Below are 112,558 nucleotides of genomic sequence, written 5' to 3' on the forward strand. Positions count from 1 at the left end.
GGATGCGCACGTGCTCGCGATCTGCCAGCCGACCGTCGCCGCGCTTTCGGCGGTCGCGCTGATGGCCGCCGCCGGCGATCCCGCCCAACCCGCGAGCCTGACGTTGATGGCGGGGCCGATCGACTGCCGCGTGAATCCGACGAAGGTCAACGCGCTCGCCACGAGCCGGCCGATCGAATGGTTCGCGCGCAACCTGATCAGCGTGGTGCCGGCCGGCTTCGTCGGGGCGCAGCGCTGCGTGTATCCGGGCTTCGTGCAGGTCGGCGCGTTCATGTCGATGAATCCCGACCGCCATGCGGCGTCGTTTTCCGACCTGTACTACGAGCGCGCGAAAGGCGACCCCGCGAAGGCCGACACGCTGCGCCACTTCTACGACGAATACTTCGCGACGGCCGACCTCACCGCGGAGTTCTACCTGGAGACGGTCGAGAAGGTATTCCAGCAATACGCGCTCGCGCGCGGCGAGCTGACGGTCGGCGACCGGCTGGTGGAACCGGCCGCGATCCACCGCACCGCGCTGTTGACGATCGAGGGCGAGAAGGACGACATCTGCGCCGTGGGCCAGACGGTGGCCGCGCAGGAGCTGTGTTCGGGATTGCCGCCGTACCTGAAAACGCACCACGTGCAGACGGGCGCGGGCCATTATGGCGTGTTCAACGGCGGCCGCTGGGAAACGCAGATTTATCCGATCGTGCGCGCGACGATCCACGACAACGAGCCGTACGATCGCACCGCTACGAACGGCAGCGCGAGCGGCGCGCACTACGTGACGCTGCGGGCGTTGCTCGACGCGCGCGCGGCCGGTCGCGACGCGACGGCGGCCGCGGCGCCATCCGATCACGTGCACTGAGCCCGCGCGGGATGGCAACGCTCGGTGCGGCACACCGGCGTTGCGCTCGAATCGCCCCGCCCGGATGGCGGGGCGCGATGCCGGGCAGTGCGCGAGCGGCAACGCTCGCGCGTTCCGCCGGTGTTACGAACAAGCCTTGCCGTGCGACGCGTGGTAGCCCTTCGCCTTCGCATCGGCTTCCGACATGTAGCTGCCGTGCTTCGTCTTGCCGTAGTACTTGTCGGTCGAGCAATGGTAGACCTTCGTGCTGTCGTTGGCCCACACCTTGCCCGCGCCGCCGCCGGGCGCCGCCGCGGCGGTCGTCGCGGGCGCGCTCTTCGCCGGGGCGGCGCCGGATGCGGCGGAAGCGACAGCCGCGCTCGCGGGGGCCGCGGCCGGTGCGCTCGCCGCGGCTGCCGACGCTGCGCCATACCACGTCTTCACGCCCTTGTGGCCGGCGCACGCGCCCTTCTTCGACGCGCCCGAGTAGAACGAGCCGTCCTTGCACAGCCCGGTCGTACCGGCCGGCGCGCTGGCCGGAACCTGTGCGAACGCACCGATCGACACACCCATGCCCGCGACGAGCGCGGCGATCAACATCGTCTTTTTCATGATCCTCTCCTGATTTGCCTGAACGGGAAAAGCGTCCCGACGCTTTGCCGGGAATAACGCGTCGCGGGTCAACGGGCCCAGCGGCACACGCGGTGATGGTGGTGATCGAAATGGCACACGCGGTGCGAATGGGCTTCGGCCAGCGCCGGCACGAGGGTGGCACAGGCGACGGCCGTCACGGTCAGGATCTTCGCGATGCGGGTCATGGACATTCTCCTGGGTAGGCCAGCCGGTGGTCCGGCTGTTACGTCCTTAACGCCGGTCGCCGACGCGCCGTGCACCGCACCTGCATCGAATTGACGATCTTTGACACCGTGTAACGAAACATCACGCGAAGCTGACAAATTGCCGCCTGTTTTTTCGATTTCCTTACGCGGCAAATGCTTCGGATGTCGAATGACCCGTTCGGAACCCGAAGCCCGGACAGGATCCATAAAAAAACCGCCCGAAGGCGGTCTTTCTTGGTCACGCGGATGCCTCGCATCCGATGCGACGGAGGGCTACGCGCCCGCGTCGCCCCACGGCGTCGGCGCCGGCACCGCGCATGGCCCTTCGACGTCGATCGACTTGAAATCGGCCGGCCCGACGATCTCCAGGTACTCCATGTCGGGCGAGTAGTCGAACAGGTAGTGCACGATTCCCGGCGCCTGGTGCACGCAGTCGCCGGCGCTCACCAGCGTCTCGCGATCGCCGTACATGAAGCGCGCCCAGCCCTTCAGCATCATCACGATGTGGAACTCGGCCTCGTGACGGTGCCAGCCGGTGCCCGCCGCCGGTGCATGATTCGCCCTGACGAGTTGCGCGACGACCTTGCCGTTCGTCGCGGCCGCGATGCCGAGATCGCGATACAGGAAGAAGTCGCGCAGGCCTTCGCCTTGATATGCGGTGTCCTGCGGCTTCACGTGGGAAAAAGCGGTAGGGGTCGGCGTGCTCATCGCGGCGCTCCTCGATCGAAAGAGTCGTCCGAAACAAGCATTTAGCGTTCCAGGCTGCGGCGGCCCCCGCTTACTTGAGCCGCCCCGACAGGAACTGCCCGAGCCGCTCGCTCTTCGGGTTGACGAGGATCTCCCGCGGATCGCCCTCTTCCTCGATCTTCCCCTGATGCAGGAAGATCACGTGGTTCGACACGTTGCGCGCGAAACCCATCTCGTGCGTGACGACGACCATCGTGCGGCCTTCCTCGGCGAGCTTCTGCATCACCTTCAGCACTTCGCCCACCAGTTCCGGATCGAGCGCCGACGTCGGCTCGTCGAACAGCATCACTTCGGGCTCCATCGCGAGCGCACGCGCGATCGCGACACGCTGCTGCTGGCCGCCCGACAGGTGCGACGGATACATGCCTTCGACGCGCGGCGCGAGCCCGACCTTCTCCAGATACTTGCGTGCCCGCGCAACGGCCTCTTCCTTGCCGATCCCCAGCACGGCCATCGGTGCCTCGATCACGTTCTCGAGCACCGTCATGTGCGACCACAGGTTGAAGTGCTGGAACACCATCGACAGCTTCGTGCGCATCCGCTGCAGCTGCTTCTGGTCGGCCACGCGCAGCGAGCCGTTACGGTCGCGCGCGGTCTGGATCGGCTCGCTGCCGATCGTGATCTGCCCCGAGCACGGCTGCTCGAGGAAGTTGATGCAGCGCAGGAACGTGCTCTTGCCGGAGCCGCTCGAGCCGATGATGCTGATCACGTCGCCGGCCTTCGCCTTCATCGATACGCCCTTCAACACCTCGTTGTCGCCGAACTTCTTGTGCAGGTTGTCAACGGTGAGCTTGTACATGCTTGGTCCTTCCTTGCGAATGCATTAGTGGCTGCGCGGCGAGAGGTACGCGAGCCAGCGCGTCTCGAGCTTGCGGAACGCCCAGATGAGCGTGAGCACGACGATGGCGTACAGCACGGCGGCGATGCCGTAGGCCTGGAACGACATGTACGTCGCGGAGTTGACGTCGCGCGTGACCTTCAGGATGTCGGGAACGGTCGCGGTGAACGCGAGGGTCGTCGCGTGCAGCATCAGGATCACTTCGTTGCTGTAGCTCGGCAGTGAGCGGCGCAGCGCGGACGGCAGGATGATGCGCGTATAGAGCTTGAAGCGCGACATCCCGTAGGCCATCCCGGCCTCGATCTCGCCGGCCGACGTGGCCTTGATCGCACCCGCGAAGATCTCGGTCGCATACGCGCATTCGTTCAGCACGAACGCGAGCAGCGTGCAGTTCATCGCGTTGCGGAAGAACGTGTCGAGCAGCACGTGGTTGTGCACGACCTGCAGACTGTAGATGCCGGTGTAGCACATCAGCAGCTGCACGTAGAGCGGCGTGCCGCGGAACACGTACGTATAGAGCCACACGGGGCCCGAGATCCAGCGGTTCGACGACGCGCGCGCGATCGCGAGCGGCACGGCGAGCGCGAAGCCGAACGCGATCGACACGACCAGCAGCCACAGCGTGATCGCGAGGCCGCTGAAGCGGTAACCGTCGGTATAGAGATAGCTTTGCCAGTACTGGCTGACGAGTTCGATCACAGTGCAAGCCTCCGGACGCCGACGGAATAACGCTTCTCCAGGTGGTGCAGCACGACGTTCGACACCGTCGTGATCGCGAGGTAGATCGCGCCGGCCGCGAGCGTGAAGAAGAAGAAATCGAGCGTGCTCTTGCCGGCGTCCTGCGACGCCTTCACGACGTCGGCGAGGCCGATGATCGACACCAGCGCGGTGGCCTTCACGAGCACCTGCCAGTTGTTGCCGATGCCCGGCAGCGCGAAGCGCATCATCTGCGGGAACAGGATGCGGTGGAACACGCGCCAGCCGCTCATCCCGTATGCGAAGCCCGCTTCGAGCTGGCCGCGCGGCACCGCGAGGAATGCGCCGCGGAACGTCTCGGTGAAGTACGCGCCGTAGATGAAGCCGAGCGTCACGACGCCGGCCACGAACGGGTCGATGTCGATCTGGTCCCAGCCGAGCAGGTCGGTCGCGTCGTTCAGCAGGATCTGGATCCCGTAGAACAGCAGCAGCATCAGCACGAGATCGGGTACCGCGCGGATCAGCGTCGTATAGAACGTGCCGACCGACTTGAGCACGCGGTTGGTCGAGAGTTTCGCTGCCGCGCCCGCGAGGCCCAGTATCAGCGACGCGGCAAGCGACAGCACCGCGAGCTTCACGGTCTCGACCGTGCCGGCCCACAACAGCGGGCCAAATCCTTGGAAGATCATATAAGGGATCCAGAACGATGTGGCTGGATTGTCAATAGCCATTAACCGCGCATCAAACGAGTTCTGCGCACTACCTGATGCCGTCTGCTCATCAAGCCAGAGGCATCACGCGAAGCGGGCGGCGCGCGCCACGGCCGGTGCGCGCCGCGAAGGCGTCAGCCGCCGTACACGTCGAATGCGAAGTACTTCTTCTCGAGCTTCTTGTAGGTGCCGTCCTTGATCATGTCGGCGATCGCATGGTCGATCTTCGCCTTCAGGTCGGCGTCGTCCTTGCGCAGGCCGATGCCGGCGCCGTTGCCGAGCGTCTTCGGATCGTCGATGTCCTTGCCGGCGAATTCGAAGTTCGCGCCACGCGGTGTCTTCAGGAAGCCGATATCGGCCTGCACCGCGTCCTGCAGCGCGGCGTCGAGGCGGCCGGACATCAGGTCCTGGTACACGCCGTCCTGGTTCTGGTAAGGCACGACCTGCACGCCCTTCGGCGCCCAGTAGGCCTTCGCGTAGGTTTCCTGGATCGTGCCCTGCTCGACGCCGACCGACTTGCCCTTCAGCGATTCGGCCGTCGGCTGCAGGTTCGCGCCCTTCTTCGCGACGAGGCGCGTCGGCGTGTTGAACAGCTTGTCGGAGAACGCGATCTGCTCGGCACGCGCCGGCGTCATCGACATCGACGACAGCACGCCGTCGAACTTCTTCGCCTTCAGCGCCGGGATCATCCCGTCGAAGTCGTTCTCGATCCACACGCACTTCGCCTTCAGGCGCGCGCAGATCTCGTTGCCGAGATCGACGTCGAAGCCGACGACCTTGCCGCTTGCATCCTTCGATTCGAACGGCGGATAGCTGGCGTCGACGCCGAACCGGATCGTCGACCAATCCTTGGCGTGGGCACCGACCGCGAGGCAGGCAAGGGCAATACTGAGCGCGAGTTTCTTCATGGCGTTCCTGTCATAGGCGAACTGGGCACGGGTCCCGTCGGGCGTCGCCGCCGCGAACCCTTCCAACCGGGAGGTCATCCGTCAGACGACTCTCCAAGTTGTACATACAACTTTGCCTTTTTCAGGTCACTGCCAGCAATCCGTGTTTATCTCTAATTGTCGGCGGATTGTTTACCTGAGCGAATTTTCCTTATATTTCAATTCGCTACACCTTACATGAAGCTGAACCCCTTGTTTCGGTGCGGATTCGGCACATCGTCGCCGCGCATGCATTTGTCTATACTTTTCGTTTGCCGCGCTCGCCGGCGCGGCGGCGGCGCTCCGTACGGCCCCTGCGGGCCCTTGGCCCGCGCGCCGGATGCGGGTCGGAATAACCCGAATCCCGGGCCCACAGTCGGGCCCGCGCGGCGTCGAACCCGGTACACTCCGCCCGGACACCGCACGAAGGCCCGCGCGCGACGGCACGCGGCCGCCGTCTCTCGAACAGCAATGCAATGACCACACCGATCTATCAGGAAATCAAGGACTTCATCCTCGCGCGCATTCATGCGGGCGAGTGGGCGGAAGGCGACCAGGTGCCGTCGGAAAACGAGCTCGCGCGCGAATTCAACGTCGCGCGGATGACGGTCAACCGCGCGCTGCGCGAACTGACGGCCGAGCAGGTGCTCACGCGCACGCGCGGCTCGGGCACGTATGTCGCGTCGCCGAAATACGAATCGACGCTGGTGGCGATCCGCAGCATCTCGGACGAAGTCGCCGCGCGCGGCCATGGGTATCGCGCGCAGGTGCTGGAGGTCGGCGCGGCCATCGCCGACGCGAAGCTCGCCGACGAGCTGCGGCTCGACGCCGGCAGCCCGATCTTCCACTCACGCGTGCTGCACTTCGAGAACGACACGCCGGTGCAACTCGAGGAACGCTGGGTCAATCCCGCCTGCGCGCCCGAATACGCACTGCAGGACTTCACGACGACGACGCCGAACCAGTACCTCACGCGCGTCGCGCCGCTGCAGCGGGTCGAATACCGGATCGAGGCCGCGATGCCCGATGCGCAAACGCGCCGCCACCTGACGATGGACGAACGCGAGCCCTGCCTGCTGCTGCATCGGCGCACATGGTCGCAGGGGATGGTCGCGTCGGTGGCCAATCTGTGGCACCCGGGCAGCCGCTACCGGTTCACCGGGCATTTCTGACGCGGCGCCGGCGCGTTCACCGCATGCCGGGCCGCCCCCAGCGCTCGATCGCGGCGACCGCCCGCCGCACGCCGTCCTCCCGTGCGATCCGCGCACCGAGTCCGGCGGCGCGCGCCTGCGTGTCGGCACGCGCCGCGAACGCGATCGCGCGTGCGAGCGCGGCGGCGTCCACGCGCCGGCCCGCCACCGGCGCATCGGCCACACCGAGCCGATGCAGCCGGTTCGCCCAGAAGAACTGATCGCCCGCGAACGGCACGACGACCGACGGAATGCCCGCCCGCGCGGCCGAATGCGTGGTACCCGATCCGCCGTGGTGGATCGCCATCGATACATGCGGAAACAACCGGTCGTGCGGCGTCTCGCCGATCACGCACACGCGCGCCGGCAGCATCGACGCATCGATGCCGCTCCAGCCCGGGTGGAACAGCGCGCGCCGGCCGTCGAGCGCCTGCAGCAGCGCGCCGACCATCGCGGCGCGATCGAACCCGGCCATGCTGCCGAAGCCGATGTACACGGGCGGCTCGCCCGCGCCGAGAAAGGTCGCCAGCGCCGGCGGCGGCGTCCACGCCGGCGCGTCGGCGTGCCACTGACCGCAGGCCTGCACGTGTGACGGCCAGTCGGCCGGATCGGACAGCAGCACGGGCGACACGCCGTACAGCATCGGATGATCGGTCCAGACGTGCCGGCGCGCCGGCAGGCCGCACACGCTGGCGCGCGCTGCATTGGTCGCGTTCCTGAACGCGTGCCACAGCAGCGCGTTCACGAGCCGGTGGCTCGCGCGATTCAGCCAGCGCGGCACCTTGCCGGGCGGCAGGAACGGCGACGCGAATGCCGCGGTCGGCGTGATCGGAATCATCCCCGTGCCGATCGCCGGCACGCCGCGATACTCGGCGACCGACAGCCCGACGAACGACGCCAGCCCCGACACCAGGATCGCATCGCAACCGGCCGACGCGGCCGCGACTTCGCGCATCCATGCCGCCGTGTTCGCATTCGCGATCGCCGCGAGCGCCTTCGACGTGTCGTTGAAGCCGCCGCGCCCGCGCACCGCGTCCGACAACGCGCCATCCGGCGCGATCGCCGCGCGGATATCGCCGGACAACGGCGCGCACGGCACCCCGAGCGCGGCGGCCGAACCGAGCGTCGCGGCGTCGGCCAGCAACCGGACCTCGTGGCCCGCATCCAGCAGCGCACGGCCGAGCGCCGCGAGCGGACGCGTGTCGCCTTCGGTGCCGTAAGTGACGATGACGAGCTTCATGCGTGAACTCCCCCTGCACGATGCAGGCAAGTGGATTCATAAAAATGCACGTCGTATACTAATGCAATTCGTGCACTTTCATTCGATACCGAACCATGCCGACGACGACCGACGATCCGGGCCGCCGCGCACGCAAGCGCATCCAGATGCTCGCGCATCTCGCCGACACCGGCGCCCGCCTGTTCGATGTGCATGGCTACGATGCCGTGACGATGGAGCAGATCGCCGCGCAGGCCGATGTCGCGAAACGAACGCTGTACAACCACTTTCCGACGAAGGAAGCCGTGCTCGCGCACTGGCTCGAAGGCGAACTCGCGCGCGACCTCGCGCACCTGCAGCGCGACGTCGCACGACGGAAGACCTTCGCGTCGCGGATCGCCTGCGTGCTCGACGCGTCGGCCGCGTGGTGCGAGCAGCACCCGGTGTACCTGCTCGCCTACCTGCGGCATCGGTTCCTGAGCATCGGCGTGACGGAAGCGGAAAGCGGGAAGGACGACGGCAGCGACATCGCGCTCGTGTGGCAGCAGCTGATCGCGGCCGGACAGCAGGCGGGCGAACTGGACCCGGCGCTGGCGGCCGACCAGCTCGCCACGTGGTTCCATCATCTGTATCTCGCGGCGATGCTGCGCTGGCTGACCGTGCCGGAGTTGTCGCTGAAGCGGGAATTCCGGTCGGTCGCGAAGCTGTTCGTCGAAGGCGCGCAAGCGAAAGGCTGAGCGGCCGCCCAAGCGACGCTCGGGCAGGAAGGTGCGCGCGCATCGAACGTGCACGGCGCGCCGACGCAATTCACGCGCACGCCGGGCGCGCTGCGCGCTGGCCTGCGATCTGGAACACCATCCGGAATCGCTGCTGCCCGGCAACGCGGGCGACACGCAACCGGCCGACGCGTCGCGCTCCGCGAGCGAAAACCGCTGAACGCTTCGCGCGATGCGCCGGGATTTTTACAACGCATGCACGCACGGGATGCCAAATCTTCCGCGCAGCAGTATGCTGATGTCGTACGGCCCCGCACGATGCCTCGGGCAATCCCTTAGTCCGCACGTCGTCGCGCCGCCGTCGCGACCGCAATCATGCGTTTGCAAGGAGGGCTTCGTGATGGCTACCATGCATCAGCACTTCCACCTCGAACTACGGCACGCCACGGCGCCGACGTATTTCATCAGCTACCTGTTTCCCGCCTTGCTGTTCGTCTACGAACTGCTGCGCGTCGGCCAATGGATCCGCGATCACGGGATGCAATTCGCCGCGTTCAAGCAGATGGGTTACGAGTACCTGCTGATGCTGCTGTTCGTCGGGCTGCAGATCGTCGTCGAGGCGATCTTCCTGCTCGGCGCCGCGATGCGCCGCGACAATCGCGACTTCGAACACCGGTTGCCGAACGTGGTCCTCGGCATCGGCTGCTCGATCGCGATTCTCGCGCTCGATCTCGCGATCCAGCTGTCGTTCTGAGCGCCGGCGGGCTCGGCCCGCCGGTCGCATCGCGCGCCTGCGCCCGGCCGTTCAGGCGAGCGCGCCGCGCAGGAACGTCGCCACGGCCGCGAGTACGTCGCCGGTCCGCTCGCGATGCGGCATGTGTCCGCATCCGTCGAGCAGCAGGAACGACGACGGCCCCGCGACGCGCGCGGCGATCCGCTTCGGATGCACGTCCGACCCGTATTCGTCCTGCTCGCCGTGAATCGCGAGCGTCGCGCAGCGCACGCGCGGCAGCGCGTCGTCGAGACTCCAGTCGCGAAACGCCGGCGACAGCCACGTGCCGACCCACGCACGCAGCACCCATTCGGCCTTGTCGCCGTGATAGCGCACGAGCCGCTCGAGCTGGCCCGGCGCGTCGAACTGCTGCCCCGCCTCGCGAATGCCGTCGAGCGTGCGCTCCTCGACGAACGCCTGCGCGGCGACCGTCACCAGCGCGCGGCAACGCGCGGGATACGCGGCCGCGCATCCGACCGCCATGCCGCCGCCGACGCTGTGCCCGAACACCACGAACGCATCGATGCCGAACCGTTCGAGCAGCGCGCGAAAGCCCTGATCGGCCTCGTCGCGCACGAACGTCGTGCCGAGCTGTCCCGGATGGCGGTCGGACCGGCCGAAGCCGAGCCGGTCGTATGCGATCACGTCGCGTTGCGTGGCGCGCGCGAGTTGCGCGGGGAAGTCGCGCCAAAGTTCGACACAGCCGAGTGAATCGTGCAGCAGCACGATCGGCGCGGCCGGCATAGGCGCGGCCTGCATAGGCGCGGCCGGCCCGGTCGCGGCCGTCGCCTGCGCGGGCGCACCGCGCCAGCGTTTCGCGAAGAGACGCCCTTGCGGCGTCTCGACCCAGGTCTCCTCGGTCACGATTTCAGTCATGTGCATGTCATCGTCTGCATGAAGGCTGCATGAAGGCGGCCGCACGCGGGCGGACCGCAGAATGCCGACGATGGTGGCCGGCCGACGCGCGCGGCGTCAAGCAAGCCCCCACCGCCCGCGCGCTCATTCGGGCTGCGGCGGCAGATACTCCATCTGCGACTCGTCGTACAGCCGGTAGATCAGCGCCTGCATCGCGCGGATGTCCTCCGATTCGTCGAGCATCCGCATGCTCATGATGATCGGCGACACGAGTTTCGGATCGTCGAGCGGCTTGTAGCTGATGTCGTCGCGCTTCAGCCCGTACACGCTGTGCGGCACGACCGACACGCCCTCGCCCATCGCGACGAGCCCGAGCGCGATCTGCAGTTCGCGCGTCTCGTAGATCTTGCGCGGCTGCAGCGCGCGATCGTGGAATGCCGCGAGCACCTGGTCCGCATAGCTCGGCCGCGGCGCCTTCGGGAAGATGATCAGCGTGTCGTTCACGAGATCGTGCAGCGACAGCACGGGTTTCGCGCCGTCGAGCACGTGACCGACCGGCAGCGCGACGATCATCCGCTCCTCGCGCAGCACGACGCGCCGCACGCTCGGGTCCTCGTGACGGATGCGCCCGAACCCGACGTCGATGCGCCCTTCCTTCAGCGCCTTGATCTGGTCCATCGTCGACATCTCGTGCAGGCTCAGCTCGACGGCCGGATACTCGCTGCGAAAGCGCCGGATGATCTTCGGCAGCATCCCGTACAGCGTCGAGCCGACGAAGCCGACCGACATGCTGCGCTCGATCTTGCCGACCCGCTTCGTCATCGATTCGAGCTCGGTGGTCTGCGCGAGCAGCTGCACCGCGTGCGAATAGAAGAACCGCCCCGCGTCGGTCAGCTTCAGCGGCCGCGCGTTGCGCTCGAACAGCGGCACGCCGAGCGCGTCCTCGAGCTGCTGGATCTGCCGGCTGAGCGGCGGCTGCGCGATGTGCAGGCGCTCGGCCGCGCGCGTGAAATTCCGCTCCTCGGCAACCGCGACGAAGTAGCGGAGGTGTCTCAACTCCATGTTCGAACCCTCCCGGACAGGCCACGGACGTTCATTCGGCCCCGCGCACACACGTGCCGCGCCGGTCGTCCCGTGAGCGCCTGCTCCCGATGCCATGACGATACCTCAGCCCGCGCCGATACCGGCGCGAGCCGCGCCGCGCCCGCCCTCGCGGGCGGCGCACCGCGCTAAGCCGCAAAGCAAAACGGGAAGCCGCCAGGCTTCCCGTTGCTTCATCGACGCCGCGTCGCGGCAGCGTCCCGACCGCGCGTCATGCCTCGGTCGCGTACAGCGCATCGCGCTGCGCGTCGCTCAGCGAGTCGAGCGGCACGTCCGGCAGCCGATAGCAGATCATCGTGCCGTACAGCTCGGCCAGGCAGTTGCTGCCGGCGTCGAGCGCGTAGCCGTCCTCGCCGTCCGGCGCCGGCGGATACACTTCGCGCCACGCGTTGATCGCGGCTTCGATTCGCACGATGGAAACGGGTCCGGCCTTCCGCTCGGCGGGTGATGCGCTCATGGATTCCTCTGGATTGCGCGCTCCGCGGGCCGGGCCGGCCGCGGCGGAACGATGGAAACGCCGGGCGCCGCCGGCCGCCGCAACAGGCGCGCGCCGGATGCCCGATCCGCGCCGCGCTCGTCGCGCCGGCCGGGCCGTGGCCCGGTAGGGTCGGGAAATATAACCGGCTTTGACCCCGTGCAGCGCAAAGCCGACAAAAAAAGCGGGTTCGGCGGCGGCTGGAACGGTATCGGGAACGACGCACGCGTCGGCTGCCGACGTCGGCGGCACACCGCGTCGCCCGGACGTCCCAACGAAAAACGGGAAGCCCGCGGGCTTCCCGTTTTCATCGCGCACCACGCGGCCGGTGGCCGCACCGGCATCAGCCGACGGTTTCGCGGTTCTCCACGCGCTGCAGCTGCGCGCTGCGGTTCGCGGCCGCCCACGGCGCGATCTCCATGTCCTCGTAGCGCACGAAGCGGCTCTTGTTCAGGAGCCGGTAGCCGAGCCACACGACGAGGAACAGCGGAATGCCGACGTAGGTCGCGGCCACGCCCGCCCAGTCGATCCGGTTCGCGAGAAACGCCTGGTAGTCCTGGCCGAGCGCGATCACGAGACACAGCACGAACGCGAACAGCGGGCCGAACGGAAACCACTTCGACTGGTACGGCAGCTGGTCGACCGCGTAGCCCTGCTTCACGTAGCCCTTGCGGAACCGGTAGTGGCTGATCGCGATGCCGAGCCACGCGATGAAACCCGTCATCCCCGACGTGTTCAGCAGCCACAGGTACACCGTCTTGTCGCCGTACAGCGACGTGAAGAAGCACAGCGCGCCGACGGCGGTCGTCGCGTACAGCGCGTTGCGCGGCACGCCGCCCGGCGACAGCTTCGCGAACAGCTTCGGCGCGCGGCCCTCGACCGCGAGGTTGTAGAGCATCCGGGTCGACGCGTACATGCCCGAGTTGCCGGCCGACAGCACGGCCGTCAGGATCACCGCGTTCATCACGCCGGCCGCGAACGCGAGGCCCGCGTGGCGGAACACGAGCGTAAACGGGCTCACGCCGACGTCGGTCACGTCGCTCTTCAGCAGGCTCGGGTCGGTGTACGGAATCAGCACGCCGATCACGAAGATCGCGAACACGTAGAAGAGCAGGATGCGCCAGAAGATCTGGCTGACCGCGCGCGGGATCGTCGTGCGCGGGTTCTCCGATTCGCCGGCCGCGACGCCGATCAGCTCGGTGCCCTGGAACGAGAAGCCTGCGATCATCGCGACGCCCATCAGCGCCGGCAGGCCGCCCGCGAACGGCGCATCGCCGATCGTCAGGTTGCCCCAGCCGTTGCCCGGCGCACCCTTCAGAATGCCGAAGATCATCAGCAGGCCGACGCCGATGAACGCGACCACGGTGACGACCTTGATCAGCGCGAACCAGTATTCGGCTTCCCCGAAGCCGCGCACGGTGAGCGCGTTGAGCAGGAACATCACGCCGAGGAAAGCGGCGCTCCACCAGACGCCCGGCACGTCCGGGAACCAGTAGTGCATCACGAGCTGCGCGGCGACCAGCTCGACCGCGATCGTCACGGCCCAGTTGTACCAGTAGTTCCAGCCGAGCGCGAAGCCGAAGCCTTCGTCGACGTATTTCGCGCCGTAGGTCGCGAACGAGCCCGACACCGGCATGAACGCGGCCATTTCGCCGAGGCTCGTCATCAGGAAATAGACCATCAGGCCGATCAGCATGTACGCGACCATCGCGCCGCCGGGGCCGGCCTGCGAGATCGACGCGCCGGACGCGACGAACAGGCCCGTGCCGATCGAGCCGCCGATGGCGATCATCGTCAGATGGCGCGCCTTCAGCGCGCGATGAAGCTTGGGTGGGTTCGCGGACGAACCGGGTTGGTCGGAATTCGGGATTGCGGACATAAACGAGACGAACGTTGAGCGGGCCGGCATCCGGGGCCGGCGCATGCGGGATCGGGGCGCGTCGCGCCGCCTGCTGCGATGCATTCGATGCGGCCCCGATACGCGTTGCGCGCCGGGCGCCAGCGGCGAAGCGCGGATTCTACCTGATTCGCCGCGGGGACCGCTCGGGTCCGGACGCTCCGGCGCCGCATGCCGACGCGGGGTGATCCGCGACAGCGCACCTCCCCGCCCGATACGCAATCGCGCCGGCGCAATAGCCCGATCCTGTATTAAAACGACAAAATCGATCGATATGCCCTAATAATCAGACAAAATACCGGCCACCCATAATCGCGATTCAAATCGAAACGAACACCCGGCTCAAGGTAATGATGCGTAATCGTTCCGAATCGGATTGGCGCATGCATGTTTTGCATCGAGCGGCGAATTTCGGGAATTCGCGAGATAATGCCGACTAATGCGAATTAATCAGAGCGCGGAATCGTCGACGACGCACATATCCGCCGCCTGCCCCGAGGATGATGCCACCCACGCCGCTCGCTACGCTGCGCCGTCATACCGCGACGGCCGTGGCACGCATACTGTCGCCCCGCGGCGTGCTCGTCGCCGGCGTCGTGCTGCTGCTGTTCAGCTGGGGACTCTCGACGTCGCTTTTAATCGAGGCACGCCACGACGCGTATGACCATGCGGTCGAAAATGCGCGCAACCTGATGCTGCTGATCGAGCGCGATATTTCCCGCAATATCGAACTGTATGATCTTTCGCTGCAAAACGTCGTCGACGGGCTCGCCGATCCGGAACTGACGGCATTGCCGCCGCGCCAGCGTCACCGGCTGCTGTTCGACCGCGCCGCGACCGGCGCGTATCTCGGCGCCATTTTCGTAATGGATCCGCACGGCAATATCGTGATCGATTCGGCCGCATCGCCGCCGCGACAAGGCAATTTCGCCGACCGCGAGTATTTCACCGTGCATCGCGACGGGCGCGCGCAGGGCCTCTACATCAGCCGGCCCTATGCGTCCCGGCTGCGCGGCGGCGCGCTGACGATCGCGCTCAGCCGCCGGATCACGCTGGCCGACGGCCGCTTCGGCGGAATCGTCGTCGGCACGCTCAACATCGGCTACTTCCGCGCGCTGCTCGACGGGCTCGCGGTCGGCCAGCACGGCAGCGCGGCGATCGTCGAGGACAACGGCGCGCTCGTCTCGCGCCTGCCGTACGATCCGCGCGTGGTCGGCCTCGACCTCCACCACTCCCCGCTCTTCATCAAGGCGCAGCGCAGCAGCGAAGGCGTGCTGACGGGCGTCGGCGCGATCGACGACGTGCGGCGCATCTACGTCTACAAGCATCTCGCGCATCTGCCGCTGATCGTCGACGTCGCGCCCGCCGAGATCGACATCTACGCGCCGTGGCGCCATCGCGCGATCTGGACCGCCGTGCTGATGGGCCTGTTTACCGTGTTCATCCTGGGGGGCTCGCTCGCGCTGTCGCGCGAACTCGAGCGCCGGCAGGTCACCAAGTTGAATCTGTACCGGCTCGCGCATACCGATTCGCTGACCGGGCTCGACAACCGCGGCACGTTCGATGCCGTGCTCGCGAAGGAGGCGCAGCGCGCGTCGCGCAGCGGCCGGCCGCTGTCGGTGCTGTTCGTCGACGTCGATCATTTCAAGGCGTTCAACGACTACTACGGCCACCTCGCCGGCGACGACGTGCTGCGCCGCGTCGCGCAATCCGCGTCGCGCTGCCTGCGCCGCGACAGCGACCACGTCGCGCGCTACGGCGGCGAGGAATTCGTCGTCACGCTGCCCGACACCGACGCGCAGGGCGCGGCGACCGTCGCCGAAGCGATCCGCCGTGCGATCGCCGGGCTCGACATCGCGCACGTCCGCAGCCCGTACGGGCACGTGACGGCGAGCATCGGCGCGGCGACCAGCGCCAGCGGGCGCGTCAACGCCGCGACGCTGCTGCGGCAGGCCGACGCGGCGCTGTACCACGCGAAGTCCGGCGGCCGCAATCGCGTGTCGAACGCCGAGGCGAATACGGCCGACGCGTGACGCGGCGGCCGGCGGCACCCGCGCCGCGCCGCGCCGTCGTGGACAGCCCGCGCGCGTTCGGCTAGCGTTACGTCAACCGCGCGTGCGGCGCGGCGCCGGCCCGCCCGCGCCGCACGCGCATTCCGGCCATCCCGCCGGCCACCCCCGCTCCGTCATGACCGCCCAGTTCCCTGCCCGATTCCCGCCGCTCCTGCGCCACGCGCTCCGTCCCCTGCTGGACCCGTACCGCCGCTACCGGCACGCGAAGCTGATCCATGCGGCGCGCGTCGCGCTCGCGATTCTCGTGTCGATCGCCTTGTCCACCGGCCTGCGCGTGCCGCACGGCGAATGGTCGACGATCACCGTGCTGATCGTCGTCGGCGGACTGCAGCACCACGGCAACATCCGCAAGAAGGCGGCCGAGCGCGCGCTCGGCACGTCGATCGGCGCGCTCGCGGGGCTGGGGCTGATCCTGCTCTACTCCGTCCTGCACGCGCCGCTCGCGATCTACCTGCTGATGGCGATCGCGTGCGGGCTCTGCGCGTATCACGCGATCGGCAAGGCCGGCTACATCGCGCTGCTGTCGGCGATCACGATGGTGATCGTCGCCGGGCACGGCGACAACGAGATCGTCGACGGCCTGTGGCGCGCGGTGAACGTGCTGACCGGCATCGCGATCGCGCTGGCGTTCTCGTTCGCGCTGCCGCTCTATGCGACCTACTCGTGGCGCTACAAGCTCGCCGACGCGCTGCGCGCGTGCGCGGCCGTGCATGCGCGGCTCGCGGGCGACCGCCACGTGAGCGACGACGCACACCTGAAGGAAATGGCCGCGCTGAGCGCGCTGCTGGTGCAGCTGCGCTCGCTGATGCCGTCGGTGTCGAAGGAATGCGACATCCCGGTCACGCAGCTCGAGGCGATCCAGCGCGGCCTGCGCCTGTGCATCGGCTATCTGGAGATCCTGTCGAGCACGGTGCCGGCCCGCGACGACCTCGCCGCGCGCGAATACATGCGCACCGAGATGAAGGCGATGAACCGGCGCATCCGCGACACGCTCGTCGGCGCGAGCCGCGCGCTCAAGTTCGGCACGCCGAGCCGGCTCGCACCGCGCCGCCGGCCGGCCGAGCCGCCGCACGACGCCCCGCCGGCGCAGTTGTCGGGCTACGTGTCGATCACGGCCAAGCTGGCCGGCGAAGTGGATCAGTTGCGCGAGAAACTGCTCGATACCGCCCAGGCGTGGAATATCTGAACCTGGAGCCTTGCCGATTCGAAGGCCGACGGACGCCGGGCGCCCCAGGACATCTTTCATTAGCCTTTCATAAAGGTGGCCCGGCATCCCGAGCGCGGATGCCGCACCGGCCGACCGATCTGGCCCCGCCAATCGGGCGTGCGCGCCGGCGCGCCTTCGCCAGTTTCGACCGCCGTCCGAGGCCGTTTCACGCCGGATTCTCCGGCCGGTTAACCGCCCGTCAGGCCCGTCGCGACAGGCCCGAAGACGTATTGGCGCGAAAATCAGGTCTTGCCCCAACTTCCCGGACAGCCGATACTCGCATATTCCGCGAAATACGATCCCACCGGCTTCAATCCACGGTAATTCCTATGAGCACGATTCTCGAAAGCCTCCCGACCGGCCAGAAGGTCGGTATCGCCTTCTCCGGCGGCCTGGACACCAGCGCCGCGCTGCACTGGATGAAACTGAAGGGCGCCGTCCCGTACGCATACACGGCGAACCTCGGCCAGCCCGACGAAGACGATTACGACGCGATCCCGAAACGCGCGATCGAATACGGCGCAGCCGGCGCCCGCCTGATCGACTGCCGCGCGCAGCTCGTCGCCGAAGGCATCGCCGCGCTGCAAAGCGGCGCGTTCCACATCACGACCGCGGGCGTCACGTACTTCAACACGACGCCGATCGGCCGCGCCGTGACGGGCACGATGCTCGTCGCCGCGATGAAGGAAGACGGCGTCAACATCTGGGGCGACGGCAGCACGTACAAGGGCAACGACATCGAGCGTTTCTACCGCTACGGCCTGCTCGTGAACCCGGACCTGAAGATCTACAAGCCGTGGCTCGACCAGACGTTCATCGACGAACTCGGCGGCCGCGCCGAAATGTCCGAATTCATGAACCAGGCCGGCTTCGCCTACAAGATGTCGGCCGAGAAGGCGTATTCGACCGACTCGAACCTGCTCGGCGCGACGCACGAAGCGAAGGACCTCGAAAGCCTCGAAAGCGGCATCAAGATCGTGAACCCGATCATGGGCGTCGCGTTCTGGCGCGACGACGTGAAGATCGCCGCCGAGGAAGTGACGGTGCGCTTCGAAGCCGGCCAGCCGGTCGCGCTGAACGGCGTCGAGTTCAAGGATCAGGTCGAGCTGCTGCTGGAAGCGAACCGCATCGGCGGCCGCCACGGCCTCGGCATGAGCGACCAGATCGAGAACCGCATCATCGAGGCGAAGAGCCGCGGCATCTATGAAGCCCCGGGCCTCGCGCTGCTGTACATCGCATACGAGCGTCTCGTCACCGGCATCCATAACGAAGACACGATCGAGCAGTACCGCGAGAACGGCCGCCGTCTCGGCCGCCTGCTGTACCAGGGCCGCTGGTTCGACCCGCAGGCGATCATGCTGCGCGAAACGGCGCAGCGCTGGGTCGCGCGCGCGATCACCGGCGAAGTGAAGATCGAACTGCGCCGCGGCAACGACTACTCGATCCTGAGCACGAAGTCGCCGAACCTCACGTATCAGCCGGAACGCCTGTCGATGGAGAAGGTGGCGTCGACGTTCTCGCCGCGCGACCGGATCGGCCAGCTGACGATGCGCAACCTCGACATCACCGATACGCGCGACAAGCTGCGCGTGTATTCGCAAGTCGGCCTGCTGACGCCGGGTGAAGCGTCGGCGCTGCCGCAGATCAAGGGCGACGACAAGTAAGTCGCTTCGTTCGACGCCGGGGCGCGTAGCCGATACGCGCTCCGGCCGGGCAGGCCGCATGTGCATCGGTGCACGCGCGGCCTGCTGCTTCTTCCTCCGCTTCTTTCCCTTCCTGCTCTACTCGCGCCACCGCGTCACGCGCAAACGGCGCTGCAAGGCTACGGCAATCGTGGCAAGCTGCCAGTCGTCCGATTTCCGGCCCGGCTCATGACTTCCCTCACCGTCATCCACCTGAACGGCCCGATCAACAGCGGCAAGACGACGATCGGTCGCGCACTCGCGCAGCGGCTGCCCGATGCGCGCTTCATCGACGGCGACGATCACGACGCGCCCGACGACACCCCGTTCGACGTGCAGTGGGCGATCGCGCTGGCGCGCCTCGTCAAAGAGATCGCGCAGGCACGCGAACGTCATCTGGTGATCGCCTATCCGATCGGCGACGCGGAATTCGACCGGCTGCGCGCAGCCTGCGACGCACGCGACGCGCGCCTGTTCGTCGTGACACTCGCGCCGCCGGAAGCGATCGCGGCGTCGGATCGCGGCACGCGCGCGCTGACGGACTGGGAGCGGAAACGTATCGCCGAGATGTATCGCGAAGGGTATGCGGCGCGCGCGTTCAGCGATTGCTTCGTCGACACGTCGAAAGCGTCTGCCGATGCGTGTGCGCGGGAGATCGCACGAAGCGTGCAGTCGCCGAACGTGTAGCGGGGAAACCGGCGCGCGCGACGGGCGGAAGTCGCGTCACACCGCGTAGTGGGCAAAGGCCTCGCGCACGCGAGCGCCGGCACCCTCCACACAGTCGCCACGTCCGGCAACACGCGCTGCCTGCAATTCAATGATGATGCCGCACCCCCGCCACGACCTGCTCGCGCGCCCCCTTGCGGCTCAGCATGAGCGTGACGACCGCCGACACCGCGAGCGTGCCCGCCACCACGTACAGCCCGGCCGCATAGCCGCCCGTCACGTTCTTCAGCCAGCCGATCGCGAACGGCCCGACGAAGCCGCCGAGGTTGCCGATCGAGTTGATCATCGCGATCCCCGCGGCCGCGCCGGCGCCGGACAGGAATGCGCTCGGCATCGCCCACAGCGGCGCCTTCGCGGCGCTGATCCCGATGTTGACGACGACCAGCGCGAGCACGGTCAAGAGCGCGGTGCTCGCCTGCCCCGCGAACACGAAGCCGATGCAGGCCAGCACGCACGGCATCACCACGTGCCACGTGCGTTCGCCGGTGCGATCCGAATGCCGTGCCCAGCCGATCATCGCGACGACCGCGGCGATGCTCGGGATGCCGGTCAGCAGGCCCGTCTGCCACGCGGTGAAGCCGAACTGCCTGACCATCAGAGGCGCCCAGAGGCCGAGCGTATAGAGCCCCGCCGACGTGCCGAAGTAGATCAGCGCGAGCGCCAGCACGCGCGGGTCGCGCAGCGCCTGCCACGCGCCGGCCGTGTGCCCGGCATGCGCGTGCCGCGCGTCGGCCTCGGACTTCAGCTTCGCGACCAGCCAGTCGCGCTCGTCCGGCTGCAGCCACGCGGCCTTCGACGGCGCATCGGTCAGGCACGTCAGCACGACGAAGCCGAGCAGGACCGCGGGCAGCGCCTCGACGATGTACAGCATCTGCCAGTCGGCGAGCCCGAACAGCGGCGGCATCTGCATGATCGCGCCCGACAGCGGCGAGCCGATCGCGGTCGAGATCGGCGCGGCCGCCATGAACCACGCGGCCGCCACCGCGCGCTGCTTCGCGGGAAACCACAGGCTCAGGTACAGGATGATGCCGGGGAAGAAGCCGGCTTCCGCGATGCCGAGCAGGAAGCGCAACACGTAGAAGCTCGTCGGCCCGGCTGCGAACGCGGACACCGCCGACACGATGCCCCACGTGATCATCACGCGCGCGATCCAGATGCGTGCGCCGACGCGATGGAGAATCAGGTTGCTCGGCACTTCGAACAGAAAGTAGCCGATGAAGAACAGGCCGCCGCCGAGTCCGAACGCGGTCGGCGACAGGCCGATCGCCTTGTTCATCGTCATCGCCGCGAAGCCGACGTTGACGCGATCGAGAAAGCTGACGAAGTAAAGCAGCATCACGAACGGAATGATGCGCCACATCAGTTTCCGCGCGACGCGGGTTTCCAGATCCGCTTGCATGTGTCTCCTCCTTCGAGGTCGAGTCGCGCGCTGTCCGCGCGGGCTCGGTGGGTACCGCCGGCATCACGACGAAGCGTGCGCGCCGGCGCCCGGCTCGCGTCGAATGCGCGAGTCGCGGGCAAAAAATCCGGGGGGCGGCGAACGGAAGGCGACCGGCTGCGCGTGCGGCCGTCGCCGTCCTCGTCGCCGTTCTCGTTACTGTCAGGCGGCGACCGCCGCGTGCGCGACGCGCTCGCAGATGGCGGCCGTCACCTGCGCGGTCGTCGCGCTGCCGCCGAGGTCGCGCGTATGCAGCGACGGATCGGCCGTCACGGCCTCGATCGCCTGCATCACGCGCGCGGCCGCTGCCGTCTCGCCGAGATGCTCGAGCAGCATCACGACCGACCAGAACGTGCCGACCGGATTCGCGAGGCCCCGGCCCATGATGTCGAACGCGGAGCCGTGGATCGGCTCGAACATCGACGGATAGCGGCGCTCGGGATCGATGTTGCCGGTCGGCGCGATGCCGAGGCTGCCCGCGAGCGCGGCCGCGAGATCGCTGAGGATGTCCGCGTGCAGGTTGGTCGCGACGATCGTGTCGAGCGACGCCGGGCGGTTCACCATGCGCGCGGTCGCGGCGTCGACGAGTTCCTTGTCCCACGTGACGTCGGGGAATTCCTGCGCGACCTGCTTCGCGATCTCGTCCCACATCACCATCGCGTGACGCTGCGCGTTGCTCTTCGTGATGACGGTCAGCAGCTTGCGCGGACGCGACTGCGCGAGCCGGAATGCGAAGCGCATGATGCGTTCGACGCCGGCACGCGTGAGGATCGACACGTCGGTCGCCGCCTCGATCGGATGCCCCTGGTGCACGCGGCCGCCGACACCCGCGTATTCGCCCTCCGAGTTCTCGCGCACGATCACCCAGTTCAGGTCGGCCGGCCCGCAGCGCTTCAGCGGCGCGTCGATGCCGGGCAGGATGCGCGTCGGCCGCACGTTCGCGTACTGGTCGAAGCCCTGGCAGATCTTCAGGCGCAGGCCCCACAGCGTCACGTGGTCGGGCACGTCGGGGTCGCCCGCCGAGCCGAACAGGATCGCGTCCTTGCCGCGCAGCGCGTCGAGGCCGTCGGCCGGCATCATCGCGCCGTGCAGGCGGTAGTAATCGGCGCCCCAGTCGAAATCCTCGAACTCGAACGCAAAGCGGTCGCTGCCGCGGGCCAGCGCTTCCAGCACCTGCTTGGCCGCAGGCACCACTTCCTTGCCGATGCCGTCGCCGGGAATGGTCGCGATACGGTAGGTCTTCATGCTGACATCCTCGATTGATCGTGAGCGTGAACGCACTTTACCGAACTGGAAGTGTGGAAACCGGGGCTATACTCAAAGCATCTTTAACTTCAATTCATGAATCCCGTCATGGCGGATACCGTCCAGCCGGCCGATCTCGGCTTCTTCTCGACACTGGCCGCGGCGGGCAGCCTGAGCGCGGCCGCGCGCGAGCTCGGGCTGACCGCGGCGGCCGTCAGCAAGCGGCTCACGCAGATGGAGCGGCGCGCGGGCGTGACGCTCGTCAACCGCACGACGCGGCGCATGATGCTGACGCCCGAGGGCGACGTGTATCTCGACTACGCGCGCCGGATCCTCGATCAGATGGACGAACTGGGCGAACTGCTCGGCAGCGCGCGGCAGCGGCCGAAGGGGCTGCTGCGCGTGAACGCGACGCTCGGCTTCGGGCGCAGCCACGTCGGCCCGGCGATCTCGCGCTTCGTCGCGCGTTTTCCGGAGGTGTCGGTGCAGTTGCAACTGTCGGTGATGCCGCCGCCGCTCACCGACGACGCGTTCGACGTGTGCATCCGCTTCGGCGAGCCGCCCGATACGCGCGTCGTCGCGCGACGGCTCGCGCCGAACCGCCGGCTGCTGTGCGCGGCGCCCGCGTATCTCGCGCGGCACGGCACGCCGGGCACGCCGCACGAGCTGACGCGGCACAACTGCATCGGCATCCGGCAAGGCGACGAAGGCTACGGAATCTGGCGGCTGGCAAGCGGACGCGGCGCGGCGCGCAATACGGAAGCCGTGCGGATCAACGGCAACCTGACGACGAACGACGGCGAGATCGCGGTGAAGTGGGCGCTCGACGGGCACGGCATCCTGATGCGCGCCGAGTGGGATATCCGCGACTATCTGGCCGACGGGCGCCTCGTCGTCGTGCTGCCCGACTACGAAACGCCGAGCGCGGATATCTACGCGGTGTATGCGCAGCGGCATCAGATGTCGGCGCGGATACGCGCGTTCGTGGATTTTCTGGCGGGGGACCTGGGTGGGTGACGGGAGGCGGACGGAAGGCGCTGACGCACGCTGCAGGGTGAGGAGGCACCGGACGTCCCGCGCAAACCGCATGCGGCGTTGAACCGGCCGGTCGGCACCATGCCAATATTTCGGCTATTTTTCATAAAAAACGCCAAAATATTTACACTTTGATCCATGGGACACTATTGGGATGCCGCTTGCCTCAAGCCAAAGTGCTATTATTTTGGCGTTATTCCACAAAAAGCGCTGAAATATTAGCTCCGACCATGGCCAAGAAGACTGCCCCGCTCTTGCCGGCGTCCAATCGGCTGCTCGTCGACTTCGGCGAGCGGCTGAAGTTGGCGCGCCTGCGCCGAAAGCTGACGGCCAAGCAGGTCGCGGAACGCGCGGGCATGTCGCCCATGACGCTTCGCTCACTCGAGGCGGGCAGTTCGGGGGTAACGATGGGGGCCTATCTTTCCGTCATGCAGACGCTCGGGCTGCAGGGTGATCTGGAAAAGCTGGCCGCCGCGGACCCGCTCGGCCGCCAGCTTCAAGACGCCCGACTCGCCACGCCGCGGCGCTCGAAGCAAGTGGCTTCGACACCGGTCGCGGCAGCGCCGCGCACGTCCGGCAAGCGCGCTAGCGCGAGCGTTTCTCCCACCGCCCAAGCCGACGGAACAGCGACGACGGCATTCGGTCGCGCAGTGCCTGACGAGAATCGCGGCACGACCGCCGCGGATCTGACCGCATTGCTGAAACCCGTGGGCAAGCGACACGGAGGGGCGACCAGGAAATGACGACCATCTCCGTCTATGCAGACTGGGACGGCCTGCCCGCTCCCCGAAAACTCGGTCTTCTGCACAGTCGACAGACACGTGCCAGCGAACGGTTCGAATTCCAGTACGACGCGGTTGCGCTGGATGCACCCGAGTTCGCCGGCGTGCAACTCGACCCCGGGATCGGCCTCTTCGAAGGACCGCAATATCCGGTGCCGCCGCGGCACGCGTTCGGCGCGTTCGCCGATTCGAGCCCCGATCGATGGGGCCGCATGCTGATGGATCGCCGGCTGGAGCGTGACGTTCGCGCAGGTCTTCGGCCGAAGGGCACGCGACTCCATGAGTCGGACTACCTGCTCGGCGTCCACGACCTCTATCGAGTCGGCGCATTGCGCTACAAGCTCGACGACACCGGAGAATTTCTCGATGACCGCATCGATCTCGCCGCGCCTCCGTTTGCGGAGATTCGCGAACTGGAGCAAGCCAGTCGGGCACTGGAGGAAGACGTCGACAATGTCGCCCCGGACGGTCGCGATTGGCTATCGATGCTCATCGCACCCGGCGGCTCGCTCGGCGGCGCCAGACCGAAAGCCAGCGTGGCCGACGACCGCGGGCACCTGTATATCGCCAAGTTCCCGAGCGCACGGGACGACTACGACGTAGGCGGCTGGGAAATGGTCGTCAATGCACTGGCGGTGGGCTGCGGCCTGAACGTCGCCCACGCCGAAGCGCGAAAATTCGCCAGCGATTACCACTGCTTCCTGGTGCGACGCTTTGATCGGACCGCTGATGGACGCCGGCTGCATTTTGCCTCGGCCATGACGATGACCGGCCATGTCGACGGCGACGATGCATCGACCGGTGTCAGCTACCTGGAACTGGCGGAAGTTCTCATGCGACATGGCGCGCAACCGAATGCCGATCTGCGCGAACTATGGACCCGGATCGTCTTCAACCTTCTCGTCTCGAATACCGACGACCATCTTCGCAATCACGGGTTCATGCTCGAACCGGCTGCGGGCTGGCGACTCTCCGCGGCCTACGATATGAATCCCGTCGCCGTAGCCGACGGTCTCAAGCTCAACATCACGGAAGCGGACAACGCGCTGAACCTCGAACTCGCTCGCGAGGTATGTGAATACTTCCGGCTGAGCCTGAAGGATGCCGACGAGATCATCGATGATTTCCGCGGCGTCGTCGGCCAATGGCGCACGCTCGCGACACGACTCGCGCTTTCTGCCCGGGAACAGGAGCGCATGGCCGACGCGTTTCGCCTCGCAAGCACCTGAGCCCCCGTTCATTCGTTCGACGCCCCGCCGTCACGCCGCTGCCGCCAGCCTCCCGTCGGGCTCGCACGCGGCAATCGCCGTCGCCGCCATCTGCCGCAGCGCTGCCCCAGGCACGCTCACACCGGCCCTCTCCTGCGCGGCATCCTCGAAGCGCTCCGCGATCCAGTCGACGAACGCGCGCACGCCCGGCGACACGTGCCGGCGCTTCGCATAGACGGCCGACACCGAAACCGCGCCCGGCCGCCACCGCGGCAGCACTTCCTGCAACTGTCCGGCGTCGATCAGCGGCTGCGCGACGACGCGCGGCGGCTGGATCAACCCGAGGCCATGCACGCCGCACGCCAGATACGCCTGCTCGTCGTCGACGCTGACGATGCCGTCGAGCCGGATCGTGCGCACCGCGCCGTCGATCGCGAATTCGAGTTCGGCGGTGCGCTGGGCCGACGCGAACGCGCCGCTGACCGCGCGATGCCCGGCAAGCGCATCGAGCGAACGCGGCACGCCGCAGCGCTCGAGATACGCGGGGCTCGCGCAGGTCACGCGCTCGAGTGCGCCGAGCGGGCGCGCAACCAGCGACGAATCGGGCAGCGAGCCAAGCCGGATGCTGCAATCGACCGCATCGCCGATCAGGTCGGCCGCGCGTCCGGACACGCCCAGCATCAGCACGAGTTCCGGATGACGCGCATGGAACGCGCCAAGCGCCGACAGCACGATCGCGTCCGCCACCGCTCCCGGCAACTCGACGCGCAGCGGCCCGCTCGGATGCCGCGCCGCATTGCGCAGGCTCGCTTCGAGCTCGTCGACGTCCGCGGTGATGCGCTGGCACCGCCGGTAATACGCGTCGCCTTCCGGCGTCGCCCGCAGCGCGCGCGTCGTGCGCACCAGCAACGGCATGCCGAGCGCCGCCTCGAGTTCCTGCACGGTGCGCGTCGCGGTCGCGCGCGAAATGCCGAGCGAGTGCGCCGCGCGCGTAAAGCTGTTCATCTCGACGATGCGCGTGAAGATGCGCATCGCGCGAATCGGATTGTCCACCGGAAACTCCCGCGGAATACGGCATCACGCATCGCGCGCGAACGCGACGCGGCGCATGCCTGTCAGTGAGCGAGCCGCGCCGCCGGCGCGGCGACCGGTTCAGTCGCGCGTGGCCGCGGCCGCGCGGGCCGGCGCGGCGAGCAGCTGCCGTGCCAGCGCGAGCGCCTCGTCACGATTGGCCGCCGCGTTCAACGGATAACCCCAGACCTTCTCGAACGCGGCCGAGAACGCATCGAGCGCAGCGCGCCGCTGCGCGTCGGGCTCGACCGCGATCATCGCGGGAATCCATTCGCGCGATTGCGCGCGATTCGCCTTGCTCCATTTCGCGAGCTGCTTGCGCATCTCGTGATCCTGCGCATCGCGATCGTCGCCGGACGGGGCATCGTCGGTCAGGAACACGAAACGTTCGCGGCGCGCGAGCAATGCGTCGAGCTCGGCCAGCAGGTGCGCGGGATCGCTCGACGGCGAACGCGCGTAACGCAACCACACCAACGGGAATTCAGTCGTGACGATCTGCATGTCGGCCTCCAGATGAGAATGATTCTCATGTTAAGGAGCGACGCCCGTCCCGTCATTTCTCGTGCCGGCCAACCGCTTGTTCGATCCGGCCAAGCACGCGCGCGTGCCGACCTGGCACGGCACGGCTCAGCACGGCACGGTCAGCGCTGCCGGTCGGTCAGGTATTGGGTCGGCGACTTGCCGGTCGCCTTGCGGAACATCGTCACGAAGCTGCTCGCGCTCTCGTAGCCGAGGTCGATCGCGATCTGGTGCACGCGGCGGCCCGCCGTCAGCATCCGCAGCGACAGCGCGACGTGCAGCCGCCGGCGCCAGTCGCCGAGGCTCATGCCGAGTTCCTTCGCGGCGAGCCGCGTGAGGCTGCGCTCGCTGACGCCGGCGCGGCGCGCGAGTTCGGGCAGCGGCGACTTGTCGGCCGGGTCGTCGAGCAGGTGATCGATCAGCCGGCGCAGCCGGCGGTCGGCCGGCATCGGCAGATACAGGTCCTCGACCGGCGCCGCGACGAGTTCGTCGAGCAACGTCGCCATCAGCCGCCCCTGCGGACCGTCGACGTCGTACAGGCTCGGGAAGCTCGCGGCCTTCAGCAGCAGTTCGCGCAACAGCGGCGACATGCCCAGCGTGCAGCAGCGCGCCGGCAGGCCGGGCGCCGCATCGGGCTCCACCAGCACCGCGTAGAACGTCGCGCCGGCCGAACCGCGCGCCGAATGCGTGACGCCGCCCGGAATCCACACCGTGCATTGCGGCGGTGCGCTCCACACGCCGCCGTCGATCTCGCAATAGATGACGCCGCTCAGCGTGTACAGCAGTTGCGCCTGCGGATGGCTGTGCCGTTCGAGCCGCCATTCGGGCTCGACGACCGAGCCGCCGAACACGACGAGCGGGCGCGGCACGTGATAGACGTCGGCGTCGGCAGCGGGATCGGTAACGGGTGGCAGGTCGCGCATGGAGCGATGGTGTCGAAAGCGGCCGGACGGCGTGCCCGCGCGGCCTTTCGTGCTTATACCAGAAAGGCGCCGGCGCGGCCGCGCGGTTCCCGGCCGGCATCGGCAGACGCGCGCCGATCCGAATACAATGCGGCGATCCCCCGCCGCCTCGCCAACCTTGCCGGAGCCGCCATGTTCGACCTGACCACGCTGGCCACCTTCACCGCCGTCGTCCTGGGCCTGTTCCTGATCCCGGGCCCCGCCGTGCTGCTCGTGCTGAGCCGCACCGTGCAGGGCGGCCGCAAGACCGGCATCCTGACCGGCCTCGGCGTCGCGAGCGGCGACTTCGTGCATACGCTGTTTGCCGCCGTCGGGCTGTCGGCGCTGCTGATGACGTCGGCGCTCGCGTTCAACGTCGTGAAGCTGGTCGGCGCGGCCTACCTCATCTACCTCGGCGTGCGTGCGCTGCTCGACGGGCCGTCCGATCCGTCGCTGCCGAAGGTGCCGCCCGTCACGCCGCTGACGGCGTACCTGCAGGCGATTCCCGCCGAAGTGCTGAATCCGAAGACCGCGCTGTTCTTCCTCGCGTTCATGCCGCAGTTCGTGCATCCGGAACGCGGCTCGACGTTCGTGCAGTTCGCGGTGCTCGGGCTGATCTTCGTCGTGCTCAGCTCGCTCTATACGACGCTGATCGCATGCTCGATCCGCCCGCTCGGCCGCGTCGTGAAGCGGCTCGCGTGGCTCACGCGCTGGCAGGGAAAGATCATCGGTTCGATCTTCATCGCGCTCGGGCTGCGCGTCGCGGTGCAACAGCGCTGACGCGGGTTTCGCGTGACGTCCGACGCGGCGGCCGCCGGCGAAATCCTCTATGCCGATCCGCGCCTCGTCGCGGTCTACGACCGGTTCAACGCCGGCGATCGTGACTTCGCGTTCTACGCGTCGCGCCTCGGCACCGCGCGGAAACGGATTCTCGATCTCGGCTGCGGCACCGGCACGTTCGCGCGCCGGCTTGCGGCGGCCGGGCACGACGTCGTCGCGATCGACCCCGCACCCGCGATGATCGACCATGCGCGACGCCAGCCCGGCGCCGGCGCGGTGCGCTGGCTCGCGTGCGATCTCGGCGGCCTGCCGCCCGGCGCGCCGTTCGATGCCGTCGTGATGACCGGGCACGCGTTCCAGTGCCTGCTGACCGACGCGGAGATCGACGCGACGCTGTGCGGCGTGCGGCGCGTGCTGGCCGACGGCGGGCGCTTCCTGTTCGAGACCCGCAATCCGCGTGTCGAGCCGTGGCTCGGCTGGACTCCGGCGGCGTCGGCCACCCGCATCGATTCGCCCGAATTCGGCAGCGTCGAACTCCATCATGCGGTGACCGCGGTCGACGGTCCGATCGTGTCGTTCGACACGGTCTACCGCTTTCATCGCGACGATACGCAAGTGAAGAACGCGAGCCGGCTGCGCTTCATCGCGCAACCCGACCTGCAGGCGCGTGTCGCGGCCGCCGGCTTCTCGTCCGCCGACTGGTGCGGAGACTGGAACGGTGCGCCGTTCGACGACGCGGCCAGCGCGGAGATCATCGCGATCTGCCGAGCGTAAATGGTGGAACATCGTTCACGCGCGGCTACCGTGCAGCGAGCACTCCGCGAATCGAGTCGACCCGGTCGCGTCGTACCCCGATTCGGCCAACGCACGTCGGCCGGCAGCCAGTGAAGAAAAAGACAAGAATAGATGGAAGCATCATGCGTTCAAGAGCTTGCGCCGGACGACTGAAGGGGCGCTCGAAGGTGAAGCAAATGAGTCACGATGATTTTCAGGTGATGGAACTGGCGAACGGCAAGCCGGTGAAGATGTGGACGCAAGGCGTCGCGGTCGAGGACGACGCGCGCACGCAACTGCGCAACACCGCGCAAATGCCGTTCATCTTCAAGCACGTCGCGGTGATGCCCGACGTCCACCTCGGCAAGGGCTCGACGATCGGCAGCGTGATCCCGACGAAGGGCGCGATCATCCCGGCCGCGGTCGGCGTCGACATCGGCTGCGGGATGATGGCCGCGCGCACGACGCTCACGGCGGCGGACCTGCCGGACGCGCTCGGCGGGCTGCGCAGCGCGATCGAACGCGCGGTGCCGCACGGCCGCGCGCCGGGCCGCCGCGATCCGGGCGCATGGGGCGATCGCACGCCGGCCGCCGTGACGGAGTCGTGGAAGTCGCTGCTGCCGGGCTTCCAGCGGATCGTCGGCAAGTATCCGAAGCTGGAAAAGACGAACCACTACGCGCATCTGGGCACGCTCGGCACGGGCAACCACTTCATCGAGGTGTGCATCGACGAAGCGGATCGCGTGTGGTTCATGCTGCACAGCGGCTCGCGCGGCGTCGGCAATGCGATCGGCAGCCTGTTCATCGAACTCGCGCAGGCCGACATGCGGCAGCACATCGCGAACCTGCCGGATCGCAACCTCGCGTATTTCACCGAGGGCAGCCGGCACTTCGACGACTACGTCGAAGCGGTGGGCTGGGCGCAGGACTACGCGCGCCGCAACCGGCAGGCGATGATGGACGCGGTGATCGGCGCGGCGCGCGGCGTGATCGCGAAACCGTTCGCGGTCGACGAGCACGCGGTGAACTGCCACCACAACTACGTGCAGCGCGAACGCCACTTCGGCGAGGACGTGCTCGTCACGCGCAAGGGAGCCGTATCCGCGCAGAAGGGACAGCTCGGCATCATTCCGGGTTCGATGGGCGCGAAAAGCTTCATCGTGCGCGGGCTCGGCAATCCGGAGAGCTTCTGCTCGTGCAGCCACGGCGCCGGCCGCGCGATGAGCCGGACCGAAGCGAAGCGCCGCTTCACGGTCGACGACCAGGTCAAGGCGACGCGCGGCGTCGAATGCCGGAAGGACGCGGGTGTCGTCGACGAGATCCCGATGGCCTACAAGGACATCGATGCGGTGATGGCGGCGCAGCGCAGCCTCGTCGAAGTGGTGCACACGCTGCGTCAAGTGGTGTGCGTGAAAGGATAGCGCGGCGCGCGGCCGAAGGCCGGGCGGCCGCGCTCGATGAAAGTTCCGTGGCCGCGACCGTATCGCACGTCCGGTGCGGCCGACGACCGCGGTGATGCGCCACCGTCACGTCACGCGCCGACGATCGAGATCGAAAACCCGTCCCAGCCCTTCAGCCCGACCGTCTGCAAGGCGGTCGTCGTGAGGTTCGGCTCGGCGACGATCCGCGCGAACCCGTCGCGCACGCCGACGACGTCCGGCTCACGGTTGTCCGGATCGGCCACGCGCCCGCCTCGCACGACGTTGTCGACGACGATCACCGTGCCGGGCCGCGACAGTTTCAGCGCGGCGTCCAGATAAGCGGCGTTGTTGTCCTTGTCCGCGTCGATGAAGATGAAGTCGAACGGCGCCTCGCCCGCATCGACGAGCCGCGCGAGGCTGTCCTTCGCGCTGCCGACCACCACCGACACGACATCCGCGAACCCGGCGCGCGCGATGTTCCGCGTCGCGACCTTCGCGTGATCGGGGTTCAGTTCGAGCGTCACGAGCCGGCCGTCCGGCGGCAACGCGCGCGCGAGCCAGATCGTGCTGTAGCCGCCGAGCGTGCCGACTTCGAGGATGCGCCGTGCGCCGCGAATCGTCGCGAGCAGCTGCAGCAGCTTGCCCTGGTTCGGCGCGACGTTGATCGCGGGCAGCCCGGCCGCGTCGCTCGCCGCGAGCGCGGCGTCGAGCGCGTCGTCGGTCGGCACGAGCGTCGCGGAGAAATACGCATCCACCTTGTTCCACTGATCCTGGTCCATCGCGCATCCTTCATCCGAAGAAAAACGCATTCTATGCGCGGCGGCCCCATAAGCAACAAACCATTCGTTCTAAGGACGGCAGCGCACCTGCTCCTATAATCGCTCGACCACGACAACAACAGATGGAGCACTCATGACCGATCAGGCCTCTTCGAACTGGCGCCTCGAAACCATCGCCGTGCACGGCGGCTATCGCCCCGACCCGACCACGCGCGCGGTCGCGGTGCCGATCTACCAGACCGTTGCGTACGCATTCGACGACACGCAGCACGGCGCGGACCTGTTCGACCTGAAGGTCCAGGGCAACATCTACACGCGGATCATGAACCCGACGACCGACGTGCTCGAACAGCGGATCGCCGCGCTAGAGGGCGGCATCGGCGCGCTGGCGCTGGCGTCGGGCCAGGCGGCCGTTACGTACGCGATCCAGACGATCGCGGAAGCCGGCGACAACATCGTGTCCGCCAGTTCGCTGTACGGCGGCACCTACAACCTGTTCGCGCATACGCTGCCGCAATACGGCATCACGACGCGCTTCGCCGATCCGCGCGACCCCGCGTCGTTCGAGCCGCTGATCGACACGCGCACGAAGGCGATCTTCGCGGAATCGGTCGGCAATCCGCTCGGCAACGTGACCGACATCGCTGCGCTCGCGGAAGTCGCGCATCGCCACGGTATCCCGCTGATCGTCGACAACACGGTGCCGTCGCCGTACCTGCTGCGTCCGTTCGAACACGGCGCGGACATCGTCGTGCACTCGCTGACGAAGTATCTCGGCGGCCACGGCACGAGCCTCGGCGGCGCGATCGTCGATTCGGGCAAGTTCCCGTGGGCGCAGCACGCGGACCGCTTCAAGCGGCTCAACGAGCCCGACGTCAGCTATCACGGTGTCGTCTACACCGAAGCGTTCGGGCCGGCCGCATATATCGGCCGCGCGCGCGTCGTGCCGCTGCGCAACATGGGCGCGGCGATCTCGCCGTTCAACGCGTTCCAGATCCTGCAAGGCATCGAGACGCTCGCGCTGCGCATCGAGCGCATCAGCGACAACGCGCTGAAGATCGCGCAGCATCTCGCGCGCCATGAACACGTCGAATGGGTGAACTACGCGGGGCTGCCCGATCACCCGGATCATGCGCTCGTCGCGCGCTACCTGTCGGGCCGCGCGCCCGGCATCCTGACGTTCGGCGTGAAGGGCGGACGCGACGGCGGCGCGAAGTTCCAGGACGCGCTGAAACTGTTCACGCGGCTCGTCAACATCGGCGACACGAAGTCGCTCGCGACGCATCCGGCCTCGACGACGCACCGCCAGCTGTCGCCGGCCGAGCTCGCGAAGGCCGGCGTGAAGGAGGAAACGGTACGGCTGTCGATCGGCATCGAGCACATCGACGACCTGCTCGCCGATCTCGACCAGGCGCTCGCGCAGCTGTGAGCCGAAGCGGGCGTGCCGACACGCCCGCTTCGAGGTGTTCAATCGCCGGTCGATGCCTGGGGCCACGTTCGGCATGCAACCATCGTGCGTCGCAGCACCCGCATCGGCGCCTACGGCTACGCAAGGGATCGTCAATCTCAGGCTGCGCCATCGCCTCTGATCGGAACGTCGATCGCTCACCGATACGCGCGTGACGAAAATTTCATCTTCCGATCAGGTTCGCGATGGATCGCGTCGCATACCATCGAATGCGTGACGGGTGATGCCCGTTGCGAACCACGCAAGCGTATCGCTGTCGCACGGCACGATCACGCGTTGGCCCGGACACTGCGAGCGCCGGGCCTTTTTTTGCTTGTTTGCGGAATTCCGTTGACGTGGCTTGCCGATCCGGTTCGGCCAACCGTACGTTCGCGAAGCAGCCGTCTATCCGGTGCGGGATCGTTCAAGGCGATACGGACCGCGACGACACCCGTGCATCCACTGGATTGCTATGGGCGTCGCTTGGGGTTCCACGCCTTGTGTACGAACTCGAGACGGTTGCCGTCGAGGTCGGCGACGTTGGCGGCGTAGTAGCCGGGGGCGAAGTAGGTACGATCCGCCGGTCTTCCCTCATCGAGGCCGCCGGCCTTGATTGCGGCTGCGTAGGCAGCGTCGACCAGTTCGTTCGTATCGCAGACGATCCCCAGGTAAAGGCCGGTCTCGCCCGGCTGACGTTTCCGTAGCCAGATACTTGATCCAACCCCCTCTCCCTTGCCGTACACATCGTCGCCGATGCCGTAGAGATCGGGGACGCTCGCCGGGCCATTCGCGGAGTCGTAGTTGCCGAATACGCTCCAGCCGAGTGGCTTCAACGCTTCGGAGTAGAAGATCAGCGACTTCTCGATGTCGGTGACTGAGATGTAAACGTGATCGATCATTTGCCCGCCTTCGACGTGGATGGGTGCTGTTCGTGCATAACTATAGTCGACAGCCGCGCATGTGGCGCGGGGATATGACTGCATCAAGGCGTGACGTTGCGCTTCGGGAACAGGCACGGATGCGTGTTCACGTAGAAGTTCGGATTGCCGCATCGATGCCCCGCATGGTCGATCTGTTCGCCGGGCATCAGGCCGGTGGGCACCGCGTCGGGTGCGGCAAACGTGCGGCCGTGCCGTGCGATCGCAGCACCGCAGGAAGGTGAAGTTCGGGCAGACGACACTGCCGGCTCGACAGTGTCCGCAACGCAGTTTTACAAGCTGCCCCGCTTCGCGCGCCGGCGTTGCACCAGCCAGTCGAGCAACTGCCGTCCGTCGCGTTCGCCGAACCATTGCGCATGCCCGATCAGATAGCCGTCGTACGCAACATCGACGATGTCCGGTGCATTGACGATGCAGCCGAAATACGCGACTTCCGACAGCGCGAATTCGGTATGCACGATGGGCAGCATCGCGACCAGCGCCGCATACGCGTCGTCGCTCAGCGGTTCGAGCGATTCGTAGCCGTCGAGCAGCGCGCCGATCTGTTCATGCTCGACGCGACGTGCATCGGCCGGCGCCAACCAGTCGATCGCGTTGCGTTCGATCGCGAGCGCGAGATCCATGACGGCGCACGTGCGATCCGACAAGCCGAAATCGAGCACGGTCCGCACTTGCGCGCCGGGCGCGGCGTTCGTCCACAGCAGATTCGACGCATGCCAGTCGCCGTGCGTCCAAAGCGGCGCCAGCGCGGGCAGCAGCGGCACGAGGCGCGCGTGGTACGGGCCGATCGCATCCGCGACATCGCCGCGCCAGTCGCGCGTGCCGAGCGCGCGCACCAGCAGCGGCTGCGCATCGACCCAGCGTTCGAGCGCACCGGGAAGATCGGCGGACGACAGCACCCGGAAACTCGACAGCAGCGTGCGCACGGGCCGCGCCGGCGCATCGTAGCCGGCCGACGCGCGATGCAGTTCGGCCAGCGCGCGGCCTGCCGCGTACGCATGCGAAGGATGCGTGAACGGCTGCCACGACATCACGCCGCGATACGCGTCCACACCTGGCGCCACCACGTGCACTTCATAGGTCCAGTCGCCGGATGCGAACGCGGTCGCGCCGTCGCGACCGGCGAGCACGTCCGCGACCGGCACACCGCGATCGCGCAAATGCGCGATGAAGCGATGCTCCTCCTCGAGCCCGGCGACGTCGCGCAGGCTCGCGTGATGACGCTTGACGAACAGCGCGCGCGCGTCGGTCGTGTGCACCAGCACCGCCGCCGAGAAGGGCCGCGGGCTGTGCCACGTAAGCCGCGCCGGCGCGCCGACGCCCTCGATCCGCGCAAGCACGCCCGCGACTTCGTCGTGCGTCATCAGCGGCCAGTCGCGTTCGGCCTGCTCGCCGTCGACGCCGAATTGCGGCGGCGCGACGTCCCGCATGTCGGCGACGTCACGCGATGCAGGCGCGTCCGGCTCGAGTGGAAATGACATGAACGACGTCGCTCCGTAGTTGAATCAGCCCGTGAATCAGCCCGCCGGGCTCGCCGTCGTGCGCAGCGCATTCGCCGTCCGGCTCCAGTCACGCCAGCCGACGACGGCGAGCGCGATGAACAGCGCGTAGAGTCCGGCCGTCAGATACAGCGCCTTGAACACGAACATCCCGACGTACACGACGTTCACGACGATCCACAGCCCCCACGACGCGATGTAGCGCCGCGCGGTCCAGTATTGCGCGACGAGGCTGAACGCGGTCAGCGACGCATCGACGAACGGCAGCGCCGCATCGGTCCAGCGCGCCATCATCCCGCCGAGCAGCGCGCTGCCGACGACGGCCGCGATCAGATCGGGCAGCATCTGCCGCGGCCGCACGCCGGTGACGGGCGCGACGTCGCCTTGCGGCGCCGCGCCGCCGCCCGCCTCGAGCGTACGCTGCGCGATCCAGCGGCGCCAGCCGTACACCTGCAGCACCGCGAACGCGCCCTGCAGCAGCATGTCGGAATACAGCTTCGCGTCGAAGAAGATCCAGCCGTACAGCGCGACCGACGCGAGCCCGACCGGCCAGCACAGCATGCGCCGCTTCGCGGTCAGCCAGATCGCGAGCGCGCTGACGATCACGCCGGCGATTTCGAGTGGGGACATCGTCTGTGCTCTCCTGGTTGGCTGCCGGGGCCGCGCATCACGCGGCCGGGTCCGGACGATCAGAAATCATAGGTCAACGACACGCGCGCGGTGCGCGGCGCGCCGGGGAACAGGTACGCGTCGCCCTGCTGCTCACCCGCGTCGCGCCAGTAGAACTTGTTGAACAGGTTGTCCACCGACACGCGCAGCACCGTGCGATGGCCCGCGATCTTCGTCGTATAGCGTGCGCCGAGATTGAACACGAACCACGACGGCACGCGCGCGGTGCCCTCCTCGTTCGCGTTGCGCGCCGCGCTGTACTCGACGCCGCCGAGCACGTTCAGACCGGCAACGCCCGGCACCGCGTAGTCCGCATACAGCGACGCGCGCAGCGCCGGCACGTTGATGATCTGGTGCCCTTCGTACGCCGGCGAACCCGCGTCGTACGCGCGCGCGCGAATCGCCGCGACGCTGGCCGTCAGCCCGAGCCGCTCGGTCACGCGCCCGGCCGCGCCGAACTCGATCCCCTGGTGGCGCTGCGTGCCGCGCTGCACGAACGTATAGCTCGTGCCCGACGCATCGGGGTCGGCGAACTGGAACGGCTTGCTGATCGAGAACACGGCGGCCGTGAGGCTCAGCCGGTCGAGCCAGTCGTATTTCGCGCCGAGCTCGAACTGGTGCGATTCGACCGGCGGCAGGAACGCATACGCGTTGGTCGCGCGCACCGGCGCCTGGTCGCCGAGCGACAGCGCCTTGCTGTACGACGCGTACAGCGACAGCACGTTCACCGGCTTGTAGACGAGCGCGACCTGCGGCAGGAACACCGAGCGGTCGGTGTGCGTCGCGTCGCCGTCGAGGCTGCTCCAGCTGCGCTGGCGCAGCAGCACTTCCTTGCCGCCCGCGAGCACCTGCCAGTGCTCGCCGATGCTGATGCGGTCGAGCCCGAACACGCCGTACTGCCACGCGTCGAGCTGCGGATACGACGGCCCGGCCGTGTTCGGCGACGGTGCGAACGCGACGTCGGGCCCATAGATGTTCTCGCTGCCCACGTAGTCGTACACGGCATTCGCCATGTGCACGACGCGGCGCTGCACGCTCACGCCGAGCGTCAGCTCGTGCCGCAGCGGCCCCGTCGCGAACTTGCCGGTCGTGACCGCGCGCAGGTCGTCGTTGCGGCGGTATTCGCCCGGGCTGCGGAAGTCGTACACGTCGTAGTCGCCGTTCGCGCCGAAGAAGAACGGCGACGTCGTGCCGGCCGCGCAGCTCGCCGCGTAATAGCAGCCGTACGCGAACGCGCTGTTGTCGTCGATCATCGTGCGGCTGCGGCCGGCGGCGACGTAGGCCTTCCAGTCGTCGTTGAACTGGTAGTCGAAGCGCGCGTTCAGGTTCAGCGCATCGGTCGTCACCGGCTTCGCCCACGGCTGCGTGCCGAGCGCCTTCGACGTCGTCTTGACCGACGGCACGACGGTGCCGCCGAGCAGCTGGTAGCCGGGCGCGGAACGCTGGATCCACTGCTGGAATTCCGCGTTGAACTGCAGGCTCGCGCGCGGGCTGATGTCCCAGTCGGCGGCGATCGAGCCGAACGTGCGTCGTCCGTTGGTGCCGTCGATATAGGAGTGCATGTTCTCCTTCGCGGCATTGATCCGGAAGCCGAACTGATTGTCGGGGCCGAAGCGGCGGCCGAGATCGACGGACGCCGACGTCGAGCCGCGGCTGTCGACGCCGCCCGTCACGCTCGCGACGTTCGCGGAGCGCTTCGTCACGAAGTTGATCACGCCGCCCGGCGCGACCACGCCGCTGTCGATGCCCGCCAGCCCCTTCAGGATCTCGACGCGCTCCTTGTTCTCGAGCGGCACGTTCTGCTCGCCGGACACCGTCAGCCCGTCGATCCGGATCGCGCTCGCGAGATCGACCGGAAAGCCGCGGATCGCGAAGCCTTCGAAGTAGCCGACCGGCGCGTAGTCGTTGACGACCGATGCGTCGTTGCGCACGACGTCGCTCAGCCGCTTCGCCTGCTGGTCGTCGATCAGCGCCCGCGTGACGACGTTGACGGAGGCCGGCGTGTCGCGCAGCGGCGCATCGTCGAGCCCCGCGACCGACGCCGTGCGTGCGCGCAGCGTGTTGCCGCGCTCGCCGCTCACCGTGATCGCCGGCAGCGTCGTGCTGCCGGCCGCACCGGCGTCGGGCGCCGGCGCGTCGCCCTGTGCCGCGGCGGCCTGCGCCGCGAAAAGCGTGATACCGAGACCGACGCCAAGCCCGGCCTTCGCGCGCCGCCGCCGTGCGGGCGACGCTGTTGTTCTATTCACCGTCATTGTTCTGGATGGAAAACTCGCCACTCGACCCTGTCGAAACCTTCGAAACGCTTTGCGCCGCTGCGAAGCGCGACCTCATGCAAGCACCCGCGACGGTCCTGCGGACGCCGGGCACGAACGTCGACACGACATTCATCAGACGAATCTGACGATCGGGCAGCATGCGTGCCGATCGATCGGGAAAGCGCAGGATGGGACATCGGATGACGGTGACGCGCCGGGCACCGACGCAGCCGTCGATCCTGGATCGCGAGCATGTCGGGCGGCCGGCTGCGTCGCGCGGTCTTGTCATGCGGGGTTCGCTTCGAACGCCCCGGTTGCGGGCGCCGGGCAGTTGCGTACGCCGTTCGTCGGAACGGCGGCATGCCCGTCGCGCGCGACATCGCGGCGTGGCGCGCATTTTACCCCGGGCGGGGCTGAAGGCCGTGGAATCGGGTGGAACGGGAGACGGGAACGGCGGGATGGGGGAAATACGCTTCGAATGGTGCGACAGCGGCGGCGATGCGATCGCGATGCACATCGCGCGCGGCGACCTCGACAACCGGTGCAGTCACGCGCCGGTCGAACGAGCGAAAACCGGAGCGGGAATGACGGCCCGCTGCCGGTTCACCCAACGTTCAGAACCCCTGCATCGTCGCGGTCGGATCGACAACCAGATGCACGACGCCGTAGATGACCGCGCCGACCAGCAGCGCGAGCACAATCGCCACGAACGGCAGCAACGTATAGTTGACGTTCGCGAGATCGGCCGCGTGCGCCTTGCTGTTGCGTACGCCGAAGAAACTCCACAGGACCAGCTTGATCATGCCGAGCAGTTTCATGGTTGTGCTCCTTTCATCGAATCGGTTGACGCTATCGTCGATCCGGCCGGCATTCGAAAAAAGAAGCAGTTGCGCGTGCTTTTCGCGCAGCAGGCCGTCTGCGGCGGCGTGTCGCAGGGGCCATCAGCGGTCGAGCACGAGCGCCTCCATGGTGCCCGTCGCGGGCCGCGCGACGCACAGCAGCGCACAGCCCGGTTCGACCGGCGCGTCGGGCGCTTGCACGTAATCGACCGCACCGGACAGCACGCGCGTCGCGCATGTGCCGCACGACCCCGACCGGCATTCGGACGGCACCGCCACGCCCCGGCCTTCGGCGAATTCGAGCAGCGTGCCGTCGGCGGGCGTCCATGCGGCGTCGCGTGCCGAGCGGCGGAACACGACCGGCACGCTTGCCGCCGGCGGCGCCCCGGCCGCGCGGGTCGCGCTGCGCATGACGCTCGACGGCCCGAACGCCTCGAAGCGGATACGCTCGTCCGGCACGTTCAGCGCGCGCAATCCGTCGTACATATCGCGCATGAACGCGGCGGGTCCGCACAGGTAGAAATCGTAGTCGTCGAACGGCAGGATGCGCTTCAGTTGCGCGATGTCGACACGGCCCGGTCGCGCCGCGCCGTCGCGCTGCGGCCGGCTGTCGAACCAGTGCAGCGATACGCGCGGGTCCGCGTCCGCGATGCGCGTCAGTTCCGCTGCAAACGGCCGGTCGGCCGTATCGCGCGCGCCGTGCACGAACACCACGCGGCGCGACGGTGCGTCGTCGGCCAGCGCGCGGCACAGCATCGCGATCATCGGCGTGATGCCGATGCCGGCCGACACCAGCACCGCCGGACGCGGGCTCGCGACGTCGAACGTGAAGCGGCCGCGCGGCATCTGCGCATCGAGCGTCATGCCGGCACGCGCGTGGTCGTGCAGCCAGGCCGACACGCGTCCTTCGCGCTTCACGGTGATCCGGTAATGCGACGCGCCGGGTGCATCGGACAGCGTGTAGCTGCGGATCGTCGGCGAAGCTTCGTCCGGCAGCGCGACGCGTAGCGTCAGATGCTGCCCGGCTTCGTAGGCCGGCAACGCGTCGCCGTCCGCCGCGTCGAAATGAAACGAGCGGATCGCGCGCGCTTCGTCGACGATCTTCGCGATGCGCAGCGGGCGCCAGCTGGAGGGGGACGAGGACGCAGATGCAGGTGCGGATACCGCCGGCACACCAGCCCCCACCTTCCCCGCAAACTGCGGCGCCCGCTCAACCGCCGACCACCGAAACGGCAGCACACCCCGCGTGCGCCGCACTTCGCGCACGTGAAACCGCACGACCCGCTGCGCGCCGTCGAACGACGCGACGAGCGGCCCGTCCCACACGATCTCCGCGTGCGCAGCGACATACAGCAGGTCGCCGCTGTCGAAATCGACGAACAGCAGCCCCGCGCGCGGATCGTGCTGCAGGTTGCCGAGCGTATTGAAGAAGCGGTTGCCGCTGAAATCCGGCGTCGTCAGCGTGTGCGCGTCGTCGACGCGCACGAAGCCGGGCATGCCGCCGCGATGCGACACATCCGCGCCGCGCGCGGCACCCGCATCCGCCGACGTATTCGCACTCGCGACGAAGAACGTATCGGCCTGCGCGAGCAGCGCGCGATCCGCGTCACTCAGCCGGTCCGACACGTCGGCCGCGATGGACACATCGCCTTCGCGCGGCACGAACGTCGGCGTGCGGCCCTGAATGTACTTCGCACAGTTGCCGAAGCTCTGCTCGACCGCGATCGTCAGCGCGCCGCCGTCGACCGCGCGCACGACGCCGTTCACGCGATTGCGCCGGCGCGTGTCGAACTCGATCCCGAGGCCGCCGAGCGGCCCACCGGGTTGCCATGCACCGGCCAGCGGATCGCCGGGCAGCGCGTCGCCGTCGATGCGCAGCGTGCGCGCGTCCGGCGTCGTCACGAAGCCGGGCATCCCGACCCGCAGCGTCGCCCACGGCTGGCCGCCCGCATCGACGCCGCCGAGCACGAAGAACGGCAACTGCGCGAAGAACGTGCGGTGCTGGTCCGGCATGAAGCGCCGGATGCCGCGCCGGCCGGCCGCGTCAGCGGCCTGCGTCACGCCCGCGCGCTGCTGCACGGCCAGCTCGCCCGCATGAAACGGCGCAACATCCAGTTCCCAGCCCGGTACGGCGGCAGTCGGCGCGGTCATCGTGTTCCCCCGGTGAAATCGCGGCTTCGCCGTCAGGCGGCGAGCAGGCCGGCGCGGGTCGGCGGCATCGCGACGAAGCCCGGCAGCGCCTCGACGCGCGCGAGCCACGCGCGCACCTGCGGATACGGTTCGAGCGACACGCCGCCTTCCGGCGCGTGCGCGATGTACGTGTAGGCAGCGATGTCGGCGATCGTCGGTTGCGCGCCCGCGGCGAACGGCTTGCCGGCGAGCTCCTGGTCGATCACGGCGAGCACCTTCGCGGCCGTGCGCTTGGCCGCGTCATGATCGAGCGGCGCGCCGAACACGGTGACGAGCCGCGCGGCGGCCGGCCCCGTGGCGATCGGCCCGGCCGCGTATGACAGCCAGCGCTGCACGGTCGCCGCGCCGGCGGCATCGTCTGGCAGCCAGTGCGCGTCGCCGTAGCGCTTCGCGAGATACACGAGGATCGCGTTCGAATCGGCGAGCACGGTGCCGTCGTCGTCGATCACCGGCACCTGACCGAGCGGATTGAGCGCGAGGAACGCCGGTTCGCGCTGCGCGCCGGCCGCGAGGTCGACGTCGACGGTCTCGAACGGCAGCCCGAGGAGCGACAGGAACAGCCGGACGCGATGCGCGTGCCCGGACAGCGGGAACGAATAGACACGAACCGGACGGGCGGGCTTGCTGGCGGCTGGCATGGGAAAGCTCCTGGATCTCGCGCCGCCGGGAATCGGCGACGAACGGCCCCAGCGTAGCGCTCGCCGTTCGCGGCCAGAAGACGGATAATCGCTGAAACATTATCCGCTTCCATAGGACAATCGACGATGGCCGATCTGCGGGACGTGAACCTGAACCGGCTGGCGATCTTCGTCGCGGTGGTCGATGCCGGCTCGCTGACGGCCGCGGCCGAGCGGCTCGGCCTCGCGAAGACGGTCGTCAGCACGCACATGCAGCGCCTCGAATCCGAAGTCGGCGCGAACCTGCTGGTGCGCACCACGCGACGGCTGAGCGTGACCGATGCGGGGCGCGCGTTCTACGACGCGTGCCGCGACATCGTGCGCGCGACCGAAAGCGCGCTCGACGCGGTGTCGTCCGACGCCGGGCCGCTGCGCGGCACGCTGCGCGTGAGCGTGCCGATCGACTACGGCGCGCTGGTCGTCGCGCCGGCGATCGTCGCGCTGCGCGACGCGCATCCGCGGCTCGACGTCGAACTGATCGCGAACGACCGCATCGCCGATCTCGTCGCGGACAATCTCGACGTCGCGATCCGCATCGGCCGCCTCGCGGATTCGAACTATCGCGCGGTGCAGCTCGGCGAGTACGAGAAATGGCTGGTCGCGAGCCCCGCGTTCGTCGCGCGGCACGGGCTGCCGCGCGACCCGGACGCGCTCGCCGCACTGCCGTTCGTGATGCTGTCGACGCTGTCGCGCCCGCATACGGTCGAACTCGACCACGCGCGCGGCGGCCATGCGTCGGTGCGTTGCGTCGCGCCGGTCGTGTCGAACACCGCGACGGCCTGCCGCGCGATCGCGCTCGCGGGCGGAGGCTTCGGGCTCCTGACGGATTTCTCGATCGCGGAGGACGTCGCGGCCGGCCGGCTCGTGCGGCTGCTGCCCGCGTGGCGCTCGGCGCGGGCCGGGATCCATGCGGTGTATCCGTCGACGCGGTTGCCGTCGCCGAAGGTGCGCGCGTTCATCGACGCGATGAAGGCAAGGATCGCGGCAACGGCCGCCGCGCCGCGTGTGCGCGCGACACGGGCGCGACGCGCCGACGATTGAAGGGGCAACCGCGCATCACATGAACTTCGCGTAGCAGCGCTTTGTTGCTGCACTTTCGCGTATTGAATCCCTTCTGGTTCAGGCTCGACGCGAATTCGTATTCCTGCGCGAATGCCTTGAAGCTACGCACGGCGTTCGCGCGACGGCGCACGACAGACACGCGCTCGCGCCGCCTACCCCGCTTCCCGCAACGTCCCCAGCAGCACCTTCCTGCAACTCGCGACCATCTGCGCCTCCGGGTCGCGATACCCGGTGAGCAGCCACGCCGCGCCGACGTTCGTCATCGCGCCGACCAGCGCGAGCCCGATGAGCCGCTGCTCGGTGCGCTCGGCGGGTGTCGCGGCCTCGCGGGCCGCGCCGATCGCCATGATCAGCTTGCCGAAGTCGAGCAGCATCCGCTGGTACGTCATGTCGGTATCGGCGCTCACGCCCATCACCTCGAGCAGCAGCACGCGCGCCGCGCATGGATCGCGCAGGAAGCCGAAGAACGCGGCGAGCCCCGCGTCGACGCTTTCGCGCAGATCGCCGCCGCGCTCGGCCACCGCGCGTGCGACCGCGTCGTGCAGCTGCTGCGCGTGATGCAGGTAGGTGCAGCGCAGCAGATCCTCGGTGCTGTCGAACGCCGCATAGAAATAGCGGTCGTTGAGCTTCGCTTCCTGGCAGATCGACCGCACGGTCGCCTTGCGGAATCCGACCGTGCCGAACACGCGCGTCGCCGCGCGGATCAACGCATCGCGCCGCTCGGCGGCCCGCACCTCGGGCGCCACGCCGCCGTACGCCCGGCCCCGTTTTTCCGTTTCGAGTGCTTTCTCCATTTCGCTATTTGACATCAGGACACCCGAAAACTAAAGTGGTGACGAATAACACCACAATAGGCGCGCCGCCGATGCAGCGCAAGCGGAACGGGAGGAACGACGCATGAAGGGGTTTTCCGGCAAGGTCGCCGCGATCACGGGTGCCGGTTCGGGCATGGGCCGCAGCCTCGCGGTCGAGCTCGCGCGGCGCGGCTGCGAGGTCGCGCTCGCCGACGTCAACGATGTCGGGCTCGCCGCCACCGCGGCCGCGTGCGCGAAGCACGGCGTGCGCACGAGCACGCGGCGGCTCGACGTCGCCGACCGCGATGCGGTGTTCGCGTGGGCCGATTTCGTGCGCGCCGAACACGGCAAGGTCAACCTGGTCTTCAACAACGCGGGCGTGTCGCTGGCCGCGAGCGCCGAGACCGCGCGCATCGCCGATCTCGAATGGATCGTCGGCATCAACTTCTGGGGCGTCGTGCATGGCACGCAGGCGTTCCTGCCGCACCTGCGCGCGTCGGGCGACGGGCACGTGATCAACACGTCGAGCCTGTTCGGACTCGTCGCGATGCCGACGCAGAGCGCGTACAACGCGACCAAGTTCGCGGTGCGCGGCTTCACCGAGGCACTGCGGATGGAACTCGAACTCGACGGCGCGCCGGTCAGCGCGACCTGCGTGCATCCGGGCGGCGTCGCGACCAACATCGTCGACGCGAGCCGCGTCGATACCAGCATCCACGCGCTCACGGGCCAGGACGAAGCGACCCACCGCCGCCAGGCGAACCGCCTGATCAACGCGACGACGGCCGACGACGCCGCGCGGCAGATTCTCGCCGGCGTCGAGCGCAATGCGCGCCGCGTGCTGGTCGGCGCCGACGCGCGCCGCCTCGACAAGCTCGCGCGCCTGCTCGGCGCCGGCTACCAGCGGCTGGTGCTGCGCCACGTGCGCCGCGCCCGCGCACGCAATCTCGAGCGCACCCGTGCCCCCGCCGCGCGGCCGACCACACCGACCAAGGATCCCGCATGACCTCGACGACGACGACCGACCGGCGCGACGCGCCGTCCGCCTCCGGCGATACCCGTGACCTCGACGTGCTGATCGTCGGCGCCGGCCTGTCCGGCATCGGCGCCGCCTATCACCTGAAAAAGCGCTGCCCGCATGCGAGCGTCGCGATCGTCGAGGCGCGCGATGCGATCGGCGGCACCTGGGACCTGTTCCGCTATCCCGGCGTCCGTTCGGATTCCGACATGTTTACGCTCGGCTACAGCTTCCGCCCGTGGCACAGCGACAAGGCGATCTCGGACGGCCAGACGATCCTCGACTATATCCGCGACACCGCGCGCGCGTACGGCATCGACAAGACGATCCGCTACGGCCAGAAAGTGGTCGCGGCCGACTGGGATTCGAACCGCGCGCGCTGGACGGTTCGCATCGAGCGCACGCGGGACGGCGCGCTCGACACGCTGGTCTACACGTGCCGCTTCCTCTACATGTGCAGCGGCTATTACGACTACGACGGCGGCTACCTGCCCGACTGGGCCGGCATGGAATCGTTCGAAGGCCGGATCGTGCATCCGCAGCAATGGCCGAAGGACCTGTCGTACGCGAACCGGCGCGTCGTCGTGATCGGCAGCGGCGCGACGGCCGTCACGCTGGTGCCGTCGATGGCGGCCGATGCGAAGCACGTGACGATGCTGCAGCGCTCGCCGACCTACATCGTGTCGCTGCCCGCCCGCGACAGGATCGCGAACGCGTTGCGCCGCGTGCTGCCGTCGCGGCTCGCGCACCGGCTCGTGCGCATGAAGAACGTACTGCTGACGATGTACCTGTACAACGTGTCGCGCCGCAAGCCCGAGCGGACGAAGCAATTCATCATCCGCGCGGCCGGCAGGCAGCTCGGCCCCGATTTCGACGTCGCGAAGCACCTGACGCCGCGCTACATGCCGTGGGACCAGCGCGTGTGCCTCGTGCCGAACGGCGACCTGTTCAAGTCGATCCGCGCGGGCCGCGCATCGATCGTCACCGACGAGATCGAGCGCTTCACGCCGACCGGCCTGAAGCTGAAAAGCGGCCAGCAGCTCGTCGCGGACGTGATCGTCACCGCGACCGGGCTGAAGGTGAAGCTGCTCGGCGGCGCGCGCGTCACGGTCGACGGCCGCGCGGTCGATTTGCCGCAGACCGTGTCCTACAAAGGAATGATGTACAGCGACGTGCCGAACCTCGCGTCGTCGTTCGGTTACACGAACGCGTCGTGGACGCTGAAGGCCGAGCTGATCGCGCGCTACGTGTGCCGGCTGCTCAACCACATGCGCGCGAACGGCTACGACACCTGCGTGCCGCGGCTCGGCGCCGGTGACCTCGGCGACGTGCCGGCGGTGAACCTGAGCTCGGGCTACATCCAGCGCGCGGCCGGCATCCTGCCGAAGCAGGGGCACCGCAAGCCGTGGAAGTTCCACCAGAACTACGTGCTCGATCTCGCGTCGCTGAAGTTCAGCGGGCTCGCCGATTCGGCCATGCAGTTCGAACGCCGCGCGAAAGCCGGCCCGGCCGCCGCGCCGGTCGCCGAACCCGTACTCGAAACCCGTTGAGGCCGACATGAGCCATACGCTTCACCTGATCCAGAACGTGCTGCTCGGCGTCGTCGCGATGCTCGCCGCGCTCGCGCTGTTTTCCGGCTACGTCGCGCGTCGCGTGACGCGCGCGTTTCCGCCCGAAGGCCGCTTCGTCGACATCGGCGGCGACCACATCCACTACGTCGAGTACGGCAGCGGGCCGCCGCTCGTGTTCGTGCACGGGCTCGCCGGCCAGTGGCGCAACTTCGCGTACCTGCCGCTCACGCGGCTCGCGCAGCACCATCGCGTGATCCTCGTCGACCGGCCCGGCGCCGGCCGCTCGCTGCGCGGCGCCGGCTCGCAGGCGAACGTGTTCGCGCAGGCACGCACGATCGCCGCGTTCATCGACGCGCTGAAGCTCGACCGGCCCGTGCTCGTCGGCCATTCGCTCGGCGGCGCGATCGCGCTCGCGGTCGGGCTCGACCATCCGGAGCGCGTGAGCCGGCTCGCGCTGATCGCGCCGCTGTCGCACGAGCAGACCGAGCCGCCGGCACCGTTCAAGCCGCTGATGCTACCGTCGCCGCTGGTGCGCCGCTTCGTGTCGTGGACCTTCGCGATCCCGCTGACGATCCTGACCGGCCGCAAGGCCGTCGGTCAGGTGTTCGCACCGGAAGCCGTGCCGCGCGACTTCCCGGTGAAGGGCGGCGGGCTGCTCGGGCTGCGGCCGCACGTGTTCTACGCGACGGCGACCGACCTGCTGTCGGCGCCCGTCGACCTGCCCGCGATGGTGCGCCGCTACGCGGACCTCGCGCTGCCGGTCGACGTGCTGTACGGCCGCGCCGATCCGATCCTGAACTGGCACACGCACGGCGAAGCGCTCGCGCAGAAGTCGGCACGCGTGCGGTTGAAGGTCGTCGAAGGCGGGCACATGCTGCCGGTCACGATTCCCGACGCAACGGCGGACTGGCTGCTCGAAGTCGCCGCCGCGCCAGTCGAGGCGCCGGTGCAGGGCGCGCACGTCGAGCATTGAGCGTCGGCGGGCCTGCCGGCCGCGCCGCGGCGCGCGCCGGTCAGGCTTCGTCGTCGGGCAGCGACAGCCCGAGCTCCGCGATGACCTCGCGCGCGCTGCGGAACGCCTCGACCGCCGCCGGCGCGCCCGCGTACAGCGCGCTGTGCAGCAGCACCTCGCGGATCTCGACGAGGCTCGCGCCGTTGTTGAGCGCGCCACGCACGTGGCCCTTCAGTTCCGTGCCGCGGCCGAGCGCCGCCAGCATCGCGCACGTACAGAGGCTGCGCGTCTTCAGGTCGATGCCGCCGCGCTGCCACGTGCTGCCCCACGCGTGCTCGTTCAGCCAGTTCTGCAGCGGACGCGAAAAACCGTCGAGGTCGCGCATCGCGCGCTCGACGAATGCCTCGCCCATGACTTCGGTGCGGCGCGCCTTGCCCTGTTCCCTGTCCTGTTCGCTCATGTCGTGTCCTGTCTGAAGTCGTGGCCGCTTCGGCGTCGCCCGCGGCCGGGTGGGTTCGCGTCATGTTCGCGGCGCGCGGGTGTTTCGTCAAAGAACGTGCCCTCGGGGCGCGGCCGGCTGCGTCACACGCGGAACACCGGGCCGAACGCTACGTAACATCCAGCCCGGCGTTACGGCACCTTACGGGAACATCACGGCGCGCACAGCGGCGCAACCGGCGCGCCCGTCACGCGAAACCCCCATTCCTCCGTTTAAATCGCGCCGATATTCCCGATTCCCGCAACAAAGCGCCGGCGCATTGCGCGGAAGATGTCATGGCGCGGAATTTGCAGTAATGGCCCGGACACAACTTCCAATGTCGAGGCCACCATGCACCATTACTTAAAAAAGACGACGGTATCGCTGGCCGTCCTGTCGCTGCTCTCACTGTACGGCTGCGGCTCGGTCGACGGGCCGGTCACGCCGTCGATCAAGCCGAGCACGTCGGGGACGTCCGGGACTTCGGGGACATCCGGAACGTCCGGCGGCGGTAGTTCGGGGACTTCGGGTTCGTCGGGGACTTCCGGTACGTCGGGCACTTCCGGCACGTCGGGCACCTCCGGTTCGTCGGGCACCTCCGGTACGTCGGGCACTTCCGGTACGTCGGGCACTTCCGGTACGTCGGGCACCTCCGGTACGTCGGGCACTTCGGGCACTTCTGGCACTTCTGGCACTTCCGGTACTTCGGGCACCTCCGGTACTTCGGGCACCTCCGGTACTTCGGGCACCTCCGGTACGTCGGGCACCTCCGGTACGTCGGGCACCTCCGGTACGTCGGGCACCTCCGGTACTTCGGGCACTTCCGGCACCTCGGGCACGTCCGGTACGTCGGGCACGTCCGGCACCAACACCACCCCGCTCGGCAACGTCCTCCAGCAAACCGGCACGCTCGTCACGGCACTGGGCACGACGGTCGCGAACGGCGGGTCGCAGATCGGCGGCGTACAGGTCCCCGGCACGAACCCGACGACGGCCACCAGCATCGGCAACGCGGTCACCAGCCTCGGCAGCGGCGTGCAGTCGCTTGGCAACGGCGTCGCGGCCGGCCTTGGCTCGATCGGCGTGTCGCCGAACCCGCTCGGCCCGACGCTCACGTCGACCACCGGCCTGCTGACCGGCGCCGGCGGCGCCGTCAACAACCTCGGCAACGCGGTGACGAGCCTCGGCACCGGTCCGCTGGCGCCGCTCGCGCCGGCGACGACCCTGGTCGGCAGTCTCGTCAACACGGTCGGCACCGCGGTCAACTCCACCGCATCGGCGCTCAACACGGCGCTGAACAGCGCGCCGGTCCAGCAACTCGAGACGCAACTCGGCAGCGTGATCAACCCGATCACCAACACGCTGACCGGCGGCGTCACGACGCCTGGCGCCACGCAGACGCTCGGCAACGCGACCCTGCTCGGCGCCCCGCTCAGCGGCCTGCTGAACACGCTCGGCAGCGGCCTCGGCCTCGCCGGTACGCAGGTCGGCAGCGCGACCGGCAACCCGGTCGGCACGAGCGCCGGCAACAGCGTGTCCCAGCTCGGCAACACGGTGTCGTCGACAGGCGGCCTGCTGTCCGGCGGCAGCTCCAGCAGCGGCACCAACCCGCTCGCCCCGATCACCGGCGTGCTCGGTTCGCTGACGGGCGCCCTCGGCGGCGGCAGCAGTTCGAGCGGCTCCGGCGGCACCAGCGGGACGAGCGGCACCAGCGGCGGCCCGCTCGCGCCGATCACGGGCCTGCTCGGCACGGTGACGGGTGCGCTCGGCGGCCTCGGTTCGAGCGGTACGGGCGGCACCAGCGGCACGAGCGGTACCAGCAGCTCGGGCGCCGGCAGCCTGCTGGCACCGGTCACCGGCCTCGTCAACTCGCTGACGCCGCTTGGCGCGAGCCTCACCGGCACGGTCACGACGCCGGGCGGCAACCTGACCGGCAACCTCGGCGGTGCGCTGACGAACGGCCCGGTCGGCACGCTGACGGGCTCGCTGACGTCGGCGGCCGGCACGCTCGGCGCAGTCGGCACGGCCAGCCCGGGCGGCGCGACCGGCACGGTGACGACGCCGTCCGGCAGCGGCACCGTCACGGCCGGCCTGACCGGCAGTTCGAACGGCGGCACCGCGGCTGGCGCGACCAACCTGCTGGCACCGGTGACGAACCTGCTCGGCGGCCTGCTCGGCACCGCCCCGAAGAAGTAACGCGTCACGTATCAGAACCACAGGCCAATGGCCGGGCACATACCAATCCAAAGCCCGGCCGATGGCCGGCGCCACCCGCCAAGCGGGGGCGCCGGCCGTCATCCCGACGAGGATCCGATCATGAATTCCACGCTCGACGGCATCGCCGCGGTCCAGGACCGCCCGCCCCGTTCCGCCACGCCGTTCCGCGCCGGCCTGCTCGGCATCGCGGCCGGTCTCTTCGCGCTGTGGATCACGCGCGACCAGCCGAGCCTCGATGCGGCCACGCGCGCGGTCGTCGCCAGCCTCGCGATCATCGGCACGATCGCGCTGCACGAAATCTTCATCTCGCGCGTCTATCTGCGCCCGAGCGCGGGACTGTCGCGCCAGGCCGTGCGCCCGCTCGGGCTCGCCCGCGTCGCGACGCGGCTCGGCGCGCTGACGTCGATCTACGCCGGCATCGCCGCGATCTACTGGCTGCTGCCCGAATATCACGGCGCGTTCTACCTGCCGTTCTGGTCGCTGCTGCGCTCGCTCGCGCCGTACGTGATCGTCGCCGCGCCGTTCTACTTCGCGTGGATGGATCGCCACCAGCGCGAGACCGACGACGCGTACCTGCTGTGGGGCCGCTACCTGTTCCGCCGCGAGCAGCCCGCGAGCTGGCAGCCCGTGCGCGAGATGCTCGCCGGCTGGGGCGTGAAGGCGTTCTTCCTGCCGCTGATGACGGTCTACCTGTCGAAGGACGCCGATCACCTGAGCGCATCGCTTGCGCACGCAGTGAACGCGCCGATGACGATCGCGACCTTCGTGTTCCTGTACGACCTGTCGTTCACGATGGACCTGATGTTCGGCACCGTCGGCTACCTGTGCACGTTCCGCATCCTCGACAGCCACGTGCGCACCGTCGAGCCGACCACGCTCGGCTGGGTCGCCGCGCTGATGTGCTACCAGCCGTTCTGGTCGCTGATCTCGAACAACTACATCCGCTACGAAGGCTCGCTGTTCTGGGACAACTGGCTGCTGTCCGCGCCGACGCTGCGGGTGATCTGGGGCGCGGCGATCATCCTGCTGCTGATGACCTATGCGCTGTCGACGATCTCGTTCGGGCTGCGTTTCTCGAATCTCACGAACCGCGGGATCATCACGTCGGGCCCGTATCGTTTCACGAAGCATCCGGCGTACATCACGAAGAACCTGTCGTACTGGATGGTGTCGGTGCCGTTCGTCGAGCCGCTCGGCTGGCAGGTCGGGCTGATGCACTGCGCGGGGCTCGTCGCGGTCAATCTGATCTACTACACGCGGGCGAAAACGGAGGAACGTCATTTGATGCGCGATCCTGACTATCGCGCGTACGCGGAATGGATCGCGCAGCATGGCTTGTTCGCGCGGATCAGGCAGGCGTTCGGGGTGCGGCGGGCCGGGTAAGGCTGCAACGCGGGGCGATCGCCGCAACCACCGGGTGAAGAAGGTCGTTGCGGCTCGGCGATCCGTGGACGGGCCCGCTCCCATGAGCAGATCCTGATGAAGTTCGTCTGCCGTGAAGTGTGTGTAATTTCGAGACAAACACCGACAAGCGACATCGACACATCCGCCCCTTGCGACCGATTGTCGCGAAACACCCCCGATTCCCCGCGTTTCGTCGCTTTTGTCCCGCGGTCCGATTGCCTGCCCCGTGCCCGTCGCGTATGGTGCTGACCGTCCGCGCGCCTGCCGCCCGGACCTTCGACCGTCGTCACGCACGACGGCCGCGCGGGCCGTGCCCGCCATCACCGTCTCCGCGGCACCGCCGTTCGGCGCCGCGCGTTCATGAGGAGAGAGGCGTGATCCACAAAGTCCTGATCCTGTTCGCACTCTGCATCGCGGGCCTCGCCGCGATCGCCGCCGGTTTCCAGCACATCCCCAGCTGATTCGCGGCCCCGGCTCGCACGTCGAGCCCGGGGGCCGCTGCCATTTCCTTTCCCGTTTGCGATGAACCCCTTTCTCGATGCGCCCGGGACGGGCGCCTTTTGCCATGCGTATCGACGTACAGCATTCCCAGCACGACATCGACGATGAACTCGACATGCTCCATGCGCGTCTGAACCAGCCGGGCCATCGCCTGCACGGCCTGCCGGCCGTCGCGCTCGGCGACTCGGGCCTGATCGTCCGCCACCGCGAGGCCGACGGCGAATATTTCCTTTACGTCGAGGATCCGTCGGCCCGGCAGCTCGCCGGCTACATGATCTTCAACCGGCTTCCCGAACTGCCGCGCCGCGCGGACCGCTACCTGCGCGCGCCGCATACGCGGCTGCGCGGGTCCGCGCAACGCAAGGGGCTTGCGACGACGCTGTATCGATGGGGACTCGACGCGGGTCTCTGCCTGATCAGCGGCGCACGCCAGTCGGTCGGCGCGGCGCAGCTGTGGACCGCGCTCGCGCACGACTACCGGCACGGCTTCGTCGACGTCGAAGGCCGCGCGCTGCGCTATCTCGGCGAAACCGTCGCGGACGACGTGTACGGTGCGCTGCATACGCGCCGCCTGTTGCTCGGCAACGGATGGTCACTCGGTGACCTGGCACGGGCAACCGGGATGCGCGACACGGTTGCCACCCGGGGTCGGGACACGCAGTTGCCGCGGGACGGACGCGAATCGCATCACCTGCGCCGCGTCGCCGACGCGCGGCACGTCGCTCACGCGCCGATGCGATAATCCGGCGGATCCGCGCGCCGTCGCCGCGCAAGACTCCCACCCCTACGCTCCTCGATGGCTACCGAACCCCGAACCGATTCCGATCGCCGCATCGACATCGTCGCGCTGTGCGGCAGCCTGCGTGCGCAGTCGTACAACGCGGCGCTGCTGGACGCAGCCGCCCGCGTTGCGCCGCGCGGGATGCGCATCACGCGTTTCGATCGTCTCGGCGAATTTCCGCTGTTCAACCCCGATATCGAAGATCCGTCGCCGGCCGCGGTGCGCGACCTGATCGAGCGCCTGAACGCCGCGGACGGCGTTCTGATCGCGAGCCCGGAATACGCGCACGGCGTGACGGGCGTGATGAAGAACGCGCTGGACTGGATCGTGGGATGCGAGGCCGTCGTGTACAAGCCGGTCGCGGTATTGAACGCGTCGCCGCGCGCGACGCATGCGGACGCGGCGCTGCGGGAAACGCTGTCGGTGATGTCGGCGTGCGTCGTCGAGCGCGCGTCGATCGCGCTGCCGATCCTCAGCAGCCGGCTCGACGCGGCGGGCATCGCCGCGCATCCGCCGTTCGCGTCGGCGCTGACCGACGCGTTGCACGCGCTGCGCGCGGCGATCGACGAGCCGGCGACCGCTCGCTAGACAGCGATCGGCGCGACGCAATCGCGTGCGTTATCGCGCCTTGGTGCGCGTGATCTTCTTCGCCGGTTTCAGCGTCTTCGCGGCTTTCGCGCGCGGCGCCTCCTTCTCCGGCTGCGCGCCGCCGCCGGCCAGATCCTCGAGCCACGCCAGCGCATCGATGTACGACAGGAATTGCTGCAGGTATTCCGGCGACAGCTCGCGCATCGTCGCGAGCGACCGGTGCACGAGGCTGTTCGAATTGAGCGGTCCCGCGTTGCGCGGCACCTGGTCGAGCGACTGGCGGTACTGCTGTTCGGTGCGGACCTTCGACCACATCGCGCGGAAGTAGTCGATCAGCGCGGGATCGATCCCGCGGCGATCGGCCTGTGCGTCGCGCGCGAGGCGCTCGACGAGCCCGCCGATCGCACTGCGCGCAGGCGCCTGCGCGTTCGCTTGCGCCGCTGAGCCGGCGGCTGCCGCTTCACCGGCTCGCGCGACGATCTGCGCAAACTCCTCCAGCAGCATCGCGAGCCGCGCATCGAGCAACGCGCGCGCATCGCCGTCGAGCGCGGCCGCGCGCTTCTCGAGCGCGTCGAGCCGATGGAAGCGCACCGGATCGAGCCGGTCGGCGCCCTGCTCGCGCCACGCGTCGAGCGTCGCGCGCACGTGCGTCGCGTCGTCCGTCACTTCGCCTTCCCTCCGCTCGACGCGGTCTTGCGCGGCACCGGCGCGATCTCCACGCGACGGTTCTTCGCGCGGCCTTCATCGTCCGCATTCGAGCTGACCGGCTGCTCGGAGCCGAACGCGGCCGCGAACACCGACTTCGCCGGCACGCCGGCGTCGATCAGCGCACGCGTGACCGTCAGCGCGCGCTTGGCCGACAGTTCCCAGTTGTCCGCGAACTGGCGGTTGCCGGCGCGCACCTGCTGGTCGTCGGCGAAGCCGCTGATCATCAGGATCTCGTCGCGCGTCGTCAGGTAGGCGGCCAGCGGCGCAGCCAGCGTCTTCAACAGATCGCGGCCCTCGGGCTGCAACTGGTCGGAGTTCAGCGCGAACAGCACGTTGCCGCTGATGCCGATGCGGCCGTTCACGAGTGTCACGCGGCCGGCCGCGAGCGGCCCGGCCAGCGCCTCCTCGAGCGACTTGCGCTGCTGCGCTTCCTGCTGGCGCGCGCGCACGGCTTCCTCGAGCTTCGACGTGAGCTGCAACTGCATGCCGATCACGCCGACGAGGACCAGCACGAACGCGCCGAGCAGCACCGACATCAGGTCGGCGAACGCGGGCCACACCGGCGCGGAAGGCGCGCCGTCGTCGATTTCGTCGTGCATGCGTTACGCTCCGACCGATGCCCGCCGACCGGCGATCTGCTGCAGGTCCTCGACGATCTGCTTCTGCGACATCATGCTCAGGTCGATCACCTCGCGCGCCTGCGCGACGTAGTACTCGAGCTGCTCGTCGCTGCGCGCGAGCGATTTCTCGAGCGCGGCCTCGATGCGCTGCAGGTGGTTCAGCAGCTTGTCGTTCGACTCGCCGAACACCTGCACGGCCGCGCCGAACGCATCGCCGAGGCTCGCGACCTCGACCGCACCGGCCGTGACCTGTGCGGCCACCGAATCGAGCTTGCGCGTTTCGGCATCGACGGCGTCGTTGAAGCGCGCGCCGACGCGCTCGAGCAGGTCGGCCGACGTGCTGACGAGCGCATCGATCGCGGTACGCTGTTCGGTCGACGCGTGATTGACCGCGCCGAGCAGCGTCTCGAGCGTCGCGAGCAAGCGGCTGCGCTCCTCGAGCATCGCGGTGTCGCGCACCATGCTGTCGGACAGGCGCTGGCGCAGTTCGGCGACGACGTCGGCCGCGGCCTTCGGCGCTTCCGATGCGGCCTGCACGAGGCGCGAGATCTCGTTGATCGTGTCGCTTGCATGCACCTGCGCCTGCGCGGTGATGTCGTTCGCGGTGCGGGTCAGCGTGTCGCAGATGTCCTGCTGGCGCGTCGCAGCCTGCGCGCTCGTCTGCGCCCATTCGTCGCGCAGCGCGGCGGCCATCGCGGCGAGCGAGTCGTTCCATGCGGACAGGCGTTCTTCGTCGCGCGCGGCCAGTTGCGTTTGCAGGCCGGCGTGCGAATCGCGGATCGTCGACAACAGGTCGTTCGAACGTTGCTCGAACGTCGCTGCTTGTGCGGTCAGATCGCGCGTGGTTTGTGCGAGTGCGTCGCAGATTTCCTGCTGACGGCCCGCGCTGTGCACGCCCGCGCGCTGCCACTCTTCGCCGAGCTTTGCAGCCATCGCGGCCAGCGAATCGTTCCATGCCGACAGGCGTTCTTCGTCGCGTGCGGCCAGTTGCGTTTGCAGCCCCGTGTGCGAATCGCGGATCGTCGCCAGCAGGTCGTTCGAACGTTGCTCGAACGTCGCTGCTTGTGCGGTCAGATCGCGCGTGGTTTGTGCAAGGGCGTCGCAGATTTCCTGCTGACGGCCCGCACTGTGCACGCCCGCGCGCTGCCACTCGTCGCCGAGCTTCGTCGCCATCGCGGCGAGCGAGTCGTTCCATGCGGACAGGCGCTCCTCATCGCGCGCGGCCAGTTGCGTTTGCAGCCCCGTGTGCGAATCGCGAATCGTCGACAGCAGATCGTTCGAACGTTGTTCGAACGTAGACGCCTGTGCCGCGAGATCGCGCGTCGTCTGTGCGAGCGCATCGCAGATTTCCTGCTGACGGCCCGCGCTGTGTACGCCCGCACGCTGCCACTCGTCGCCAAGCTTCGTCGCCATCGCGGCGAGCGAGTCGTTCCATGCGGACAGACGTTCCTCGTCGCGTGCCGCGAGTTGCGTCTGCAAGCCCGTATGCGACTCGCGGATCGTCGACAGCAGATCGCTCGAACGTTGTTCGAACGTAGACGCCTGTGCCGCGAGATCGCGCGTCGTTTGCGCCAGCGCATCGCAGATTTCCTGCTGGCGGCCCGCGCTGTGCGCGCCCGCGCGCTGCCATTCGTCGCCGAGCTTCGCGGCCATCGCCGTGAGCGACGCATTCCACGCCGCCAGGCGTTCCTCGTCGCGCGCGGCCAGTTGCGTCTGCAGCCCCGCATGCGACTCGCGCATCGCGGCGAGCGCCGCGCCCGAATGCCGCTCGAAGGTCGCGGCGGCTTCGGCGAGCGCCTGCGCATGCTGGCCGGCCAGCGTCGCGCCGACCTGCTCCTGGCGCGCAAGCGCATCGCGCCACGCGTCGGACAGCCGGCTTTCGGTCGATTCGAGGCGCGTCGCGACGCCGTCGAGCAGGTCCGTCGACCGCTGCGCGAAGGTGTCGGTGAACTGGCCGAGCGTCGTCTGCAATTGCTGCGCGACGGCGTCGCCCGCGCGGCGCTGCTCGTCGAGCGCGCGGTTCCAGACGGCCGTCACGTTCCCGGTGGTCTTCTCGAAACCGTCGGTCAGCCCGTCGAGCTGACGCTGCACGGCGCCCGTCACGGTGTCGCGCAGCGCGGCCATCTCCTGCGCGAGCCCCGTCATCGTCGCCGCGACGACCGGCTGCAGCGCGGCACCGGCCACCCGTGCGCTTTCGGCGGCGCTTTCCTTCAGCGCATCGCCGACGTTCGACGCCAGGCCCGCATACGCGCGCTCGGTCCGATCGAAGAACGCCTGCTGGCTTTCGATCTGGCGATCGTGCAGCGCGACGCTGCGCGCCTCGAGCGTCGTCATCATCGTCTGCAGCCGGTCGACCAGGGCCGGCATCACGTCGGCCTGGCGCTGCAGCAGCCGGAAGGATTCGTCGCGCTGGTGTGCGGACGAATGCACGCGCAGCGTCGTCGCGATCTTCGCGTCGAGTTGCTGGCCCGCGTCGAGCCGTTCGCGGCGCACGAGCGCGGACAGGAGGCCGAGCATCGCCGACGTCGCGACGCCCGCGATCGACGTGCCGAACGCGAAGCCGAGGCCCTTCACCGGCGCGATCAGCGACGCGCGGATCGCGTCGAGGTCGGTCGCGCTTTCGAGCGCGGCGCCCGTGCCCTTCAGCGTGACGACCATCCCGAGCAGCGTGCCGAGCATGCCGAGCAGCACGAGCAGGCCGACGAGATACGGCGTCAGCGACGGGCCCGGCAGCGCGACGCGCGCGCCTTCGACGCGCGCCCGCACGGCGCCGCGCAGGCCCGCGGGCAGCGTGTCGAGCCAGGTGTCGAGCTGCGCCGGCGGTTCGGTCAGCCCGGCCACCGCGCGCGACAACGTGGCGGTCGCCTGCCGGTAGCGCCGCAGCTCCCACGCACCGGCGACGTAGCACGCGCCGATCAGCAGCGTGACGGCCGTCGCGAGCGGGTTCGACGCGACATAGCCGACGCCGATCCAGCACACTGCGAGCAGGCCGGCGATGAAGACAACGAGATCAAGACGAATTCTGGACATAGCGTAGGGATTAGCAGGTACGAAGGGCCGCGAGCAGCCCGTCTACCGTTTGAAACCGGACTTCGAGTTCGGCGAGCAGGATGCTTTGCATCTCGTTGCGGAACGTGTCGAGCCACGTGCCGGGCACGATCGCCGCAGCGGGCGGTGCGTCGCCGTCGGGATCGGCAGCGGCCGCCGCTTGCGCGTCGGCCAGCGCCTGCCGTTCCGCGTCGCGCAGCCGCTCGAAGCGCGTGCCGAGCAGCGCGGGCACGGCGGACAGCAGGCTGCGCTCGCGCGCGCCGAGCACGCGCTCCATGATCGCGTCGAGCGCCGCTAGCCGCGCCATCCCGGACGCGCGCGCGGCCAGCGCGACCCGCAGGCGGCCGCGCAACTGGCCGATCGCCGTTTCCATTTCCTGCTGCAGGGACAGACAGCTCTGGCGGAAATCCGCGAAGTCCGCCATGTCGGCGGGCGGCGGCGGCATTTCGCCGGGGCGCCGCCGCGTACGCGGACGGTGGGCGGCCGTGATCGCCTGCGCGAGGTCGTGACGCACGCGCGCGCAGTCGCGCTCGGCGTCGTAACCGCGCACGCCGGCCGCGACGCCGGGCGGGCTCGCATTCAGCGCGGACGACAGCGTGATCGCGTCGGTCCAGCCGAGCCACTGGCTCAGGCGGTCCGACAGCGTCTGCCGGGATTCCGCGACGTCGGCATCGGTCAGGCGCGCGAGCAGCCGGACGAGCGTCGGGCCGCTCAGTGCCGGGCGCGGGGGTGCTTGCACCATGCTGCAAACCGTCAAAAAAGGCAGCAGTTTACACGTCGTCGGGAGGTCGGCCGCCAGAATCGGGGAAGCGGCCCGGCACGGCACGCCGCACAACCGGCGCGAACGCCCGCCGCACAAGGCTCGCGGGGCGGTCGTCGGGGTTTTCGCCAGCGCCGGCGTGGGTCAGGCGACGATTCGGGCCGCGTTCCAGAGCCGGAGCGGGCGGGCGCGGGCCGGTTCGGGGTTCGGTGCGCGGGCTCGCGCCTGTGCATCAACAAACACTCACCCACACGCGTTTCCATCACGGACGTGCGGTACCATCGCGACACCCGCCACGCGAATCGCGTCCGACGCGGGCGCGCGCCGCCATGCAGCCGGCACGCGCCACCGGCCGCATTCCGGGTATCCGGCCGATATCGGCGGGTCGCAGCGCGCGCCCCCAAGGGAGACGGGGCGCCGCCCATGACAACGAGAGATCGATAACAGACGGGCCCGCCCGACCGCATACGATGATTTCCGACTTCGTCGCGCGCCTGCGCGAGCGCTTCAGCAAACCGCCCACCCGGCAGGACTTCGCCGAACGCCTGATCGCCGCGCTACGCGCGACCGGCGACACGCGCGAGTGGCTTCACGAGGACGACAAGGGCCGTCTCGTGCAAGCCGATGCCCCGTCGAACATCATCAACCTCCACAACCTGTTCCGCGATTACGCGGACGCGAAGCCCACCGAGCGCGAAGCGACGCTGCTGCGCCAGGCGAACGCGATGATGCAGCACGAGATCCCGGCGAACTTCGCCGACGTGCGCGCGCGGCTGCGCCCCGTGATCCGCAGCGCGACCGAGCGCGGCACGGTCGCGCTGCAGCTCGCCGGACAGCCCGAAGCGTCGGAGGTGGCGTTCCGGCCACTGTGCGAGAACCTCGAGATCGGCATCGCGTACGACGGCGAATTCAGCGTCGCGCGGCTGACGAGCGCGCGGCTCGCCGAATGGGGCGTCAGCTTCGACGCCGCCTGCGACATCGCGATCGACAACCTGCGCGGCGCGTCGTCGGCACCGTGGGTCGCGTTGCGCGACGGCGTGTTCCTGTCGCAGTTCGGCGACTACTACGACGCGGCGCGGTTGCTGCTGACCGACCTGCTGCATCGCCAGCCGATCTCCGGCGCGCCGGTGGTGATGGCGCCGAACCGGGCCGTGCTGCTGCTCACCGGCGACCGCAACACGGCCGGTCTCGCGACGATGGTCGAACTCGCCGAACACGCGCGCGCGCAGCCGCGTCCGCTGCCGCCGCTGATGCTGCGCTGGGACGGCGCCGCGTGGCGGAACTTCATCCCGGCAGGACTGGAGGCGAAGCTGCACGCGCTGCGCGTGGACGAACTCGCCGGCGACTACCAGGATCAGCGCACGCAGCTGGACGACCTGCACAAGCGGGACGGCACCGACATCTTCGTGGCGACCTACACCGTGTACCGGCGGCAGAACGGCGAGCTGTTCAGTGTCAGCGTGTGGAGCGACGGCGTGCCGACGCTGCTGCCCGAGACGGACATCGTCGTGCTCTACCGGGAAGCGACGCGGCAGTCGGCGCACGTGCCGATGGCCGCGCTGCGAGAGACCTGCGGCGACCTGATGACGGCCACCGCGCATCGGCCGGTGCGGTACGAAGTGAAGGCGTTTCCGGACGAGGCGCGGTTCGCGGCGCTGCTGGAGCGGTTTCCGGCGGTGTGACGCGCGCTCGCGCTCGCGCGGGGCGGAGTGGCGGAGTGGCGGAGTGGGCGGACGGGCGGACGGGCGGACGGGCGGACGGGCGGAGTGGGCGGACGGGCGGACGGGCGGACGGGCGGACGGGCGGACGGGTGGAAAGGAATCGCCCGGCTCGGACCGTCCCGCCACCGGCCGGAATGACGGGCAGCGCCGGCATGCCCGTCGGGAATGAAACGGCGGTGCGCGCGAGCGGCACCGCCTGCCGTCAGATCCCCGCTTTCGGCGCGTTCAGGATCAACCGCAGGCCGAGCAGCGTGATCGCGCCGGCCGCGACGCGATCGACCCACTTCTTCGCGCGCAGGTAGAGTTCGCGCGGCCGGCGGGTCGAAAAGCACAGCGCGACGATCGTGTACCAGCCGAATTCGACGCCGAACACGAGCGGCGGCAGCGCCAGGTAGCACCACAGCGGCGGATGCTGCGGCAACAGCGCCGCGAAGATGCTGCCGTACCAGATCGCCGTCTTCGGATTGCTCAGCTGGGTCGTGAGGCCGGTCCAGAACGACTTGCGCGCGCTGCCGGCGACGACGGCCTGCGGGTCGTCCATCGCGATCGGCCGGTCGGCGCCGCGCCAGATCTTCGACGCCATGTAGATCAGGTATGCGCCGCCGGCCACCTTGAGCCCGACGTACAGCCATTCGACCGCCTGCAGCAGCGTATAGAGCCCGGCCAGCGCGACGCCGCCGAACGCGATCCCGCCGACGCCCATGCCGAGCGCGGTCGCGAGCCCGTCGCGGCGCGACAGCCCGATCGAATTGCGGGCGACCAGCACGAAACTCGGTCCCGGAATCATTGCGCCAAGCCACAGCGCGGCCAGAATGGCGAGTACGGCAGCCGATGCAGTCATCGAAGTCTCCTTGGTCGACGGCGCCGAAACGCCGGCGCCTGCGTGTCGCGTCGAGAATCGAGTCGCATTGCATCGATCGCCGACGCTGAAGCCGACGATTCTGGCACGCTTCGCCGCCCGCCGAAAGCGCCCGCGCGCTGCTATGCTGGCTGCCGTTCCCGCCCTCGCGCCCCGCCCCATGATCGAGATCCGCGCCGCCCGCTATCCCGACGATGCCGCCGTCGTCGAAGCGATCTTCCGCGAATACATCGCCAGCCCCACCGTCAGCCTCGCGTTCCAGGACTACGAGCCGGAGCTCGCCGCGCTGCCGGGCAAATACGCGGCGCCGCGCGGGCAACTGCTGCTCGCGTGGCACGGCGAGCGCGTGGTCGGCTGCGCGGCGTTTCGCGAAATCGACGCGACGACGTGCGAGATGAAGCGCGTATACGTGCGTCCCGACGCGCGCGGGCTGAACGCCGGCCGCCAGCTCGTCGAACGGCTGCTGCGCGACGCGAAGGCGGCCGGCTATGCGCGGATGTGCCTCGACGTGCTGCCCGAGTTCGTCGCCGCAAGGCAACTGTATGGTTCGCTCGGCTTCACGCCCGCGCCGCCGGTCGCGTTCAATCCGGTGCCGGGCACCGAGTTCCTCGGGCGGGATCTGTGATGGGCGCCGCCGCCCGCTGCGCCCTGCTCGCGCTGCTCGCCGCCGCGCTGTCGTCCGGCGCACGCGCCGGCGGCCTGCCGCACTCGGTCGCGACGCAATTGCCGTCCGGCTACCGGCCGCTCGTCGCGCAGGAAGGGCCCGACCTCGGCAACGGACGGCGCAGCTTGCTCGTCGTCGTGCATCGCGAAGCCGATACGCGCGCGCAGCCGTCGCCGCGCCCGCTGCTGATCTTCGAGGAGCAGCAGGACCGCGCATACCGGCTCGCCGCGCGCAACGACCACGTCGTCCTGCGCGCGAACGAAGGCGGCCAGTGCGATCCGTTCGATCCCGAAGACGCCGCCGACAGCGGCCTCGCGGTGAAAGGCCGCTATTTCACCGTGCAGAACTTCGTCGCCTGCGGGCAACACTGGAGCGACTACGTGACGTTCCGCTACGACCCGCGCACCCGCGGCTGGCTGTTCTCCAGCGAGATCTACACCGAATCGTTTCCGCTCGACGACAAGCCCGACGAAGTCACCGTCACGCGCGCCGACGCGCACCGGCCGGTGTCGTTCGGCCAATGGCGGCGCAAGGACTGAAGGACCCGCGCAGCGCAATCCTCAACTGGCGCGCAGCCGCGTTGCCGCCGGCCATGAAGCCTGCCGGCCGTCATGAACAATGTTCCGCGTCGCCCGCATCCGTACGACTCGCCTCCCCCCGCCAACCGGTCTACCATAGGCGCTCGTCGCCGTTCGGGCGCGCGCCGGCGCGGCATGCGGCTTGCGCGTGGTCCCTTCCCACGTTGAACCAGCGCAGGAGGACGTCATGACGCAACACTTCGATGCGATCGTCATCGGCACGGGCCAGGCCGGGCCGCCGCTCGCCGCGCGGCTCGCCGGCGCCGGCATGAAAGTCGCGATCGTCGAACGCGGCCGCTTCGGCGGCACCTGCGTGAACACCGGCTGCATCCCGACCAAGACGCTGATCGCAAGCGCGTATGCGGCGCAACTCGCGCGGCGCGCGCAGGAGTACGGCGTGTCGGCCGGGCCCGTCAGCGTCGACATGAAGGCCGTGAAGGCGCGCAAGGACCGGATCTCCGGCCGCTCGAACCACGGCGTCGAGCAATGGGTGCGCGGGCTCGACCACACGACGGTGTTTCAGGGTCATGCCCGATTCGAGCGGCCCGATGCGGTGCGCGTGGGCGACGACGTGCTCGAGGCCGAACGCATCTTCATCAACGTCGGCGGACGCGCGCAGATCCCGGCGATGCCGGGCCTCGACTCGGTGCCCTATCTGACCAACTCGACGATGATGGACGTCGACTTCCTGCCGGAGCATCTCGTGATCATCGGCGGCAGCTACGTCGGGCTCGAATTCGGCCAGATGTACCGCCGCTTCGGCTCGAAGGTCACGATCGTCGAGAAAGGCGCGCGCCTGATCCATCGCGAGGACGAGGACGTGTCGCAGGCCGTGCGCGAGATTCTCGAGAACGAAGGCATCGACGTGCAACTCGACGCGAACTGCCTGAGCGCACGGCGCGACGGCGACGGCGTCGCGGTCGGTCTCGACTGCACCGGCGGGCGCCGCGAGGTCGCGGGCTCGCACCTGCTGCTCGCGGTCGGCCGCGTGCCGAACACCGACGATCTCGGGCTCGAGCGGGCCGGCGTCGCGACCGACGCGCGCGGCTACATCACGGTCGACGACCAGCTGCGCACCAGCGTGCCCGGCATCTGGGCGCTCGGCGACTGCAACGGGCGCGGCGCGTTCACGCACACCGCGTACAACGACTACGAGATCGTCGCGGCCAACCTGCTCGACAACGATCCGCGCAAGGTGTCCGACCGCATCAATGCGTACGCGATGTACATCGATCCGCCGCTCGCCCGCATCGGCATGACGCTCGCGGAAGCGAAGCAGACCGGCCGCCGGCTGCTGGTCGGCACGCGGCCGATGACGCGCGTCGGCCGTGCGGTGGAAAAAGGCGAGAGCCTGGGTTACATGAAGGTGATCGTCGACGCGGACAGCCATGCGATTCTCGGCGCGTCGATCCTCGGCGTGACCGGCGACGAGGTCGTGCATGGCATGCTCGACGTGATGGCCGCCGGCGCGCCGTACACGACGATCAGCCGCGCGATGCACATCCACCCGACCGTGTCGGAGCTCGTGCCGACCTTGCTGCAGGATCTGCATCCGGTCGAATGAAGCGCGACGGGGGCGCGCGCATACGCTGCCCCCGCGCATGCGCGCGTCAGGTCTCGAAGTACCGCGGCCGGTCGATGTCGGCCAGCAACCCGGGCTGCATCGGCGCCCAGTCGAGCCATGCCCGGGTGCGTTCGCTCGTTGCGGGCGCATCCATCCCCGCGAACGTCGCGAACCAGCCGAAGTGTTCGCCGGCCTGCGCGCCCGATTTCGACACGACCGGCACGTTCAGCCGGCGGCCGATCACGGCCGCGATCTCGCGCAACGGCACGCCCGTATCGTCGACCGCGTGATAGCGCGCACCGGCCGCGCCACGCTCGACCGCGAGCCGGTACACGCGCGCCGCATCGATCCGGTGCACGGCCGGCCAGCGGTTGCCGCCGTCGCCGAGATATGCCGAGGCGCCCTTCTCCCTCGCGAACGCGATCAGGCGCGGCACGAAGCCGTGATCGCCGTCGCCGTGCACGGACGGCGGCAGGCGCACGACCGACGTGCACACGCCGCGCGCCGCCAGCGCCGCCGCGGTGGCTTCGGACGCACGCGGATAGGCCGCCGACACCGGCACGTGCGGATCGTCCTCGGTCGCCGCGCGCCCCGGCGCGACGAGCGCGAGGCCCGACGTGACGACCAGCGGCCGTGCCGACCCCGCGAGCACCGCACCGATCGTCTCGATCGCGCGGCGATCGAGTTCGCAGTTTTCCGCGAAGCGCGAGAAGTCGTGATTGAATCCCGTATGGATCACCGCATCGGCGGCCTCGGCGCCGCGCGTCAGGCTGTCGAGATCCTCGAGCGACCCGCGATGGACGTCGGCGCCCGCGGCCGCGACCGCGGCGGCAGCCGCGTCGGAACGCGCGAGACCGAGCACCGCATGCCCGGCGGCCGTGAGTTCGGCGACGACCGCGGCGCCGACGAAACCCGACGCTCCCGTAACAAAGACACGCATGTTCAACACCTCCGGATGAATGAGAGGCTTACTATCTGTCCGCCGTCGCGTGCGGTGAAGACGTGACGGTTTACCGGTAAACGAACTAACAGGCTATGGCTGACGCACCCGACAACCTGCTCGGCGCATACCTTCGGGACCGCCGCGAGAAACTCGATCCGGCCGCGCTCGGGCTGCCCGTCGCGCGCCGCCGCACGCCCGGCCTGCGCCGCGAGGAAGTCGCCCAGCGCGCGCACGTGAGCGCCGCGTGGTACACGTGGCTCGAACAGGGGCGCGGCGGCGCGCCGTCGGCCGACGTGCTCGACCGGCTCGCCCGCGCGCTGCTGCTCAACGACGCCGAACGCGAGCATCTGTTCCTGATCGGCCTCGGCCGTCTGCCCGAAGTGCGCTATCGCGCGAGCAGCGACGTCACGCCGCGCCTGCAGCACGTGCTCGATTCGCTCGACGCCAGCCCCGCGATCGTGCGCACGGCGACGTGGGACGTCGTCGCGTGGAACGACGCGGCCGCCGCGACATTGACCGACTACGCGACGCTGCCGCCGCCCGCACGCAACGTCCTGCGGCTGATCTTCGTCGACGCCGGGGTGCGCGACGCGCAGCCGAACTGGGAACGCGTCGCGCGCTTCGCGGTGGGGGCGTTTCGCGCCGACATCGCACGCGGCGGTGCGACGCAGTCCGTGCAGGCGTTCGTCGACGAGATGCGCGCGACGAGCGCCGAGTTCGACGCGATGTGGCGCGACCACGACATCCATTCGCATGACGAAGGAACGAAGGAGATCCGGCATCCGCAGGCCGGGCGGATCGCGCTCGAATATTCGGCGTTCTCGGTGACCGGCCGTCCGGACCTGAGCCTCGTGATCTTCACGCCTGCGACGCCGGCCGATCGTGCGCGCATCCGGGCGCTCGTCGCCGCGCGTGAACAGGCCCGCGAACCGCACGCGCCGGGCGCCTAGCTGCGCATCGAATGTGCGCCTGGAGCCGCCCTCGGAATCGCACCCGGAGTCGCAGCCAGAGTCACACCCGGCACCGCCCCCCAATCCGCCGCGCAGCCCGTGCGCCCGCGCCGCACCGCCCGCTGCGGTGCCCTCGCCCATCCGGCCCCGTCACGCGGCGCCGCGCCATCGCAAACCGCACTGATTGCCAGTCGAATATTTAATTTTCACCTGGACGAGCGCGCCTTTACCCTTTCGGCATCGCATCACAGGGCCACCGGCCCCCTCTGGAGCATTCCGATGACCGACCCCGGCACCGCGCAAGCCGTTTCCCGCCCGCACGCGGCTTCCGTGTCCTATGGCGCGCTCGCGCTGCTGGTGCTGGCCGGGCTCAACCTGCGTCCGTTCCTGACCGCGTTCGGCCCCGTGCTCGACCTCGTGCGTGCCGACACGGGCCTCGGTTTCCGCGCGGCGGCGCTGCTGACCACGCTGCCGTTCGTGCTGATGGGTGTCGTCGCCGGCCTCGGCGTCGGGCTCGCGCGGCGCTTCGGCGAGCAACGCGCGCTGCTCGCCGCGCTGGCGTTGATCGCCGCGGGTTGTACCGCGCGCCTGTGGAGCGACGGCAGCACCGGACTGGCCGTCACGGCAATCGTCGCGGGTGCGGGCGTCGCCGTGGTGCAGTCGCTCGTGCCGGGCCTCGCCAAGCGCTGGTTCGTCGACCGGCTGCCGCTCGCGATGGGCCTCTATTCGGCCGCGCTGGTCGGCGGCGGTGCGTTCGGCGCGGTCGCGAGTCCGTGGCTCGCCGCGCGCGGCGGCTGGCATCTGTCGCTCGCCGTGTGGGCCGTGCCCGCGCTCGTCACGCTCGCGCTGTGGCGCGCGAAGGCGCCGCGCGACGCGCTGCATGCGGCGGCGGCATCGGCGCCCGTCGCCGCGTTCGTACGCGTTCCGCGCGCATGGCAACTCGCGCTGTTCTTCGGCTTCAGCAACAGCGGCTATGCGAGCCTCGTCGCGTGGCTGCCCGCGTTTTATCGCAGCGTCGGCATGAACCCGCAGGCGAGCGGCAACCTGCTCGCGTGGATGGCGCTGTTCCAGGCGGCCGGCGCGCTCGCGATGCCGATGTTCGCAAAACGTTCGCATGATCGCCGCCCGGTGCTGTGGCTCACGCTCGCGCTGCAGACGGCCGGCTTCGCCGGCTTCGCGACGATGCCCGCGCTCGCGCCGTGGGTGTGGGTCGCGAGCGTCGGCATCGGGCTCGGCGGCTTCTTCTCGATGAGCCTGATCGTCACGCTCGACCACCTGCCCGATGCGCGGCTCGCGGGTGCGCTCGCCGCGTTCGTGCAAGGCGTCGGCTTCCTGACCGTCGCCGCGAGCCCGTGGTTGATCGGCTGGCTGCGCGACGCCGGCGGCGGCTTCGCGATCGCGTGGTGGATGCATCTCGGCGTGATCGCGTCGATGGCCGCGCTGAACGCCACGTTCTCGCCCGCCGGCTACCGGCGCAGCATGGCGCGCGTCACCGGCGCGGCGCGCTGACACCGCAGCACCGGCTTCCCTGATCCGGACGATCGCCGGCCGCTTGCGGCGCTCGTCCAGCCGCCCGCGCATGGCCGGGCGCGGGCCGTCACGCCCATCGGCCGCACCTTCGCTTCACCCCAGAACGACATCAATCGGTAAGGAGACAATCATGAAAAAGCTCGTCATCGCCGTCGCGCTCGCGCTGACGGCCGCCGCCGCCGCCGCGAAAGACCCGGCCGTCCTGCGCCTCGGCGTCGATCCCAGCTACGCGCCGTTCGAATCGCTCGCACCCGACGGCGCGCTCGTCGGCTTCGACATCGATCTCGGCAACGCGATCTGCGAACGCATGAAGGTGCGATGCGTGTGGGTCGAGAACGCGTTCGACGGGATGATCCCGGCGCTGAAGGCGCGCAAGTTCGACGGCGTGCTGTCGTCGATGAGCGTGACCGAGAAGCGCCTCGCGCAGATCGCGTTCACCGACAAGATCAACAACGTGCCGCCGCGCCTCGTCGCGCGACGCGGCGCGAACCTGCAGCCGACGGCCGAGTCGCTGGCCGGCAAGAGCGTCGGCGTCGAACAGGGGTCGACGCAGGAGACCTATGCGCGCACGTACTGGGAACCGAAGGGCGTGATCGTGCGCACGTACCAGACGCAGGACCTCGTCTATCAGGATTTGATTGCCGGTCGTCTCGACGCGTCGCTGCAATCATCGGTACAGGCCGATCTCGGCTTCCTGAAGACCGCGAAGGGCGCGAACTTCGCGTTCGCGGGGCCGCCGCTGCATGATCCGAAGACGCTCGGCGTCGGTTCCGCGATCGGCGTGCGCAAGGACGACGACGCGCTGCGCATGCAGATCAACGAGGCGCTCGCCAGCCTGATCCAGGACGGCACGTATCAGCGGATCGCGAAGAAGTATTTCTCGTTCGATATCTACAACTGACGGACATGGCCGGGGCCACGGACAATTCGCGTGCATCCCGAGCGGCGCATGCGACGTGGCCTCGACGATCGGCGCGGCGCGCTTCACGCGCGCGCATCCTCCCTCCGTCCCCCGCTGTCGCAATCATCCAGATTCGCGTCGCGTGCAGATAAAACCTCCGCGCCCGGCCCGCCGTTAACCCGTTCGCAGTCCCGGCGCCCCGTCTTTCAACGCGGCGCCCGTCGTCGTTCGTGATCCGGAATCCACATCCGCCGTCGGCCGCCCGTCGGGCCGCCGGCAAGGGAACGTCATGCGAAAACTCACCATCCGCGGCGGCCTCGTCGCGACCGTCGCCGGCTATACGGCGCTGCTCGTCCTGGTCGTCGGCGCGTGCATCGCCGCGCTCTACGCCGGCAACGGCTCGCTCGAAGCGATGTACCGCGACGACACCGCGTCGCTGCTGCACCTGAAAACCAGCTCGGAGCGCATGCTCGTGCTGCGCGAACGCGTCAGCGACGTCGCGCAGATCATCAGCGCCGGCCAGCCCGCGAAGGCGGAAATCGCGCAGCTCCACACGCTCCTCAAGCAGAGCGACGACGAACTGGACGCGTACTCGCGGTTGCATGCGCGCGACGCCGACGAGCAGGCCTTGTTCGATACGCTGCAGCAGCGCCGTCGCATGTTGCTCGATCAGGTTTTCCTGAAAGCGATGTCGCAACTCGACCACGACAACGCCTTCGACTTCCTCGACACGCACCGCACCGCGCCGCCGGCACTCTTCACCGCCTACCAGGAAGCGATCGATGCGCTCGAATCGTTCCAGGTCGCGCGCCAGAAGGCGCGCTACGACGCAGCCGGCGAACGCTTCCACCGGATCGTGTGGGCCATGGCGGCGGTCGCCGCCTTCGCGCTGGTCGTCGGCTTCCTGGCGCAGCGCGTGCTCGCGAAGGCGATCATCGCGCCGATCCATCTCGCCGTCGCGCATTTCGACAGGATCTCGAAAGGCGACCTGACCGGCGCGGTCGTCATTCCGGGCGAAAACGAAATGGCGTATCTGTTGAATGCATTGAAGCGCATGCAGGACGGCCTCGTCGAAACCGTGAGCCAGGTGCGCACGAGCACCGAGACGATCGTCGGCGACGTGCGCACGATCGCGAGCGGCAACGTCGACCTGTCCGCGCGCACCGAGCAGCAGTCCGTCTCGCTGCAGCAAGCCGCGGCGAGCGTGGAGCAGCTGACGGCAACCGTACGCCAGAACGCGGACAACGCACGCGATGCGCGCACTTACGCCGAGGGTGCGGCCGGCATCGCGGCAAAGGGCGGAGACGCGATGCAGCGCGTCGTCGAGACGATGTCGGCGATCTCGCACAGCTCCGCGCGGATTTCCGGCATCGTCGGCGTGATCGAAAGCATCGCATTCCAGACCAACATCCTCGCGTTGAACGCCGCCGTCGAAGCGGCGCGCGCGGGCGAACAGGGGCGCGGCTTCGCCGTCGTCGCGACCGAAGTGCGCGGGCTCGCGCAGCGCTGCGCATCGGCGGCGAAGGAGATTCGCGAACTCATCGGCAATTCCGCGCAGCGCGTCGAAGACGGCAGCGGTCTCGTCGCACTCGCCGGTTCGGCGATGACCGAGCTCGTCGTCGCGGTCGAGCGCGTGAACACGATCATGGGCGAAACGAGCATCGCCTTCGACGAGCAGTCCGCCGGCATCGAGCAGGTGAATGCCGCGGTCATCCAGATGGAGCAGACGATGCAGCGCAATGCCGCGCTGGTCGAGGAAGCGGCCGCCGCGGCGTTGTCGCTCGAGGATCAGGGCGCGCGGCTCAGCGATGCCGTCGCGCAATTCCGTCTGCGAGAAGCGGCGGCGGCGTGATGTAACGGCCCGGCCCGTGGCGGGCTGGCCGGCCCGTCACGCCACCCGGGCCGCAGCCCGGTGTCGTGACGGGAAACAGGTGGATCGCCGGTGTGCGGTGTGCCGTGTGTGACTAGACCGCCCGCTCCAGCAGGTCGGTTGCGAACGACTTCGCATGCTCGACAGCCTCCTGCGCATCGGGGAATACGCCGAGCTGATCCCAGTGCTCTTCGGCCGCGTAGGTTCCCCTCACCGCCAGCGCCCGCTGAACGCGCAACTGCGCGGCGTATCTGCCGTCGTCCAGTGGCCGGGCCGTCGCGACGACCTTGTGCGGCGGGCTCGCTCGCTCCGGCTGAACCAGTTCGACGGAGCCGCCGGCCGTGCCGATCGCCATCAACTCGTTCCTGGCCTTGCAGTCCGGGCAGTAGAAGCACCATCCCGCATCATCCTGGCGAGACTTGACCTGCCCGCGCGCCAGCACGGCACGACATTCAACGTTTTCGCAGATGAACGGCATAGCTGTCTCCGAAGTTGTTTGAGAGAAATCCTAGCATGTCCGTCGGCGGCGAAACCAGAAAAAAAGCCGGCCCCGAAAGGACCGGCTTTGCCGACATCGCACCGCGCAAATGCCTGCCCGCGCGGCATCGTTCAGTAGCGGCTGCGCCCCCACAGCGTCTTCGGTTCGTCGAGCAGGCGACGCAACCCGCTGCGCTCGATCATCGTCTCCGCGACTTCCATCACGCGCTCGAGAATCGCGTTCTCGTCGACCGACAGCACGCGCCGATCCTCCATCAGCACGCGGCCACCGACCATCGTCATGCACACGTCGGCCGCGTTCGCGAAACACGTGACGCGATACACCGGCATGTTCATCGGCATCATGTGCGGGCGGAACAGGTCGACGAGGATGAGGTCGGCGAGCTTGCCGGCTTCGAGCGAGCCGATCTCGTGATCGAGCGACAGCGCCTTCGCCGCGTCGATCGTCACCATCTCCAGCACCTTCCCGTGCGGCAGCACGTCGGGGTCGCGGAAATGGCGGCGATGGTAGTGCATGCACTGCCACATGTGACGGAACATGTCGTAGCCGCGATCGGGCGCCGCGCCGTCCGACGCGATCGCGACCGTCACGCCCGCATCGATCAGCTCGGGCACCGGGCAGCGGCCGATGATCGACATGATCGCGCTCGGGTTGTGGACGATCGCGGTGCCGGTTTCCACGCACGCGGCGATATCGGCGTCGGTCAGGTCGATGCTGTGCGACATGAACGACGTCGGGCCGAGCAGCCCGAGCTCGCGATGCGCGAACGCGAGCGTGCCGGCGCGGTGTCCGTCCTGCGTGAACGTCAGGCCGCGCTCGCGCGCTAGCGCGCCGTAGCGTGCAGCCTGATCGCGGAAATCCCGCTCGTACTGCGCGAGTTCCGGGTCGTGCTCGGGCCCGTACACCGGCAGCGTGATCGCGATCCGGATCCGCCCGTCGGAGTCGCCGTGGCATTCGTCGACGATGCGTTCGCACACGTCGTACATCGTGTCGAAATCGATGTCGCGCGTCTCGCCGCCGTCCGGCGTGTGGCGCGTGTATGCACGCGGCGCGGGCGGGCGCGACGGGCCGACGGCCACGATCGAGCGCGTGCCGGTGCGCACCACGGCATCGCAATGACGCCGCGCGTAGACGGGATCGTCGACGCGCATGATCGAGTTGCCGCCGCCGAGCAGCGACACGCCCGTCGTCACGCCGGCCTTCAGCCGTTCGAGCGCCGCGAGATGCGATTCGGTTTCCCAGAACGCCTCGTCCGACGCGCGCGTATAGATCGTCTCGGCCGCGGCCGACCACGCATCGCCGTCCGCGCCGCCGATCGTGCGCAGCATCGCGTGGCCCGCGTGCGCATGCGCATCGATCAGGCCCGGCAGCACGGCCTTGCGGCGTGCGTCGATCGTGCGCGCGGCACGGAAGCGCGCCTGCAATTCGGCGGTGTCGCCGACGGCGACGATGCGGTCGCCCCTCACGGCAACCGCGCCGTTCTCGATCACGCGCCGCTGCGGGTCCATCGTGATCACGCAGCCATTCGCGATCAGGGTGTCGATCGCTTCGCGCCGGTCGTCGGCCTTGTTCTCGGTCGTCATCGTTTCGGTGTCCTGTTGTAGTTAGAAGGGGCCGGGCGCCGCCGCACGGAAAAACCGCCGGGCAGTCGCCCGGCGGTTCGGCGGCGGCACGCCGATCGGGTCGTCACGCGGAGCGGGCCGGCGCGGCCACGCGCGCCTTCAGCTTGCGCTGCGCCGCGCTGATCGCGATGAACACCACCGCGTTCACCGCGAGTGCGACGAGCCCGGGGTTGATCGACGTCAGCGTGCTCGATGCGCCGGGGAACAGCGACGCGAGCGTCACGCCGTAGTAGTTCGTCAGCGCGATCACGATCGCACCGGCGACGATCCCCGCGAACGCGCCTTCCCGCGTGCCGAACGGCCGCTTCAGGAAGCTCGACGCGAGCATCGGCACGAGTTGCGTGAGCAGGCTCGACGAGAAGATCGCGAGCGTGACGAAGGTCGCGCCGCCGCGCAGCACGAAGTAGACGACCACCAGCGTGAAGATCGGCAGCGCGATCCGCGCGACACGCGTCACCTCGCGGTCGGTCGCGTTCGGCGCGAAGCCTTCGCGGTAGATGTTGCGCGCGATCGTCGTCGAGGCGTTCAGCATGATCAGCGAGCCCGGCACCAGCGCGGTCAGCAGGCCCGTGCCGCCGACGATGCCGACGAACCACGCGGGGAACGTCTGCTTCACGAGACGCAGCAGCGCGAGATCGGTCTGCGCGCCTTCGAGCCCGTGCACCGTCATCACGGCCGCGAAGCCGACGAGGAACAGGAACGCGATCAGCACCTGGTACAGCGGCATCAGGATCACGTTGCGGCGCAGCGCGCGTTCGTCCTTCGCGACGTAGATCGCGGTGAAGCCGTGCGGGTACAGGTAATAGCCGAGCGACGTGAGCAGGATCGTCGAGTTGTACCAGCTCAGGTTGAAGCCGTGCTCGGGCATGCGCAGCAGTTCGGGATGCGCGGCGTCGATCTTCGCGAACATCTCGCCGAGGCCGCCGTAGTAGTGCATCGGCAGGTACAGGCCGAGGAAGATCGCGATCGCGAGGATCAGCACGTCCTTGAAGATCGCGATGCTCGCCGAGCCGTGGATGCCCGACACGACCATGTACACGGCCATCAGCGTCGCGGCGATCCAGATCGCGGCCGCTTGCGGAATCAGCCCGTACGACATCTCGGACACGATCACGCCGAGGCCGCGCAGCTGGATCATCAGCAGCGACACCATCGCGAACACGGCCACGACCGACACCAGCACGCCGATCGCGCGGCTGTCGTACTTCGACGCGAAGTAGTCGGCGAACGACACGAGCCCGCGCGCCTTCGCGTAGCGCCACACCGCGGGCAGCATCCAGTAGCCGATCACGAACGCGAGGCAGCCGTACGACAGGATGTAGAACGCGGGCACGCCCTTGCTGTAGGTCCAGCCGCTCGCGCCGAGGAACGAGAACGTCGAGAACGCCTCGCCCGCCATCAGCAGAAATGTGAGCAGCGAGCCGAAGCCGCGCCCGCCGACCGCCCACTGCTCGAGCGTGAGCTTGCGGCCGCGCCGCGCCATCACGCCGATCGCGAGCGCGAACACGGCGAACGCCGCGATGATGATGATCGAGGCGTTCATCGCGCGTCTCCCGTGCGGCCGTCGCGGGCCGCATCGCGCTCGTCGAGGTGGAACAGGATCGCGAGGATCGCGGCGGTCGCCGCCATCCAGATCAGGTTCCACACGAGCAGGAAAGGCAGGCCGAACAGCAGCGGCCGCACCTCGGCGATCGAGCCGCCGGTGTACATCCCGACGAACGGCAGCGCCGCCAGCAACAGTCTGAATTTCATCTATGTCTCCTCCGGAAGACGCGCGAACGCGTCAGCGCATCAGAACTTCTGGCGGATGCCGACCACCACCGCCACCTGAGACGTCGTCGACGACGGCCCGTCGGTCCCGTCGATCCACGCGTGGCCCACGCCCGACGACGCCTTCTGGTAGAAGCCGTTCACGTACACGTCGGTGCGCTTCGACAACAGGTACTGCAGGCCGGCCGACACCTGCTGGTAGTGACCGTCGTCGGCGCCGCGCGCGACCTTCGTATAGGTGTAGCCGGCCGCGGCCATCAGCGCGGGCGTGATCAGGTAGCGCACGCTGCCTTCGTAGTTGTTGAAGCGCAGCGCGCCGCCCGTCGCCTGGCCAAAGTTCGAGCCCGTGTACAGCAGCCCGAGCGTCGCCGCGCCGATCGTGTAATTGCCGCCCGCGCCCCAGATCTGCTGGCGCACCGCGCTCGACAGGCCGGCGCCGAACACCGACGCCGAGCCCGGGTAGTAGTTGTCCGACGCAACGGCGCCCGTCGCGCTGGCCGCCGGATGGTTCACGCGCGTATAGGCGGCGCCTGCATTGAGCGGCCCGTGCGTATAGGTGACGCCGGCGCTCCACGAGTTGTCGTTCGAGAAGCCCGTCGAATTCGAGAACCCGTACATCAGGTTCGCCTGCAGGCCCGCGATCGTCGGCGACACGTACTTGACCGCGTTGTTGGTGCGGAAACTATTGTTGATGTCGTCGTTGTCGAACGGGTGCGTCGAGTACTGCGCGAGGAAGCTGCTCATCTGCAGCGAGCCGAGAATGTCCTGCGTCGAGTTGTACTGGCGGCCGAGCGTCACCGCGCCCCAGTTCGCGCCGCTCAGGCCGACCCACGCGGAGCGGCCGAACATCCGGCCGCCCTGCCCGAGCGCGCCGTTCGCGACGTTGAAGCCGTTCTCGAGCCGGAAGTTCGCCTTCAGGCCGCCGCCGAGATCCTCGCTGCCGATCAAGCCCCAGCGCGGGCCCGATTCGTTGCCGCCCGTGAACTGCCACAGCGCATGGCCCTTCGAATTGTTCGTGTAGGTCACGCCGGCGTCGACGATCCCGTACAGCGTCACCGTCGACTGCGCGTGCGCGGCGCCGGCGACCATCATCGCCATGGCTGCGCTCATGCACGCGACGCCCGTCTTCCTGCTCATCGTTCGCACCATCTCCGTCATCTCCTCTCCAAACCGTCTTGTCGATGTTGTGTTTTGTTGATGCTGGCCATACGCGCCGGTCGGCTTGTATAGACAGTGGCTGGATGGTATCCAGCCGCAGTCGCATCAAGAAATGAAATGTTCAACTGGCCGGCAGTTGAAAATCGAATGGAGACGGATGAAGGGGAAACGGGCGGCGAATGCGCGCGCCTGCAAGCAGATAGAAAGCATGGAAGCCCGCCGGACGCGACGCATTCTGCTCAGTCATGAATGGCTCGCGTAAGCAAGCTGACGAAACGGTGACGCGCGACGCGCCTATGCGGTTTTCCCGGATAGACCGTGCATCGGCCGCCGCAATGCGGCGTCGAACGGATTCGTGCGCGGGCCGATCGCATCGGCCTGGCGCCGGAGCAGTTCGACGACCATCGGCATCCGGTCGTCGCCGAGCCGCGACGCCAGCGTGCCAACGCTCAGCGCGCCGACCGGGTAGCCGGTGCGATCGAGGATCGGCACCGCGACGCCGGCCATCCCGTCGAGCACGCCGCTGTTGCGGCCCGCGTAGCCGAGCTCGCGCACGCGCTCGATCTCGGTGCGCAGGTAGACCTCGTCGAGCACGCCGTAACCGCGAATGCGCGGCACGTTGAAGCGGATCACTTCCTCGCGCTCGGCTTCCGGCAGGAACGCGAGGATCGCGAGGCTGCCCTGCCCGACGCCGAGCGCAATGCGCCCGCCGATGTCCCCGGTGAACGAACGGATCGGGAACGGGCCTTCGCACAGATCGAGACACACTGCGTCGAAGCCGCTCTTCACGAGCAGGAAGATCGTCTCGCCGAGGCTTGCGCACAGCCGCAGCAGCGCAGGCCGGCACAGCGTGCGCATGCTGCTCGGGTTGCCGGCCAGCGCGGCGAGCGCGAAGAAGTCGACGCTCAGCCGGTACAGCTTCGACTGTTCGTCCTGCTCGACCATCCCTTCGGCGATCAGCGATTGCAGGATCCGGTGCGCGGTGCCCTGCGTGAGGCCAACGGCCTTCGCGAGGTGCGTGACGCGCACGCCGTCCTGCTGCATGCCGGCCAGCGCGCGCAGGATCGCGAACGCACGCTGCAGCATGCCGGTGCCCGGCGCGCCGGCCGCATCGACGGCGGCGTCCTCGTCCGCGGCCGGCATGCGTACGGCACGCGACGTTCCGGGCGAATGCGGTTCCTGCATGCGGATTCTCCTCGATGATTTCATTGAACGGAATACATCAGCTGCCATTGTCGTGTCGCCAAAATGCGCGCGGCATCCGGGTGTGCACGGGATTGACGCGCGTCTTTCACCACCTGCCCGCCCTTCATTCAACGGAACGATTTGCCGGCGACTCGGCAAAGCATTCCGTTCACTGGAATTTTTCTGAAATTCATCTCGTTGAGCAGAATTCCAAATTGACGCTCCGAAATATGGCTGGCTAGAGTCCGCGTCAATGACGCACCGGCCATGCGGTGTGCGAACCCGGAGTGCTCCATGTCGTTTCTCACGCTTACGGATCTGACGAAATCGTTCGGCGCGCTCACCGCCGTCGCCGACGTCAACCTGTCGGTCGAACAAGGCGAATTCGTGTCGCTGCTCGGGCCGTCGGGCTGCGGCAAGACCACGACGCTGCAGATGATCGCCGGCTTCGTCGACGTCACCCGCGGCCGCATCGCGCTCGACGGGCAGGACATCACGCACATGAAGCCGAACCGCCGCGGGCTCGGCATCGTGTTCCAGAGCTATGCGCTGTTTCCGCACATGAGCGTCGCGGAGAACGTCGGCTTCGGGCTCGACATGCGCGGCGTCGACAAGGCGGAGCGCGCCGAGCGCATCCGCGCGGCGCTCGCGCTCGTGCGCCTCGATGCGCTCGCGCACCGCTTTCCGCGTGAATTGTCCGGCGGGCAGCGGCAGCGCGTCGCGATCGCGCGCGCCGTGGTGATCGAGCCGCCGGTGCTGCTGCTCGACGAGCCGATGTCGAACCTCGACGCGAAGCTGCGCGAAGAGATGCAGTTCGAACTGCGCGCGATCCAGCGCAAGATCGGCACGACGACGATCATGGTCACGCACGATCAATCGGAAGCGCTGTCGATCAGCGATCGCGTGGTCGTGATGGAAGCCGGCCGCATCACGCAGACGGACACGCCGTACCGCGCGTACGAACGCCCGGAGAACCACTTCGTGTCGCAGTTCATCGGCAAGGCGAACCTGCTGCCCGGCACGATCGTCGCGCACGACGGCGACGCGATCCGCATCGATCTCGGCCACGATCTCGCGGAGACCGGCCGCACCGTGCACCTGCCGGCGCGCGAGCGCGACGTGCGCATCGGCGATGCCGTGTCGGTGTGCATCCGTCCCGAGAAGCTACGACTGTGCGCACCCGGCGCGGGCCGCTTCGCCGCGACCGTCACGAGCCGCTTCTTCCTCGGCAGCCAGTGGCTGTACCGCGTCGACAGCGCGCTCGGCGAAGTGCTCGTGTGCTGCCAGAACGAAGGCGCGGAGCCGCTCGCGGAAGGCGCGCCGGTCGGCGTCGACTGGCACAGCGACGCGGTGCGCGTGATGCGCCGGGAGGCCTGAATGCGACAGCCTACCCGTCCGCTTTCGACCGACGGCGCGCCGACCGGGCTCGCGCCATCGGGCGCGGCCGCGACCGCGGCGGCCAACGCGGCCGACGCCGTTCCGCTTCGCACCGGCAGCGTTGCGCTGCGCGCGACGTGGCGTGCGCACGCGCCGCTGTGGCTGATGTGCGCGCCCGCGTTCGCACTGTTCGCGGCGCTCGTGCTCGTGCCGCTCGCGATGACATTCGCGCTCACGTTCTACCGTTACGACCCGGCCACAGGTCCGATCGCCGCCTTCCAGCTCGGCAACTACGCGGAGGTGCTCGGCTCGTCGTACTTCCACACGATCTTCGCACGCACGTTCGGCATCGCCGCGCTGACCACCGCGATCTGCGTCGCGATCGGCACACCCGAAGCGTACGTGCTGTCGAAGATGCGCGATCCGTGGCGCTCGCTGTTCCTGCTCGTCATCCTTGCTCCGCTGCTCGTGTCGGTCGTCGTGCGCGCGTTCGGCTGGAGCATGCTGCTGAACACGAGCGGGCTCGTGAACCAGGCACTCGGGCTCGTCGGCCTCGGGCCGTACAAGCTGGAATACACGACGTTCGCGATCGTGATCGCGCTCGTCCACGTGATGCTGCCGTTCATGGTGATTCCCGTCTGGACGGCACTGCAGCGGCTCGATCCGCAGACCGAGCACGCGGCGCTGTCGCTCGGCGCGTCGCCGTTCACGACGCTGCGCCGCATCGTCGTGCCGCAGCTGATGCCGGGCGTGCTGTCGGGCAGCCTGATGGTGTTCGGGCTGTCGGCGAGCGCGTTCGCGATTCCCGGCCTGCTCGGCGGACGCCGCCTGAAGGTCGCGGCGACCGCCGTCTACGACGAATTCCTCGGCTCGCTGAACTGGCCGCTCGGCGCGACGATCGCGGTGCTGTTGCTGGTCGCGAACCTCGTCGTGATGCTCACCTACTACCGCGTGCTCGAACGCCGCTACGCGCGCAGCCTCGGAGGCGCTTCCCGATGAGAAAGAACGGCCCCATTGCGCTGGCGTTCCATACGCTCGTGATCCTGTTCGTGCTCGCGCCGCTCGCGATCGTCGTGCTGGTCGCGTTCACGCCCGACGAAACGCTGACGCTGCCGACGCACGGGTTGTCGCTGCGCTGGTTCCGCGCGATCCTCGACTATCCGGACTTCGTCACCGCGTTCGCCAACAGCGTGAAGCTCGCATTCGCGTCGGCGACGCTGTCGCTCGCCATCGCGTTGCCCGCCGGGCTCGCGATCGGCCGCGCGACCTTTCCCGGCCGCGCGTTCCTGAACGGCCTGTTGCTGTCGCCGCTCGTGATTCCCGGCCTCGTGCTCGGCATCGCGCTGCTGCGCTTCTTCGCGCTGATCGGCGCGACCGGCTCGTTCGCATGGCTGGTGCTCGCGCACATGATCGTCATCACGCCGTTCGTGATGCGGCTCGTGCTCGCGTCCGTCGCGGGCCTCGACCGCAGCATCGAGCAGGCCGCGTGCTCGCTCGGCGCTGCCCCGTGGACGACGTTCCGCCGCATCACGCTGCCGATGATCCTGCCTGGCATCACCGGCGGCTGGCTGCTCGCGTTCATCAACAGCTTCGACGAGCTGACGATGTCGATCTTCGTCACGTCGCCGCAGACGGTCACGCTGCCGGTGCGCATGTACATGTATGCGACCGAATCGATCGATCCGATGATGGCGTCGGTATCGGCTCTGGTCATCTTCATCACCGCCGGCGCGATGCTGCTGCTCGATCGCGTGTACGGCCTGAACCGCATCCTGATCGGCCAACACTGATGACGACCTTCGTTTCCCGCTCCACCGACAACGCGGACGACGGCGCGCAATTCGTGCGCGTCGCCGAACGCGAGCGCGCCGCCGTCGCGTTCACGCTCGACGGCCGCCCCGCGCACGCGCTCGCCGGCGACACCGTGCTCACCGCGATCCTCGTCGCGCAGCGCCGCGTGCGCGTGAGCGAATTCAGCGGCAAGCCGCGCGCGGGCTTCTGCCTGGTCGGCGCGTGCCAGGACTGCTGGGTCCGCACCGAGGCCGGCGCCCGCGTGCGCGCCTGCTCGACGCCGATCGCCGATGGCATGCGGATTCTCACTGGCGCGCAGCCCGCCACGGCCGGAGACGCATCATGAGCGACGCACTGCGACCGGTGATCGTCGGCGCGGGGCCGGCCGGCGTGCGCGCGGCCGAGGCGCTGGTCGACGGGGGGCTGCGCCCCGTCGTGATCGACGAGAACGCGCGCTGGGGCGGGCAGATCTATCGCCAGCCGCCGGCCGACGGCGCGTTCGCGCGCGGCAAGCGCGCGCTGTACGGCTTCGAGGCCGCGAAGGCCGATGCCGTGCACCGCACCATGGCCGCGTTGCTGCCGCACGTCGACTATCGGCCGAACACGCTCGCCTGGGCGTGCGGCGCGGGCCGCGTCGACACGCTGCAGGACGGCCGCGAAACGACCGTGCCGTTCTCGCACCTGATCGTCGCGAGCGGCGCGACCGATCGCATGCTGCCGGTACCCGGGTGGACGCTCGCGGGCGTCTATACGCTCGGCGGCGCGCAAGTCGCGCTGAAGGCGCAGGGGTGCGCGATCGGCAGCCGCATCGTGTTCGCGGGCACGGGGCCGTTGCTGTATCTCGTCGCCTATCAATACGCGAAGGCCGGCGCGCAGGTCGCGGCCGTGCTCGACACGAGCCCGCTGAGCCGGCAGGCTGCCGCGACGCCCGCCCTGCTGCGCATGCCGTCCACATTCGCGAAGGGGCTGTACTACATCGGCTGGCTGCGCGCGCACGGCGTCGCGATCGAAACCGGCGTCACGCTCGAGCGCGTGCTCGGCGAGCGGCACGTAACGGGCCTCGCATGGCGCGCGGCCGGCGGCGACGCGCCGCCGCGGATGTTCGACTGCGATGCGCTCGGCCTCGGCTTCGGGCTGCGTTCCGAGACCCAGCTCGCGGATCTCGCCGGCTGCCGGTTCCGTTTCGATCCGCTCAACCGCGCATGGCTGCCCGAACGCGATGCGGCCGGCCGCACATCGGTGCGCGGCATCTACGTGGCGGGCGACGGTGCCGGCATCGCAGGCGCTGACGCGGCCGAGGCGTCCGGGCGACGCGCGGCGCTCGCGCTGCTCGGGGATGCGGGTATCGCGATGCCGTCGTCGTCGCCGTCGCTGGCCGGCAAGCCCGATGTAGCGACGCTCGATCGCACGCTCGCCCGGCTCGGCGCGTTCCGTGCCGGCCTCGAAGCGGCGTTCGCGCCGCCCGCCGCACTCGCCGCGCGCTGCCCGGACGACACGATCGTGTGCCGCTGCGAGGAAATCGACGCGGGTACGCTGCGACGCTGCATCCGCGGTGGCGAAGCGACCGAGCTGAACCGGCTGAAGGCGCTGACACGCGCCGGGATGGGCCGCTGCCAGGGCCGCATGTGCGGCGACGCGACCGCACTCGTGCTCGCCGCGGAAACCGGCCGCGCGCTCGCGGACGTCGGCCGGTTGCGCGCGCAACCGCCGGTGAAGCCGTTCCCGATCTCCGCCGCACTCGTGGGCGACGATGTCGCGGCGATTCCCGACGAGGCACGCGATGAGTGAACGCCGTCACTACGACGTCGCGATCGTCGGCGGCGGGCTCGTCGGCGCTTCGGCTGCACTGGCGCTCACGCGGCACGGCTTGCGCGTCGCGCTGTTCGAGCGCCGCGACTGCGGCGCGCAGGCAAGCGGCGTGAACTACGGCGGCGTGCGCTGCCAGGGCCGCCCCGCCGAACAACTGCCGCTCGCGCTGCGCGCGCGGCGCATCTGGGATCGCCTGCCCGAGCTGATCGGCATCGACGGCGAATTCGTCGTGTCGGGTCATTTGCGGCTCGCGCGCAGCGACGCCGATCTCGATGCGCTCGATGCCTACGCGACGCTTGCCGGCGAGCACGGCTTGCCGTTGCAGGTGATGCGCGGCGACGCGTTCCGCCGCCGCTACCCGTGGCTCGGCCGCGCCGCGGTCGGCGGCTCGCTGTGCGCGACCGACGGGCACGCGAACCCGCGTGTCGTGTCGCCCGCGTTCGCGCGCGCGGCCCGCGCAGCGGGCGCCGACGTGTTCGAGCACACGCCGGTCGACGACGCCCGGCACGACGGCACGCGTTTTCATGTCGTTGCGGGCGGCCGTGCGTTCAGTTCGACGTGGCTGATCAACTCGGCCGGCGCATGGGCGAACACGATCGCCGAGCGCTTCGGCGAAGCCGTGCCGATGGAGCCGATCTACCCGAACATGTGGGTGACCGAACCGCTGCCGCCGTTCATCACGCACAACCTCGGCGTGTACGGCGGCGGCGTGTACGCCCGGCAGGTCGCGCGCGGCAACTGCGTGATCGGCGGCGGGCGCGGCCGCGGCGACGGCGAGTTCGGCCAGCCGTCGGTCGACACGACGCGCGCGGTGATGCGCGATGCGTGCGCGCTGCTGCCCGCATTGCGCGACGCGCTGCTGATCCGCACGTGGAGCGGCGTTGAAGGCTGCACGCCCGACCACAACCCGATCATCGGCGCGAGCCGTACCACGCCGAACCTGCTGCATGCGTTCGGCTTTTCCGGCGGTGGCTTCCTGCTCGCGCCGGGCGTCGGCGAAGTGCTCGCCGAGCTCGTCACAATCGGCGAAACCGCCACGCCACTCGATGCATTCTCGATCGGCCGCTTCTTCCCCCAAGCCGCGCCGACCGCCCCTTTCCGTCAAGAGGAGACCCAACGATGAAACTGCTCGGAACGATCGCGGCGGCTGCCGCCCTCTGCCTCGCAGGCGCCGGCGCGCCGGCGTTCGCGCAAACCAAGACGATCTACGTCGGCATGAACGGCGGCCCGATGGAAAAGGCCTATACGAGCCAGGTGCTGCCCGACTTCGAGAAGGCGAACAACGTGAGGGTCATCGTCGTGCCCGGCACCTCGTCCGACGTGCTCGCGAAGCTGCTCGCGAACCGCAACAAACCGCAAATCCACGTCGCGTTCCTCGACGACGGCGTGATGGCGCGCGCGGTCAGCCTCGGTGTATGCCAGAAGCTCGACGACTCGCCGGTACTGAAGGAGCTTTATCCGTTCGCGCGAATGAAGGACGACGTCGGCGCGGGCGTGCAGCTCGGCATGACCGGCATCGCGTACAACAAGAAACTGTTCGCGGAGAAAGGCTGGGCGCCGCCGACGTCGTGGATGGATTTCGCCGACCCGAAATACAAGGGCAAGGTCGTGTTCCAGTCCACGTCGAGCAGCACGTTCGGGCTGCACGGATTTCTCGCGATCAACCGGCTGCTCGGCGGCAGCGAACAGAACGTCGAGCCCGGCTTCAGCAAGTGGGCGAGCACGGTCGGGCCGAACGTCGTCGAGTACATCCCGAACTCGGCGAAGATCTCCGAGATGGTGCAGACCGGCGAGGCCGGCCTGTTCCCGCTGACGCCGACCGGCGTCGGCGACCTGCAGGACAAGGGCATTCCGGTCGCGTATGCGAACCCGAAGGAAGGCCCGGTGCTGCTGCTCGTCGACCTGTGCGTGGTCGCGAACAACCCGGATCCGCAACTGGCCCAGAAGCTCGCGCAGTTCCTGCTGTCCGCACCCGCGCAGACGAAGGCGGCCGAAGCCGGCAAGCAGATCCCGACCAATCGCCTCGCGAAGATGCCCGCTGCGATGCAGCAAAGCCTTGGCAACGTCGACGATCTGGTGCGCAAGTTGACGGTGGTCGACTGGACGGCGATCAACGCCCGCCGCGCGCAGTGGGACACGCGCTGGAACCGGCAGATCGAGCGGTGACGGGCACCGGCGTTCGCGGGTACGGCCGTGCGCGCCACGACCATCATTTGCGGGAGTGATGACACTCCCCTTTTTCTGCGGATTTGACCGGGGCGGCGGTGCCGACAACACTAGCCCGCAGTGCCGCATGCGTCGCAGAGACGGCACGCACCCGCCCCCCTTCAGAGTCCGCCATGTACCCGACCGACACCATGCAATCCCCGAGCGCCGCCCGGCCGCTCGCCGACCGGCAGCTTCGCCGCATCGTCATCGCCTCCGTCGCCGGCAACGCGATGGAGTGGTACGACTTCTTCGTCTACGGCACGGCCGCCGCGCTCGTGTTCGGCCACGTGTTCTTTCCGCCCGGCGCGTCGCCGCTCGCGGGCAGCCTCGCAGCGTTCGCCGCGTTCGCGCTCGGCTTCGTCGCGCGGCCGCTCGGCGGGATCGTGTTCGGGCATGTCGGCGACCGCTACGGCCGCAAGGCGTCGCTCGTGTGGACGCTGCTGATCATGGGCGCGTCGACGTTCGCGATCGGCCTGCTGCCGACCTACGCGCAGGTCGGCCTGTGGGCGCCGGCGGCGCTCGTCGTGCTGCGGCTGCTGCAAGGCATCGCGTCCGGCGGCGAATGGGGCGGCGGCGTGCTGATGATCAGCGAGAACGCGCCGCCCGAGCAGCGCGGCTACTACGCGGCGTGGAGCCAGCTCGGCGTCGGAGGCGGCTTCGTGCTGTCGTCGGCCGCGTTTCTCGCCGCCCAGGCGCTGCCCGACGACGCGTTCCGCACCTGGGGCTGGCGGCTGCCGTTCCTCGCGAGCATCGCGATCTTCGCGATCGGCATCTACATCCGCCGCCACCTGCCGGAAAGCCGCGACTACGAGCAGGCCGGCAAGCGCGGCGCGCACACGCACTTGCCGATCGTCGAATGCATCCGACGCCATCCGAAGGAAATCCTGCTCGCGATGGGGCTGCGCGTCGCCGAAAACGGCGGTGCGTACATCTTCCTCGCGTTCTCGCTTGTCTACGGCAAATACGTCGGCATCCCGAATGGCGTGATGCTGACCGGCGTGATGATCGCGATGATCGTCGAAATGGGCGCGATGCTCGCGTGGGGCCGGCTGTCCGACCGGATCGGCCGCAAGCCCGTGTACCTGATCGGCGCGCTGAGCCTCGTCGCGTGCGCGTTTCCGTTCTTCTGGCTGCTCGACACGCGTGCGACGCCGCTCGTGTGGCTCGCGCTGACGGTCGGTACCGCGGTGAGCCACGGCGCGATGATCGGCACGCTGCCCGCGCTGGTCGGCGAACTGTTCAGCACCGAGGTGCGCTATTCGGGCGTCGCGCTCGGCCATGAAGTCGCGTCGATCTTCGCGGGTGGCATGTCGCCGCTGATCGCGACCGCACTGCTCGCGCGCTATCACGCGTCGTGGCCCGTGTCGCTGTTCCTCGTGGCGCTCGGCCTCGTGACCGTCGCGACGCTGTGCGTGATGCGCGAGACGCGCGGCGCGCCCGCTGCCGACACGCGCGGCGACGCGGCATGAGCGTAGCCGCCGCGCACGCGACGCTTCCGGCCGGCGAACGACACAGCGGTTTGCGGTACCGCATGCACGCGTGCGCGGCGCGACGATCGCACCGGGTCGCGACGACCGCGCTATGCGTCGGTGCTGCGCCGCGCGCCGTCGAACGCCGGCGCCAGTCCCAGGTGGTCGAGCAGCCGCGCGAATTCGCCGAGCCGCTGCCGCATGTAGGCCGGCACGTCGACCTGCGCATAATCGTGGAACCCGGCGCCGCTACGCACGCCGTCGCGCCCGGCCGCCATGTTGCGCACGACCCTGTCGGCCGGCGCGAAGCGCGGGCCGATCTCGCCGGCGAGATACGTCGACGCGTAGTACAGGATGTCGCAGCCGCCCCAGTCGATGAACTCGAGCAGCCCGAGCACCGCGAAACGCGGGCCGAAGCCGGTGCGGATCGCCATGTCGATGTCCTCGGCGCTCGCGACGCCCTCTTCCACCATGCGTGCCGCCTCGTTCATCGCGAGCGCCTGGATGCGCGGCACGATGTAGCCGGGCGCCGGCCCGCAGATCACCGGCTTCTTGCCGACGCGTTCGAGCAGCGTGGCCAGTGCGTCGACGACCCGCTGATCGGTCGCGTCGCTGCGGCTGATCTCGACGAGCGGCATCAGCAGCGCCGGGTTCAGCCAGTGCGCATTCAGCATCCGTTCGGGGTGCGCGACATGACGCTGCAACTCGGTGACGACGAACGTCGACGTCGTCGACGCGATCGTTGCATGCGCATCGACATGTGCGCCGAGCCAGCGCAGCGCGTCGGCCTTCGCATCGAGCACTTCGGGCAGCGCTTCGAACACGATGCCAGCGTCGCGCAGGGTGGGCGCCGCGCCCTCACGCGCGACCAGCGCGATGCGGGCGACGACGGCCGCGGCCTGGTCGGCATCGATCCGGCCGAGTGCCACCTGCGCATGCAGCGGCCGCGCGATCTCGCCGCGCGTGCGATCCTCGAATACGCGCCAGCCTTGCGCGTCGCGCGGCTTGAAGTCGATCAGCGTCACGTCGAGGCCCGCGAACGCAAAGACGAGCGCGATCCCCTGCCCCATGCGTCCCGCGCCGAGCACGTGCACGCGCGTCACGTCGGCGGCGGGCGTCATGCGGCGTACCCCGCATCGAGCAGCGCGCGCATCGCGTCACGCGACAGCGCGGCGAGGCCGAGCGCCTCCAGCGTGCGCCCTTGCGCATACAGGTCGCGGCCGGTCACCGCCGACGCGACGCTCAGCAGCCCCTGCGCAACGGGCGTCGGCACGTCGGCCCAGCGCCCGCACGACACGATGAAGGACAGCCCGAGCCGGGTGTCCTCGAGCATGTAGCGATGCGTGCGCAAATCGATCTTCTCGCGCCAGTCGCCGCTGTCGGTCAGCTTGCCGTGCGCGCCGCGCCCGTACATCCATTCGTCGCCGTCGGTCGCGTAGTGGTCCGCCAGCGGGAAATGCGGCGCGCGGTAGCCCAGTGCCTCGCGCACGGCGATGCGTTCGGCATCGAGCGCATTCGTCACGCGGCGGATCGACGGCTGCGTGCCTTCGTTGTGGATGTCCCACGCGTCGAAGTGTTCGAGCGGCCCGGCGTTCATCAGGATCAGCGGCGGATGAATCACCGGGCCCGCGTTCATCAGCGCGCCGGACAGCGCATCCTCGACCGGCTCGACCGACGGGTAGCCCGCGCGCAGCACGTCGAACGCCCAGGTCGCCGCGTTCGCGGGAAACACGCCGGTCGGCAGGCGCGTCGCATACGCGCTGATCACGACCGCGTTGTCGCCATGCTTGCGTACCAGGTACGGCAGCGTGCCGGTCTCGGCAAAAGCGACGCGCGCGCGGTTGCCGGCATCGGCCGCCGCACGCGCGAACACGACGCTGCCGAACGTGCCGGGCGGCAGGAACACGACCTGGTCGTCCTCGAGCAGGGGCGCGACCTGCGCGGCGAGCGCATCGTGCGAGACGGCCGGCAGCGGCACCACGACGAGCCGCGCGCCGCGCAGCGCGGCCGCGAGATCGTCGCTCAGGCGGATCGCGCCGGGTGCGTCGCCGAGCGGCACCGCACGCCTGCCGCGATAGTCGGTCACGTGCAACGCGCCGAGCTCGCGCAGCCGCGCATGCGGTTCGCGGTCGCGCCGCCACCACGTCACGTCGTGGCCCTTCTCGAACAGGTCGATCGCGGCCGCATGGCAGCCGTGGCCGCCGCCCAGTACACATACCTTCATCGTCGTCTCCCGGTGAGTGAGTGTTGCCGAGACTACGCGGCGGCGCACGTCGCGTCGCTTCAAAACGCGCAACGGCACGCCCGTTCGCGCAACGCAATCGCGGCGACGCGCACGACGTCGTACCCATCCATCCGACACGAGGCCACCGCATGGATATCGCCCTTTCCCGACATGCGCCGAACCGGCTCGGCACGCTGCATGCGCCCGACGAAGTCGAACGCGCGGTCGCGCACCGGCTCGGGCCGCACCGGATGGCCGCGCACGGCCGCGATCCGTTTCATGCGGAGCTGTACGAGGTGCCGCTGCATCACGGCGCACTGCTCGATCTCTGCTACGGCCGCGAAACGCGCATCGAGTTCGGCGACGATGCCGGGCATTTCCTGTTCCGGCTGACGCTGTCGGGCGCATGTGAGCTGCAGGCCGGCGACGTGGTCGCACGCGCCGGGCCGGGCCAGCTGACGGTGTCGTCGCCGGCGCTCGCGAGCCGCCTGAGCACGAGCCCAGATTGCCGCAACCTGGTGCTGCGGCTCGAACGCGGCGCACTCGAGCGCAAGCTGCAGGACATGCTGCACACGACGCTCACGCGGCCGCTGCAGTTCGATCTCGCGGCCGGCGGCAACGGCGCGGGCGCCGCGCTCGTGCTGCCGACCTTCGAATACCTGTGCCGGCTCGGCGCGCAGCCGGGAATCGGCACGTCGATCACGACGTTCGGCGCCGATCTCACCGCGTGGCTGATGGCGCTGCTGCTCACGCACCTGCCGCATTCGTACAGCGCCGCGCTCGCGCGCGGCACGCCGCCGCTGCCGGCGCACGTGCGCCGCGCGTGCGACCACGTCGACGCGCACCTGGGCGACCCGCTCGCGCTCGCCGCGCTGGCGGCCGTCGCGGGCGTCGCGCCGCGCACGCTCCAGCATGCGTTCCGCGCGTTCCTGAACACCACGCCGGCCGCCTACGTGCGCGAGCGCCGGCTGGCCGCGGTGCACACCGCGCTGCAGCGCGGCGACGCGCGCAGCGTGACGGACGTGCTGATCGCGCACGGCATTCACGGCTTCGGCCATTTCGCGAAGGCGTATGCGCGGCGTTACGGCCACCTGCCTTCCGTCACCGCGAGGCAAGCACCATGACGCACTCCGCCACCGGCCGGCCGCCGGCCCGCCCCGAGCTCGCGGCGCACGACGCGGACGCGCCCGACGGCCTGCGCGTGCAGGACCTCGACCTGAACCTGTTGAAGACGTTTCGCGCGGTGTACGAGGAACGGCACGTCGGCCGCGCAGGGTTGCGGCTCGGCGTCACGCAGCCGTCGGTGAGCTACGCGCTCGGCCGGCTGCGCCTGATGTTTCGCGACGCGCTGTTCGTGCGCACCGGCACCGGCGTCGAGCCGACGCCGCGCGCGCAACGGCTCGCACTATCGGTCGACAAGGCGCTCGCGATCCTGCAGGACGTGCTCGACGAAGGCTCGCGCTTCGCGCCGGACAGCACCCAGCGCGTGTTCCGGCTGCACATGAGCGACTTCGCGGCGAGCGCGTTCCTGCCGACGCTGCTCGCGGCATTCGACCGGCGCGCGCCGGGCGCGGTGATCGAGACGCTGCATGTCGACGAATGCCAGCTCAACGTCGCGCTCGAATCGGGCCGCATCGACTTCGCGCTCGGTCATTTCGCGGATGCCTCGAGCCATTTCCAGCGGACCGCGCTGCTGCACGAACGCTGCGTGCTGCTGATGCCACGCCGCACCGCGCAGCGCCTCGCGCTGCCCGGCGGTTTCGTGCTCGACGGCGACGCGCCGGACGCGCTGCGCTTCGTCGCGGTGACCGCGCATCCGCAATCGATGCAGCTGCTGGAACGACACGGCCTGCTGCCGCGCGTGCGGGCGGCGCTGCCCGACTTCCTGGTGGTGCCGGCGCTGCTCGAACACGGCGATTACGCGCTGATCCTGCCGGAAACCATCGCGCTCACGTTCGCGGTGCGCCAGCCGTGCACGCTCTACGAGATCGCGGGCGCCGGCGAATGGGCCGTCAACGCGTACTGGCACCGGCGCTTCGATGCGGACCCGGGCCATCGGTGGCTGCGCGCGCTGCTGCTGGAGCTGTTCGACATCGGCCGGCAGGCACCGTTCGACGCATGGCTCGCGCCGCAACCGCCCGCCTGCGCATAGCGGCGCGGGCGGGCGCAGGCCGGCCTCGGCGGTCAGAACGCCGTGAGGATGCCCGCGACGATCGAGCTGGCGGTCGCGCCGGGTTTCGCGACCGCGACGCCGCCGCCCGCCGCGCCATTGACGACGAAGCGCGCGTGCGCGCCGTTGCGCACCATCGCGGCCCCCGTGTACAGCACCGTGCGCTTCGACAGCGGATAGTCGAAGCGGATGCCGTACGAATCGGCGTTGCCGTCGCTGTCGGCGACCTTCCGGTAGTGGCCGATGCTCAGCAGCAGCGACGCGCGCCCGATCGGCACCGTCGCGCTGAGTTCCATCGTGTCGCTGTGCGGATACGCGCTCTGGCTGTCGATCGCGGCCGCGACGTCGGGGCCGCCGCGATGCCGCATGTACAGCGCGGCGACCTTCACGACGTTGAAGTCGTACGAGATCGCGCCGACCGTGTAGTTGCCGTTCGCGGCCGAACTGGTCACGCCGAGCGCGGATGGCGCCACCGGGCTGAACTTCTGCTGCATGTAGTCGACGTCGACCGACAACCCGCCGCGCACGTAGTTGAGGCCCGCGCCGTACGTGTCGCCGAGCGTCGCCGGCTGGCCGGCCGCGCCGTTGGTGCCGCGCGCGGCCATCGCGCGCAGCATGAAGCCCGCGTAACGCGGCGACGTGTAGCGCAGCGAGTTGCGCACGCGCAGGAACGCGGGGCCGACGAAGTTGTTCGTCGCGTTGCCCCATGCGAGGCCCGCGCCGAGCCCGGGCAGGCTGTACGTGACGAGCGTCGTGTGCACGATCGTGTAGAGCTCGCCGAACTGCACGCCGCCGAACGGCCCGGTGATGCCGACCCACGCCTCGCGGCCGAACAGCGCGCTGCCGTTCGACAGCGCGCCGCTCGCGGCGTTGAAGCCGTCCTCGAGCTTGAAGATCGCCGCGTAGCCGCCGCCGAGATCCTCGACACCCTTCAGCCCCCACTGCGACGCCCACAGGTTGCCGCTGCCCATGCGCGTCACGTGGTTCGGCCCGGCGTTCGCATATTCGATCGCGGTGTCGATGCGGCCGTAGAGCGTCACGCTCGATTGCGCGACAGCCGGCAACGATGCGCACGCAAGGAGCGCGGCCGCCAGCGTGGCAAGCGGTACGGCAAGCCGGTCGGCCCGCCCGTTCGAATGGTTCATCTTGGTCGTCCCGTGGAAATGCCGGCGCTTGTCGGCAACGCGCCGTTTGACATGAAGCGCGTTCGCATTCGGATGCGAACGCTGCCGATCAAAAACGGGCCGAGTCTAGGAACGACAATTTCGGACGTCGACGCAATGCGCTCTATAACGCTTATAGACGCGCCGCATGATGCGCGCACGCGCCGCCGCACGTGCGCCGCGCGGCGGCCCGCGCGCACGGCCTCGGTGTTTTCTTTATCCGCGTCGGTAAATGTCCGTGTGGCGCGGCTGTCACTCCGGCTATGGCGGCCGAATTTGGCCGACTACGCTGCGTCTCCGATCGTGTCACCCGCACGCTTTCGCACCGCGACGGCACCCGGCCCGCGAGGCCCGCGCCGCGCTTTTCCATCGCCCGCTCCTGGAGAATCCGCATGTCCGCACCCACGGCCCGCGCTGCCGACGGCAAGCGCTATACGTACGAATGGTATGTCGTCGTCATCTGCATGCTCGCGTATGTCTTTTCGTTCGTCGATCGCCAGGTGCTCGTCCTGATGATCGAACCGATCAAGCGCGACCTGCACCTGACCGACACGCAGTTCAGCCTGCTCAACGGCTTCGCGTTCTCGCTGTTCTACGCGGTGATGGGCCTGCCCGTCGCGTATCTCGCCGATCGCTACGCGCGCCCGCGCATCATCGCGCTCGGCATCGCGCTGTGGAGCGTCGCGACCGCCGCGTGCGGGCTCAGCCAGCAATTCGTGCAGATGTTCGTCGCGCGCATGGGGGTCGGCGTCGGCGAGGCCGCGCTGTCGCCCGGCGCGTATTCGATGCTCGCCGACTACTTCCCGAAGGAGAAGCTCGGCCGCGCGATCGCCGTGTATTCGCTCGGCTCGTTCATCGGCGGCGGCGTCGCGTTCCTGATCGGCGGCTACGTAATCGCGCTGCTCAAGCATGCGAGCTCGTTCACGCTGCCGGTCGTCGGGCAGGTGCATGCGTGGCAGGTCACGTTCCTGATCGTCGGGCTGCCGGGGATCCTCGTCGCGCTGCTGTTCGCCGCGACCGTGCGCGACCCGCAGCGCAAGGGGCTCGCGCAGGACCGCTCGGGCGCCGTGCGGCGCGTGTCGATGCGCGATTCGCTGCGCTTCGTCGGCACGCATCGCGCGACCTTCGCGTGCCACTATCTCGGCTTCTCGTTCTACGCGATGACGCTGTACTGCCTGCTGAGCTGGACGCCCGCGTTCTATATCCGCCGCTTCGGGATGACGGCCGTCGAAGCCGGCTACACGCTCGGCATCGTGCTGCTCGTCGCGAATACCGCCGGCGTGTTCTGCGGCGGCTGGCTCAACGACTGGCTGCTGCGCCGCGGCCGCACCGATGCGCCGATGCGCGCCGGCGCGATCGGCGCCGCGTGCATGGTGATCCCCGCGACGCTGTTCACGCAGCTCGACAGCCTGCCGGCATCGCTCGCGATGCTCGTCGTCGCGATGTTCTTCGCGTCGTTCCCGATGCCGACGTCGACCGCCGCGATGCAGACGCTCGCGCCGAACCAGATGCGCGCGCAGATCTCCGCGCTGTTCCTGCTCGTGTCGAACCTGATCGCGCTCGGGATCGGCACGACCGTCGTCGCGCTGTTCACCGATCGCGTGTTCGGCGCGCCGGCGGCGGTCGGCCATTCGATGTCGATCGTGAACGTCGCGGCGGCCACGGTCGCCGCGTTGTTGCTGGCCGTCGGCTGCCGGCAGTATCGACGCAGCCTCGAGCGCGAACGCGGCCATGCGTCGGCTTCGGCTTCGGCCGATGCGACTGTCGACGGCGGCAGCGCCGTTGCCGCACGCTGAAGTCGCGGTGGTCGGCGTCGGCGTCGGCTTCGGCTTCGGCTTCGGCTTCGGCTGACGCGGCCGTCGACGGTGGCCGCGCCGCGGCCGCACGCTGAAGTCGCGCTGTTCAGCGATCGCGTGTTCGGCGCACCGCCTGCGCGATCGTCGACGCCGCGGCCGTCATGCTGGTCGCCGACCATCATCCACCTCACTGATTCTGGCATCGCTTTTTTATCGATTTGATTTATGCGATGCCCGTCCTTATTCTCGGTTGCATGACGGCGCGGTATCCGCCGCGCCGGTTTCTTCTACCCCACGGAACACCCCATGCAAGCGAACCGCCACCAGGTCCGGATCGACGCGCTGATCGACGCGGCGCAGGACATCCGCTGTTTCCGGGTCTCGCGCGTCGACGGCCAGCCGTTCGACGCGTACGAGCCGGGTGCCCATATCGACGTCACCGCGCCGTCCGGCGTCACACGGCAATACTCGCTGTGCGGCCGCCCAGACGAGCGCGGCAGTTACCTGTTCGCGGTGAAGAAGGAAGCGCAGTCGCGCGGCGGCTCGCGCTCGCTGCACGACGACGTGCGCGTCGGCGCCGAGCTGTCGATCGGCGCGCCGCGCAACCTGTTTCGTCTGGCGGACGACGCGAGCGAGCATGTGCTGGTCGCGGCCGGGATCGGCATCACGCCGCTGTTGTCGATGGCGTACGCGCTCGCGCAGCGCGGCGCACGTTACCGGTTGCACTACTTCGCGCGCAGCCGTGAACACGCGGCTTTCGTCGACGAACTGTCGGCCGAACCGTTCGCATCGCGCGTGACCTTTCATTACGGGATCGCACCCGATGCGCTCGCGGCCGAACTGGGCCGCTGCGTCGAGTCGATCGACGCGAAAGCGCACGTCTATACGTGCGGGCCGGGGCCGTTCATGGATGCCGTCGTCGCGGCGGCGGCCACGCGGCTTCCGGAAGACGCGATTCACCTCGAACGCTTCGCGGCGGAACCCGTCGCGGCCGACGCCGCTGTCGACGCCGCCCCGGCGGAAGGCTTCGAAGTGCGCCTGCAGCGCAGCGGCCAAGCGGTGCGCGTCGCGCCCGGCACGTCGATCGTCGACGCGCTCGCGCGCATCGGCGTCGAGGTCGATACGTCATGCGGCGAAGGCGTGTGCGGCACGTGCATGGTGCCGGTGCTCGACGGCGAGCCGGATCATCGCGACCACTGCCTCAGCAAGGCCGAGCGCGCGAGCAACACGGTGATCTGCTGCTGCGTGTCGCGGGCGCGCTCGGCGGTGCTCGTTCTCGATCTGTGATGCGCCCCGTACCATCGGTGCAATGCGTCGGAAGATGCGGGCGCGCGGCGCTCAGCAATCAATCCCGATTTGCTTCGATGATACGTTCGAGCTCATTCGCATCGTCCGTGGGTTCCTCCGTGCCGCGAAAGATGCAAACCTCGGTGTGCCCGTCTCGGAACACGTCAACCTCTACCCGCATCCCGACCACCGTGATCGAAACCAGCACCGTATCCGGTCGGTTGCGGCTCAGGGTGTAGTGGATCTTCGCAGATTCGAGCTGATCGAGCAGATCGAACAGTGTGTTGGGGGTCATGTCGGGCACCTATTTCTTGAAACGGTTATCGTTGAGCAACTTGAGCGCGTTACGCGCCTCTTTGATGCCATCGCTCGCATCACCTTGAATCTCGTTGAGCGTCGAATTCAGATATTGCCCTGGGAACTCGCGCAACACTGAGCCTTTGCACTCAGCCTTGATGATGTCGCAGGCCATCATATCGCCTCGGTCGACACCCGCGACTTGAACCGCGTCTCCCAACGCATCTGGCGAAAAATCGAATGGCGATGCCTCACTGAGCGAAGTCGAATCAGCGAAGCCCGCGCCGCCCGCCATCGCGGCCGCACCACCTGCACCGCCCGAGACAACACTCTGCAGATAGCTCATGAGCTCGCCCGCAGACACATCGCTGGGTGTCGCCCAACCAGGCAAGGGCTTGTCTACCGGTAGCGGGGCCATTCTCGGCACACTGGCGAACCTATTGGCTTTTGGGAATGGCGGAGTTGTGGGAGAACCTCCAGCCGCCCCCCCACCACCAACCGCTTGTCGTTCGATCTGTACCGCCACGCGTCCATTTTCGATGGCAGCCTTGAGCGCATCAAGCGGAGTGCCTTGGAGTGCGTCTAGGCCAAGTTGGCGAAGGTATGTCAGCACGTTCGTGGTCAGACCACTGTATTTCGGCCAGTGCAACATTAATTCGGACACGTCGCTGCGTTGACTGGCGGACAAGCTGGTACCGCTTGAACGTGACGCACGCGTGAGCGTAGCGCGCTTTCCGGCACCCAGATCAATCGTCACTGAAGCCATGAATCCTGTTCTCCGTATCGGCTTTGCAGAACATAACGTTGCTCTCTCAACGTCAGGCCTAGCACTTCGAAGCCCATACTTTAGCAGTCCTCCTCGATCTCTGACGCGCTCACGCAGCCCGACCGTCACGCGTCGTCGAACCGCTCGACGATCTCGGCGAGCAGCGCGCGCATCCACGCGATCCCCTCGTCCTCGTGAAAATGCTCGTGCCAGTGCATCGTGACCGGCGCGGGCGGCAGCGTGACCGGCAGCTCGTAGAGCCGGAACGCGTTGTCGCGGTTCAGGATCCGCGCGAGCCGCTTCGGCAGCGTCGCATAGAGATCGGTGACCGACAGCACGCTCGGCAGCGCGACGAAGTGCGGCACTTCGAGCGCGATGTTGCGGCCCACGCCCTGCGCGCGCAACGCGTCGTCGAGCGCGTGGTGGCTGTGCTCGACCGATTTCACGTTGACGTGCGCGGCGCGCACGAACTGCTCGAGGCTCAGCGCCGCACCGGCCGGCAACCCGCGCCGGCGCCCCGTCATGCACACGTAGGTTTCCTCGAACAGCAGCTGGTGGCGCGTGCGCGGCATCAGCTCCGGCAGGTTGCCGATCGCGAAGTCCAGCCGGCTCGCGCGCAGCGCCTCCTCGATCTCCTCCACCGGCAGCGGCTGCACGCTGAGCGTCACGCGCGGCGCGCGTTCGCGCAGCGCCTGGCAGATCGCCGGCAGGTACGCCATCTCGCCCGCATCCGACAGCGACAGCCGGAACGTGCGCGTGCTCGACGCCGGATCGAAACGCTCCGCATAGCGCAGCGCGACGCGCACCATGTCGAGCGCCTTGCCGACGATCCCCGCGAGTTCGAGCGCGACCGGCGTCGGCTGCATCCCCGCGCGCGTGCGCACGAACAGCGGATCGTCGAACAGCGTGCGCAGCCGCCCGAGCGAATAGCTGACGGCCGGCTGCGACAGCGCGAGCCGCTCGCCGGCCTTGGTCAGGCTGCGCTCCTCGACGATCGCCTGGAACACCCGCAACAGGTTCAGATCGAGATGATCGACCGATGTCATCGTGACCTCCATCATTTGCCGTATTTATTTGATTGGCAATTTTAGATCAATTTGACGGATATGTAGCGGAAGACGAGACTGGGTACCCGATGCCGCGCGCGACGCGGCCCGATTTCGCGACTCTTTCCCCACGACGACGATGAGCGACATTCCCACCCAGACGATCGACACCCGCGCGTTGCACGGCTTCGCGCAGCCCGACCGCATCGCGCCCGCGATGTATCACGACCCCGCGCTGTTCGAGGCCGAGCTCGACCGCATCTTCTACCGCACCTGGATCTGGGTCGCGCACGAGAGCGAGCTGCCGAACCCGGGCGACTTCGTCACGACGACGATCGGCCGCCAGCCGGTGATCGTCGTGCGCGACAGGACCGGCGAGATCAACGTGCTGCAGAACCGCTGCCGCCACCGCGGCGCGACCGTGTGCGAATCGCACAAGGGCAACGCGAAGGGCTTCACGTGCCCGTATCACAGCTGGTCGTACGCGCTCGACGGCACGCTGCGCGCGCTGCCGTACGGCGACGGCTACGAAGGCGTGTGCGAGAAAGGCGACCTGCCGCTCGTGAAGCTGCGCGTGGGCGTGTACCAGGGGCTGATCTTCGCGAGCTTCAACGACGCCATCGAACCGCTCGAGGATTTCCTCGGCGGCGCGAAGCCGTGGATCGACCTGTTCATGAAGCAGGGTGCCGGCTACCCGATCAAGGCGAACGGCGAGCACAAGTTCAAGTTCAAGGGCAACTGGAAGATCCAGCTCGAGAACACGACCGACCTCTATCACTTCCCCGTCGTGCACAAGTCGTGGATGAAGTCGATCGACGACGAAACGGCGGCCGCGATCACGAGCTTCATGACGAGTGAGGACGCCTTCTGCCGCGGGCTCGGCAACGGTCACAGCCTCGCGGTGCTGATGCCCGAGCTGATCGATCTCGACCAGGACGACGGCGCGCCGCTGCCCGAACGCTTCGCGCCGCTCGCGGCGAAGCTCGCCGAGCGCCACACGCCGGACGAAGTGCGCCGCATCGTGCGCTCGCTGATGGGGGTCGGCTTCAACCTGAACCTGTTCCCGAACCTTGCGCTGTCGATGGCGTTCTTCCGCGTGCTGCGGCCGATCTCCGCGAACGAAACCGAGATCCGTCACGTCGCGCTCGCGATGGATGGCGGCCCGGACGAAGCGAATCGCGAGCGGCTGCGGATTCACGAGCATTTCCAGGGACCGTTCGGCTTCGGCAGCCCCGATGACGCGGAAGCATGGGAGCGCGTGCAGCGCGGCGCGCATGCGGGGCCGGACGTGCCGATCCTCGTGAACCGCGGGCTGAACCGCGAGATGACCGCCGCGAACGGCGAAAAGACCGCGCATGCGACCGACGAGACGGGCATGCGCGAGGCCTACCAGCAATGGCGCAAGATGATGGAGCAACAGTAATGGACGACCGCAACGCCCTCTTTTCCGAGCAGACCTTCGCCCGCGCGGTCGAATTCGTGTGGCGCGAAGCCGAGTTGCTCGACCGCCGCGACTATCGCGCATGGCTCGACCTGTGGGATCCGGCCGGTCACTACGTGGTGCCGATCGATCCCGACACCACCGACTTCGCGGCGACGCTCAACTACGTGTTCGACGACCAGGACATGCGCGAGAAGCGCGTGCAGCGGATGCTGTCCGGCTACTCGGCGTCGGCGACCGACGCGGCGCGCACGGTGCGCACCGTGTCGCGCTTCACGCTGGAGAGCAGCAGCGCCGGCATGGTCGAGCTGAAATCCGCGCAGGTCGTCGTCGCGTACAAGCGCGGCGTCGCGACGCTGTTCGCGGCCGACGTCACGCACAAGCTGCACATCGACGCGGACGGCGAAATGCGGATCGCGGAAAAGGTCGTGCGCCTGATCGACTCGACCGAAGCGCTCAGCGCGATCGGCTTCCTTCTGTAAGCGGCCGCCGGTTCGCTGTCGCCAGCGCAACGGTGAACCGGCCACCTTCACCTTTCGGGACGCTCATGCTCACACTCGAATGCGGAAACGGTCGTCCGTCCGATCGGTTCGGCCGAATCACTCGGCGCGATCGGAACGGTGAGGCGGCCACCTTCACCTTTCCGGACGACCCAGCCCACACTCGAATGCGGAAACGGTCGTCCACCTGATCGGCTCGACCGATGCGCGCAGCGAGATCGGCTTCCTGCTGCAAGCGGCCACCGGTTCGCCATCGCCAGCGCAACGGTGAGCCGGCCACCTTCACCTTTCCGGACGACCATGCCCACACTCGAAGTTTTCCTGCCGGCCGGCCACGACGACGCGCGCAAGGCCGAGCTGATCACGCGGCTCAGCGGCGCGACCGTCGACGCGATCGGCGCACCGCTCGAATCGGTGCGCGTCCTGCTCACCGAATTGCCCGCCACGCACATCGGCCTTGGCGGCCGCACGGCCGCCGATGGCGCACCGCCGTCGCTGCCGGTGATCGTCGCGATCCTGATTGCCGGCCGCACCGACGAGCAGAAACGCGCGTTGATCGCGGCGCTGTCGGACGCCGGCGCGAACGTGCTCGATGCGCCATTGCAGGCGACGCGCGTGATCATCAAGGACATCCCGAACACCGACTTCGGGATCGGTGGTCAAACCGCGCGGGCGCTGGGGCGCTGATCGTGTGCAGCGCGTCGCTGCCTGGCTGCGATGTGCGTGACGTGCGTGATGCGCGCGACGTGCATGGCACCCGTTACGCTTGCGCCGCGACGCACCGCTTACGCCTGCGTACCGACAAGCGGCAGCGTCACGCGACAGTCGAGCCCGCCGCCTTCGGCCGGGCTCGCGCCGATGCGCCCGCCATGACGCGTGACGATGCTCTTGCACAGCGACAGCCCGATCCCGTTGCCGCCGGCCTTCGACGACGAGAAACCGTCGAACAGCCGGTCGTGCGCCCCTTCGGCGATACCGGGCCCGTTGTCGATCGCCCGCAGCTCCGCGTGGCCGCCGACGTCGGCGGTGCCGAGCGTCAGCGTGCACGGCGCGCGCGCGCAGCCGGCGAACGCCTCGATCGCGTTGAAGGCCAGATTCAGGATCACCTGCCCGATCAGCACACGCTCGCAGCGAATCGGCAGCGGCTTGTCGGCCTGCACGATCGCGACCGTCACGCCCGCTTCCTTCGCACGCAGCTCGATGAAATACGCGACGTCGGCGAGGATCTCGCGCAGGTCGGCGAGCGCGACGACCGGCTCGCGCTTCACGATGAACTCGCGCACGCTCTTGATGATCAGCGCCGCATGCTCGGCCTGCCGGTCCGCGCTGCGCAGCCCCCAGATCGCATCGTCGACGGCGCCGCGCGTGTTCAGCCGCTGCACCGCACCCTCGATGAAGTTGCGCACGGCCGCGAGCGGCTGGCTCAGCTCGTGCGCGATCACCGTCGCCATCTCGCCCATCGCGTTGTAGCGGCCCGCGTATTCGAGCATGCGCGCTTCGGCGCGGCGCGCCTCCTCGATCGCGACCTCGTCGCTGACGTCGCGAAAATGCACGAGCAAGCCGTCGAGGTCGCCTTCGATCTCGACTTGCCGGCACGTGATGCGCAGCCAGCACGCCGAGCCGTCGCGCCGCACGAAGCGGTAGCGCTGCGGCTCGGACGGGCACGTCGACGGCGCATCGCGCAGTTGCGCGACGAGCCGGTCGCGATCGGCCGCGGTGCAGTAGTCGAGCACGCCGCCGAGCGCATCGTCGGGCGCGAGCCCGAGCACGCGGCGCCCCGACTCGCTGATGAACTGCGCGCCGCCGTTCGGCGTCACGACCGCGATGCCTTCGTCGAGGTCCTGCATGAATTCGCGCAGCCGCGCCTCGTAGCGGCGCAGCTGCTGACGGATCGCCTCCTCCGCGCTGATGTCGCGGAACTGCACCATCACGACGTCGCGCCCGCGCAGCGGCACGTGCGTCGCGATCGCCTCCGACAGCATGTCGACGCCGGTGCGCGACCGATAGCACCACTCGTACACCTGCGGCCGCCCTTCGGCAATCGCGCGATCCATCGCGCCCACGCCGATCTCGCGCCGGTATTTCGGTTCGGGACGCGTCATGTCAGGCGCCTTCAGCGGCAGCAGCTCCTCGACGGAAAAGCCGAGCGCGATGCACGCGGCGCGGTTCGCCCACACGATCGCCTTGGTCTGCGCGTCGTGCAGCAGCACGCAGGTCGTCAATGCGTCGAGCAGCCGGTGGAAATCGTCTTCGTCGGGGAAGCTCATGAGCGGATTCGGTTGAAGGCGCACGGCGTCGCGCGGCCGGATGTCCAACATAGCACCGGCGTGCACGGCCCGCATCTGAAGATTTCTTTAGTCCGGCACGGAGCCACACCAGTCGCGCGGCCTTACGCACCAATTGCTGCGTGTTTTCGGCGTTTCTAGACTGATTGCATCGTCTTTCGAACCCCATTCCCAGGAGCCACTCATGCCCAACGCCGCCCTCGCCATCGACGCCGCGTCCCCCTCGCCGCATGCGGTCCGCGAAGCGGCCGCGCGGGTGTCGCCGCTCGACGCGGTGATCGAGACCGTCGCCGCGCGCCGCGACGAATTCGACCGCCTGTCACACGTGCCGCGCGACGTGATCGCGCTGTTCAAGGAGGCCGGCATCTATCGCGCGGGCACGCCGCGCCGCTTCGGCGGCGATGCGCTCGCGCCCACCGCGTTCCTCGACATGATCGAGCGGATCGCGACCGCCGACGGGTCGGCCGCGTGGGTCGCGAGCTTCGGCTCGGCCAACGTCTATCTCGCCGCGCTGCCGCTCGCCACGCAGGCCGAGCTGTACGCGGGCGGCCCCGACCAGGTATTCGCGGGCGGGCTGTTCCCGGTCCAGCCGGCGCAGGCGGCACCCGGCGGCTGGCGCGTGAACGGCACGTGGAAATTCGCGAGCGGCTGCAAGGGCGCCGACTGGCTCGGCGTCGGCATCGCGGTGCCCGGCGCGCAGGACGCCGCGCCGAACAGGCCGCGCACGGCCGTGTTCCGTGCCGCCGACGTCGAGATCGTCGAGAACTGGAGCGTGGTCGGCATGCAAGGTACCGGCAGCCACGACCTGCGCGTCGACGACCGCTTCGTACCCGACGCGTGGACCTTCGTGCGCGGCGGCGAGCCGACCGTCGACGAGCCGCTGTACCGCTATCCGACCGTCGCGTATGCGGCGCAGGTGCTCGCCGTGGTCAACCTCGGGCTGGCCCGCGCGGCGCTCGACGTCGCGAACCGGATGTCGGGCGGGCGCCAGACGACCACCGGCGCCCCGCGCCTCGCCGATCGCGCGTATTTCCGCATCGAGCTCGCGAAGGCCGAAGCGCAGCTGCGCTCGGCGCGCGCGTTCTTCTACGACACGACCGACTCGGTCTGGCAATCGATCCTGGCCGGCAACCCGGTCACGCCCGAGCAGGTCAGCCTGCTGCGGCTCGCGGCCACGCATATCGCCCGCGAAGGCGCGAGCGTCGTCGAGCGCGCGTACCGCCTCGGCGGCACGGCCGCGATCTATCGAACGCATCCGCTGCAGCGCCTGCTGCGCGACGCGATGGTCGTCACGCAGCACGCGTTTCTCGGCGAAGGCAACTTCGACGGCGCGGGTGCGGTGTTCACCGGCGTCACGCCGTTTCCCGGCTATCTGTAATCCGCGTCGATTCGCTTCGACGCCGCACAACGCATTGTTCAGGAGAACCTTTCATGTCCGATTCGAATCCGCTGCCGCTGCGCGTGCTGTTCTGCTGCGGCGTGTCGCAAAACTTCTTCGACCTGCCGCGCGAGAAGATCGGCGAAGTGTGGCAAGCGTACGGCGCGATGCTCGCCGCCGTCGAGGCGATGCCCGGCGTGCGCGTGCTCGGCGTGATGGATGACGATCGCCTCGTCGTCGGCCAGGCCGACGGCGCGCCGTGGACGTTCTACATCATGGCCGACGTCGCGGACTTCGACACGACGGTCGCGGTATGCAACCTGTATCGCACGACGCCCGTCGGCGAATACAACCTGTGGCGCTACGGCAAGATCGAGGCGCGGGTCGGCCGTGCGCTGACCGTGCCGCCGGCCGCGAAGCCCGCGGCGTGAGGCGCGCGATGACCGGACCCGATTCGACGCGCGCGCTCGAAGCGCCCGACGCACGCGAAGCCGTCAAAGCGCTCGACGCGCTCGCGCGGCGCGTGGCGATGCTCGACGCCGAACGCGCGGTGCGCGCGACGATCACGCGCTACATGGCGCTGTGCGACGTGCCGGAGGATGCCGGCGACGGGCCGGCGCTCGCCGCGCTATTCACGGCCGACGCGGTGTGGGAAGGCATCGGCCCGCAGTACGCGCGCAAGTTCGGCCGCCTCGAAGGCACGGACGCGATCATCGCGATGCTGCGCCGCTACCTGCCGCCCGAACCACATTTCTCGGCGAACCTGCACTTCCTGACGTCGGAGTCGATCGACGTCGGCGCCGATCATGCAAGCGCGCGCGGCCGCTGGATTATGCTGCAGGCGTCGCGCTACGCGGACGGCACGGCCGAGCTGATCGCCGCGCGGCTGACCATCGATTTCGCGCCGGCCGCCGACAGCGCGACCTGGCTGATCCGCCATTTCCGCACCGAGCGCGTGCTCGACGGCCCGTGGCCGCTCGCCGCCGCGCCGCTCGCCTGCCCCCCTTCACCGCAACTCGCACGCCATCGACCATGACAGGCTTCATCGACACCTTCACGCTGGGCGGCCCGGGCCCGACGATCGCAATCAAGGACACGATCGACATCGCCGGCCATCCGACCCGCGCGGGCAGCCGCGCGCTTGCCGACGCAGCGCCCGCCGCGCAGCACGCGGACGTGGTCCGCCTGCTGCTCGACGCCGGCTGGCAGATCGCCGGCAAGGCGAACATGCACGAGCTCGCGTTCGGCATGACCGGCATCAACGGCTACACGGGCACGCCGGTCAATCCGCAGGATCCGACGCGCATCCCGGGCGGCTCGTCGAGCGGGTCGGCATCGCTCGTCGGGCTCGGCGCCGTCGACGCCGCGCTCGGCACCGACACCGGCGGCTCGATCCGCGGGCCGGCCGCCTGCTGCGGCGTGGCCGGGCTCAAGCCGACGTTCGGCCGCGTGTCGCGACGCGGCGTCGCGCCGGACGTCACCACGCTCGACTGTGTCGGGCCGTTCGCGCGCGACATCCGCACGCTCGCGGCCGTGATGGCCGCCATCGCGCCGGGCTTCGACCGGGCGCTCGCGGCGGCACCCGTTGCCGGCTGCACGATCGCACGCGTGATCGTCGAAGCCGAGCCGGCCATCGCGGCCGCGCTCGACGCGGCGATTGGCGCGTCGGGCCTGCGTACGCACGACGTCGTGCTCGATGCGATGCAGGATGCGTTCACCGCGGGGCTTGCCGTCATCAATGCGGAAACGTCGCGTGCATTCGGTCATCTCGTCGAAACCGGCAAGCTCGGCGCGGATCTCGATGCGCGGCTGCGCTCGGCCGCGACGACGCCCCCCGCCGCGCTCGCGCAAGCGGAAGCCGTGCGTGCGCGCTTCACGGCGCAGGTCGATGCCGCGCTCGAGCGCGCGGAGGTGCTGGTGCTGCCGACCTTGCCCGCGCTGCCGATCACGCTTCGGCAGGCACGCGACGGCGTATCGGTCATTGCGATGTCGTCGCTGATCCGGCCGTTCAACCTGAGCGGCCATCCGGCGCTCAGCCTGCCGCTGCCGCTCGCGGGAACGCCGCTGAAGGCCGGGCTGCAGATCGTCGGACGCAAGGGCGCGGACGAACACGTGTGCGCGGTCGCCGCGCACTTCGAAGCGGCGCTCGCCGCATGAACCACGATGCGGGCGCGGCTGTGGCCACGATCCGCGAACCAACGGAATCACGCACCATGTCAGACCGAGTCGTCCTCGTCACCGGCGCCGCGCGCGGGCTTGGCACCGTCATCGCCGAACGCTTTCATGCGGCCGGCTATCGCGTCGCGCTGGCCGACATCGCCGTCGACGCCATTCACGCGCATGCGCGCGACCTCGACGCGAGCGGCGCACGCGCAGTCGCGCTGCCGCTCGACGTCACGTCGAAACGCGATTTCCAAGCCGCGCGCGATGCGCTCGTCGCGCGCTGGGGCGCGATCGACGTGCTCGTCAACAATGCCGGCGCATCGAAGGTCGTGCCCGCGATGGAGATCACGGCCGAGCAGTTCGACCAGGTGATCGACGTGAACCTGCGCAGCGTGCTGTTCGGCTGCCAGGTGTTCGGCCAGTACTTCGCGACGCGCGGCGCGGGCCGCATCGTCAACATCGCGTCGCTCGCCGGGCAGAACGGCGGCTCGGCGACGGGCGCGCACTACGCGGCCGCGAAAGGCGGCACGCTGACGCTGACCAAGGTGTTCGCGCGCGACCTTGCCGCGCAGGGCGTGACCGTCAACGCGATCTCGCCGGGGCCGCTCGACCTGCCGATCGTGTACGAGAGCGTCGCGCCGGACAAGCTGCGGCAGGTGCTCGCGAGCCTGCCGGGCGGCAAGCTCGGGTCGGCCGGCTTCGTCGCCGATGCGGCCGTGCTGCTCGCGTCGGGCGACGCGCATTTCGCGAACGGCGCGTGCTGGGACATCAACGGCGGGTTGTACATGCGTTGAGCGGCGGCATGCGTCGAGCGTGCGGTGCAGGCTGATGCCGGCCGGTGCTGGTCAATACCAGCGCGCGGTGTATGCGGTGTATGCGGTGTATGCGGTGTGCGCGGTGCGTGCGGTGCGTGCGGTGCGTGCGGGCACTACGCTTACACGCACGGCCCGATTCGCGTTCGCACCACCGTGCGCTAGCGCGACGACTCCCCGTCGTCGCCCCACACGACCATCACGTCGCGCACCAGCGCGGCGATCGACGTCGCGCCGAGCTTCTCCTTGATGCTCGCGCGATGCACGTCGACGGTCTTCACGCTGATCGACAGGTCCGACGCGATCTGCTTGCTGCCCTTGCCGTCGACGACACCGCGCAGCACCTCCTTCTCGCGCGCGGTCAGCGCATCGAGCCGCTGGCGCAGCTCGCGGTGACGCTGGCCGACCGCGTGCCGCTGCTGCGCGAGCCGCAGCGCGCGTTGCACGCGCTCGAGCATCTGCTGCGAGTTGTACGGCTTCTCGACGAAGTCGATCGCGCCGTTCTGCAGCGCGCGCACCGACATCGGAATGTCGCCGTGTCCGCTGACGAAGATCACCGGCAGCGTCGCGCCGCGCGCGTTCAGTTCCGCCTGCACGTCGAATCCGCTTTTCTCCGGCATTCGCACGTCGAGCACCAGGCACGCGGGCAGGTTCACGTCGAAGCGCGCGAGAAAATCGGCGGCATTCGCGAATCCCTCGGACGCGATGCCGACCGATTCGAGCAACCACGCGAGCGAGGTCCGCATGCCGCTGTCGTCGTCGACGATGTATACGATCGGAGCGGGTGACGTCATCGGGTTGTCTCGCAAGATATCGGTATCGGTATCGCACGCGCCGCGGGTGAGGCAAGCGTCGTTCGTCGGGGGTGTGCGGCACATCATAACGAGCCGGAGATGCGCTGAATACCCCTTTACGTACCGCTCGAACGCCCGATCGCACTTTTTTTCGCCCGTCGTATCGCGCATCTAGGTAGAACCTTTAGATGCGCTGGCGGGAACGCCATCTTCATCGTCAATCGTGCGAATGTTCGCCGGCTTTTTCGCGACGTACGCTTGGTTCATCGTCGACGATCCGCTGCCGCATCGACAACGCGCACGATCGCCGCCCTCATTCACCCAGGAGCGCCCATGTCCGCAACGACCGATACCCCGCAACCGGCACGCGCCGCCCCCACCGACGCGCAACAGGCCTTCCGGCAGGCAATGGCCCACCTCGGCGCGGCCGTCAACGTGATCACCACCGCGGGGCCGCACGGCCGCTGCGGCATCACCGCGAGCGCCGTCTGCTCCGTCACCGACGCGCCGCCGACGCTGCTCGTGTGCCTGAACCGGTCGAGCGCGATGCATGCGATCTTCGAGCGCAATCGTCACGTGTGCATCAACGTGCTGCCGGCCGAGCACGAACTGCTCGCGCGCCATTTCGCGGGAATGACCGAGCTGCCGATGGAACGCCGCTTCGAATTGCCGGTGTGGGATCGCGGCGAGCAGGACGTCCCCGTGCTGCGCGATGCGCTCGCGAGCCTGCAGGGCAGGATCGCCGAGATGAAGGAAGTCGGCTCGCATTCGGTGATGTTCATCGAGGCGACGTCGATTCGCGTGCGCAACGACGGCGACAGCCTCATCTACTTCAGCCGCGCGTTTCATCGCGTGTCGCGCACGGCCTGCGTGCGGTAACGGGAACGGTAACGGTCGCGCTCACGTTGTCGCGCTCGCCGGTCGTTGCAGGCCCGATCGGCTACGCCGACGCCCTTAATGCACGCTGTCCGGCCGCGAGGGCCGCGCCCGCGAACAGCGTCAGCGCCGAATAGACGAGCCCGCGCGCAAGCCCCGCGCTGTCGGACACCCAGCCGATCGCGACCGGCCCGGCGATCTGCCCGAACGCGAAGATCGTCGTGAACGCGCTGATGCCCTTCGCCCAGCCTTCCGGCGGCAGGTTGTGGCGCACGAACGCGGTCGTCGACGCGACCGCCGACAGGAACGTCGCGCCGAACAGCACGCCCGACGCGAACGCGGCCGCCGGATGCACGAACAGCGCCGGCATCAGCGTCGCCACGCCGAGCAATGCGTTGAGCACGGCCAGCGCCTGGCCGCCACGCATCCGGTCGAGCAGCCCCGACCACAGCCGCGCCGACACGACGGTCGCGACGCCGAGCATCACGTAGAACGCGGACACGACCGTCCCGCTCATTCCCGCGCCGCGCAGCAGCGCGACGATGAACGTCATGTAGCCGATGTAGCCGACGCCGAACAGGCCGTAGCCGGCGAGCGCGAGTGCGAAGCGCGCAGGGCCCGCGGTCGCCGCCGGCGCGGCACCGTCACGCCGCGCGGCCGGTGCCGCGTGCGCATGCTCGATGCGACGCGCCGCCGACACGGCGATCGCCGAGAACAGCACGCATGCAAACGCGAGCGCGAACCATGCCGGTTGCCAGCCGTGCGCGCGCTGCACCAGCGTGGCGGGCACGAGCAGCGACGACGCGACGATGCCCCACCCGGTGCCGCCGTAATAGAGCCCGAGCAGCAGCCCCGCGTCGCGCGGCGCTGCGGACGCGAGCCGCGCGGCCAGCACGCCACCGCTGATGAAGATCAGCGCGCTGCCGACGCCGGTCGCGAGCCGCTCGACGAGCAGCGCGTTCATGCCGGACGTGAGCCCGCATGCGGCCATCAGCACCGCGGTCAGCGCGCAGCCGGCCGCCAGCAGCGTGCCGGTGCGCCAGCGGCGGGACAGCAACGGAAAGACGAGCGCACCGATCAGGTAGCCGGCCGCGTTGGCCGTGTTCAAGGCGCCTGCCTGCGCGAAGGTCCAGCCGAGATCGGCCTTCATCGGCGGCAGCAGCAGTGCGTACGAGAAGCGCGCGAGACCGAGCGCGATCGCGCTGCCGAGCGACAGGCAGATCGCGAGCCGCCACGCGGTCATGCGGTCGGGTTCGGTGGCGCCGGCGTCCTGTCGTGCTGGCCCGGCGTGCTCCGGTTGCGGCGCTGCGCGCATCGCGGTGTCTCCATCGTGGTTCGCATCGTGCCGCCGGGACGGCGGCAGGCGCGCGGCTGCGGCCCGCGCGCGAGGTCGTCAGATGGTGCCAGAAAACCGCTGAAGCCGGTTCGCGTCCACGATAACCGCGCGCATTGTTCGTGAATGGCGGAAATCGAAACGATCGACGCGATTGAACTCGCGATTCAAAAAATCGCTTGAATGAATCAATCAATCGATCGCGGCCCCGATATTCGAAAAAAATCCTCGGGTTTTGCGATTGGATTCATACGCCTTCACCGCGCGAAATGCAGCGAACCCGCATGTTTAGCACGCCGCGGCTAAAAATCTCGCCACGCATTGCATTCGCCAAATCATCAGACTAATATCGACGCCACTCGTCCGGTATTCAAAAAACATCGGATGAGCCGCGGTAATCCCGTTACCGCGCTTTCATGTTGAATCGCTCATGTTCACCACAGGAGAATTGACATGCAGGAAACCCGGCAGATCGAATTGCTTGACTGGATGCAGGAAGACACGCACCCCGAGGCCGTCGACATGATGGTCGAGGATGCCGTGGTGCCGTTCGGCACCGCGCTCTGGCCGGTCTGAGCGGCCAGCCCGTTCCCGCGGAAGGGCCGCGGCCCTTCCGCCGCCTCCGGAGACACGCATGCTGAACCTGCACCGTGCGCTGGGGTATCACCCGGCGCTGCGCGACAAGCTCGCACGCGGCGAGACGGGCAAACTGCTGGTCGGCTACGACAGCCGCAACCGCGACACCGCGTTGCGTGCGTTTTCCGCCCTGCCCGACTCGCTCGACGCGACGATCCTCTGCCTCGACACCACCCCGCCCGCCGACATCGCCGCCGCGCTCACGCATGCGGACCTGTTCGTGCTGCTGTACGACTCGTCGTGCCTGCCGACGCCGTCGCCGAGCGGCCCGCCGTTCCTGGCCGCGATCCGTCCCGCGATCGTCAGGCACTGGAGCAAGTCGGTGCTGTTCAAGGATTACGGCCCGCATCTCGACGAGGCGTTCGCCGAATCGCTCGACGACATCGCCGCGCGCAACGGCCGGCTGATCGAAGCGGCCGCGCGCGCATCGCAGATCCATTTCATCGACGAAGCCGGCAACACGCTGACCGGCTCGCTTGCGCCGGACCAGAAATGGACGAGCGTGGACGGGATGGGCAATCTCGACGTCGTGCCCGGCGAGATCGCGACGCACGTCACCGACCTGCACGGCTCGATCGTGTTCAGCGGCACGTTCCTCGGCACCGTGCCGTTCGCGATCAAGTACCGCGTGACGGAGCGGCTCGCGACGCTGCATGTCGAAGACAGCCTGATCGTCGATTTCGACAGCGACGACGCGGGCTTCCGGCGCGACTTCGCGTCGTACCTCGACCGGCACGACAATCACCGGCGCATCGAGGAATTCGGCATCGGCACGAACCTGGGCATCCGCGGGCTATACGGCCGCAACGCCGGCTTCGAGGAACGCCATCCGGGCCTGCATCTCGGCCTCGGCGGCGGCGCGAACGGCAGCCACCACCTCGACCTGATCTTCGCGCGCGGCACGCTGGCGTTCGACGAGCGGATCGTGTTCGACGGCGCGTTCGCCGTCTGACCTTGGCATCAGGCGTCGGCGGCCGCCGCGTCGCCGAGCCACTTGAACATCACGAAGCAGTCGACGAAGCCGAGCCGCGCGTGACGATACGCGCGCGGCAGGCGGCCGACGATCTCGAAGCCGAGCTTCTGCCACAGCGCGACCGCCACCTCGTTCGTCGCGACCACCGAATTGAACTGCATCGCGAGGAAGCCGCGTTCGCGCGCCACCTGCTGCGAGTGCTCGCACATCAGGCGCGCGACGCCCTTGCCGCGCGCGGCCTCGCTGACCATGTAACCGCAGTTGCACACGTGATTGCCGGGGCCGGCCGCGTTCGCCTTCAGGAAGTACGAGCCGAGCAGCACGCCATCCTCTTCGGCAACCCACGTGCAAAGCGGCGCATCGAGCCACAGCGCGCGGGCGGCTTCACGCGTGGGCGCCGGATCGAATGCGTAGGTCTCCTGCGCGGCGACGATCGCGTGGTACGTGGGCCAGAAGCGGGGGAAGTCGTCTTCGGTCATCGGGCGAAGCGTGATCATGCGGGTCCTCTCGTGAAGGGGTTGGGGAATGCGCGCGTGGCGCGACCCTGCGTCAGGGTGAGCCGCCGTCGCGCAGCAGGCCGCTGCGATACGTGCCGGGCGGCACACCATACCAGCGCTTGAACGCCTGCGAGAAACTCGACAGGTCGCTGAAGCCGAGCCGCTCGGCCACTTCGGTTAGCGACAGGTGCGCATCGCCGAGCAGCGTCTCGGCCATCGCGCCGCGCGCCTGCGCGAGCAACACCCTGAACGTCGTGCCTTCTTCCTGCAGCCGGCGCTTCAGCGTGCGCGGGCTCGTGTTCATCAGCCGCGCCATGTCCTCGAGCGAGAACGGCACGTTGCCGGGCGTCGCCGTCAGATATTGCCGCACCATCTCCGACGTGCCGAGCCGCGCGCGCCGCGTTTCGACCAGCTGGCTGCACATCTGCTCGCACATCGAGACCGTCAGCGGGTTCGCATGCGGCAGCGGCCGGTCGAGAAACGCACGGTCGAATGCGAGGCTGTTCGCGCGGGCGCCGAACGCAGGTTCGACGCCCGCGATGCGCGCTGCGGGTGCGAACGCGGCTGCGCTCGCCGCGCTCGCGGCCTGCATCGTGAAGCGCGACAACGCGAAATCGCCGCCGCCGATTTCCTGCAGCAGCACGGCCGCAGCCGCCATGTCGCGTTCGACGAGGAACCGGCTCAGGTCGGCATCAAGCTCCGGCGCGCCGAAATTGAGCACGCCCGTCTGCGGTTCCTCGCGGTACGTGATCACCGTGAACGCATACGTGAGCGGCAGGAAGCGCATCGCGAGCGCCAGCGCGTCGCGCGCGGTCGCGCTCGCGATCAGCCCGTAGCCCCACACGCCGTACGCGGAGAAGTGATAGCGCTGCCCGACTTCGAACCCGAGGCCCGGCGCGCGCCCGAGCGCGCGCAGCAGGTTGCCGGTCAGCCGCAGTTCCTGCGCGGCCGTCACCTCGACGTTCGGATCGTCGAGCTGCGCGTCCGCGAGCCCTGTACCGGCCAGCAACTTCGCGCGCGGCACGCCGCGTTCGTCGCCGAAATCGACCAGCAGCCGCGCGCTGGCCGGACTCCGGGTGAAGTCCCAGAAGCTCATGCGGAGAAACCCTCGAAGCGCCGATTTGGCCCAAATACTAAAACAATTGTCCCGAAGCAGCATTGGTGTTTTCCCATGCGGCCCGCACCATCGGCGTCATCAGTCGTCGCCCGAACGACGTCAACGCCCCCGGAGGAGACACCATGCGACCGAGTCGCCCACCCGACCTCGCCGCCCGCTTCGAACACCAGCGCGAGGCATGTGCCCGCGATCCCGCCCCGCCGCTCGCGATCCGCCTGTCGCGGCTCGATCGCCTGTGCGCGCTGCTCGATACGCACGAAGCCGCGCTCGTGCGTGCGATCGACGCCGATTTCGGCGGACGCTCCGCGCACGAAACGCGGCTCGCCGAACTATTCGTGGTTCGAAGCGGCCTGCGCCATGCACGCGCGCATCTGCGGCACTGGATGCGCGAACGCCGCGTGCCGACCGCCGCGCACTTCCGGCCCGGCTACAACCGGATCGCGCCGCAACCGCGCGGCGTCGTCGGCGTGATGGCCCCGTGGAACTATCCGCTGCAACTCGCGATCGGGCCCGCGGTTGCGGCGCTCGCTGCCGGCAACCGCGTGCTGGTCAAGCCGTCGGAACTGACACCGCAGCTGTCGGCGCTGCTCGAGACGCTCGTCGCCGACGCGTTCGATGCCGACGAGCTGCGGGTCGTCACCGGCGACGTCGACACGGCGAAGGCGTTCGCGCGCTTGCCGTTCGATCATCTGTTCTTCACCGGCTCGACCGCGGTCGGCCGCGACGTCGCGCAAGCTGCGGCCGCGAACCTCACGCCCGTCACGCTCGAGCTCGGCGGCAAGTCGCCGGCGATCCTCGATCCGTCGTGCGACGTCGCACACGCGGCCGGGCGCATCGCGTTCGGCAAGCTGCTCAATGCCGGCCAGACCTGCATCGCGCCCGACTATCTGCTGGTGCCGGCGGGCACCGCACCGATCGTTGCCGCGCGCCTGTCGGACGCGATCGCGCGCCGCTACCCGACCCTCCTCGCCAACCCCGACTACACGGCGATCATCGGCGCGCGCCACCGCGACCGTCTGGCGGCCCTGGTCGACGATGCGCGCGCAGGCGACGCACGCGTGCTCGAAGTCAATCCGGCCGGCGAACGCTTCCCCGCCGGCTCGCGCAAGTTCGCGCCGACGCTCGTGCTCGGCGCGCGCGACACGATGCGCGTAATGCGCGAGGAGATCTTCGGCCCCGTGCTGCCGATCGTCGAATACGCGGATCTCGACGAAGCGATCGAGCGCGTGAACCGCGGGCCGCGCCCGCTCGCGCTGTACTGGTTCGGCCGCGACGCCGCGCGCCGCGATCGCGTGCTGCGCGAAACGGTGTCGGGTGGCGTCACGGTAAACGACTGCCTGTGGCATCTCGCACAGGAACACCAGCCGTTCGGCGGCGTCGGCCCGAGCGGCATCGGTGCGTATCACGGCAAATGGGGCTTCGACACGTTCAGCCATCACAAGCCCGTGTTCCACCAGGCGCGTCGCAGCGGCACCGCACTGTTCCACCCGCCGTACGGCAAAACCTTCGACCTGCTGCTGCGCGTGCTCACGCGCATCGCTTGACCCATCGACCATCGGGAGACGATTTCATGAGCAAGACTTTCGACTACATCGTCGTCGGCGGCGGATCGGGCGGCTGCGTCGTCGCGGGGCGCCTCACCGAGGACCCGGCCGTCACCGTCTGCGTGCTCGAGGCCGGTGGCCGCGGCGACAACGCGCTCGTCAACGTGCCGACCGGCGCGGTCGCGATGCTGCCGACCCGCATGAACAACTGGGCATTCGACACGGTGCCGCAGCCGGGGCTCGGCGGGCGCATTGGCTATCAGCCGCGCGGCAAGGCGCTCGGTGGCTCGTCCGCGATCAACGCGATGGTCTACGTTCGCGGCCATCGCGTCGATTACGACGGCTGGGCCGCGCTCGGCAACGAAGGCTGGTCCTACGACGACGTGCTGCCTTACTTCCGCCTGAGCGAGCACAACGAGCGCTTCGACGACGCCTTTCACGGCCGCGACGGCCCGCTGTGGGTCAGCGACCTGCGCACCGGCAACC

108 protein-coding genes (2 of these 108 cut by a window edge) are annotated in these 112,558 nt (G+C 68.9%); 56 read left to right on the forward strand and 52 right to left on the reverse strand.

Translation table 11 applies throughout. The features are described 5' to 3' along the window. Positions 1-850: the 3' portion of a polyhydroxyalkanoate depolymerase gene (locus tag DIE02_RS10050; protein WP_124488794.1), read on the forward strand. The gene continues 506 nt to the left of window position 1, outside the view; 850 of the gene's 1,356 nt are visible here — the last part of the coding sequence; its start codon lies beyond the left edge, outside the window; its stop codon occupies positions 848-850. A 123-nt stretch (positions 851-973) separates the two neighbouring features. Here the strand turns inward: DIE02_RS10050 and DIE02_RS10055 are convergent, their stop codons facing one another. From DIE02_RS10055 to DIE02_RS10080, 7 genes are all read right to left on the reverse strand, one after another. Continuing rightward, positions 974-1,441 (reverse strand): DUF3761 domain-containing protein, encoded by a 468-nt coding sequence (locus tag DIE02_RS10055; protein ID WP_044848073.1) that lies wholly within the window; start codon positions 1,439-1,441, stop codon positions 974-976. Positions 1,442-1,509: 68 nt separating this feature from the next. Then, positions 1,510-1,647 (reverse strand): HHHH-motif protein, encoded by a 138-nt coding sequence (locus DIE02_RS35470; RefSeq protein WP_185702614.1) that lies wholly within the window; start codon positions 1,645-1,647, stop codon positions 1,510-1,512. A gap of 294 nt (positions 1,648-1,941) precedes the next feature. Next, the gene (locus DIE02_RS10060) at positions 1,942-2,376 is read right to left on the reverse strand and encodes a cupin domain-containing protein (RefSeq protein ID WP_124488795.1); all 435 of its coding nucleotides are present in this window, start codon (positions 2,374-2,376) and stop codon (positions 1,942-1,944) included. Positions 2,377-2,446: 70 nt separating this feature from the next. Beyond that, positions 2,447-3,214, reverse strand: a complete 768-nt coding sequence (locus DIE02_RS10065) for an ABC transporter ATP-binding protein (protein ID WP_124488796.1) — start codon at positions 3,212-3,214, stop codon at positions 2,447-2,449. 24 nt (positions 3,215-3,238) lie between these two features. After that, positions 3,239-3,952, reverse strand: coding sequence for an ABC transporter permease (locus tag DIE02_RS10070; protein ID WP_124528874.1), 714 nt, complete (start codon positions 3,950-3,952; stop codon positions 3,239-3,241). Continuing rightward, the gene (locus DIE02_RS10075; protein WP_044848077.1) at positions 3,949-4,638 is read right to left on the reverse strand and encodes an ABC transporter permease; all 690 of its coding nucleotides are present in this window, start codon (positions 4,636-4,638) and stop codon (positions 3,949-3,951) included. Before DIE02_RS10075 ends, DIE02_RS10070 begins: the two co-directional genes overlap by 4 nt. A gap of 155 nt (positions 4,639-4,793) precedes the next feature. Continuing rightward, positions 4,794-5,567: an ABC transporter substrate-binding protein gene (locus tag DIE02_RS10080; RefSeq protein WP_124488797.1), complete on the reverse strand. Its 774-nt coding sequence runs from the start codon at positions 5,565-5,567 to the stop codon at positions 4,794-4,796. Between the two features lie 494 nt (positions 5,568-6,061). On the opposite strand from DIE02_RS10080, the gene hutC reads away from it, so the two are divergent. Further along, on the forward strand, positions 6,062-6,757 hold the full coding sequence (gene hutC, locus DIE02_RS10085) for a histidine utilization repressor (RefSeq protein ID WP_044848079.1): 696 nt from the start codon (positions 6,062-6,064) through the stop codon (positions 6,755-6,757). Positions 6,758-6,773: 16 nt separating this feature from the next. On the opposite strand, the gene DIE02_RS10090 is transcribed toward hutC, so the two are convergent. Next, positions 6,774-8,015, reverse strand: coding sequence for a glycosyltransferase (locus tag DIE02_RS10090; RefSeq protein ID WP_124528876.1), 1,242 nt, complete (start codon positions 8,013-8,015; stop codon positions 6,774-6,776). A gap of 95 nt (positions 8,016-8,110) precedes the next feature. Between DIE02_RS10090 and DIE02_RS10095 the strand changes: the two genes are divergently transcribed. Continuing rightward, positions 8,111-8,731, forward strand: coding sequence for a TetR/AcrR family transcriptional regulator (locus DIE02_RS10095; RefSeq protein WP_124528878.1), 621 nt, complete (start codon positions 8,111-8,113; stop codon positions 8,729-8,731). A gap of 379 nt (positions 8,732-9,110) precedes the next feature. Beyond that, positions 9,111-9,464, forward strand: a complete 354-nt coding sequence (locus DIE02_RS10100) for a hypothetical protein (RefSeq protein ID WP_044848115.1) — start codon at positions 9,111-9,113, stop codon at positions 9,462-9,464. Positions 9,465-9,515: 51 nt separating this feature from the next. Here the strand turns inward: DIE02_RS10100 and DIE02_RS10105 are convergent, their stop codons facing one another. From DIE02_RS10105 to DIE02_RS10120, 4 genes are all read right to left on the reverse strand, one after another. Then, entirely contained in the window at positions 9,516-10,358 is an 843-nt protein-coding gene (locus tag DIE02_RS10105; protein WP_124528979.1) for an alpha/beta fold hydrolase, read from the reverse strand. 123 nt (positions 10,359-10,481) lie between these two features. After that, the gene (locus DIE02_RS10110; RefSeq protein ID WP_044848082.1) at positions 10,482-11,399 is read right to left on the reverse strand and encodes a LysR family transcriptional regulator; all 918 of its coding nucleotides are present in this window, start codon (positions 11,397-11,399) and stop codon (positions 10,482-10,484) included. Positions 11,400-11,649: 250 nt separating this feature from the next. Continuing rightward, positions 11,650-11,895 carry a DUF3717 domain-containing protein gene (locus tag DIE02_RS10115; protein ID WP_044848083.1) on the reverse strand — a complete coding sequence of 82 codons (246 nt, stop codon included), beginning with the start codon at positions 11,893-11,895 and terminating at the stop codon, positions 11,650-11,652. 361 nt (positions 11,896-12,256) lie between these two features. Further along, positions 12,257-13,792 carry an amino acid permease gene (locus DIE02_RS10120; RefSeq protein ID WP_124528880.1) on the reverse strand — a complete coding sequence of 512 codons (1,536 nt, stop codon included), beginning with the start codon at positions 13,790-13,792 and terminating at the stop codon, positions 12,257-12,259. A gap of 518 nt (positions 13,793-14,310) precedes the next feature. Between DIE02_RS10120 and DIE02_RS10125 the strand changes: the two genes are divergently transcribed. The 4 genes from DIE02_RS10125 (at position 14,311) to DIE02_RS10140 (ending at position 19,458) form a co-directional block, all read left to right on the forward strand. Beyond that, positions 14,311-15,843, forward strand: coding sequence for a diguanylate cyclase (locus DIE02_RS10125; RefSeq protein WP_409364361.1), 1,533 nt, complete (start codon positions 14,311-14,313; stop codon positions 15,841-15,843). 154 nt (positions 15,844-15,997) lie between these two features. Then, positions 15,998-17,068: an FUSC family protein gene (locus DIE02_RS10130; protein ID WP_124488804.1), complete on the forward strand. Its 1,071-nt coding sequence runs from the start codon at positions 15,998-16,000 to the stop codon at positions 17,066-17,068. A gap of 350 nt (positions 17,069-17,418) precedes the next feature. Then, on the forward strand, positions 17,419-18,753 hold the full coding sequence (argG, locus tag DIE02_RS10135; protein ID WP_044848086.1) for an argininosuccinate synthase: 1,335 nt from the start codon (positions 17,419-17,421) through the stop codon (positions 18,751-18,753). A gap of 207 nt (positions 18,754-18,960) precedes the next feature. Beyond that, on the forward strand, positions 18,961-19,458 hold the full coding sequence (locus DIE02_RS10140; RefSeq protein ID WP_124528882.1) for a shikimate kinase: 498 nt from the start codon (positions 18,961-18,963) through the stop codon (positions 19,456-19,458). A 127-nt stretch (positions 19,459-19,585) separates the two neighbouring features. Here DIE02_RS10140 and DIE02_RS10145 read toward each other — a convergent pair whose 3' ends face one another. Together DIE02_RS10145 and DIE02_RS10150 are read right to left on the reverse strand one after the other, a co-directional pair. Next, a complete protein-coding gene (locus DIE02_RS10145) occupies positions 19,586-20,896 on the reverse strand; it encodes an MFS transporter (protein ID WP_124528884.1) in 1,311 nt (436 codons plus the stop codon). A 201-nt stretch (positions 20,897-21,097) separates the two neighbouring features. Then, positions 21,098-22,180, reverse strand: coding sequence for a tartrate dehydrogenase (locus tag DIE02_RS10150; protein WP_124528886.1), 1,083 nt, complete (start codon positions 22,178-22,180; stop codon positions 21,098-21,100). A gap of 108 nt (positions 22,181-22,288) precedes the next feature. Between DIE02_RS10150 and DIE02_RS10155 the strand changes: the two genes are divergently transcribed. From DIE02_RS10155 to DIE02_RS10165, 3 genes are all read left to right on the forward strand, one after another. Further along, the gene (locus DIE02_RS10155) at positions 22,289-23,197 is read left to right on the forward strand and encodes a LysR substrate-binding domain-containing protein (protein ID WP_124528888.1); all 909 of its coding nucleotides are present in this window, start codon (positions 22,289-22,291) and stop codon (positions 23,195-23,197) included. Between the two features lie 248 nt (positions 23,198-23,445). Next, positions 23,446-23,958: a helix-turn-helix domain-containing protein gene (locus DIE02_RS10160; RefSeq protein WP_124528890.1), complete on the forward strand. Its 513-nt coding sequence runs from the start codon at positions 23,446-23,448 to the stop codon at positions 23,956-23,958. Continuing rightward, the gene (locus DIE02_RS10165) at positions 23,955-25,226 is read left to right on the forward strand and encodes a type II toxin-antitoxin system HipA family toxin (RefSeq protein WP_124528892.1); all 1,272 of its coding nucleotides are present in this window, start codon (positions 23,955-23,957) and stop codon (positions 25,224-25,226) included. The genes DIE02_RS10160 and DIE02_RS10165 overlap by 4 nt, the downstream gene beginning before the upstream one ends. Before the next feature lie 30 nt (positions 25,227-25,256). On the opposite strand, the gene DIE02_RS10170 is transcribed toward DIE02_RS10165, so the two are convergent. The 3 genes from DIE02_RS10170 to DIE02_RS10180 form a co-directional block, all read right to left on the reverse strand. Continuing rightward, a complete protein-coding gene (locus tag DIE02_RS10170) occupies positions 25,257-26,258 on the reverse strand; it encodes a LysR family transcriptional regulator (RefSeq protein WP_124528894.1) in 1,002 nt (333 codons plus the stop codon). A 99-nt stretch (positions 26,259-26,357) separates the two neighbouring features. Then, positions 26,358-26,777, reverse strand: coding sequence for an ATP--cob(I)alamin adenosyltransferase (locus DIE02_RS10175; RefSeq protein WP_124528896.1), 420 nt, complete (start codon positions 26,775-26,777; stop codon positions 26,358-26,360). 140 nt (positions 26,778-26,917) lie between these two features. After that, complete coding sequence (locus DIE02_RS10180) at positions 26,918-27,718, reverse strand: helix-turn-helix domain-containing protein (RefSeq protein WP_124528898.1); 801 nt, start codon at positions 27,716-27,718, stop codon at positions 26,918-26,920. A gap of 171 nt (positions 27,719-27,889) precedes the next feature. Between DIE02_RS10180 and DIE02_RS10185 the strand changes: the two genes are divergently transcribed. The 3 genes from DIE02_RS10185 (at position 27,890) to DIE02_RS10195 (ending at position 30,711) form a co-directional block, all read left to right on the forward strand. Further along, positions 27,890-28,516, forward strand: a complete 627-nt coding sequence (locus tag DIE02_RS10185; RefSeq protein ID WP_044848096.1) for a LysE family translocator — start codon at positions 27,890-27,892, stop codon at positions 28,514-28,516. A 12-nt stretch (positions 28,517-28,528) separates the two neighbouring features. Next, a complete protein-coding gene (locus DIE02_RS10190; RefSeq protein ID WP_124528900.1) occupies positions 28,529-29,290 on the forward strand; it encodes a bifunctional 2-polyprenyl-6-hydroxyphenol methylase/3-demethylubiquinol 3-O-methyltransferase UbiG in 762 nt (253 codons plus the stop codon). A gap of 197 nt (positions 29,291-29,487) precedes the next feature. Beyond that, on the forward strand, positions 29,488-30,711 hold the full coding sequence (locus tag DIE02_RS10195; protein ID WP_124528902.1) for an RtcB family protein: 1,224 nt from the start codon (positions 29,488-29,490) through the stop codon (positions 30,709-30,711). 110 nt (positions 30,712-30,821) lie between these two features. Here the strand turns inward: DIE02_RS10195 and DIE02_RS10200 are convergent, their stop codons facing one another. Continuing rightward, the gene (locus DIE02_RS10200) at positions 30,822-31,490 is read right to left on the reverse strand and encodes an O-methyltransferase (protein ID WP_044848099.1); all 669 of its coding nucleotides are present in this window, start codon (positions 31,488-31,490) and stop codon (positions 30,822-30,824) included. A 133-nt stretch (positions 31,491-31,623) separates the two neighbouring features. Between DIE02_RS10200 and DIE02_RS10205 the strand changes: the two genes are divergently transcribed. After that, a complete protein-coding gene (locus DIE02_RS10205) occupies positions 31,624-32,919 on the forward strand; it encodes an O-acetylhomoserine aminocarboxypropyltransferase/cysteine synthase family protein (RefSeq protein ID WP_124488814.1) in 1,296 nt (431 codons plus the stop codon). 488 nt (positions 32,920-33,407) lie between these two features. Here the strand turns inward: DIE02_RS10205 and DIE02_RS10210 are convergent, their stop codons facing one another. From DIE02_RS10210 to DIE02_RS10245, 8 genes are all read right to left on the reverse strand, one after another. Then, the gene (locus DIE02_RS10210) at positions 33,408-33,836 is read right to left on the reverse strand and encodes a VOC family protein (protein WP_124488815.1); all 429 of its coding nucleotides are present in this window, start codon (positions 33,834-33,836) and stop codon (positions 33,408-33,410) included. Positions 33,837-33,919: 83 nt separating this feature from the next. Beyond that, positions 33,920-34,117, reverse strand: coding sequence for a hypothetical protein (locus tag DIE02_RS10215; RefSeq protein ID WP_124488816.1), 198 nt, complete (start codon positions 34,115-34,117; stop codon positions 33,920-33,922). Between the two features lie 30 nt (positions 34,118-34,147). Next, positions 34,148-35,356, reverse strand: coding sequence for a phosphotransferase enzyme family protein (locus DIE02_RS10220; protein WP_124488817.1), 1,209 nt, complete (start codon positions 35,354-35,356; stop codon positions 34,148-34,150). A gap of 36 nt (positions 35,357-35,392) precedes the next feature. Continuing rightward, complete coding sequence (gene pnuC / locus DIE02_RS10225; RefSeq protein ID WP_124520342.1) at positions 35,393-36,004, reverse strand: nicotinamide riboside transporter PnuC; 612 nt, start codon at positions 36,002-36,004, stop codon at positions 35,393-35,395. A gap of 59 nt (positions 36,005-36,063) precedes the next feature. Further along, positions 36,064-38,295 (reverse strand): TonB-dependent siderophore receptor, encoded by a 2,232-nt coding sequence (locus DIE02_RS10230; RefSeq protein ID WP_124528904.1) that lies wholly within the window; start codon positions 38,293-38,295, stop codon positions 36,064-36,066. 617 nt (positions 38,296-38,912) lie between these two features. Continuing rightward, positions 38,913-39,116: a DUF2970 domain-containing protein gene (locus DIE02_RS10235; RefSeq protein WP_021164122.1), complete on the reverse strand. Its 204-nt coding sequence runs from the start codon at positions 39,114-39,116 to the stop codon at positions 38,913-38,915. Positions 39,117-39,239: 123 nt separating this feature from the next. After that, complete coding sequence (locus tag DIE02_RS10240; protein ID WP_124528906.1) at positions 39,240-41,288, reverse strand: pyridoxamine 5'-phosphate oxidase family protein; 2,049 nt, start codon at positions 41,286-41,288, stop codon at positions 39,240-39,242. 32 nt (positions 41,289-41,320) lie between these two features. Beyond that, positions 41,321-41,965: a glutathione S-transferase family protein gene (locus tag DIE02_RS10245; protein ID WP_124489835.1), complete on the reverse strand. Its 645-nt coding sequence runs from the start codon at positions 41,963-41,965 to the stop codon at positions 41,321-41,323. 126 nt (positions 41,966-42,091) lie between these two features. On the opposite strand from DIE02_RS10245, the gene DIE02_RS10250 reads away from it, so the two are divergent. After that, positions 42,092-43,045, forward strand: coding sequence for a LysR family transcriptional regulator (locus tag DIE02_RS10250; protein WP_124489836.1), 954 nt, complete (start codon positions 42,092-42,094; stop codon positions 43,043-43,045). A 173-nt stretch (positions 43,046-43,218) separates the two neighbouring features. On the opposite strand, the gene DIE02_RS10255 is transcribed toward DIE02_RS10250, so the two are convergent. Further along, positions 43,219-43,875 (reverse strand): TetR/AcrR family transcriptional regulator, encoded by a 657-nt coding sequence (locus tag DIE02_RS10255; protein WP_124489837.1) that lies wholly within the window; start codon positions 43,873-43,875, stop codon positions 43,219-43,221. Positions 43,876-43,963: 88 nt separating this feature from the next. On the opposite strand from DIE02_RS10255, the gene DIE02_RS10260 reads away from it, so the two are divergent. Genes DIE02_RS10260 through DIE02_RS10270 form a run of 3 tightly spaced genes read left to right on the forward strand, consistent with a single transcriptional unit; the run spans position 43,964 to position 47,422 of the window. Continuing rightward, positions 43,964-44,866, forward strand: coding sequence for an SDR family oxidoreductase (locus DIE02_RS10260; protein WP_124489838.1), 903 nt, complete (start codon positions 43,964-43,966; stop codon positions 44,864-44,866). Beyond that, positions 44,863-46,428 carry an NAD(P)/FAD-dependent oxidoreductase gene (locus tag DIE02_RS10265; RefSeq protein WP_124489839.1) on the forward strand — a complete coding sequence of 522 codons (1,566 nt, stop codon included), beginning with the start codon at positions 44,863-44,865 and terminating at the stop codon, positions 46,426-46,428. Before DIE02_RS10260 ends, DIE02_RS10265 begins: the two co-directional genes overlap by 4 nt. A gap of 7 nt (positions 46,429-46,435) precedes the next feature. Then, the gene (locus DIE02_RS10270; RefSeq protein WP_124489840.1) at positions 46,436-47,422 is read left to right on the forward strand and encodes an alpha/beta fold hydrolase; all 987 of its coding nucleotides are present in this window, start codon (positions 46,436-46,438) and stop codon (positions 47,420-47,422) included. A gap of 40 nt (positions 47,423-47,462) precedes the next feature. On the opposite strand, the gene DIE02_RS10275 is transcribed toward DIE02_RS10270, so the two are convergent. Beyond that, complete coding sequence (locus DIE02_RS10275) at positions 47,463-47,861, reverse strand: carboxymuconolactone decarboxylase family protein (RefSeq protein WP_044848113.1); 399 nt, start codon at positions 47,859-47,861, stop codon at positions 47,463-47,465. Positions 47,862-48,230: 369 nt separating this feature from the next. Between DIE02_RS10275 and DIE02_RS10285 the strand changes: the two genes are divergently transcribed. The 4 genes from DIE02_RS10285 (at position 48,231) to DIE02_RS10300 (ending at position 53,370) form a co-directional block, all read left to right on the forward strand. Continuing rightward, on the forward strand, positions 48,231-50,075 hold the full coding sequence (locus tag DIE02_RS10285) for a collagen-like triple helix repeat-containing protein (RefSeq protein ID WP_185702615.1): 1,845 nt from the start codon (positions 48,231-48,233) through the stop codon (positions 50,073-50,075). A gap of 120 nt (positions 50,076-50,195) precedes the next feature. Then, positions 50,196-51,479: an isoprenylcysteine carboxylmethyltransferase family protein gene (locus DIE02_RS10290; protein WP_124528908.1), complete on the forward strand. Its 1,284-nt coding sequence runs from the start codon at positions 50,196-50,198 to the stop codon at positions 51,477-51,479. Between the two features lie 586 nt (positions 51,480-52,065). Beyond that, a complete protein-coding gene (locus DIE02_RS10295; RefSeq protein WP_185702616.1) occupies positions 52,066-52,743 on the forward strand; it encodes a histone acetyltransferase in 678 nt (225 codons plus the stop codon). 54 nt (positions 52,744-52,797) lie between these two features. Continuing rightward, entirely contained in the window at positions 52,798-53,370 is a 573-nt protein-coding gene (locus DIE02_RS10300) for an NADPH-dependent FMN reductase (protein WP_124528912.1), read from the forward strand. A gap of 30 nt (positions 53,371-53,400) precedes the next feature. Here the strand turns inward: DIE02_RS10300 and DIE02_RS10305 are convergent, their stop codons facing one another. The 4 genes from DIE02_RS10305 to DIE02_RS10320 are packed head-to-tail and all read right to left on the reverse strand — an operon-like array spanning position 53,401 to position 58,488. Next, positions 53,401-54,036, reverse strand: a complete 636-nt coding sequence (locus DIE02_RS10305) for a DUF2894 domain-containing protein (RefSeq protein WP_124487636.1) — start codon at positions 54,034-54,036, stop codon at positions 53,401-53,403. Next, positions 54,033-54,677 (reverse strand): OmpA family protein, encoded by a 645-nt coding sequence (locus DIE02_RS10310; RefSeq protein WP_124487637.1) that lies wholly within the window; start codon positions 54,675-54,677, stop codon positions 54,033-54,035. The genes DIE02_RS10305 and DIE02_RS10310 overlap by 4 nt, the downstream gene beginning before the upstream one ends. Before the next feature lie 3 nt (positions 54,678-54,680). After that, positions 54,681-57,728, reverse strand: a complete 3,048-nt coding sequence (locus DIE02_RS10315) for a DUF802 domain-containing protein (RefSeq protein ID WP_124487638.1) — start codon at positions 57,726-57,728, stop codon at positions 54,681-54,683. A gap of 10 nt (positions 57,729-57,738) precedes the next feature. Further along, on the reverse strand, positions 57,739-58,488 hold the full coding sequence (locus DIE02_RS10320) for a DUF3348 domain-containing protein (protein WP_124528914.1): 750 nt from the start codon (positions 58,486-58,488) through the stop codon (positions 57,739-57,741). Positions 58,489-58,976: 488 nt separating this feature from the next. Between DIE02_RS10320 and DIE02_RS10325 the strand changes: the two genes are divergently transcribed. After that, complete coding sequence (locus tag DIE02_RS10325) at positions 58,977-60,188, forward strand: hypothetical protein (protein ID WP_124528916.1); 1,212 nt, start codon at positions 58,977-58,979, stop codon at positions 60,186-60,188. A gap of 241 nt (positions 60,189-60,429) precedes the next feature. Here the strand turns inward: DIE02_RS10325 and DIE02_RS10335 are convergent, their stop codons facing one another. Further along, complete coding sequence (locus DIE02_RS10335; RefSeq protein WP_044845331.1) at positions 60,430-61,068, reverse strand: LysE family translocator; 639 nt, start codon at positions 61,066-61,068, stop codon at positions 60,430-60,432. 178 nt (positions 61,069-61,246) lie between these two features. Here DIE02_RS10335 and DIE02_RS10340 point away from each other — a divergent pair, with 178 nt between their 5' ends. The 3 genes from DIE02_RS10340 to DIE02_RS10350 all read left to right on the forward strand — a co-directional run bounded on the left by DIE02_RS10340 (position 61,247) and on the right by DIE02_RS10350 (position 63,892). Beyond that, a complete protein-coding gene (locus DIE02_RS10340) occupies positions 61,247-61,711 on the forward strand; it encodes a GNAT family N-acetyltransferase (protein ID WP_124528918.1) in 465 nt (154 codons plus the stop codon). Then, positions 61,711-62,289 carry a hypothetical protein gene (locus DIE02_RS10345; protein ID WP_124528920.1) on the forward strand — a complete coding sequence of 193 codons (579 nt, stop codon included), beginning with the start codon at positions 61,711-61,713 and terminating at the stop codon, positions 62,287-62,289. Before DIE02_RS10340 ends, DIE02_RS10345 begins: the two co-directional genes overlap by 1 nt. A gap of 226 nt (positions 62,290-62,515) precedes the next feature. Further along, a complete protein-coding gene (locus DIE02_RS10350; RefSeq protein WP_124528922.1) occupies positions 62,516-63,892 on the forward strand; it encodes an FAD-containing oxidoreductase in 1,377 nt (458 codons plus the stop codon). A gap of 46 nt (positions 63,893-63,938) precedes the next feature. On the opposite strand, the gene DIE02_RS10355 is transcribed toward DIE02_RS10350, so the two are convergent. Next, positions 63,939-64,832: an SDR family oxidoreductase gene (locus DIE02_RS10355; RefSeq protein WP_124528924.1), complete on the reverse strand. Its 894-nt coding sequence runs from the start codon at positions 64,830-64,832 to the stop codon at positions 63,939-63,941. A 95-nt stretch (positions 64,833-64,927) separates the two neighbouring features. On the opposite strand from DIE02_RS10355, the gene DIE02_RS10360 reads away from it, so the two are divergent. From DIE02_RS10360 to DIE02_RS10375, 4 genes are all read left to right on the forward strand, one after another. Further along, a complete protein-coding gene (locus DIE02_RS10360; protein ID WP_124528926.1) occupies positions 64,928-65,785 on the forward strand; it encodes a helix-turn-helix transcriptional regulator in 858 nt (285 codons plus the stop codon). A gap of 279 nt (positions 65,786-66,064) precedes the next feature. Further along, entirely contained in the window at positions 66,065-67,294 is a 1,230-nt protein-coding gene (locus tag DIE02_RS10365; protein ID WP_124528928.1) for a cyanate transporter, read from the forward strand. A gap of 151 nt (positions 67,295-67,445) precedes the next feature. Then, positions 67,446-68,216 carry an ABC transporter substrate-binding protein gene (locus DIE02_RS10370; protein WP_124528930.1) on the forward strand — a complete coding sequence of 257 codons (771 nt, stop codon included), beginning with the start codon at positions 67,446-67,448 and terminating at the stop codon, positions 68,214-68,216. Positions 68,217-68,505: 289 nt separating this feature from the next. Then, complete coding sequence (locus tag DIE02_RS10375) at positions 68,506-70,068, forward strand: methyl-accepting chemotaxis protein (protein WP_124528932.1); 1,563 nt, start codon at positions 68,506-68,508, stop codon at positions 70,066-70,068. Between the two features lie 112 nt (positions 70,069-70,180). Here the strand turns inward: DIE02_RS10375 and DIE02_RS10380 are convergent, their stop codons facing one another. The 7 genes from DIE02_RS10380 to DIE02_RS10405 form a co-directional block, all read right to left on the reverse strand. Continuing rightward, a complete protein-coding gene (locus DIE02_RS10380) occupies positions 70,181-70,564 on the reverse strand; it encodes a hypothetical protein (RefSeq protein ID WP_124528934.1) in 384 nt (127 codons plus the stop codon). Between the two features lie 131 nt (positions 70,565-70,695). After that, positions 70,696-72,168 (reverse strand): amidohydrolase family protein, encoded by a 1,473-nt coding sequence (locus DIE02_RS10385; RefSeq protein WP_124528936.1) that lies wholly within the window; start codon positions 72,166-72,168, stop codon positions 70,696-70,698. 103 nt (positions 72,169-72,271) lie between these two features. Beyond that, entirely contained in the window at positions 72,272-73,750 is a 1,479-nt protein-coding gene (locus DIE02_RS10390) for a sodium:solute symporter (protein WP_044845341.1), read from the reverse strand. Then, positions 73,747-73,959 carry a DUF3311 domain-containing protein gene (locus DIE02_RS10395; protein WP_124528938.1) on the reverse strand — a complete coding sequence of 71 codons (213 nt, stop codon included), beginning with the start codon at positions 73,957-73,959 and terminating at the stop codon, positions 73,747-73,749. The genes DIE02_RS10390 and DIE02_RS10395 overlap by 4 nt, the downstream gene beginning before the upstream one ends. A 39-nt stretch (positions 73,960-73,998) precedes the next feature. Next, entirely contained in the window at positions 73,999-75,087 is a 1,089-nt protein-coding gene (locus DIE02_RS10400; protein ID WP_409364362.1) for a porin, read from the reverse strand. Between the two features lie 169 nt (positions 75,088-75,256). Next, positions 75,257-75,382, reverse strand: coding sequence for a hypothetical protein (locus DIE02_RS35950; RefSeq protein WP_260441493.1), 126 nt, complete (start codon positions 75,380-75,382; stop codon positions 75,257-75,259). Positions 75,383-75,429: 47 nt separating this feature from the next. Next, a complete protein-coding gene (locus DIE02_RS10405; RefSeq protein ID WP_044845343.1) occupies positions 75,430-76,320 on the reverse strand; it encodes an IclR family transcriptional regulator in 891 nt (296 codons plus the stop codon). Positions 76,321-76,614: 294 nt separating this feature from the next. Here DIE02_RS10405 and DIE02_RS10415 point away from each other — a divergent pair, with 294 nt between their 5' ends. The 8 genes from DIE02_RS10415 (at position 76,615) to DIE02_RS10450 (ending at position 84,974) form a co-directional block, all read left to right on the forward strand. Then, positions 76,615-77,697 (forward strand): ABC transporter ATP-binding protein, encoded by a 1,083-nt coding sequence (locus DIE02_RS10415; RefSeq protein WP_044845344.1) that lies wholly within the window; start codon positions 76,615-76,617, stop codon positions 77,695-77,697. Continuing rightward, the gene (locus DIE02_RS10420) at positions 77,698-78,696 is read left to right on the forward strand and encodes an ABC transporter permease (protein ID WP_124487651.1); all 999 of its coding nucleotides are present in this window, start codon (positions 77,698-77,700) and stop codon (positions 78,694-78,696) included. Further along, the gene (locus tag DIE02_RS10425) at positions 78,693-79,487 is read left to right on the forward strand and encodes an ABC transporter permease (RefSeq protein WP_124487652.1); all 795 of its coding nucleotides are present in this window, start codon (positions 78,693-78,695) and stop codon (positions 79,485-79,487) included. Before DIE02_RS10420 ends, DIE02_RS10425 begins: the two co-directional genes overlap by 4 nt. After that, positions 79,487-79,834: a (2Fe-2S)-binding protein gene (locus tag DIE02_RS10430; protein ID WP_124487653.1), complete on the forward strand. Its 348-nt coding sequence runs from the start codon at positions 79,487-79,489 to the stop codon at positions 79,832-79,834. The genes DIE02_RS10425 and DIE02_RS10430 overlap by 1 nt, the downstream gene beginning before the upstream one ends. After that, positions 79,831-81,276 carry an NAD(P)/FAD-dependent oxidoreductase gene (locus DIE02_RS10435; protein WP_124487654.1) on the forward strand — a complete coding sequence of 482 codons (1,446 nt, stop codon included), beginning with the start codon at positions 79,831-79,833 and terminating at the stop codon, positions 81,274-81,276. The genes DIE02_RS10430 and DIE02_RS10435 overlap by 4 nt, the downstream gene beginning before the upstream one ends. Beyond that, positions 81,269-82,420: an FAD-binding oxidoreductase gene (locus DIE02_RS10440; protein WP_044845349.1), complete on the forward strand. Its 1,152-nt coding sequence runs from the start codon at positions 81,269-81,271 to the stop codon at positions 82,418-82,420. The genes DIE02_RS10435 and DIE02_RS10440 overlap by 8 nt, the downstream gene beginning before the upstream one ends. Beyond that, the gene (locus DIE02_RS10445; protein ID WP_124487655.1) at positions 82,417-83,463 is read left to right on the forward strand and encodes an ABC transporter substrate-binding protein; all 1,047 of its coding nucleotides are present in this window, start codon (positions 82,417-82,419) and stop codon (positions 83,461-83,463) included. The genes DIE02_RS10440 and DIE02_RS10445 overlap by 4 nt, the downstream gene beginning before the upstream one ends. A 173-nt stretch (positions 83,464-83,636) precedes the next feature. After that, on the forward strand, positions 83,637-84,974 hold the full coding sequence (locus DIE02_RS10450; protein ID WP_044845351.1) for an MFS transporter: 1,338 nt from the start codon (positions 83,637-83,639) through the stop codon (positions 84,972-84,974). A gap of 110 nt (positions 84,975-85,084) precedes the next feature. On the opposite strand, the gene DIE02_RS10455 is transcribed toward DIE02_RS10450, so the two are convergent. Together DIE02_RS10455 and DIE02_RS10460 are read right to left on the reverse strand one after the other, a co-directional pair. Continuing rightward, entirely contained in the window at positions 85,085-86,095 is a 1,011-nt protein-coding gene (locus DIE02_RS10455) for a 3-hydroxybutyryl-CoA dehydrogenase (protein ID WP_124487656.1), read from the reverse strand. After that, positions 86,092-87,198, reverse strand: a complete 1,107-nt coding sequence (locus DIE02_RS10460; RefSeq protein ID WP_124487657.1) for an NAD/NADP-dependent octopine/nopaline dehydrogenase family protein — start codon at positions 87,196-87,198, stop codon at positions 86,092-86,094. The genes DIE02_RS10455 and DIE02_RS10460 overlap by 4 nt, the downstream gene beginning before the upstream one ends. Before the next feature lie 149 nt (positions 87,199-87,347). Here DIE02_RS10460 and DIE02_RS10465 point away from each other — a divergent pair, with 149 nt between their 5' ends. Together DIE02_RS10465 and DIE02_RS10470 are read left to right on the forward strand one after the other, a co-directional pair. Next, a complete protein-coding gene (locus DIE02_RS10465) occupies positions 87,348-88,322 on the forward strand; it encodes an AraC family transcriptional regulator (RefSeq protein ID WP_124528942.1) in 975 nt (324 codons plus the stop codon). Further along, complete coding sequence (locus tag DIE02_RS10470; RefSeq protein WP_124528944.1) at positions 88,319-89,350, forward strand: LysR family transcriptional regulator; 1,032 nt, start codon at positions 88,319-88,321, stop codon at positions 89,348-89,350. The genes DIE02_RS10465 and DIE02_RS10470 overlap by 4 nt, the downstream gene beginning before the upstream one ends. A gap of 32 nt (positions 89,351-89,382) precedes the next feature. Here the strand turns inward: DIE02_RS10470 and DIE02_RS10475 are convergent, their stop codons facing one another. Then, positions 89,383-90,513 (reverse strand): porin, encoded by a 1,131-nt coding sequence (locus DIE02_RS10475; RefSeq protein ID WP_124487660.1) that lies wholly within the window; start codon positions 90,511-90,513, stop codon positions 89,383-89,385. A gap of 410 nt (positions 90,514-90,923) precedes the next feature. Between DIE02_RS10475 and DIE02_RS10480 the strand changes: the two genes are divergently transcribed. Both DIE02_RS10480 and DIE02_RS10485 read left to right on the forward strand, forming a co-directional pair. Continuing rightward, positions 90,924-92,327: an MFS transporter gene (locus DIE02_RS10480; protein WP_124487661.1), complete on the forward strand. Its 1,404-nt coding sequence runs from the start codon at positions 90,924-90,926 to the stop codon at positions 92,325-92,327. 306 nt (positions 92,328-92,633) lie between these two features. Continuing rightward, entirely contained in the window at positions 92,634-93,614 is a 981-nt protein-coding gene (locus DIE02_RS10485) for a PDR/VanB family oxidoreductase (protein WP_124487662.1), read from the forward strand. A gap of 58 nt (positions 93,615-93,672) precedes the next feature. On the opposite strand, the gene DIE02_RS10490 is transcribed toward DIE02_RS10485, so the two are convergent. The 3 genes from DIE02_RS10490 to DIE02_RS10500 all read right to left on the reverse strand — a co-directional run bounded on the left by DIE02_RS10490 (position 93,673) and on the right by DIE02_RS10500 (position 95,723). Continuing rightward, a complete protein-coding gene (locus tag DIE02_RS10490; RefSeq protein WP_124487663.1) occupies positions 93,673-93,909 on the reverse strand; it encodes a hypothetical protein in 237 nt (78 codons plus the stop codon). A gap of 9 nt (positions 93,910-93,918) precedes the next feature. Beyond that, positions 93,919-94,677, reverse strand: a complete 759-nt coding sequence (locus tag DIE02_RS10495) for a hypothetical protein (protein ID WP_185702617.1) — start codon at positions 94,675-94,677, stop codon at positions 93,919-93,921. Positions 94,678-94,802: 125 nt separating this feature from the next. Further along, on the reverse strand, positions 94,803-95,723 hold the full coding sequence (locus DIE02_RS10500; protein WP_124487664.1) for a LysR family transcriptional regulator: 921 nt from the start codon (positions 95,721-95,723) through the stop codon (positions 94,803-94,805). 139 nt (positions 95,724-95,862) lie between these two features. Here DIE02_RS10500 and DIE02_RS10505 point away from each other — a divergent pair, with 139 nt between their 5' ends. The 3 genes from DIE02_RS10505 to DIE02_RS10520 all read left to right on the forward strand — a co-directional run bounded on the left by DIE02_RS10505 (position 95,863) and on the right by DIE02_RS10520 (position 98,351). Then, positions 95,863-97,146 carry a Rieske 2Fe-2S domain-containing protein gene (locus tag DIE02_RS10505; protein WP_124487665.1) on the forward strand — a complete coding sequence of 428 codons (1,284 nt, stop codon included), beginning with the start codon at positions 95,863-95,865 and terminating at the stop codon, positions 97,144-97,146. After that, positions 97,146-97,646, forward strand: coding sequence for an aromatic-ring-hydroxylating dioxygenase subunit beta (locus DIE02_RS10510; RefSeq protein WP_124487666.1), 501 nt, complete (start codon positions 97,146-97,148; stop codon positions 97,644-97,646). Before DIE02_RS10505 ends, DIE02_RS10510 begins: the two co-directional genes overlap by 1 nt. Positions 97,647-97,964: 318 nt before the next feature. Beyond that, positions 97,965-98,351: a 2-hydroxymuconate tautomerase family protein gene (locus DIE02_RS10520; protein WP_124487667.1), complete on the forward strand. Its 387-nt coding sequence runs from the start codon at positions 97,965-97,967 to the stop codon at positions 98,349-98,351. A 98-nt stretch (positions 98,352-98,449) separates the two neighbouring features. Here the strand turns inward: DIE02_RS10520 and DIE02_RS10525 are convergent, their stop codons facing one another. Then, the gene (locus tag DIE02_RS10525; RefSeq protein ID WP_124528946.1) at positions 98,450-100,006 is read right to left on the reverse strand and encodes an ATP-binding protein; all 1,557 of its coding nucleotides are present in this window, start codon (positions 100,004-100,006) and stop codon (positions 98,450-98,452) included. Positions 100,007-100,133: 127 nt separating this feature from the next. Here DIE02_RS10525 and DIE02_RS10530 point away from each other — a divergent pair, with 127 nt between their 5' ends. Genes DIE02_RS10530 through DIE02_RS10550 form a run of 5 tightly spaced genes read left to right on the forward strand, consistent with a single transcriptional unit; the run spans position 100,134 to position 104,284 of the window. Further along, a complete protein-coding gene (locus DIE02_RS10530; RefSeq protein WP_124487669.1) occupies positions 100,134-101,327 on the forward strand; it encodes an acyl-CoA dehydrogenase family protein in 1,194 nt (397 codons plus the stop codon). Positions 101,328-101,380: 53 nt separating this feature from the next. After that, entirely contained in the window at positions 101,381-101,758 is a 378-nt protein-coding gene (locus tag DIE02_RS10535; RefSeq protein ID WP_011356094.1) for a hypothetical protein, read from the forward strand. Positions 101,759-101,766: 8 nt separating this feature from the next. After that, positions 101,767-102,363: a nuclear transport factor 2 family protein gene (locus DIE02_RS10540; RefSeq protein ID WP_124487670.1), complete on the forward strand. Its 597-nt coding sequence runs from the start codon at positions 101,767-101,769 to the stop codon at positions 102,361-102,363. Further along, positions 102,360-103,484 (forward strand): amidase, encoded by a 1,125-nt coding sequence (locus tag DIE02_RS10545; RefSeq protein WP_124487671.1) that lies wholly within the window; start codon positions 102,360-102,362, stop codon positions 103,482-103,484. The genes DIE02_RS10540 and DIE02_RS10545 overlap by 4 nt, the downstream gene beginning before the upstream one ends. A 56-nt stretch (positions 103,485-103,540) precedes the next feature. After that, positions 103,541-104,284, forward strand: coding sequence for an SDR family NAD(P)-dependent oxidoreductase (locus tag DIE02_RS10550; RefSeq protein WP_124487672.1), 744 nt, complete (start codon positions 103,541-103,543; stop codon positions 104,282-104,284). A gap of 179 nt (positions 104,285-104,463) precedes the next feature. Here the strand turns inward: DIE02_RS10550 and DIE02_RS10555 are convergent, their stop codons facing one another. Further along, entirely contained in the window at positions 104,464-105,096 is a 633-nt protein-coding gene (locus DIE02_RS10555) for a response regulator transcription factor (protein WP_044845365.1), read from the reverse strand. 333 nt (positions 105,097-105,429) lie between these two features. On the opposite strand from DIE02_RS10555, the gene hpaC reads away from it, so the two are divergent. Then, positions 105,430-105,975 carry a 4-hydroxyphenylacetate 3-monooxygenase, reductase component gene (gene hpaC, locus DIE02_RS10560; protein ID WP_044845366.1) on the forward strand — a complete coding sequence of 182 codons (546 nt, stop codon included), beginning with the start codon at positions 105,430-105,432 and terminating at the stop codon, positions 105,973-105,975. A gap of 61 nt (positions 105,976-106,036) precedes the next feature. On the opposite strand, the gene DIE02_RS10565 is transcribed toward hpaC, so the two are convergent. Next, complete coding sequence (locus DIE02_RS10565) at positions 106,037-107,287, reverse strand: YbfB/YjiJ family MFS transporter (RefSeq protein ID WP_124487673.1); 1,251 nt, start codon at positions 107,285-107,287, stop codon at positions 106,037-106,039. Positions 107,288-107,758: 471 nt separating this feature from the next. Between DIE02_RS10565 and DIE02_RS35955 the strand changes: the two genes are divergently transcribed. Next, the gene (locus DIE02_RS35955; protein ID WP_006752127.1) at positions 107,759-107,881 is read left to right on the forward strand and encodes a hypothetical protein; all 123 of its coding nucleotides are present in this window, start codon (positions 107,759-107,761) and stop codon (positions 107,879-107,881) included. Positions 107,882-107,939: 58 nt separating this feature from the next. After that, positions 107,940-108,893: a leucyl aminopeptidase gene (locus DIE02_RS10570; protein ID WP_124487674.1), complete on the forward strand. Its 954-nt coding sequence runs from the start codon at positions 107,940-107,942 to the stop codon at positions 108,891-108,893. Between the two features lie 8 nt (positions 108,894-108,901). Here the strand turns inward: DIE02_RS10570 and DIE02_RS10575 are convergent, their stop codons facing one another. Together DIE02_RS10575 and DIE02_RS10580 are read right to left on the reverse strand one after the other, a co-directional pair. Beyond that, positions 108,902-109,411, reverse strand: a complete 510-nt coding sequence (locus tag DIE02_RS10575; protein ID WP_044845369.1) for a GNAT family N-acetyltransferase — start codon at positions 109,409-109,411, stop codon at positions 108,902-108,904. 52 nt (positions 109,412-109,463) lie between these two features. Further along, positions 109,464-110,507: an AraC family transcriptional regulator gene (locus DIE02_RS10580; RefSeq protein ID WP_124487675.1), complete on the reverse strand. Its 1,044-nt coding sequence runs from the start codon at positions 110,505-110,507 to the stop codon at positions 109,464-109,466. Positions 110,508-110,650: 143 nt separating this feature from the next. Between DIE02_RS10580 and DIE02_RS10585 the strand changes: the two genes are divergently transcribed. Both DIE02_RS10585 and DIE02_RS10590 read left to right on the forward strand, forming a co-directional pair. After that, positions 110,651-112,072 (forward strand): coniferyl aldehyde dehydrogenase, encoded by a 1,422-nt coding sequence (locus DIE02_RS10585; RefSeq protein ID WP_124487676.1) that lies wholly within the window; start codon positions 110,651-110,653, stop codon positions 112,070-112,072. Positions 112,073-112,098: 26 nt separating this feature from the next. After that, a protein-coding gene (locus tag DIE02_RS10590; RefSeq protein WP_124487677.1) for a GMC family oxidoreductase crosses the window boundary here: on the forward strand, positions 112,099-112,558 show its beginning. 1,268 nt of this gene lie beyond the right edge of the window; 460 of the gene's 1,728 nt are visible here — the first part of the coding sequence; the start codon lies at positions 112,099-112,101; its stop codon lies beyond the right edge, outside the window.

The organism is Burkholderia sp. Bp8991 (genome assembly GCF_003853795.1).
GTDB lineage: Bacteria > Pseudomonadota > Gammaproteobacteria > Burkholderiales > Burkholderiaceae > Burkholderia.

Coding starts and splice junctions, on each gene's coding strand:
- DIE02_RS10055 (WP_044848073.1), bottom strand. CDS start 1,441: ATGAAAAAGACGATGTTGATCGCCGCGCTCGTCGCGGGCATGGGTGTG.
- DIE02_RS35470 (WP_185702614.1), bottom strand. CDS start 1,647: ATGACCCGCATCGCGAAGATCCTGACCGTGACGGCCGTCGCCTGTGCC.
- DIE02_RS10060 (WP_124488795.1), bottom strand. CDS start 2,376: ATGAGCACGCCGACCCCTACCGCTTTTTCCCACGTGAAGCCGCAGGAC.
- DIE02_RS10065 (WP_124488796.1), bottom strand. CDS start 3,214: ATGTACAAGCTCACCGTTGACAACCTGCACAAGAAGTTCGGCGACAAC.
- DIE02_RS10075 (WP_044848077.1), bottom strand. CDS start 4,638: ATGATCTTCCAAGGATTTGGCCCGCTGTTGTGGGCCGGCACGGTCGAG.
- DIE02_RS10080 (WP_124488797.1), bottom strand. CDS start 5,567: ATGAAGAAACTCGCGCTCAGTATTGCCCTTGCCTGCCTCGCGGTCGGT.
- hutC (WP_044848079.1), top strand. CDS start 6,062: ATGACCACACCGATCTATCAGGAAATCAAGGACTTCATCCTCGCGCGC.
- DIE02_RS10090 (WP_124528876.1), bottom strand. CDS start 8,015: ATGAAGCTCGTCATCGTCACTTACGGCACCGAAGGCGACACGCGTCCG.
- DIE02_RS10095 (WP_124528878.1), top strand. CDS start 8,111: ATGCCGACGACGACCGACGATCCGGGCCGCCGCGCACGCAAGCGCATC.
- DIE02_RS10100 (WP_044848115.1), top strand. CDS start 9,111: ATGGCTACCATGCATCAGCACTTCCACCTCGAACTACGGCACGCCACG.
- DIE02_RS10105 (WP_124528979.1), bottom strand. CDS start 10,358: ATGACTGAAATCGTGACCGAGGAGACCTGGGTCGAGACGCCGCAAGGG.
- DIE02_RS10110 (WP_044848082.1), bottom strand. CDS start 11,399: ATGGAGTTGAGACACCTCCGCTACTTCGTCGCGGTTGCCGAGGAGCGG.
- DIE02_RS10115 (WP_044848083.1), bottom strand. CDS start 11,895: ATGAGCGCATCACCCGCCGAGCGGAAGGCCGGACCCGTTTCCATCGTG.
- DIE02_RS10120 (WP_124528880.1), bottom strand. CDS start 13,792: ATGTCCGCAATCCCGAATTCCGACCAACCCGGTTCGTCCGCGAACCCA.
- DIE02_RS10125 (WP_409364361.1), top strand. CDS start 14,311: ATGATGCCACCCACGCCGCTCGCTACGCTGCGCCGTCATACCGCGACG.
- DIE02_RS10130 (WP_124488804.1), top strand. CDS start 15,998: ATGACCGCCCAGTTCCCTGCCCGATTCCCGCCGCTCCTGCGCCACGCG.
- argG (WP_044848086.1), top strand. CDS start 17,419: ATGAGCACGATTCTCGAAAGCCTCCCGACCGGCCAGAAGGTCGGTATC.
- DIE02_RS10140 (WP_124528882.1), top strand. CDS start 18,961: ATGACTTCCCTCACCGTCATCCACCTGAACGGCCCGATCAACAGCGGC.
- DIE02_RS10145 (WP_124528884.1), bottom strand. CDS start 20,896: ATGCAAGCGGATCTGGAAACCCGCGTCGCGCGGAAACTGATGTGGCGC.
- DIE02_RS10150 (WP_124528886.1), bottom strand. CDS start 22,180: ATGAAGACCTACCGTATCGCGACCATTCCCGGCGACGGCATCGGCAAG.
- DIE02_RS10155 (WP_124528888.1), top strand. CDS start 22,289: ATGGCGGATACCGTCCAGCCGGCCGATCTCGGCTTCTTCTCGACACTG.
- DIE02_RS10160 (WP_124528890.1), top strand. CDS start 23,446: ATGGCCAAGAAGACTGCCCCGCTCTTGCCGGCGTCCAATCGGCTGCTC.
- DIE02_RS10165 (WP_124528892.1), top strand. CDS start 23,955: ATGACGACCATCTCCGTCTATGCAGACTGGGACGGCCTGCCCGCTCCC.
- DIE02_RS10175 (WP_124528896.1), bottom strand. CDS start 26,777: ATGCAGATCGTCACGACTGAATTCCCGTTGGTGTGGTTGCGTTACGCG.
- DIE02_RS10180 (WP_124528898.1), bottom strand. CDS start 27,718: ATGCGCGACCTGCCACCCGTTACCGATCCCGCTGCCGACGCCGACGTC.
- DIE02_RS10185 (WP_044848096.1), top strand. CDS start 27,890: ATGTTCGACCTGACCACGCTGGCCACCTTCACCGCCGTCGTCCTGGGC.
- DIE02_RS10195 (WP_124528902.1), top strand. CDS start 29,488: ATGAGTCACGATGATTTTCAGGTGATGGAACTGGCGAACGGCAAGCCG.
- DIE02_RS10200 (WP_044848099.1), bottom strand. CDS start 31,490: ATGGACCAGGATCAGTGGAACAAGGTGGATGCGTATTTCTCCGCGACG.
- DIE02_RS10205 (WP_124488814.1), top strand. CDS start 31,624: ATGACCGATCAGGCCTCTTCGAACTGGCGCCTCGAAACCATCGCCGTG.
- DIE02_RS10210 (WP_124488815.1), bottom strand. CDS start 33,836: ATGATCGATCACGTTTACATCTCAGTCACCGACATCGAGAAGTCGCTG.
- DIE02_RS10220 (WP_124488817.1), bottom strand. CDS start 35,356: ATGTCATTTCCACTCGAGCCGGACGCGCCTGCATCGCGTGACGTCGCC.
- pnuC (WP_124520342.1), bottom strand. CDS start 36,004: ATGTCCCCACTCGAAATCGCCGGCGTGATCGTCAGCGCGCTCGCGATC.
- DIE02_RS10230 (WP_124528904.1), bottom strand. CDS start 38,295: ATGACGGTGAATAGAACAACAGCGTCGCCCGCACGGCGGCGGCGCGCG.
- DIE02_RS10235 (WP_021164122.1), bottom strand. CDS start 39,116: ATGAAACTGCTCGGCATGATCAAGCTGGTCCTGTGGAGTTTCTTCGGC.
- DIE02_RS10240 (WP_124528906.1), bottom strand. CDS start 41,288: ATGACCGCGCCGACTGCCGCCGTACCGGGCTGGGAACTGGATGTTGCG.
- DIE02_RS10245 (WP_124489835.1), bottom strand. CDS start 41,965: ATGCCAGCCGCCAGCAAGCCCGCCCGTCCGGTTCGTGTCTATTCGTTC.
- DIE02_RS10250 (WP_124489836.1), top strand. CDS start 42,092: ATGGCCGATCTGCGGGACGTGAACCTGAACCGGCTGGCGATCTTCGTC.
- DIE02_RS10255 (WP_124489837.1), bottom strand. CDS start 43,875: ATGTCAAATAGCGAAATGGAGAAAGCACTCGAAACGGAAAAACGGGGC.
- DIE02_RS10260 (WP_124489838.1), top strand. CDS start 43,964: ATGAAGGGGTTTTCCGGCAAGGTCGCCGCGATCACGGGTGCCGGTTCG.
- DIE02_RS10265 (WP_124489839.1), top strand. CDS start 44,863: ATGACCTCGACGACGACGACCGACCGGCGCGACGCGCCGTCCGCCTCC.
- DIE02_RS10270 (WP_124489840.1), top strand. CDS start 46,436: ATGAGCCATACGCTTCACCTGATCCAGAACGTGCTGCTCGGCGTCGTC.
- DIE02_RS10275 (WP_044848113.1), bottom strand. CDS start 47,861: ATGAGCGAACAGGACAGGGAACAGGGCAAGGCGCGCCGCACCGAAGTC.
- DIE02_RS10285 (WP_185702615.1), top strand. CDS start 48,231: ATGCACCATTACTTAAAAAAGACGACGGTATCGCTGGCCGTCCTGTCG.
- DIE02_RS10290 (WP_124528908.1), top strand. CDS start 50,196: ATGAATTCCACGCTCGACGGCATCGCCGCGGTCCAGGACCGCCCGCCC.
- DIE02_RS10295 (WP_185702616.1), top strand. CDS start 52,066: ATGCGTATCGACGTACAGCATTCCCAGCACGACATCGACGATGAACTC.
- DIE02_RS10300 (WP_124528912.1), top strand. CDS start 52,798: ATGGCTACCGAACCCCGAACCGATTCCGATCGCCGCATCGACATCGTC.
- DIE02_RS10310 (WP_124487637.1), bottom strand. CDS start 54,677: ATGCACGACGAAATCGACGACGGCGCGCCTTCCGCGCCGGTGTGGCCC.
- DIE02_RS10315 (WP_124487638.1), bottom strand. CDS start 57,728: ATGTCCAGAATTCGTCTTGATCTCGTTGTCTTCATCGCCGGCCTGCTC.
- DIE02_RS10320 (WP_124528914.1), bottom strand. CDS start 58,488: ATGGTGCAAGCACCCCCGCGCCCGGCACTGAGCGGCCCGACGCTCGTC.
- DIE02_RS10325 (WP_124528916.1), top strand. CDS start 58,977: ATGATTTCCGACTTCGTCGCGCGCCTGCGCGAGCGCTTCAGCAAACCG.
- DIE02_RS10335 (WP_044845331.1), bottom strand. CDS start 61,068: ATGACTGCATCGGCTGCCGTACTCGCCATTCTGGCCGCGCTGTGGCTT.
- DIE02_RS10340 (WP_124528918.1), top strand. CDS start 61,247: ATGATCGAGATCCGCGCCGCCCGCTATCCCGACGATGCCGCCGTCGTC.
- DIE02_RS10345 (WP_124528920.1), top strand. CDS start 61,711: ATGGGCGCCGCCGCCCGCTGCGCCCTGCTCGCGCTGCTCGCCGCCGCG.
- DIE02_RS10350 (WP_124528922.1), top strand. CDS start 62,516: ATGACGCAACACTTCGATGCGATCGTCATCGGCACGGGCCAGGCCGGG.
- DIE02_RS10355 (WP_124528924.1), bottom strand. CDS start 64,832: ATGCGTGTCTTTGTTACGGGAGCGTCGGGTTTCGTCGGCGCCGCGGTC.
- DIE02_RS10360 (WP_124528926.1), top strand. CDS start 64,928: ATGGCTGACGCACCCGACAACCTGCTCGGCGCATACCTTCGGGACCGC.
- DIE02_RS10365 (WP_124528928.1), top strand. CDS start 66,065: ATGACCGACCCCGGCACCGCGCAAGCCGTTTCCCGCCCGCACGCGGCT.
- DIE02_RS10370 (WP_124528930.1), top strand. CDS start 67,446: ATGAAAAAGCTCGTCATCGCCGTCGCGCTCGCGCTGACGGCCGCCGCC.
- DIE02_RS10375 (WP_124528932.1), top strand. CDS start 68,506: ATGCGAAAACTCACCATCCGCGGCGGCCTCGTCGCGACCGTCGCCGGC.
- DIE02_RS10380 (WP_124528934.1), bottom strand. CDS start 70,564: ATGCCGTTCATCTGCGAAAACGTTGAATGTCGTGCCGTGCTGGCGCGC.
- DIE02_RS10385 (WP_124528936.1), bottom strand. CDS start 72,168: ATGACGACCGAGAACAAGGCCGACGACCGGCGCGAAGCGATCGACACC.
- DIE02_RS10390 (WP_044845341.1), bottom strand. CDS start 73,750: ATGAACGCCTCGATCATCATCATCGCGGCGTTCGCCGTGTTCGCGCTC.
- DIE02_RS10395 (WP_124528938.1), bottom strand. CDS start 73,959: ATGAAATTCAGACTGTTGCTGGCGGCGCTGCCGTTCGTCGGGATGTAC.
- DIE02_RS10400 (WP_409364362.1), bottom strand. CDS start 75,087: ATGAGCGCAGCCATGGCGATGATGGTCGCCGGCGCCGCGCACGCGCAG.
- DIE02_RS35950 (WP_260441493.1), bottom strand. CDS start 75,382: ATGACTGAGCAGAATGCGTCGCGTCCGGCGGGCTTCCATGCTTTCTAT.
- DIE02_RS10405 (WP_044845343.1), bottom strand. CDS start 76,320: ATGCAGGAACCGCATTCGCCCGGAACGTCGCGTGCCGTACGCATGCCG.
- DIE02_RS10415 (WP_044845344.1), top strand. CDS start 76,615: ATGTCGTTTCTCACGCTTACGGATCTGACGAAATCGTTCGGCGCGCTC.
- DIE02_RS10420 (WP_124487651.1), top strand. CDS start 77,698: ATGCGACAGCCTACCCGTCCGCTTTCGACCGACGGCGCGCCGACCGGG.
- DIE02_RS10425 (WP_124487652.1), top strand. CDS start 78,693: ATGAGAAAGAACGGCCCCATTGCGCTGGCGTTCCATACGCTCGTGATC.
- DIE02_RS10430 (WP_124487653.1), top strand. CDS start 79,487: ATGACGACCTTCGTTTCCCGCTCCACCGACAACGCGGACGACGGCGCG.
- DIE02_RS10435 (WP_124487654.1), top strand. CDS start 79,831: ATGAGCGACGCACTGCGACCGGTGATCGTCGGCGCGGGGCCGGCCGGC.
- DIE02_RS10440 (WP_044845349.1), top strand. CDS start 81,269: ATGAGTGAACGCCGTCACTACGACGTCGCGATCGTCGGCGGCGGGCTC.
- DIE02_RS10445 (WP_124487655.1), top strand. CDS start 82,417: ATGAAACTGCTCGGAACGATCGCGGCGGCTGCCGCCCTCTGCCTCGCA.
- DIE02_RS10450 (WP_044845351.1), top strand. CDS start 83,637: ATGTACCCGACCGACACCATGCAATCCCCGAGCGCCGCCCGGCCGCTC.
- DIE02_RS10455 (WP_124487656.1), bottom strand. CDS start 86,095: ATGACGCCCGCCGCCGACGTGACGCGCGTGCACGTGCTCGGCGCGGGA.
- DIE02_RS10460 (WP_124487657.1), bottom strand. CDS start 87,198: ATGAAGGTATGTGTACTGGGCGGCGGCCACGGCTGCCATGCGGCCGCG.
- DIE02_RS10465 (WP_124528942.1), top strand. CDS start 87,348: ATGGATATCGCCCTTTCCCGACATGCGCCGAACCGGCTCGGCACGCTG.
- DIE02_RS10470 (WP_124528944.1), top strand. CDS start 88,319: ATGACGCACTCCGCCACCGGCCGGCCGCCGGCCCGCCCCGAGCTCGCG.
- DIE02_RS10475 (WP_124487660.1), bottom strand. CDS start 90,513: ATGAACCATTCGAACGGGCGGGCCGACCGGCTTGCCGTACCGCTTGCC.
- DIE02_RS10480 (WP_124487661.1), top strand. CDS start 90,924: ATGTCCGCACCCACGGCCCGCGCTGCCGACGGCAAGCGCTATACGTAC.
- DIE02_RS10485 (WP_124487662.1), top strand. CDS start 92,634: ATGCAAGCGAACCGCCACCAGGTCCGGATCGACGCGCTGATCGACGCG.
- DIE02_RS10490 (WP_124487663.1), bottom strand. CDS start 93,909: ATGACCCCCAACACACTGTTCGATCTGCTCGATCAGCTCGAATCTGCG.
- DIE02_RS10495 (WP_185702617.1), bottom strand. CDS start 94,677: ATGGCTTCAGTGACGATTGATCTGGGTGCCGGAAAGCGCGCTACGCTC.
- DIE02_RS10500 (WP_124487664.1), bottom strand. CDS start 95,723: ATGACATCGGTCGATCATCTCGATCTGAACCTGTTGCGGGTGTTCCAG.
- DIE02_RS10505 (WP_124487665.1), top strand. CDS start 95,863: ATGAGCGACATTCCCACCCAGACGATCGACACCCGCGCGTTGCACGGC.
- DIE02_RS10510 (WP_124487666.1), top strand. CDS start 97,146: ATGGACGACCGCAACGCCCTCTTTTCCGAGCAGACCTTCGCCCGCGCG.
- DIE02_RS10520 (WP_124487667.1), top strand. CDS start 97,965: ATGCCCACACTCGAAGTTTTCCTGCCGGCCGGCCACGACGACGCGCGC.
- DIE02_RS10525 (WP_124528946.1), bottom strand. CDS start 100,006: ATGCGGGCCGTGCACGCCGGTGCTATGTTGGACATCCGGCCGCGCGAC.
- DIE02_RS10530 (WP_124487669.1), top strand. CDS start 100,134: ATGCCCAACGCCGCCCTCGCCATCGACGCCGCGTCCCCCTCGCCGCAT.
- DIE02_RS10535 (WP_011356094.1), top strand. CDS start 101,381: ATGTCCGATTCGAATCCGCTGCCGCTGCGCGTGCTGTTCTGCTGCGGC.
- DIE02_RS10540 (WP_124487670.1), top strand. CDS start 101,767: ATGACCGGACCCGATTCGACGCGCGCGCTCGAAGCGCCCGACGCACGC.
- DIE02_RS10545 (WP_124487671.1), top strand. CDS start 102,360: ATGACAGGCTTCATCGACACCTTCACGCTGGGCGGCCCGGGCCCGACG.
- DIE02_RS10550 (WP_124487672.1), top strand. CDS start 103,541: ATGTCAGACCGAGTCGTCCTCGTCACCGGCGCCGCGCGCGGGCTTGGC.
- DIE02_RS10555 (WP_044845365.1), bottom strand. CDS start 105,096: ATGACGTCACCCGCTCCGATCGTATACATCGTCGACGACGACAGCGGC.
- hpaC (WP_044845366.1), top strand. CDS start 105,430: ATGTCCGCAACGACCGATACCCCGCAACCGGCACGCGCCGCCCCCACC.
- DIE02_RS10565 (WP_124487673.1), bottom strand. CDS start 107,287: ATGCGCGCAGCGCCGCAACCGGAGCACGCCGGGCCAGCACGACAGGAC.
- DIE02_RS35955 (WP_006752127.1), top strand. CDS start 107,759: ATGCAGGAAACCCGGCAGATCGAATTGCTTGACTGGATGCAGGAAGAC.
- DIE02_RS10570 (WP_124487674.1), top strand. CDS start 107,940: ATGCTGAACCTGCACCGTGCGCTGGGGTATCACCCGGCGCTGCGCGAC.
- DIE02_RS10575 (WP_044845369.1), bottom strand. CDS start 109,411: ATGATCACGCTTCGCCCGATGACCGAAGACGACTTCCCCCGCTTCTGG.
- DIE02_RS10580 (WP_124487675.1), bottom strand. CDS start 110,507: ATGAGCTTCTGGGACTTCACCCGGAGTCCGGCCAGCGCGCGGCTGCTG.
- DIE02_RS10585 (WP_124487676.1), top strand. CDS start 110,651: ATGCGACCGAGTCGCCCACCCGACCTCGCCGCCCGCTTCGAACACCAG.